This window comes from Streptomyces sp. NPDC048291, assembly GCF_043201715.1.
Lineage (GTDB): Bacteria > Actinomycetota > Actinomycetes > Streptomycetales > Streptomycetaceae > Streptomyces.
On sequence record NZ_JBICZC010000001.1, the window covers coordinates 567667 to 681960 of the forward strand.

The window sequence follows — 114294 nt, forward strand, 5'->3', positions numbered from 1 at the left end:
GCCGCCCGTGATCAGCCGCCGCAGCGCCGCCACGACGTAGCTCATCGGGAGGAACGGGTGGATCGCGTTGAAGAAGCCCGGACTGGTCTGCACGGGATACGTGCCGCCCGCCGACGTCAGCTGGAGCATCAGCAGGGCGAGGACCAGGATCCGTCCCGCCGCCCCGAAGCGCGCGTTCAGCCACTGCACGATCGCCGCGAAACAGGCCGCCACCAGGAACAGGAACCCGACCGTCCCGGCCGCGCGGACCATCTGCAGCCCGATCGCCCAGTGCAGTACGGCCATCAGGGCGGACGTCTGCAGCACCCCGACCGCGGCCACCGGCAGCCAGCCCGCCAGCGCGATCCGCCAGGCCGCCGAACCGGCCGCCAGGGCACGCCGGTTGAGCGGCTGGATCAGCATGTAGGCCACCATCGCGCCGACCCACAGGGAGAGCGGGATGAAGTACGGGGCGAACCCGGTGCCGTAGTTGGGCGCCTTGTGCAGGTCGTGCGAGGCGAGCCGGACCGGGTCGGACATCACTCCGGTGCGTTCGTCACGGTCCTGCTTGTCGTAGTCGGGGATCTTCGCCGCGCCGTCGTGCAGGCCGCCGGCGAGCGTGTCGGACCCGTCGGCGAGCTTGTACATCCCGCCGTTGAGGTCGTAGGCGCCGGACTCCAGCCTGCCGAGGCCGCTGTCGAGGCCGGTGGCGCCGGCGGTGGCGGTGCCGAGTCCGGTGTGCAGCTTCGCGGCGCCCGCGGCGACCCGGGCCGCGCCGTCGTTCAGCCTGTCGATCTTCCTGACGGCGTCGGCGACGTCCTCGGAGAGGTGCGGGGCGCGGTCGGCGAGGGCCCGCGCCTGGGTCTGGAGCGTGCCGAGGTTCTCGTCGAGCGTCTTCAGGTCGCCGTTCTGGTCGGCGATCAGCGTGTTCAGGTCGTCGGCGACGGCGGCCACGTCGTCGGCCGCGTCCCTGGCCTTCTTCAGGTCGGGGCAGACCGGGTCGGTCAGCAGGTCCGCCGAGCAGCGCGCGGCGTAGACCTGGTCCAGCGTGTCGGCCGCCGCGTGGGCGGTCCTGCCGGCCGCCGGAGCCGTCTTCACCAGGACGCCCAGGTTGTCCCGGACGGTCCCTGCCGAGTCGGCGACCAGCCGGGCGGTGTCACCGATGGTCTTCTCGTTCTCCGCCAGGTACGGGCCGACCTTGCCGTAGACCCCGTCGACCCGGTCCGCCAGGGCCTGGGTGCCGTCCGCGACCTGCCGCGAGCCGTCGGCCAGCGTACCGGCGCCCGCGTCCAGCTTCTTGATCCCCTTGGCGAGCTTCGCGCTGCCGGTCCTGGCGTCCGTCAGGCCGTCCGCGAGGTCCTTCGACCCCTTCTCGGCCTTCCCGATGCCGCCGGCCAGGGTGTCGGCGCCCTCGGCGGCCTTCACGGTCTGCCCGTGGATGTCGGCGAACGAGATGAAGATCCGGTCCAGGAAGGAGCGGGACGCCTTGGTGGAGGCCGCCGAGCGCACCTCGTTGAAGACCGTGCGGGAGATCTGCCCGACGATGTAGTTGTTCGCGTCGTTCGTACGCACCTGGAGCGCGCCGGTCTCCGGCGAGTCGCCCGCGCTGGAGGCGATGCGCGCGCTGAAGTCGGCGGGCATGGTCAGCGACAGGTAGTACGTGCCGTTCTCGACGCCCCTGCGGGCCTCGGCGGCACTCACCTCCTGCCAGTCGAAGGTCCCGCTGTCCTTCAGCCCGGCCACGAGGTCGTCGCCCGCGGTGAGCCTGCTGCCGCTCGCGGTCGCCCCCTTGTCGTCGTTCACGAGCGCCACGGGGATGCGGTCGAGGCGGCCGTAGGGATCCCAGAACGACCACAGGTACAGCGCGCCGTACAGCAGCGGCAGCACCAGCAGGGCCACCAGGGCCGCGCGCGGCAGCCGGCCCCGTCCGAAGCGCCTGAGCTCAAGCGCGGCCAGTCGTGGCGAGCGCATCGCCAACCCCCTTCTCTTCCTCTGACTCGTCTTCCTCCGCTGCCGCCGCGGTCCCGGTGCGTACGACGACGGCCCCCGCCATCGCCCGTCCGCACACCGCCACCACCGTCGTCCCGGCCTCGGCGATCGACGCCAACAGCGCCCGCACCTGGGCCCGTTCGGACTCCGACAGCTTCAGGTCCGCGTCGTCCACGGCCAGCAGCCGCGGCTTCCCGACCAGCGCCAGCGCCACGGACAGCCGCAGCGCCTCGATCCGCTCCAGATCCCGTACGGCGGTCCGGGCGCCCTTGGGCAGCGACTCCGGGTCGAGCCCGGCCGCGGCCAGGGCGTCGTCGATCCGCTGCCGGGCCCGCGCCCCGCGCTCCGCGCGCGGACGCAGCAGTGCGCGCAGGGAGTCGCCGAACCGGCGCTGCAGCAGGGCCCGTTCGCGCAGGTGCTCGCCGACGGTCAGGGCGGGTTCGAGGTCGGTGACCCCGGCCACGTTGGCCACCGCGCTGATCCGGCGCACCGCCGACAGCTGTTTCGGCAGCCGGGCCGCGCCGACGGTCGCGGTGCCCTCGGTGGCCTTCATCCGGCCGGTGAGCGCGAGCAGCAGACAGGTGCGGCCGGAGCCGGACGGCCCCTCCACCGCGATCAGCGCGCCGGGCCCGGCGTCCAGGGAGATCCCCCGGAACGCCCAGCCCCGCGGGCCCTTGAGCCCGAGGCGCTCGGCCGTGACAGGTACGCCGTGCACAGGTTCCCCCCTGCTCTTTCTTCCAACTTTTTTCGCGGAACTTTTTGAACTGACTGGTCAGTGCAAAAGCTACTCCGAACCTACGATCGAAGCAAAAGTCCAGGTCAGAACGGATTGTCAGTGCCATACCCCACGATGGGCACATACGGCACCCCGTGTGAGGGCGCCGTCACTCAGACGACAGGAGGTTCGTCATGGCCAACTCGTCAGCGTCCGCCGCCCACCGGCGCCGCGCCACCGGCCCTGCCCCCTCACTGACCGGCCCGGCGAGCGATGTGCACCCCGTGCTCCGCCGGGCCACGGCCCCGCCCGCCGCCCTCGACCTGCTCACCCAGGCCCGTGCCGCCCTCGACGAGGCCGAACTGCTCGACACCTCCAACGAGCGCTACGCGACCGCCCACCTGGCCGCCCTGCGCACCGCAGCCGCCGTGCTCGCCGCCCGCGCCCGCCCCGAGACCTCGCCCCGGCGCCGGGCCAGGATCCGCAGCGCCTGGGAGGTGCTCCCCGAGGTCGCGCCCGAGCTCACCGAGTGGAGCGCGCTGTTCGCCTCCGGCGCCGCCCGCCGGGCCCGTGCCGAGGCCGGCATCCAGGGCGCGGCCGGCCGCCGGGACGCCGACGACCTCATACGCGACGTGGCGATGTTCCTCCGTATCGTCGAGCGGATGCTCGTCCTCCAGCCGGTGCTGCCGCAGCCGCGCCGCCAGGACGGGGAGCGGCCCGCCGGCGACCCGGGAAGGGAGCTGCCCGACACGGGATGACCAGGCGGGGCGGCGGGGGCGACAGACGGCGGAGGCAATAGGGCGCGGGCGGCGGAGGCAATAGGGTGGAGAGCGCCTGAAGCCTTCCCGCCTCCCGCACCCCGGGCCGGGCAGGCACCCCGTTCGCGCCGCCGGGCAACAGGCGGTGCCGCGCCGAGGAGTCAACTGCCGTGCCGGACCCCACTCGACCCCGCGCTTCTCTCCGTACCGCCGTGGTCTGGGAGGTTCTTCAGGACGCCCTCGACCGCCGGGTCAAGGCCACCGGCCGGGACGCGCTGGACGTCCTGGACACCGGCGGCGGCAGCGGCAACTTCGCCGTCCCCCTGGCCCGCCTCGGCCACCGCGTCACCGTCGTCGACCCGAGCCCGAACGCCCTGTTCGCGCTGGAGCGCCGGGCCGCCGAGGCCGGCGTGGCCGACCGGGTCAAGGGCGTCCAGGGCGACGTCCTCGGCCTGTTCGACGTGGTCGAGCGCGGCGCCCACGACGTGGTCCTCTGCCACGGAGTCCTGGAACACGTCGACGACCCGGCCGAGGGCGTGCGCAACACGGTGGCCGCGCTGCGCTCCGAGGGCGTCCTCAGTCTCCTCGCCGCCGGACTCGGCGGGGCCGTGGTCGCCCGTGCCCTCGCCGGCCACTTCACGGAGGCCAAGCAGGCCCTGGAGGACCCCGAGGGGCGCTGGGGCAGCGGCGACCCGATGCCGCGCCGTTTCACCGCCGAGCAGCTCACCGGCCTGGTCGAGGGCGCGGGCCTGGCCGTGACCGCCGTGCACGGCGTGCGGGTCTTCGCCGACCTGGTCCCCGGCGTCCTGGTGGACACCGAGCCGGGCGCCCTGGACGCCCTCCTCAAGCTGGAGGCCGCCGCGGCCGAACTCCCCGCCTTCCACGCCGTCGCCACCCAGCTGCACGTGCTCGGTGAGACACCGGGTGCCACCGGGGTCTGAGATCCTCCTGAGGCGAGCCGCTGATCAGGGGCTCGACAGCGGATGGAGTACGCCACAGGCCCCCCGATCGAGGGGTTTGCGCCGTATGATCGAGGGAGACCAACCCGGCATGACGGGTCGGCTCCCGGGGAATGGAAGCCTCAGCGAGCCGGGACTGCCATGGCGGGTTCCGGTTGGCCAATTGGCCTAGAGGGGCGGGTTTCACGGGGGCGATTCCCTGCCTATCCTGAAGGGACCCCCCGGGTCGCCCCGGCGACTGCACGATGAGGAGGACGCCGTGCCGCTCTCGGAGCACGAGCAGCGAATGCTTGAGCAGATGGAGCGAGCGCTGTACGCCGAAGACCCCAAGTTCGCGACAGCGCTTGAGGGAAGCGGCCTGCGGACGTACACCCGGCGCCGGGTCTACCAGTCGGTGGCCGGCTTCCTCGTGGGTATCGCGCTCCTCATCGCCGGAATGGTCGTCCAGCAGGTCTGGGTCAGCGTGGTGGGCTTCCTCGTCATGCTCGGCTGCGCGGTCCTCGCCGTCACCGGCTGGCGCAAGGCCCCCAAGCCCGGCGAGCAGCCCGCGGCGGGGCCGCAGGCCCGCCGCCAGGGCCGGCCGAAGCGGTCCATGATGGACCGCATCGAGGAGCGCTGGCAGCGCCGCCGTGACGAGCAGGGCCACTGACGGCTTCGCCGGAGGGGCCGACAGAACGTGCCTGAGGGGTGACCGTCACCGGACGGTCACCCCTCAGGCGTTGCCGGGCACCGCACCCTTGCCGCGGGCCGGTGGGGGTTGTTCGCGCAGTTCCCCGCGCCCCTTGCGGGGCGCACCCCAGCCGCGGGCAGCCGCACCGCTGCGGGCCGGTGGGGGTTGTTCACGCAGTTCCCCGCGCCCCTTGCGGGGCTGCTTAGCTGCGGGCAGTCGTGCCGCTGGGGCGGCGCCGGGTGTGAGCGAGCCCACCCCCGGCGCCGCCCCGTCAGCCTTCCTGCTCCGTCGGCTTTCGCAAGGTCGGTCGGGCCGTCGCCACCCGGTCCCGCAGCCGGGTCCAGGCTGCCGACGTCGCCCACACCGCGCGCACGCTCGACCGCGGAGCGAACAGGGCCCGCAGGCGCGTGGGCACGCCGACCGTGCCGTTGAACGCGGCCGTCACCCGGCGGACGTCGTCCGCGAGACCCGCCGTCGGCCGCGGCCGTGGCGCGTACAGCACCTGTTCGACCGCGTCCGCCACCCGGTGCACCGAGTCCCCGGCGGCCGGATCGAGACTGCCGAGCCGGACGATCCGGGCAGCCGCGTTGCGCGGGGTCAGCGATTCGTCCGGCAGGATGCCGAAATCCCAGGCGGTGTCGGTCAGTTCCAGCCAGACGGCCAGCGTGTGGGCCGCCATGCCCGAGGGCGTACGGTCGTGCGCCCCGAGCCGGCTCGCCCGCGCCCGCTGCCGGTACAGCAGCGGCGACAGCGGCACCGCCAGTACGGCGAGACCGCCGAGCGCCCACAGGGCCAGCTGCCACCACGGCGGCCCGCCGTCGCCGCTCTGCACCGTGGCCGCCGCGGACGGGCTGGCGCAGCCGCCCTCCTTGCGCAGCTGCGGCGTGCAGCTCTCGCTCTGCGAGGCCGAGGCCGACGGCTCCGCCGAGGCGCCCTTGGAGGGCAGGGTCTCGTCCGGCACGGAGGAGCCGGGCGTCTGCGACACCGTGTACGAGGGGGTCGTGCCCCGGGTCGGGGTCGGCTCGAAGCGGGTCCAGCCCACGCCCTCGAAGTACAGCTCCGGCCAGGCGTGCGCGTCCTTCAGGCCCACCGACACCGTGCCGTCGGCCTGCGGGGTGCCCGGCGCGAAGCCCACCGCGACCCGGGCCGGGATGCCCAGCGTCCGGGCCATCGCCGCCATCGCGAAGGAGAAGTGCACGCAGAAACCGCGCTTCTGCTTCAGGAAGTTCGCGATCGCGCCCTCGCCCCGGCCGACCTCCACCTGGGTGTCGTACTGGAAGCCGCCCGTCACCGCGAAGTAGTCCTGGAGCTTGACCGCCTCCTCGTAGTGGTTCGCCGAGCCCGCGGTGACCTCCTTCGCCGTCTGCGCCACCACCGACGGCAGCGAGGAGGGCACCTTGGTGTACTCCTTCTCCATCGCCGCCGAGGCATCCGGCGCCGAAGCCAGCTGCTCCGCCGTCGGCTGCACGTCCAGGCTGGTGACCTGGTAGGTCTCGCCGCGCGTGTTCTGCCCGTGGTCGCCGACGAGGGTCATCCCGACCGGCTCGTAGCGCCAGGTGCCGGCCACCTTCACCCCGCTCGGCGGGTAGGGCATCGGCAGCCAGTCCTGGGCGTACCAGTCGGCGGCCGCGATCGTCGACTGCACCGTCGTCCGCTTGACGTCGGCGCCCAGTCCCGCCGGAGTCGGGAACCTGCCCGGCACACCGGTGATGTGCCGCTGGGCCGGCTTCCAGGTGGTGCCGTCGAAGTCGTCGAGGGACACGATCCGCAGGTAGAGGTCGGAGACGTCGTCGCTGGTGGTCCGCACGGACAGCACCTGGCGGTCCTCGTCCACGTTGAGGCTGTCCCGCAGCGAGACCAGCGGGTTGACCGCGGAGATCGTGCCGCCGTTCCCGTTGCCCACGCCGACACCGGCCCCGGCGCCGTCCAGCAGGCCGCCCTGGATCGAGGGCATCACGAACGGCACGAACAGGGCGACGCTCAGCACGGCGAAGCCGATCCGGCGCCCGGTGCGCACCGGGGCCACCGCGCCGCTCTCCTGGCCGCCCGGGGTGCGCGCGGCCCCGCCGAACACCCGGCCCCACTGCGCGAGCCGGTCCCGGCCCTCGGCGAGCAGCAGCATCAGGTAGCCGGCCGCCGCCACCAGGAACCACAGCCAGTCGGTCGGCCCGTCGGACAGCCCCGCCGCCACCGAGTACAGCGCGAGCAGCGGCAGCCCGGCCGGGGCCGCGCTGCGGAAGGTCACCGCGAGGGTGTCCACGGCCAGTCCGACGACCAGCACCCCGCCGATCACCATCAGCCGGATGCCGGGCGTCAGCGGCGCGGGTATCGCGTACCGGCTGACGTCGTCCGAGCCCTGCTGGAGCAGGTCGCCGAGGTAGCGGAAGGTGTCAGGGCCGGGGATCACGCCGGCGATCGCGTGGCTCCGGGCGAAGACCACGGTCAGCATCAGCAGCGTGACCAGGGCCTGCGCGGCCACGGTCAGGGACCGGGCCAGCGGCACCCGCCGGGCGGCCGCGCCCACGCCCGTCTGCACCGCCAGCAGGAACGCCGCCTGGAACAGCCACGTCGTCGGGGAGACCAGCGGCAGCAGGGAGCAGGACGCCATCAGCGTCGCCGCCGCCGCGGTGAGCGCGAGCCGGGCGCGTCCGCTCATCGCCATGCCTCCCCGCTCAGCGCGGCCGTCCCGGTGCGCTCCCGGTCGGCCTGCCGCCACAGCTCGGCCACCGAGGCGCCGCGCTCCACGCTGACGGCCGTCCAGCCGGCCTCGCGCAGCATCCGCAGCCGCTCCTCGTGCGCGTCGCCGGGAGCGGGCCCGTCGGCCGGCTCCCTGACCCAGGTGTCCGGGTCCAGCACGAAGGCCACGGCACCGCCGCTGCGCTGGCGCATCTTCGCGGCCACCGTCGCCTGTTCCTCGTCGAGGTCGCCCAGGAAGGCCACCAGCAGCCCCTCGTTCCCGCCGCGCAGCACGTCGTAGGCCCGGGACAGTCCCGAGCCGTCCGAGTGGTCGATCACCGCGAGGGTGTCCATCATCAGCCCGGCCGCCTCCGCCGACTCCTGGCCGGAGCCCGCGAAACCGTCGGCGCCCTCGCCGGGCACCGAGCTGCCGGTGTCGGTCAACAGCCGGACCGAGAAGCCGCGTTCGAGCATGTGGACCAGGACCGAGGCGGCACCGGACACCGCCCATTCGAACGCCGAGTCCGGGCCCGCGCCCTCGTAGGCGCCGCCCCGGGTGTCGAGGAGGACCGTGCAGCGGGCGCGCTGCGGCTGCTCCTCGCGGCGCACCATCAGCTCGCCGTAGCGGGCGGTGGAGCGCCAGTGCACCCGGCGCAGGTCGTCGCCGTACCGGTAGCCGCGCGGGATCACGTCGTCCTCGCCGGCCAGGGCCAGCGAGCGCTGCCGTCCGTCGCCGTAGCCCTTCGCCTCGCCGCTGAGCCGGATCGGCGGCAGCGGCTCGACCTTCGGGATCACGGTCAGGGTGTCGAAGGTCGAGAAGGAGCGGGTCAGTTCGCACATGCCGAACGGGTCGGTCAGGCGCAGCTGGAGCGGGCCCAGCGGATAGCGGCCGCGCAGGTCCGAACGGACCCGGTAGGACACCTCGCGACGGCCCCCCGGCTCCACCCGGTCCAGGACGAAGCGGGGGCGCGGGCCGAGGACGTAGGGCACCCGGTCCTGGAGCATCAGCAGGCCGGTGGGCAGCCGCGAGACGTTGTCCATCCGCAGGTGGACCCGGGCCTCGCTGCCGGCCGGCACCCGCGCGGGGGAGAGCCGGCGGCTGCCCGACACCCGGTAGCGGGTGCGGTAGAGCACGGCCACGCAGAGCAGCGGCAGCACGGCGAGCAGCAGCCCGACCCGGCGCAGGTCGGCCTGGCCGAGGATGTAGGCGCAGATCACCGCCGCGATGCCGGCCGCGAGGAAGGACCGGCCGCGGGTGGTCAGCCCGGCCAGGGCCGTGCGGAACCCGCCCGTCTCCTCGCGGCCGGCCTCCGCCGGGGCAGCCATCACAGACTCCGCGGGGGCTGCTGGGGATAGGCCGGCACGCCCCGGCCGAGACCGCCGAGGCCGGTCTGCTGCTGGGGGGCCGCGGGCACCGGGGTGGACTGCAGGATCTCCTGGACGACCTGCTCGGCGGTGCGCCGGTTGAGCTGGGCCTGGGCGGTGGGCAGCAGCCGGTGCGCCAGGACCGCGACGGCGAGCGCCTGCACGTCGTCCGGCAGCGCGTACTCCCGGCCGCTCAGGGCCGCCGCCGCCTTCGCCGCGCGCAGCAGGTGCAGCGTCGCGCGCGGGGAGGCGCCGAGTCTGAGGTCGGGGTGGTTGCGGGTGGCGGCGACCAGGTCCACCGCGTACCTGCGGACCGGCGCGGCGACGTGGACCCCGCGCACGGCCTCGATCAGCTTCACGACGTCATGGGCGTGTGCCACCGGCTGGAGGTCGTCCAGGGGGTTGACCGAGCCGTGGATGTCGAGCATCTGCAACTCGGCCTCCACGCTGGGGTAGCCCACCGAGACACGGGCCATGAAGCGGTCCCGCTGGGCCTCGGGCAGCGGATAGGTGCCCTCCATCTCGACCGGGTTCTGGGTCGCCACCACCATGAACGGGCTGGGCAGTTCGTAGGTCTGCCCGTCGATGGTGACCTGCCGCTCCTCCATCGACTCCAGCAGCGCGGACTGGGTCTTGGGCGAGGCGCGGTTGATCTCGTCGCCGATCACGATCTGCGCGAAGATGGCGCCCGGCTTGAACTCGAAGTCCCGGCGCTGCTGGTCCCAGATGGACACGCCGGTGATGTCCGACGGCAGCAGGTCGGGCGTGAACTGGATGCGCCGCACCGTGCAGTCGATGGACCGCGCCAACGCCTTCGCCAGCATCGTCTTGCCCACGCCCGGGACGTCCTCGATCAGAAGATGTCCCTCGGCCAGCAGCACGGTCAGCGAAAGCCGTACGACCTCGGGCTTGCCCTCGATCACACCCTCCACCGAACTGCGGACCCGCTCCACAGTGGCGGTCAGATCAGTGAGGCTCGCTCGATCGTCATAGGTCGTCACCCGGCCCTCCTCGGCCCGTTATTGCCCGGCCGGTGCGTCGTCTCGCACAACCGGCCCACCCCGAATCACGGACACCACGCGTGAATGGTTCCGCGCGACGTCTCACACCGCATTCTTGCTGCCGTTACCGATTCGTGTCACTCGCCTGTGGACAACTGCCCGCAGTATGTCGGTCTTACGGCCTTTCGACCGCCTATTCGACAGGGGGTCGACAGCTTACGGCGGGCCCGTTCCGGGGCGCACGGTCTGCTCGGCGGACCGGAGCGCGGCGCCGGGGCCGGGATCGGGGCCAGGGGGTCCAGGAGGGTGTGACGCGCCCGGATCGGGCCGGGGAGGCGGCCCGGTCCGGGCGGGTGGAGCCTTCGGTGTGGCCGGTCAGGCCGGGTCGATCTCGCGCAGGAGGCCGCTGCGGACGTCGAAGACGAAGCCGCGTACGTCGTCGGTGTGCTGCAGGAACGGCGAGGTGCGCACCCGCTGCATGGACTGCCGGACGTCCTGGTCGACGTCCCGGAAGGACTCCACCGCCCAGGCCGGGCGCTGGCCGACCTCCATCTCCAGCTCGGTGCGGAAGTCCTCGGTGAGGGCCTCCAGACCGCAGCCGGTGTGGTGGATCAGCACGATGCTGCGGGTGCCGAGCTTGCGCTGGCTGATGGTGAGGGAGCGGATCACGTCGTCGGTGACCACACCGCCGGCGTTGCGGATGGTGTGGCAGTCGCCGAGCTGCAGGCCGAGTGCCTTGTGCAGGTCGAGACGGGCGTCCATGCAGGCCACCACGGCCACGTGCAGCACGGGCCGGGCGTCCATGCCGGGGTCGGTGAAGGCGGACGCGTAGGTCCGGTTGGCGTCGACCAGGCGGTCCGTCACGGTGCCGTCCGTGGTTATGGCGCCTTCGGATCCAGTGGGAACTGCTGCGGAAGTCGTCATAGTCATGACGTTACTGGTCACGCGCGTTCAGGGCCTGCTGTGAGAGGGGACAAAGAACGTCATCGTGGCTTGTTGTGAGCTAACCCACACGGAGGGCAAAACGCGTCCGCACGGGTGATTTCCGATGAATCCCCGTCCCGGCCGGGACGCCGTACGCGCCGCGCAGGCCGGTTGATTGACCGCGCGACACGGTGGACTAAAGTGACGCGAAGCGGGAGGCGAGGCTCTCCCCGCTGGTGAAATCCCCTGGAGACCCCGGCACTGTGCCCGGGCCGTCTCCCCACGTGCGCGGTGCGCGTACCGAGCGGGCGGGGACCCGGCGGTGCGTCCCCGTGCCGGAACTGAGAGGCCCCCTTGAGCCAGAGTCGACATGTCCCGGTGATGCTCCAGCGGTGCCTGGATCTGCTGGCGCCCGCTCTGGAGCGGCCGGGCAGTGTGGTCGTCGACTGCACCCTCGGCCTCGGCGGCCACAGCGAGGCGCTGCTGACCCGCTTCCCCGAGGCCCGCCTGGTCGCCCTGGACCGCGACAAGGAGGCCCTGCGCCTGTCCGGCGAGCGGCTCGCCCCCTTCGGTGACCGCGCCACCCTGGTGCACGCCGTCTACGACGAGCTCCCCGCCGTACTCGAACGCCTCGGCATCGCGCGCGTGCAGGGCGTGCTCTTCGACCTCGGCGTCTCCTCCATGCAACTCGACGAGGCCGACCGCGGCTTCGCCTACGCCCAGGACGCGCCCCTGGACATGCGCATGGACCAGACGACCGGCATCAGCGCCGCCGAGGTCCTCAACACCTACCCGGCCGGTGATCTCGTCCGCGTCCTGTTCCAGTACGGCGAGGAGAAGCAGGCCAAGCGGATCGTCTCGGCGGTCGTCCGGGAGCGCGAGAAGGAGCCGTTCACCAACAGCGCCCGGCTCGTCGAGCTGATCCGGGACGCGCTGCCGCAGGCCGCCAAGCGCACCGGCGGCAACCCGGCCAAGCGCACCTTCCAGGCGCTGCGCATCGAGGTCAACGGCGAACTCGCCGTGCTGGAAAGGGCGATCCCGGCCGCCGTGAAGGCCCTCGCGGTCGGCGGGCGGATCGCCGTGCTGTCGTACCACTCGCTCGAGGACCGTCTCGTCAAGCAGGTGTTCGCGGCCGGCGCCGCCACCACCGCGCCGCCCGGGCTGCCGGTCGTGCCCGAGCAGTACCAGCCCCGGCTCAAGCTGCTCACGCGCGGTGCCGAACTTCCCACCGAGGAAGAGGTCGCCGAGAACCGCAGGGCCGCTCCGGCGCGTCTTCGGGGAGTCCAGCGCATCAGGGAGGAAGCCGAGTGAGCGAGCGGGGGACGTGTGAGTAGGAAACCCGAGCTGCGCGGGCGGGCGGCCCGGCTCGCCCGGCTGTTTCCGGCCGGCCGCGCCCGCCAGGCCGCCCGCACCCCGTTCGTCCTGCTCGTCGTCCTGCTCCTCGGCGGCGGCCTGATCGGCCTGCTGGTGCTGAACTCGGCGCTCAGCGAGGGCTCGTTCAAACTCGACGACCTGCAGAAGCGGACGAAGAACCTCACCGACGAGGAACAGGCGCTGCAGCGGGACATCGACGCCTACTCCGCCCCCGACGCCCTCCAGCGCCGCGCCCGCGAACTCGGCATGGTCCCCGGTGGCGACCCGGTCTTCCTCGGCCCGGACGGCACCGTGAAGGGCGTCCCCAGCCCCGCCGCCCTCCGGCAGACCACCGTGCCGCCCGCCCCCGAGGCGCTCGGCACGCGGTCCGCCGGCGCGCCCGCACCGACGGTCTCCGACTCCGCGCCGGTGACGGCGCCCGCGACCGCCGCGCCGGGGACGACCCCCACGCAGACAGCCACGCCGACGGCCACGCCGACACCCGACCCGGCCCTCACGCCCGGGACACCCCCGACCACGACCCCCGGCAGGTGACGGAAGTGCCAGACACTTCTGGAAACAGGCAGCCGCCGCGCCGCCGTGTCCCCGGCCCCGCCAAGCCGCCCCGCCCCCGGGACCCCAGGGGCGCCGTCCGGAGCCGGTCCGCCCCCGGTCCCGGCGCCCGCCCGGTGCGCCGCCCGGGCGGACCGCGCCCCCCGGCCGCACCCCCGCTGCGCCTCGGCAGCCCGCGCCCCCGGCTGCGCATGGTCGGCCTCGCCCTGACCCTGGTGCTGATGGTCTTCGTCGGCCGCCTGCTCCAGGTCCAGGCCGTCGACGCCAGCGCGTACGCGGCCAAGGCCGAGCAGAACCGGTACGTCGTGCACACCCTGGCCGCCGAGCGCGGCGGGATCACCGACCGCAACGGCGTGGCGCTGGCGATCAGCGAGGACGCGTACGACATCACCGCCGACCCCACGATGTTCACCAGCAAGCAGCTGAAGGTGAACGACGGACCCGAGCAGGCCGCCGCGCTGCTCTCCCCGATCCTCGGCAAGAGCCAGGCGGACCTCCTCAAGCTGCTGCGGCCCGAGAACAAGGAGCTGCGCTACGTCCGGCTCGCCACCCGGCAGACCCCGCAGGTCTGGAAGCAGATCAAGGACCTGAAGTCCGCGCTCACCACCAAGGCCGAGACCGACAGCGCCACCGTGAACGTGCTGGCGGGCGTCTTCGCCGACCCGAGCAGCCAGCGCGTGTACCCCAACGGCGACCTGGCCGCCGGGATACTGGGCTGGGTCAACGCCGACGGCAAGGGCGGCGGCGGCATCGAGCAGCAGCTCGACAAGGAGCTGACCGGCAAGGACGGCAAGATCCGCTACGCCCAGTCCGGCGGCCGTGAGGTGCCCACCGCGGGCTCCACCGAGACCCCGGCCGTGCCCGGCTCCGACGTCGAGCTCACCATCGACCGGGACATCCAGTGGGCGGCGCAGAACGCCATCACCGAGCAGGTCAAGAAGTCGAAGGCGGACCGCGGCTACGTGGTCGTCCAGGACACGCAGACCGGGCAGATCCTGGCGATGGCCAACTCGCCCGGCTTCGACCCGAACGACCTGTCGACGGCCGACGCCGACGCGATGGGCAACGCGGCCGTCCAGGACGCCTACGAGCCCGGCTCCACCGCCAAGGTGATGTCGATGGCGGCCGTCCTGGAGGAGAACGCCGCCACCCCGCTCACCCACGTGGTGGTGCCCAACCGGCTGCACCGCGGCGACCGGCTCTTCAAGGACGACGTCGACCACGACACCTGGTACCTCACGCTCAACGGCGTGCTCGCCAAGTCCAGCAACATCGGCACCATCCTCGCCACCGGCCAGCTCGGCAGGACCCAGGAGAAGGCCAACCAGGTCCTCTACTCGTACCTGCGCAAGTTCGGCATCGGCAGCTACTCCGGGCTGGGCTTCCCCGGCGAGACCAAGGGCATCCTGGCCGCCCCGGACAAGTGGTCGACCTCGCAGCAGTACACGATTCCTTTCGGTCAGGGCTTCTCCATCAACGCCATGCAGGCGGCCTCCGTCTACTCGACGATCGCCAACGGCGGGGTCCGCGTCGAGCCGACGCTGGTGCGCGGCGCCAAGGGTGCCGACGGCCGCTTCACCCCGGCCGTCCAGCCCGAGAAGACCCGCGTGATCAGCCAGAAGACGGCCAAGACCCTCGCCGAGATGCTGGAGTCCGTCGTGGACGACGAGCAGGGCACCGGCGCCAAGGCGGCCATCCCCGGCTACAACGTCGCGGGGAAGACCGGCACCGCCAACCGAGTGGATCCGGCCACCGGCAGGTACCGCGGCTACACCTCGTCGTTCGCCGGGTTCGCACCCGCCGACAAGCCCCGTATCACCGTCTACTGCGCCATCCAGAACGCCACCGCCGGCAGCTACTTCGGCGGCCAGATCTGCGGCCCGATCTACAAGCAGGTGATGGAGTTCGCCCTCAAGACCCTCCAGATCCCGCCGACCGGCGCCAAGGCGGCCGATCTGCCCGTCGACTACAAGCCCTGATCAGCGCCCCAGCACTTCGCACAGACCACCAGGAACGAGCTCGTGACAACGATCACCCCCGATCCCGGGAACCACGGGACGCCGCGCCCCTCGCTTCGCTCGCAGGAGGGTGCGCCCGGTACGCTCACCGCCGTGCCACACGCTGATCAGTCCCAAACCACCCAGAAGGGCGCTTCCGTGACATATCCGGGGCCGCCCAGGCCGGTTCAGGTCTCCGCAACACCCCTCGCGGAGCTCGCCGATCAGCTGGGTGCCGCCGAGCCGGAACCCGCGAAACGCACGGTCGACGTCACGGGCATCACCCATGACTCGCGCGCGGTCCGCCCCGGCGACCTGTACGCGGCCCTGCCGGGCGCCCGGCTGCACGGCGCCGACTTCGCCGCCCAGGCCGCCGGCCTCGGCGCGGTCGCCGTACTGACCGACCCGACGGGCGCCGACCGCGCCGCCGCGACCGGCCTGCCGGTCCTGGTCGTCGACGACCCGCGCGCGCGGATGGGCGAGCTGGCGGCGACCATCTACGGCCGCCCGGGCCGCGACCTGCTCCAGATCGGCATCACCGGCACGTCCGGGAAGACCACCACGGCGTACCTGGTCGAGGGCGGCCTGAAGACCACGCGCAGCACCGGTCTCATCGGCACCGTCGAGATGCGCATCGGCGACGAGCGCATCAAGTCCGAGCGCACCACCCCCGAGGCCACCGACCTCCAGGCCCTGTTCGCCGTGATGCGCGAGCGCGGGGTCGAGGCGGTCGCCATGGAGGTCTCCAGCCACGCCCTGGTCCTCGGCCGGGTCGACGGCTGCGTCTTCGACATCGCCGTCTTCACCAACCTCAGCCCGGAACACATGGAGTTCCACTCCGACATGGAGGACTACTACCGGGCCAAGGCACGGCTGTTCACCCCGGACCGCAGCAGACGGGGTGTGGTCAACGTCGACGACGAGTACGGCCGCCGGCTCGCCCGGGAGGCGTCCGTCCCGGTCGTCACCTACTCCGCGGAGGGCCACCCCGACGCCGACTGGCGGGCCGCGGACGTGCACATCGGCCCGATGGACTCGACGTTCACCGTCTTCGGGCCCGAGGGCGTGCGGGTCGCCGCCAAGTCGCCGCTGCCGGGCCCCTTCAACGTGGCGAACAGCCTCGCCGCGATCGTCGCCCTCGCCGCCGCCGGGCTCGACCCGCAGACCGCCGCCGACGGCATCGCCGCCGTGCCCGGTGTGCCGGGCCGCCTGGAGCGGGTGGACGCCGGGCAGCCCTACCTCGCGGTCGTCGACTACGCCCACAAGACGGACGCCGTCGAGTCGGTGCTGCGGGCCCTGCGCAAGGTCACCAAGGGCCGGCTGCACATCGTCCTCGGCTGCGGCGGGGACCGCGACCGGACCAAGCGGGCCCCGATGGGCGCCGCCGCGGCCCGGCTCGCCGACAGCGCCGTACTGACCTCCGACAACCCCCGCTCCGAGGACCCCCTCGCCATCCTCGCGACCATGCTCGAAGGCGCCGCCTCGGTACCCGCCCACGAGCGCGGCGAGGTGCTCCTCTTCGAGGACCGGGCCGCCGCGATCGAGGCCGCCGTCGCCCGCGCGCACCCCGGCGACACCGTACTGGTGGCCGGCAAGGGCCATGAGCAGGGCCAGGACATCGCCGGCGTGATCCGTCCCTTCGACGACCGCCAAGTGCTTCGCGAAGCTATCCAGAAGACCCAGGGATGAACTTGTGATCGCCCTCTCTCTCGCCGAGATCGCAGAAGTCGTCGGCGGGCAGACGCACGACATACCGGATCCGTCCGTCCAGGTCACCGGCGAAGTCGTCCGGGACTCCCGCGAGGTGGGGCCGGGCAGTCTGTTCGCCGCCTTCGTGGGCGAGCGCGCGGACGGCCACGACTTCGCCGCCCAGGTCGTCGAGCAGGGCGCGGTCGCCGTACTGGCGTCGCGCCCCGTCGGCGTGCCCGCGATCGTCGTGGACGACGTCCAGACCGCCCTCGGTGCCCTCGCGCGTCATGTCGTACGACGGCTCGGCGCGACCCTCGTGGCGCTGACCGGCTCGGCCGGCAAGACCAGTACCAAGGACCTCATCGCCCAGGTGCTTCGCACCAAGGCGCCGACCGTCTTCACGCCCGGCTCGCTCAACAACGAGATCGGGCTGCCGCTGACCGCACTGTCCGCCACCGGGGAGACGAAGTTCCTGGTGCTGGAGATGGGCGCCCGCGGCATCGGCCACATCCGCTACCTCACCGATCTGACGCCCCCGAAGATCGGCCTGGTCCTGAACGTCGGCACCGCCCACATCGGCGAGTTCGGCGGCCGGGAGCAGATCGCCCAGGCGAAGGGCGAGTTGGTGGAGGCGCTGCCCGCGGCCGAGGACGGCGGCGTCGCGGTCCTCAACGCGGACGACCCGTTGGTGCGGGCCATGGCCTCCCGTACCAAGGCGAAGGTGGTCCTTTTCGGAGAGTCGGCCGAAGCGGACGTACGGGCCGAGAACGTACGACTCACGGACACGGGACAGCCCGCGTTCAGCCTTCACACACCCTCCGGTGCAAGCGATGTGACCATGCGCCTGTACGGTGAGCACCACGTGTCGAACGCGCTCGCCGCGGCCGCCGTCGCCCATGAGCTGGGCATGTCCGCGGAAGAGATCGCCCTCGCGCTCTCCGAGGCGGGCTCCCTCTCCCGCTGGCGTATGGAGGTCACCGAGCGCCCGGACGGCGTGACCATCGTCAACGACGCCTACAACGCCAACCCCGAGTCCATGCGAGCCGCGCTGCGCGCGCTCGCGGCCATGGGCACAGCCTCACAGGCAAGGGGGGGACGCACGTGGGCGGTGCTCGGCAAGATGGCCGAGCTCGGGGACGAGGCGCTCGCCGAGCACGACGCGGTCGGACGGCTCGCCGTCCGGCTCAATGTCGGCAAGCTCGTCGCCGTCGGGGGAGTGGAAGCCTCCTGGCTGCAACTGGGCGCATATAACGAGGGTTCGTGGGGTGAGGAGTCGGTGCACGTGTCCGACGCACAGGCGGCGGTCGACCTGTTGCGCAGCGAGTTGCGCCCGGGGGACGTCGTCCTCGTGAAGGCGTCACGGTCGGTGGGCCTGGAGAGCGTTGCGCAGGCGCTCCTCCAGACCGGTGCCGAGGGTGTTGATGCCCGATGATGAAGCAGATCCTCTTCTCGGGCGTCATCGGTCTCTTCCTGACGCTGATCGGCACCCCGCTGCTGATCAAGCTCCTCGCCCGCAAGGGCTACGGCCAGTACATCCGTGACGACGGCCCGCGCGAGCACGCCAGCAAGCGCGGTACGCCGACGATGGGCGGTATCGCCTTCATCCTGGCGACGGTCGCCGCCTACTTCCTGTCCAAGGTGATCACCGGCTACACCCCGACCTACTCGGGCGTGCTGGTGCTCGGCCTGATGTGCGGGATGGGCCTGGTCGGCTTCCTGGACGACTACATCAAGATCGTCAAGCGGCGCTCGCTCGGTCTGCGGGCCAAGGCGAAGATGGCCGGGCAGCTGATCGTCGGCATCTCCTTCGCGGTGCTCTCGCTGCAGTTCGCCGACGCCCGCGGCAACACCCCGGCCTCCACCAAGCTGTCCTTCATCACGGACTTCGGCTGGACCATCGGCCCGGTGCTGTTCGTGGTCTGGGCGCTGTTCATGATCCTCGCGATGTCCAACGGCGTGAACCTGACGGACGGTCTGGACGGTCTGGCCACCGGCGCCTCCGTGCTCGTCTTCGGCGCCTACACGTTCATCGGCGTCTGGCAGTTCCAGGAGTCCTGCGCCAACGCGACGACCCTGACCAACCCCAACGCCTGCTACGAGGTGCGCGACCCGCTGGACCTCGCGGTCATCGCCTCCGCGCTGATGGGTTCCTGCCTCGGCTTCCTGTGGTGGAACACCTCGCCGGCCAAGATCTTCATGGGCGACACCGGTTCGCTCGCGCTCGGCGGTGTCCTGACGGGCCTGGCGATCCTCTCCCGCACGGAGCTGCTCGTCGCCATCATGGGCGGCCTGTTCGTCCTCATCACCATGTCGGTCGTCATCCAGGTCGGCTCCTTCCGGCTCACTGGCAAGCGCGTCTTCCGGATGGCACCACTCCAGCACCACTTCGAACTCAAGGGCTGGTCCGAAGTCCTTGTGGTGGTCCGCTTCTGGATCATCCAGGGCATCTGTGTGATTGTCGGACTCGGGCTCTTCTACGCAGGATGGGCAGCGGACAAGTGACCGACTGGCAGGGCAAGCACGTCACCGTCGCCGGGCTCGGCGTCTCCGGTGTCCCGGCGGCCAAGGTGCTGCACGCGCGCGGGGCGGTCGTCACGGTCGTCAACGACGGCGACGACGCACGCGCGCGTGAACAGGCCGCCGAACTGGAGGCGCTGGGCGTCACGGTACGGCTCGGTGACGGCGCGACCCTGCCCGAGGGCACCGAGCTGATCGTCACGGCGCCCGGCTGGAAGCCGGACAAGCCGCTGTTCACGGCGGCCCGCGCGGCCGGCATCGAGATCTGGGGCGACGTCGAACTGGCCTGGCGGCTCCGCGGCCCCGGCGCCGCCCCCTGGCTCGCCGTCACCGGCACCAACGGCAAGACCACCACCGTCCAGATGCTGGCGTCGATCCTGAAGGCCGCGGGCCTGCGCACGGCCGCCGTCGGCAACATCGGCGTCTCCCTGCTCGACGCGGTCCTCGGCGACGAGGAGTACGACGTCCTCGCGGTGGAGCTGTCCAGCTACCAGCTGCACTGGGCGCCCTCGCTGCGCGCCCACTCCGCGGCCGTGCTGAACCTCGCCCCGGACCACCTCGACTGGCACGGCTCCATGGAGGCGTACGCCAAGGACAAGGGCCGCATCTACGAGGGCAACCGGGTCGCCTGCGTCTACAACGTCGCCGACAAGCTCACCGAGGAGCTGGTGCGCGAGGCCGACGTCGAGGAGGGCTGCCGGGCCATCGGCTTCACCCTCGGCACCCCGGGCCCCTCCCAGCTCGGCGTCGTGGACGGCATCCTCGTCGACCGCGCCTTCGTCGAGAACCGGCAGAAGAACGCCCAGGAGCTGGCCGAGGTCTCCGACGTCAACCCGCCGGCCCCGCACAACATCGCCAACGCCCTTGCCGCCGCGGCCCTCGCGCGCGCCTTCGGGGTGCCGCCCACGGCCGTACGCGACGGGCTGCGGGCCTTCACTCCGGACGCCCACCGCATCGCGCACGTGGCCGACATGGACGGGGTCGCCTACGTCGACGACTCCAAGGCGACCAACACCCACGCGGCCGAAGCCTCGTTGGCATCATATGAGTCGATCGTATGGATTGCGGGCGGTCTGGCGAAGGGCGCGACCTTCGACGAGCTGGTCGCCAAGTCGGCAAAGCGGCTTCGCGGTGTGGTGCTCATCGGCGCCGATCGCGCCCTCATCCGGGACGCCCTCGCGCGACACGCGCCGGAAGTCCCGGTCGTCGACCTCGACCGGACCGACACTGGGGCGATGCTCGCGGCGGTCCAGGAGGCCCGGCGGCTGGCGGTCGAGGGCGACACGGTGCTCCTTGCGCCCGCCTGTGCCTCCATGGACATGTTCGCCAACTACAACCAGCGCGGTGACGCGTTCGCCCAGGCTGTTCGCGAACTCGGCGCCTGACCCGGCCGCCTGCCGGGCGACCTTGGGAGGGACGCGTGGGACGGTCGACGTTCAGCGGAGGCGTTGATGTCCGGTAGCCGCACCGGCCGCCCGCCCGTACAGCGGGCGGTCCGCCGCCCCGCCGCGCCCCGCGCCGCGCGCGAGAACCCGCTGCGGCGGTTCTACCTGCGCGCCCAACGGGCCTGGGACCGGCCGCTGACCGCGTACTACCTGATCCTCGGCGGCAGTCTGCTGATCATCGTGCTGGGTCTGGTGATGGTCTACTCGGCCTCCCAGATCACCGCGCTGCAGATGTCGCTGCCCGGCTCGTTCTTCTTCCGGAAGCAGTTCCTGGCCGCCTGCATCGGCGGCGTGCTGCTGCTCGTGGCCTCCCGCATGCCGGTGAAGCTGCACCGGGCGCTCGCCTACCCGATCCTCGCCGGCGCCGTCTTCATGATGGCGCTCGTGCAGGTCCCCGGGATAGGGATGTCCGTCAACGGCAACCAGAACTGGATCTCGCTCGGCGGCTCCTTCCAGATCCAGCCCAGCGAGTTCGGCAAGCTCGCCCTGGTGCTGTGGGGCGCCGACCTGATGGCGCGCAAACAGGAGAAGCGGCTGCTGACCCAGTGGAAGCACATGCTGGTGCCGCTCGTTCCGGTGAGCTTCCTGCTGCTCGGGCTGATCATGCTCGGCGGCGACATGGGCACGGCGATCATCCTCACCGCGATCCTGTTCGGCCTGCTGTGGCTGGCGGGGGCCCCGACCCGGCTGTTCGCCGCCGTGCTGTCCATCGCGGGCGTGCTCGGTGTGATCCTCATCAAGACCAGCCCCAACCGGATGGCCCGGCTCGCCTGCATCGGCGCCACCGAGCCGAGGAGCGGCGTCGCCGACTGCTGGCAGGCGGTTCATGGCATCTACGCCCTGGCCTCCGGCGGGCTCTTCGGATCCGGCCTCGGCGCGAGTGTGGAGAAATGGGGACAACTCCCCGAAGCCCACACCGACTTCATCTTCGCCGTCACCGGTGAGGAACTGGGTCTGGCGGGGACGCTGTCGGTACTGGCCCTCTTCGCGGCTCTAGGCTATGCGGGTATCCGCGTGGCCGGACGCACGGAGGACCCCTTCGTGAGGTACGCCGCGGGAGGCGTGACCACCTGGATCACCGCCCAGGCGGTGATCAACATCGGTGCGGTGCTCGGCCTGCTGCCGATCGCCGGCGTCCCCCTCCCGCTGTTCTCCTACGGAGGCTCCGCCCTGCTGCCGACCATGTTCGCCATCGGGTTGCTGATCGCCTTCGCGCGCGACGAGCCCGGTGCGCGGGCGGCGCTTGCGATGCGGCAACCTCGCTTTGGTAGAAAGCGGGGAGCCGGGGGCCCTCAGGGGCCTCGGAGATGGAACACGATGCGACGGCGGGCCCCCGCGGCCCGCCCGTCCGGAGAGCGGTGAATTTCGGTGCATGTCGTACTCGCCGGCGGGGGTACCGCGGGCCACATCGAGCCCGCGCTCGCCCTCGCGGACGCCCTGCGCAGGCAGGACCCCACCGTGGGGATCACGGCCCTGGGCACGGAACGCGGCCTGGAGACCACGCTCGTCCCGCAGCGCGGCTACGAGCTGGCGCTGATCCCGGCGGTGCCACTGCCCCGCAGGCCCACCCCCGAGCTGATCACCGTCCCCGGCCGGCTGCGCGGCACCATCAAGGCGGCCGAGCAGATCCTGGAGCGCACCAAGGCGGACTGTGTCGCGGGCTTCGGCGGCTATGTCGCCCTGCCCGCCTACCTCGCCGCCAAGCGCCTCGGCGTGCCGATCGTGATCCACGAGGCCAACGCCCGCCCCGGCCTGGCCAACAAGATCGGCTCCCGGTACGCCGCCAAGGTCGCGGTCTCCACCCCGGACAGCAAGCTGCGCGACGCCCGCTACATCGGCATCCCGCTGCGCCGCTCCATCGCCACCCTGGACCGCGCCGCCGCCCGACCCGAGGCCCGCCACCGCTTCGGCCTCGACCCCAACCTGCCCACGCTGCTGGTCTCCGGCGGCTCCCAGGGCGCCCGCCGCCTCAACGAGGTCGTGCAGCAGGTCGCGCCCTGGCTGCAGCAGGCCGGCATCCAGATCCTGCACGCGGTCGGCCCGAAGAACGAACTGCCGCAGGTGCACCAGATGCCGGGGATGCCGCCCTACATCCCGGTAAGTTACCTGGACCGGATGGACCTCGCGTACGCCGCGGCCGACATGATGCTCTGCCGCGCGGGCGCGATGACCGTCGCCGAGCTCTCCGCCGTCGGACTCCCGGCCGCCTACGTCCCGCTGCCCATCGGCAACGGCGAACAGCGGCTGAACGCCCAGCCGGTGGTCAAGGCCGGCGGCGGCCTGCTGGTCGACGACGCGGAACTCACCCCGGAATGGGTGCAGCAGAACGTCCTGCCCGTGCTCGCCGACCCGCACCGGCTGTACGAGATGTCCCGCGCGGCGAGCGAGTTCGGCCGCCGGGACGCCGACGACCTGCTCGTCGGCATGGTGTACGAGGCGATCGCCTCGAGCCGATAGGACCGTATGACGAAGGGCAAGTGAGCAGCGTGGCCGGATCGACCACCGCCGAACGCGGTGAACGCCAGCAGGAGTCGTCCGGCCCGCCGCTCGTCCGTCGGCTGCGGAACCGCCGCTTTCGCAGGATCGTCATCCTGGTCCTGTCCGTGGTGCTCCTCGGCTCCGGCTCCGTGTGGCTGCTGTACGGCTCCCCGTGGCTGCGCGTCCGCCATGTCTCCGTCTCCGGTACAGCCGTTCTGACCCCCGAGCAGGTCCTGGAGGCCGCAGACGTCCCCGTCGGGGCGCCGCTGGTCTCCGTCGACACCGACGGGATCGAGGCCCGGCTGCGCCGGAAACTGCCCCGCATCGACACGGTGGACGTGGTCCGTTCCTGGCCCCGCGGAATCGGGCTGAAAGTGACCGAGCGTACTCCCGTACTGCTCATCGAAAAGGGCGGGTTTTTCACCGAAGTGGACAGGGAAGGCGTCCGGTTCGCCACGGTTTCGCAGGCGCCGAAAGGCGTCCCGGCGCTGGAATTGAGTCTGTCCCGGTCGGGTTCGGCGACCGCGAGCCTGCGCCGGTTCGGCACCGACCGGCTGGTGCGGGAGGCGGTCGACGTCGCGCGTGCCATTCCGGCCGTCGTCCGCCGGGACACCCGGACCCTCAAGGTCCGTTCCTACGACGACATCTCGCTGGAGTTGGGCGGCGGCCGTGTCGTGGAGTGGGGCAGTTCCGAGAACGGCGCCGCGAAGGCGCGTACGCTCACCGCACTCCTGAAAGCCGCTCCGGGCGCCCGGCACTTCGACGTGAGTGTTCCCACCGCCCCTGCGTCATCGGCGAGTTGACGCACATCAGCGCAGGCCAGCACCCTGGTTGGGCACTGCTACGGCTGATCACATAGGGTGAAAAGAAAAACGGGAGGTTCGGCGTGTTCGTTGAACGGGCGCCACTTGTCGACTTAGTGTCCTGTTCAGAAGACTTCAAGGAACGGACACACTGGTAACCCTAAACTTCAACGTTAGGGTTCGGGTCGGCGCTACGGACCGTCCCAATCGGCATCTGCCGTCCCGCGCGGGCACCGCACGTGGACGGCAACGTAATTCGAGGCGAGAGGCCTTCGACGTGGCAGCACCGCAGAACTACCTCGCAGTCATCAAGGTCATCGGTGTCGGCGGCGGTGGTGTCAATGCCATCAACCGGATGATCGAGGTCGGCCTCAAGGGCGTCGAGTTCATCGCCATCAACACCGACGCACAGGCGCTGTTGATGAGCGACGCCGACGTCAAGCTCGACGTCGGCCGTGAACTCACCCGCGGACTCGGCGCCGGCGCCAACCCGGCCGTCGGCCGCAAGGCCGCCGAGGACCACCGCGAGGAGATCGAGGAGGTCCTCAAGGGGGCCGACATGGTCTTCGTGACGGCCGGCGAAGGCGGCGGCACCGGCACCGGCGGCGCGCCCGTCGTGGCCAACATCGCGCGCTCCCTCGGCGCCCTCACCATCGGCGTGGTCACCCGCCCGTTCACCTTCGAGGGCCGGCGCCGCGCCAACCAGGCCGAGGACGGCATCGCCGAACTCCGCGAAGAGGTCGACACCCTCATCGTCATCCCGAACGACCGGCTGCTGTCCATCTCGGACCGCCAGGTCTCGGTGCTCGACGCCTTCAAGTCGGCCGACCAGGTCCTGCTCTCCGGTGTCCAGGGCATCACCGACCTCATCACCACCCCCGGCCTGATCAACCTCGACTTCGCCGACGTCAAGTCGGTCATGTCCGAGGCCGGTTCGGCCCTCATGGGCATCGGCTCGGCCCGCGGCGACGACCGCGCGGTGGCCGCCGCCGAGATGGCGATCTCCTCGCCGCTCCTGGAGGCCTCCATCGACGGCGCCCGGGGCGTCCTGCTCTCCATCTCCGGCGGCTCCGACCTCGGCCTGTTCGAGATCAACGAGGCCGCCCAGCTGGTCAGCGAGGCCGCCCACCCCGAGGCCAACATCATCTTCGGCGCGGTCATCGACGACGCCCTCGGCGACGAGGTCCGCGTCACCGTCATCGCGGCCGGCTTCGACGGGGGCCAGCCCCCGGCCCGCCGGGACAACGTGCTCGGCTCGTCCTCGGCCTCCGCCCGCCGCGAGGAGCCCGCTCCCGCCCGGCGCGAGCCCGAGCGCCCCTCCTTCGGCTCGCTCGGCAGCGTGACCCCGAAGGAGGAGCCGGAGCCGGCGCCCGAGCCGGTGGCCGACATCCCGGTCGCCCCGCCGGTCCCGCCGTCCCGTTCCTACACGGACAGCGCGGCCGAGGAACTGGACGTACCGGACTTCCTCAAGTGATCCTTACGACGTGATAGGACAGCGCGAGACCGTGAGCGGCGCGCACTTCGTCTTCACCGACAGGTGGGGCGGGGTGAGCGCCGCTCCGTACGAGGAGCTCAACCTGGGCGGGGCGGTCGGCGACGACCCCGGCGTGGTACGGACCAACCGGGAGATCGCCGCCAAGTCGCTCGGCCTGGACCCCGGACTGGTGGTCTGGATGAACCAGGTCCACGGAAACGACGTCGCCGTCGTGGACGAACCCTGGGGAGACCGGCCGGTACCCGAGGTCGATGCGGTGGTCACCGCGCGCCGGGGGCTCGCCCTCGCCGTGCTCACCGCCGACTGCACGCCGGTCCTGCTGGCCGACCCGGCCGCCGGGATCGTGGCCGCCGCCCACGCGGGCCGGCCCGGCATGATCGCCGGAGTCGTCCCCGCCGCCGTGCGCGCCATGACGGAACTCGGCGCCGACCCGGGCCGGATCGTCGCCCGCACCGGACCCGCCGTCTGCGGCCGGTGCTACGAGGTGCCGGAGGCGATGCGCGCCGAGGTGGCCGCCGTCGAGCCGACGGCGCGCGCCGAGACCAGCTGGGGCACTCCGGCGGTGGACGTGAGCGCCGGAGTGCACGCACAGCTCGCGCGCGCCGGAGTGCTCGACCGGGCGCAGTCGCCGGTGTGCACGCTGGAGTCGGGCGATCACTTCTCGTACCGGAGGGACCGCACCACCGGGCGGCTCGCCGGCTATGTATGGCTGGACTGATGGGGCATGACGGACCGTAAGACCGAGATCGCCGCGAACCTGGCGAAAGTGGAGGAGCGCATCGCCGCCGCCTGTGCTGCGGCCGGGCGCAAGCGGGAGGAGGTGACCCTGATCGTGGTCACCAAGACCTACCCGGCGAGCGACGTGCGGATCCTGTCGGGGCTCGGGGTGCGCCACGTCGCCGAGAACCGGGACCAGGACGCGGCCCCCAAGGCCGCCGAATGTTCGGATCTGCCCTTGATCTGGCACTTTGTCGGTCAACTCCAGACCAATAAAGTGCGATCCGTGGTGGGATACGCGGGTCTCGTGCAGTCCGTCGATCGCCCCAGGCTCGTGGACGCGCTGTCCAGGGAGGCGGTGCGGGCCGGACGCGAGGTCGGGTGCCTCCTCCAGGTCGCGCTCGACGCGGGCGCGAACGGCCGGGGGGAGCGCGGCGGCGTGGCGCCGGACGGAATCGAAGAGTTGGCCGCCCTCGTCGCCCGTTCGCCGGGACTTCGGCTCGACGGACTCATGACCGTCGCTCCGCTCACCGGGGAGTACGCGGGGCGCCAACGCGCGGCGTTCGAGCGGTTGATGGATTTGTCGACCGACCTGCGCCGAGACCATCCGGCTGCGAACATGGTCTCCGCAGGGATGAGTGCGGACCTTGAGGAAGCCGTGGCCGCCGGGGCGACACATGTACGCGTCGGCACCGCGGTACTCGGAGTCCGCCCCAGGCTCGGGTAACGTCGCCAAGAAGTCGGACCACAGCAGAAAATATGGTCAATGCCGCCCCAAGGCGGTCACAACGACCTTGTGGATCGCGGGACTTGGCAGTCGTCACCGATCCACCACAGAGCGGAGGACTCAGAGCATGGCCGGCGCGATGCGCAAGATGGCGGTCTACCTCGGCCTCGTGGAGGACGATGGGTACGACGGCCGCGGTTTCGACCCAGACGACGACTTCGAGCCCGAACTGGACCCGGAGCCCGAGCGGGACCACCGGCGGCACGAGCCGCCACACCAGTCCCACGGTTCACACCTGTCCCAAAGGGACGATTCGGTACGAGTGGTGCAACCGTCGCCCCCGCGCGAACCGGTGTCGCATTCCGCCGCGCTCCCCGCGGAATCGGGACGCCCGGCGCGCATCGCCCCCGTGGCGTCCATCACACAAGAACGCGCAAGCCTGGAGAAGAACGCACCGGTGATCATGCCCAAGGTCGTGTCGGAACGAGAGCCTTACCGGATCACCACACTTCACCCCCGGACCTACAACGAGGCCCGTACCATCGGGGAACACTTCCGTGAGGGCACCCCGGTGATCATGAATCTGACTGAGATGGATGACACAGACGCGAAGCGACTTGTCGACTTTGCGGCTGGTTTGGTGTTTGGTCTTCACGGAAGCATCGAGCGGGTGACGCAGAAGGTGTTCCTGTTGTCGCCTGCTAACGTCGATGTCACGGCGGAGGACAAGGCCCGCATCGCAGAGGGCGGGTTCTTCAACCAGAGCTGAGACGCAAGACCGGTACTAGGCACGGAAACAGGGGAGAGGGAAAGCACGGATCATGAGCGTGTTCCTGGATGTGATCTACATCGCGCTGATGTGCTTCCTCATCGTGCTCATCTTCCGGTTGGTCATGGACTACGTGTTCCAGTTCGCCCGCTCATGGCAACCCGGCAAGGCGATGGTGGTCGTACTTGAGGCCACCTACACTGTCACCGATCCACCGCTCAAGCTTCTGCGGCGGTTCATTCCGCCGCTGCGTCTCGGGGGCGTGGCACTCGACCTGTCCTTCTTCGTACTGATGATCATCGTCTACATCCTGATCGCGATCGTTGGTCGGCTGTGATGAGCGATGTGACCTACCGTCTTGCCGATGCCGACGACTACGTTGAGGTGAAGAGATGCCGTTGACCCCCGAGGACGTGCGGAACAAGCAGTTCACGACCGTCCGCCTCCGAGAAGGCTATGACGAGGACGAGGTCGATGCCTTCCTCGACGAGGTCGAAGCCGAACTGACGCGCCTGCTCCGCGAGAACGAGGACCTGCGCGCCAAGCTGGCCGCGGCCACGCGCGCTGCTGCCCAGAACCAGCAGAACATGCGCAAGCCTCCGGAGCCGCAGGACCAGGGCGGTATGCCCCAGGGCGGAATGCCGCAGCAGGGCATGCCTCAGCAGGGTGGCATGCCGCAGCAGGGCATGCCTCAGGGCGGTATGCCGCAGCAGGGCATGCGAGGTCCCGGCGCTCCGGTGCCCGCCGGCATATCGGGCCCGCCGCAGCAGCAGATGGGTGGCCCCATGGGCGGTCCCCCGCAGCTGCCGAGCGGCGCCCCGCAGCTGCCGGCCGGTCCCAGTGGCCAGGGTCCGCAGGGTCCCGGTCCGATGGGTCAGGGTCCGATGGGTCCCGGCCCCATGGGTCAGGGTCCGATGGGGCAGGGCCCCATGGGTCAGGGTCCCGGCCCGATGGGTCAGGGTCCGATGGGTCAGGGTCCCGGTCCGATGGGCCAGGGCATGGGCCCGATGGGTGGCCAGCCCCCCATGCAGCAGCAGATGGGTGGCCCGATGGGCGGCCCCATGGGCGGTCCGATGGGCGGCCCCGGTCAGGGCCCCGGTGGCGACAGCGCCGCCCGTGTCCTCTCGCTGGCCCAGCAGACCGCCGACCAGGCGATCGCCGAGGCCCGCTCCGAGGCCAACAAGATCGTCGGCGAGGCCCGCAGCCGCGCCGAGGGTCTCGAGCGTGACGCCCGTGCCAAGGCCGACGCGCTGGAGCGGGACGCGCAGGAGAAGCACCGCGTCGCGATGGGCTCCCTGGAGTCCGCGCGCGCCACGCTGGAGCGCAAGGTCGAGGACCTGCGCGGCTTCGAGCGCGAGTACCGCACGCGTCTGAAGTCGTACCTGGAGTCGCAGCTGCGTCAGCTGGAGACCCAGGCCGACGACTCCCTGGCGCCCCCGCGCACCCCGGCCGCGGCCTCCCTCCCGCCGTCCCCGGCGCCCTCCATGGCCCCGGCCGGCGCGAGCGCCCCGTCCTACGGCGGCAACCCGTCCATGGGCGGTCCGTCCATGGGTGGCCCGTCGATGGGCGCCCCGTCCCCCGCTGCCCCGTCCTACGGCGGCCAGCAGCAGATGACGCCGGCGATGACCCAGCCGATGGCACCGGTTCGCCCGCAGGGCCCCTCTCCGATGGGCCAGGCGCCGTCCCCGATGCGCGGCTTCCTGATCGACGAGGACGACAACTGACGGCGGGCGCGTAGCGCGCGCGTAGCCGTCGGCAGAGCACCAGAGGGCGGGGCCCCGGATTCCGATCCGGGGCCCCGCCCTTTTTACGCGGGTTGCGTCCCACCCGCTTCCCAACGGCGCCCACCACCCCCACCAGGGGCGCGGGGAACCGCGCACGATGCGGGCTCCGACCTGGAGGTGTGAGGGGGCGGCGTTTGGAGGGGCGCGGGGAACCGCGCACGGTGCGGGCTCCGACCCGCAGGTGTGAGGCGGCGGCGCTTGAAGGGGCGCGGGGAACCGCGCACGGTGCGGGCTCCGACCTGGAGGTGTGAGGCGGCGGCGCTTGAAGGGGCGCGGGGAACCGCGCACGGTGCGGGCTCCGACCCGCAGGTGTGAGGCGGCGGCGCTTGAAGGGGCGCGGGGAACCGCGCACGCTCACGGTCCCGGCCCGCAGGTGTGAGGGGGGCGGCGTTTGGAGGGGCGCGGGGAACCGCGCACGTCAGGTGGTCCGACCCGCACCTATGCGAAGGGGCCCGATCCCCACCGTGGAGATCGGGCCCCTTCTCGGACAGGCCGGCGGCTATGCCTTCCGCAGGCGGAACGTCAGCGAGAGCCCCTCGTCGGTGAAGGGAGCCCCGTAACCGTCATCCCCCTCACCCTGCGAGAAGTCGGTCGCCAGCACCTCGTCGGCGATCAGCGCAGCATGCTCCGCCAGCGCCGCGATCACCGCCGGGTCGGTCGACACCCACCTGAGCGCGATCCGGTCGGCCACATCCAGCCCGCTGTTCTTGCGCGCCTCCTGGATCAGCCGGATCGCGTCCCGGGCGAGCCCGGCCTGCCGCAACTCCTCCGTGATCTCCAGGTCGAGCGCGACGGTCGCACCGGAGTCCGACGCCACCGACCAGCCCTCACGGGGCGTCTCCGTGATGATCACCTCGTCCGGCGCAAGGGTCACCGTCTCGCCCTCGACCTCGACCGACGCCGTGCCCTCGCGCAGCGCCAGCGACAGCGCGGCCGCGTCCGCCGCGGCGACCGCCTTGGCGACCTCCTGCACCCGCTTGCCGAACCGCTTGCCCAGCGCCCGGAAGTTGGCCTTCGCGGTCGTGTCGACCAGTGAGCCGCCCACCTCGGAGAGCGACGCCAGCGACGAGACGTTCAGCTCGTCGGTGATCTGCCCGTGCAGCTCCGGGTCGAGCGCGTCGAAGCCGACCGCCGCGACCAGCGCCCGGGACAGCGGCTGCCGCGTCTTGACGCCCGACTCCGCGCGCGTGGCCCGGCCCAGCTCCACGAGCCGCCGTACCAGGAGCATCTGCTTGGACAGCTCCGGGTCGATCGCGGACAGGTCCGCCTCCGGCCAGGACGACAGGTGCACCGACTCCGGGGCGCCCGGGGTCACCGGCGCGATCAGGTCCTGCCACACCCGCTCGGTGATGAACGGGGTCAGCGGGGCCATCAGCCTGGTGACCGTCTCCACGACCTCGTGCAGCGTGCGCAGCGCGGCCTTGTCGCCCTGCCAGAACCGGCGCCGCGAACGGCGGACGTACCAGTTGGACAGGTCGTCGACGAACGCGGAGAGCAGCTTGCCGGCGCGCTGGGTGTCGTACGCCTCCAGCGCCTGCGTCACCTGGTCGGTGAGCGCGTGCAGCTCGGACAGCAGCCAGCGGTCCAGGACCGGGCGGTCGGCCGGCGCCGGGTCCGCCGCGGACGGCGCCCAGTTCGACGTACGGGCGTACAGTGCCTGGAAGGCGACCGTGTTCCAGTAGGTCAGCAGCGTCTTGCGGACGACCTCCTGGATCGTGCCGTGGCCGACCCGACGCGCCGCCCACGGGGAGCCGCCGGCCGCCATGAACCAGCGCACCGCGTCGGCGCCGTGCTGGTCCATGAGCGGGATCGGCTGCAGGATGTTGCCCAGGTGCTTGGACATCTTGCGGCCGTCCTCGGCGAGGATGTGCCCCAGGCAGACCACGTTCTCGTACGACGACCTGTCGAAGACCAGCGTGCCGACGGCCATGAGCGTGTAGAACCAGCCGCGGGTCTGGTCGATCGCCTCGGAGATGAACTGGGCCGGGTACCGGCTCTCGAACAGCTCCTTGTTCTTGTACGGGTAGCCCCACTGCGCGAACGGCATCGAGCCCGAGTCGTACCAGGCGTCGATGACCTCCGGCACGCGCGTGGCCGTCTTCGCGCACTGCGGGCACGCGAAGGTGACCTCGTCGATGAAGGGGCGGTGCGGGTCGAGATCCGACTGGTCGGTGCCGGTCAGCCCGGTCAGCTCCGCGCGGGAGCCGACCACGGTGAGGTGGTCGTCCTCGCAGCGCCAGATCGGCAGCGGGGTGCCCCAGTAGCGGTTGCGGGACAGCGCCCAGTCGATGTTGTTGTTCAGCCAGTCCCCGTACCGGCCGTGCTTGACCGTCTCCGGGAACCAGTTCGTCTTCTCGTTCTCCGCGAGCAGGCGGTCCTTGATCTCCGTGGTGCGGATGTACCAGGACGGCTGCGCGTAGTAGAGCAGCGCGGTGTGGCACCGCCAGCAGTGCGGGTAGCTGTGTTCGTACGGCAGGTGCTTGAAGAGGAGGCCGCGCTGCTTGAGGTCCTCGGTGAGCCGTTCGTCGGCCTTCTTGAAGAAGACGCCGCCGACCAGCGGCACGTCCTCCTCGAAGGTGCCGTCCGGGCGGACCGGGTTCACCACCGGCAGGCCGTAGGCGCGGCAGACCTTCAGGTCGTCCTCACCGAAGGCGGGGGACTGGTGGACCAGGCCCGTACCGTCCTCGGTCGTGACGTATTCGGCGTTGACGACGTAATGTGCCGGTTCCGGGAACTCCACGAGCTCGAACGGACGTTGATAGGTCCAGCGCTCCATTTCGGCGCCGGTGAAGGTCTGGCCCGTGGTCTCCCAGCCCTCGCCGAGCGCCTTGGCGAGCAGCGGCTCGGCGACGACGAGCTGCTCCTCGCCGTCGGTCGCGACGACGTAGGTGACCTCCGGGTGCGCGGCGACCGCCGTGTTGGACACCAGGGTCCACGGGGTGGTCGTCCACACCAGGAGCGCGGCCTGGCCGGCGAGCGGACCGGAGGTGAGCGGGAAACGGACGTACACGGAGGGGTCGACGACCGTCTCGTAGCCCTGCGCCAGCTCGTGGTCGGACAGGCCGGTGCCGCAGCGCGGGCACCAGGGGGCGACGCGGTGGTCCTGGACCAGCAGACCCTTGTCGAAGATCGTCTTCAGCGACCACCAGACCGACTCGATGTACTCGGGGTCCATGGTCACGTAGGCGTCGTCCAGGTCGACCCAGTAGCCCATGCGGGTCGTCAGCTCGGAGAACGCGTCGGTGTGCCGGAGCACGGACTCCCGGCACTTGGCGTTGAACTCGGCGATGCCGTACTTCTCGATGTCCGGCTTGCCGCTGAAGCCCAGCTCCTTCTCGACCGCCAGCTCGACCGGCAGGCCGTGGCAGTCCCAGCCGGCCTTGCGGGCCACGTGGTAGCCGCGCATGGTGCGGAAGCGGGGGAAGACGTCCTTGAAGACGCGCGCCTCGATGTGGTGGGCGCCGGGCATGCCGTTGGCGGTGGGCGGGCCCTCGTAGAACACCCACTCGGGGCGGCCCTCGGACTGCTCCAGGGTCTTGGCGAAGATCTTCTGCTCGCGCCAGAAGTCGAGCACGGCGTGCTCGAGGGCGGGCAGGTCGACCTGTGCGGGCACCTGGCGGTACGTCGGCGCTGTCATCTGCGAGCTTCCTCCAACGGACTTGCTGCCTTCCGTCGGAGGGACGAGAGCCGGTCTTCCCGGACGCCGTGTGCGGCGCGCTCCCGCGGTACCACCCTCCTTGGCCCGCCGGACGCCGTACGCGCCGGTGAGCCCCCTCATTGGGGTCGCGAAACCGGCTCTACTGACCCTGGCAGGGCGTTCTTCCGGCGGCTCCGGGGTGATCTTCGCGTCGCGCTCGCCCCCGGGCTTCCACCGTCCCCGGGTCGCTCTGGGCTGCGTACGCCGCTACTCGTCCCCATCCACGCTTCTCGCTGCGCCCAGTGTACGGCGCCGCACGGACAGCGGCCGACCCGTTTTCCGGGCGCCGCCGGGGCCTGGCGGTCCACCTGCGGAGATGACCCGAATGGCGCGGTACGCGTGTTCGCATCCTGGGATGTCCGGCCCGGCGGATTACCGCGCGGGGAGCTGGGCACAACGCATGCATACCTGCTGCGTGGGGGGCGCGGGGCGGGCGGATCGGGCGGCGTGCCCCGTTGCCGCGGGACTCAAGTCGATTTATCGTCCCAGCACGATTCGCGTGCAAGATCACAATATGTGAAGGGGTCGCTGCCATGGTGGCGAAGAAGACCGCGGGGGGCAGCGGAGACAAGGGCACGCACGCGACAGCGGCGGCGGCTCCTTCCAGGAAAACGCCAGGTGAGAAGGGTTCCGTCAAGAAAGAGACCGTAACGAAGGCACCGGCGGGGAAGACGGCCGAGAAGAAGGCCGTCACCAGGAAGGCCGACGGGGCGAAGTCGGCGAAGGCGGAGAAGAGCGCGTCCAGGGCCGCGGCGACGAAGACCGCGGCGGCGAAGAGCACGGCCAAGAAGAGCACGGCCAAGAAAGCGGGCGCGGCGCGGGCCGCGAAGCAGACGGGAGCCACGACGGTGGTTGCGAAGAAGACTCCTGGCACGGCCAGGGCGGCGGACACCGCCGTCCCCAAGGCACGGGTCGCCACGGCGGTTCCGGGCGAGCTCGCGGTGCGTCCCGGCGAGGACCCGTGGACGCCGGAGGAGGTCGAGGACGCGCGCACCGAGCTGACGGCCGAGGCGATGCGGCTGCGCGCCGAGCTCGACGCGTCCGAGAGCGCCCTGGCCGGGCTGATGCGGGACTCCGGGGACGGCGCCGGTGACGACCAGGCCGACACCGGCACCAAGAACATCACCCGCGAGCACGAACTGGCGCTGGCCGCCAACGCGCGCGAGATGCTCGAACAGACCGAGCGCGCCCTGCAGAAGCTCGACGCGGGCACCTACGGCCTCTGCGAGAACTGCGCAAACCCCATCGGCAAGGCCCGGATGCAGGCCTTCCCGAGGGCCACCCTGTGCGTGGAGTGCAAGCAGAAGCAGGAACGCCGCTACTGAGCATCGGGGTCTCCTGGGGCGTGCCGTAGTCTCGTCCCGAGGCAGGCACCTAGGTTGAGGGACTCACGTGGCAGAGGCGGAACGCATCATCGGTACGCCGGGCACCCCGGACGACGGCGGCGAGCGGACGGCGGCGCCCGACGCGTCCGGTACGTCCGGTGCGGATCAGCAGTCCACCGTGGACCGGCGGCCCGGCCGCGGGCGCCGGATCGCCGTGCTGTTCGCGGTGGCCGCCTTCGCGTACGCCCTCGACCTGGGCAGCAAGATGATCGTGGTCGCGAAGCTGGAGCACCACGCGCCGATCCAGGTCGTCGGTGACTGGCTGGAGTTCCACGCGATCCGCAACCCGGGTGCGGCCTTCGGCTTCGGCGGCGCCTTCACGATCATCTTCACGCTGATCGCGGCGGCCGTGATCGTCGTGATCTTCCGGCTGGCGCGCAAGCTGTACAGCTTCCCCTGGGCGGTCGCGCTCGGCCTGCTGCTCGGCGGCGCGCTCGGCAACCTCACCGACCGGATCTTCCGCTCGCCGGGGATCTTCGAGGGCCAGGTCGTCGACTTCATCGCGCCCAAGGACTTCGCGGTGTTCAACCTGGCCGACTCGGCGATCGTCTGCGGCGGCATCCTGATCGTGCTGCTCTCCTTCCGCGGCCTGGACCCTGACGGGACCGTCCACAAGGACTGAGGTCGGCAGGGGCCTCCGGGGGCTTGCGTACGGGGCTGCCGACGCTGTCCGGCATACTCGACGGGTGAGCACGATTCCCGAGATCCGAACCCTGCCCGTGCCCGACGGCCTGGAGGGCGAGCGCGTCGACGCCGCCATCTCCCGCATGTTCGGCTTCTCCCGCACCAAGGCGGCCGAGCTGGCGGCGGCGGGCAAGGTCCAGGTCGACGGCTCGGTGGTCGGCAAGTCCGAGCGGGTGCACGGCGGGGCCTGGCTGGAGGTCGAGATGCCGGGGGCGCCCGCGCCCGTGCAGATCGTCGCGGAGCCCGTCGAGGGCATGGAGATCGTGCACGACGACGATGACGTGGTCGTGATCGTCAAGCCGGTCGGCGTGGCCGCGCACCCCTCGCCGGGCTGGACCGGCCCGACCGTGATCGGCGGCCTCGCCGCCGCCGGCTACCGCATCTCCACCTCCGGTGCCGCCGAGCGCCAGGGCATCGTGCACCGCCTCGACGTCGGCACCTCCGGCCTGATGGTGGTCGCCAAGTCGGAGCGGGCGTACACGTCGCTGAAGCGCCAGTTCAAGGAGCGCACGGTCGACAAGCGGTACCACACGCTCGTGCAGGGCCACCCCGACCCGACCAGCGGCACCATCGACGCGCCGATCGGCCGTCACCCGCAGCACGACTACAAGTGGGCGGTCACGGCCGAGGGCAAGCCCTCCGTGACCCACTACGACCTCATCGAGGCGTTCCGCGCGGCCTCCCTGCTCGACGTGAAGCTGGAGACCGGCCGCACCCACCAGATCCGCGTCCACATGGCCGCCCACCGCCACCCCTGCGTCGGCGACCTCACCTACGGCGCCGACCCGACGCTCGCCAAGCGGCTGCGCCTGACCCGCCAGTGGCTGCACGCCGTCCGCCTCGGCTTCGAGCACCCCGCGGACGGCGAGTGGGTCGAGTTCGCCAGCGAGTACCCGGCCGACCTGCGGCAGGCGCTCGACCAGGTCCGCGAGGAGACCTACGGATGAGCACGCGCGCGTACGCGGTGCGGGTCGCCGAGGACCCCGCCGACCTGGAGGCGTGCTTCGCGGTGCGCAAGCAGGTCTTCGTGGTCGAGCAGGGCGTCCCCGAGGACCTGGAGTACGACGCGTACGACCCCGTCGCCGTGCACGTCCTGGCGATCCGGGAGGACGGCGTGCCCCTCGGCACCGGCCGGCTGCTGTACGGCGAGGTGGCCGCGGCCAAGACCGGCGGTGACCCGTCCCTGGGCTCCCTGGGCCGGCTCGCGGTCTCCGCGGAGGCCCGCGGCCTCGGCGTCGGCGTCGCCCTGGTCCGCGCCATCGAGGAGGCCGCACGCGCGCGTGGCCTGGCCGCGGTGGACCTGCACGCGCAGACCCACGCGCTGGGCTTCTACGAGCGACTGGGCTACGAGCCGTACGGCCCGGAGTACGCGGAGGCGGGCATCCCGCACCGGGGGATGCGCCGGGTTCTGTAGCCGGCATGGCACGCTTGAGGCCCGCTGTGTGATCGTCTACACCCGGAGCGCTGGCCGTGGATCAGTTGGCCCTGTTGTTCGTGCTGCTGCTCGGGGCCCTGGTGAGTGTTCCGGTGGGGGACCGGTTCGGACTGCCGGCGCCCGTGCTGATGACGTTGTTCGGGATCGTCCTCGCGGTCGCCGACTTCGTGCCGGACGTGAAGATCCCGCCCGAACTCATCCTGCCCGGCCTGCTGCCGCCGCTGCTCTACGCGGCCGTCCGGCGGACCTCCTGGCGGCAGTTCGCGGCCAACGTCAGACCGATCTTCCTGCTCGCCGTCGCCCTGGTCTTCGTCACCACGCTGTGCGTGGCCGTCGTCGCCAACGCGATCGTGCCCGGGCTGCCGATCGCCGCCGCGATCGCGCTGGGCGCGCTGGTCGCCCCGCCCGACCCGGTCGCGGCGACCGCCGTCGCCGGACAGCTCGGGCTGCCGCGCCGGCTGGTGTCGATCCTGGAGGGCGAGGGCCTCTTCAACGACGTCACGGCCATCGTGCTCTACCACGTGGCCATCGCGGCCGTGGTCAGCGGCGCGTTCTCACCCTGGCGGGCCGGGCTGGACTTCCTGCTGTCCGCCGTGGTCGCGGTCGCCGTGGGCCTGGTGCTGGGCTGGGGCGCGAACAAGCTGATGGACATCCTCGGCGACGCGACCCTGCAGATCGGCCTGACCCTGATCGTCCCGTACGCCTCCTACGTCATCGCCGAGGAGCTGCACGGCTCCGGCGTCCTCGCCGTGCTCACCACCGCCCTGTTCATCGCCGAGTACGCCACCGACGCCGACGACGTCATGACCCGGCTCGCCGGATACACCTTCTGGGACATCGTCGACACGCTGGTCACCGGTGTCGCGTTCGGACTGATCGGCCTGGAGCTGCACAACGCGATCCGCACGGCGTCCGGCCGCTGGGGCGAGCTGCTCGGCTGGGCCGCGGCGATCGTGGGCGTGGTGGTCGTGGTGCGGCTGGCCTGGCTGCTGCCTGCCACCTGGCTGACCAAACGGCTGCACGCCCGGCGGGACTACGACGAGGAGATCCCGACCAGCTGGCGGGAGGCCGTCGTCATGTGGTGGTCCGGCATGCGCGGGGTGGCGTCGGTCGCGCTGGCCCTGGCCATCCCCCTGACGACCGACGACGGATCCCCCTTCCCGGACCGCGACGAGATCGTCTTCATCGCCTTCGGCGTGATCATGGCGACGCTGGTCCTCCAGGGGCTGACCCTGCCGTGGCTGGTGAGACGGCTGGGGGTACGGGCCGACACCGACCGCGAGAAGGAGATCGAGAAGGAGCTGGCGGTACGGGCGGCGAAGGCGGCACGGCGGCGCCTGAAGGAGATCGAGCAGGTCGAGGAGTTGCCGGAGGACGTGACGGAGCAGATGCTGCGGCGGGCCTTCGAGATCGGGTTCCGGATCAGTCCCGACGTGGTGGAGGACGAGCGGCGTGAGGGCCACGACAAGCGGGTGCGGCGGCTGAAGCGGTTGCGGCGGATCCAGCAGGAGATGCTGAGCGCGGCGCGGCACGAGGTGCTGGCGGCGCGCAGCGAGCCGGGGGCGGATCCGGAGATCGTGGACCGGGTGCTGCGGCATCTGGACGTCCGCAGCCTGCGGTGACGCTCCGCCGGGGGTGCCGTGACGGGCCGTCGTTCGTCTGCGGCGCCGTGGTGGCCGGTCGCGCCGTTCCCCGCGCCCCTTTCGGGGCGCTGTACAGCGGTAGTCATACAAGCCCATGGCGGCTGTGGACAGTCACAGGCGCTGTCGGCTTCGCCCTCGTAGTCTCGGGTCATGGCTCGGAACATTGTGATCAGTGGTGGAGGAACCGGGATCGGGCTCGCCGCGGCGCGGGTGTTCGCCGGGGACGGGGACCGTGTGCTGCTGCTGGGGCGGCGCAGAGAGGTGCTGGTGAGGGCAGGAGTGCTCGGGGCGGAGGTGTACGCCGCCGATCTGGCCGAACCCGAGCAGGTGCGCGGAGTCGCGCGGTTCGTCGCGGAGGAGTTCGGGACCGTGGACGTGCTGATCCACAGCGCCGGCGGGAACGCGGCCCTCGCGCCGGACGCGGCGGCCGGTGACCCGCTGGACGCCGCGGCCCGGGTCTGGACCGGCAACTTCCGGCAGAACACCCTGACCGCCGTACTGCTCACGGAGGCACTGAAGGACCGGCTCGCCGACCCCGGCGGGCGGGTGCTGTTCGTCAGCTCCATCGCGGCCTTCCGGGGCTCGGGGAGCGGCTCCTACGCCGCGTCCAAGGCGGCCCTGCACCCGTACGCCCACGACCTGGCCCGCGAGCTCGGCCCCCGCGGGGTCACCGTGAACGTGGTCGCGCCCGGGTACGTCGAGGACACCGGGTTCTTCGGCGGCCCGGTGGCGGAGGCCCGGCGGGAGCGGCTCGTCGCCGAGACGTCGACGGGGCGGGCCGGCACACCCGGTGATGTCGCCGCCACCCTGCACTGGCTGGCCTCCCCGGCCGCCGGGCACGTCACCTCGCAGATCGTCCAGGTCAACGGCGGCGCCGAACGCGGCCACTGAAACGGGGGCTCAGCCGCGGCCGGTGCGGGGCGGCTCGTGCAGGCGCCGGCCCGCAGCCGCCCCGTCCTGGGAGGGGATGATCCCGCCGGGCGGCAGGACCGCGTCGGCCGTGTTCACCCGGGGCAGGGCGTAGGGGTGCTCCGCGTTCAGCCAGGTGATCATCTGCTCGCGGACGGTGACCCGGACCGTCCAGATGTCGTCCGCGTCCTTGGCGGTCACCAGCGCCCGCACCTGGATGGTGTTGGGCGTGGAGTCGGTGACCACCAGGCCGTAGGCCCGCCCGTCCCAGGCCGGGCATTCGCGCAGGATGTCCTGGAGCTTCTCCCGCATGGCCTCGATCGGCGCCGAGTGGTCGACGTGCCAGTAGACGATCCCGGTCATCTGCGGGGTGCCCCGGGACCAGTTCTCGAAGGGCTTGGAGGTGAAGTACGACACCGGCATGGTGATCCGGCGCTCGTCCCAGGTCCGTACCGTCAGGAAGGTCAGGGTGATCTCCTCGACCGTGCCCCACTCGCCGTCGACCACGACCGTGTCGCCGAGGCGCACCATGTCGCCGAAGGCGATCTGCAGGCCGGCGAACATGTTGGCCAGGGTGGACTGGGCGGCCACACCGGCGACGATGCCGAGGACTCCGGCGGAGGCCAGCAGCGAGGCCCCGGCCGCGCGCATCGCCGGGAAGGTCAGCAGCATCGCCGCCACGGCCACCACGCCGACGACCGCCGTCACCACCCGCATGATCAGCGACACCTGGGTGCGCACCCGGCGGACCCGGGCCGCGTCGTGGTGGACCCGGGCGTAGCGGTCGTAGGTCGACTCCACGACGGCCGCCGTGATCCGCACCACCAGCCAGGCGGCCGACCCGATCAGCATCAGGGTCAGGACCTGGCCGACGGCGGTCCGGTGCTCCCGGATCAGCTCGGCCTGGTCGTAGGAGCCTCTGAGCAGGGCCGCGCACAGCACCAGCTGGTAGGGGACGCGGCCGCGGCGCAGCAGGCCCCACAGGGGTGTCTCGCTGTGCCGTGCGTCGGCCTTGCGCAGCAGCAGGTCGGTCGCCCAGCCGATCAGCAGGGTGAGGACGACGGCGCCGCCGACCACGATCAGCGGGCGGAGTACGTTCTCCATCTCCATGGAACCGAACGTAACCGCTTCCGCGGGGTCCTGAACATGCCGTTCGACGAGAAGGGGGTGACAGACGTCACCCGGCAGGCTGGCACCATGGGTTCATGAACATCATGCTCTTTCACTCGACCTACGGCCTCAGGCCCGCGGTGCGCGAGGCCGCGGACCGGCTGCGTGCCGCCGGGCACGAGGTGTGGACGCCGGACCTGTTCGAGGGGCGCACGTTCGGCACGGTCGAGGAGGGCATGGAGTTCAACGAGTCGATCGGCAAGGACGAGCTGCTGAAGCGGGCCGTGCTGGCGGCGGCGCCGTACTCGGAGCGCGGGCTGGTGTACGCGGGGTTCTCGCTGGGCGCCTCGATCGCGCAGACGCTGGCCCTGGGCGACGAGCGGGCGCGGGGGCTGCTGCTTCTGCACGGCACCTCGGACATCGCGCCCAGCGCCTCGGTGGACGAGCTGCCGGTGCAGCTGCACGTGGCCGAGCCGGACGCCTTCGAGACGGACGACTGGCTGAGCGCCTGGTACCTGCAGATGGGCCGGGCCGGTGCCGACGTGGAGATCTACCGGTACCCGGGGGCCGGTCACCTCTACACCGACCCCGGTCTGCCGGACTACGACGCGGAGGCCGCCGAGGCCACCTGGCGGGTGGCGCTCGGCTTCCTCGACACGCTGTAGGCGACGGTTACACCGGGTCGTAGGTGCGCTCGACCTTCTGGGTGCCGCTGCGGGTGCGGTACGACCGCTCCCAGGACGAGGTGGCGTCGGCCTTCGTCTTGTCGGAGAGGACGTAGTAGTCCATCTGCGCCCGCGCGGACGTGATGTCCAGGATGCCGTAGCCGTGCCGGTCGGTGTCGACCCAGTGCACGTGGCGGTTGGCCAGCTGGATGACCGGGGCGGCGACGGCGGAGACGACGCCGGGGGAGACCTTGAGGATGTCGTCGAGGTTGTCCGAGGTCACCGAGGTGACCACGAACTCGGTGGCGGCCGAGGCGGACAGCGGGTAGGTCCCGGCGTCCACGGGCACGTCGTTGGCCCAGGCCATGTGGATGTCGCCGGTGAGGAACACCGTGTTGCCGATCGCGTTGGAGCGCAGGTGGGCCAGCAGCTCGCGGCGGTCGTCGGTGTAGCCGTCCCACTGGTCGGTGTTGAGGGCGAGGCCGTCCTGGGGCAGGCCGAGCAGCTTGGCGAGCGGCTTGAACAGGTCGGCGGAGAGCGAGCCGATGGCGAACGGCGAGATCATCACCGAGTTGCCGACCAGCCGCCAGGTGGTGTCGGAGGCCTTCAGACCCGCCTTGAGCCAGTCGAGCTGGGCGCGGCCGGTGATGGTGCGGTCCGGGTCGTCGACCGAGCCGCTGCCCGTGGACACCTGCTGGGAACGGAAGGAGCGCAGGTCGAGCAGGGAGAGGTCGGCGAGCTTGCCGAAGCGCAGCCGGCGGTAGGTGGTGCCGGCGATGGCCGGGCGGACCGGCATCCACTCGAAGTAGGCCTGCTTGGCGGCGGCCTGACGGGCCGTCCAGGTGCCTTCGGTGCCCTCGGTGTGGTTCTCGGCACCGCCGGACCAGGAGTCGTTGGCGAACTCGTGGTCGTCCCAGATCGCGATGACCGGCGCCTTGGCGTGCAGGGCCTGCAGATCGGTGTCGGTCTTGTACTTGCCGTGCCGTATGCGGTAGTCGGCGAGCGTGATGATCTCGTGGGTGGGCGCGTGCTGCCGGACCACGGTGTCGCGGGTGCCGTACTCGCCGGTGCCGTACTCGTAGATGTAGTCGCCGAGGTGCAGCCAGGCGTCGAGGTCGCTCCGGGCGGCCAGGTGCCGGTACGAGGCGAAGTAGCCGGCCTCCCAGTTGGCGCAGGAGACGACGCCGAAGCGCAGGCCCGCGACGGCGGCGTCCGCCGCCGGCGCGGTGCGGGTGCGCGCCACCGGGGAGTCCGTGGGGCCGGCCGAGAAGCGGAACCAGTAGTCGGTGGCCGGGGCCAGGCCGCGGATGTCCGCCTTGACGGTGTGGTCGGAGGCGGCGGTTGCGGTGGTGGAGCCCTTGGAGACGACATTCGTCAGCGCCTTGTCGGTGGCGACGACCCAGCTGACCTCGGTGTCCGGGCCGGTCCCGGAGCCCGGCGTCGCGTCGGCGGTCGGCGTCACCCGGGTCCACAGCAGGATGCCGTCGGGGAGCGGGTCGCCGGAGGCGGTGCCGTGCAGGAAGGCGGGCGCGTCCGAGGCGGCCCGGGCCGGCAGCGCGGCGGCCAGCGGTGCGGCCAGGACAGCGGTCGCCGCCGCGGCCTTGACGACCGTACGGCGGCGGGGAGAGAGGGAGTGTGCACTCTCGGAAGACTGTGTTGATCGGTTTCGACTGGTCACGAGCGCTCAGGTTACTGACCAGTATGAACAAGAGCAGGCGAACCGGCGAAAGTTCGCCTGCTCTTCACGTGGAGCCGGAGATTCCGGTCGGGCGTCAGCCCTTGAGGGCCGCGTCCACCACGGAGTTGAAGGCGTCGACCGTCATCGGCGGGTTGCCGCTGGAGTCGGCCGTCAGCATCTTGCCGTTCATGACGAAGCTCGGAGTGCCCGTCACGCCGTCCTTGTTGGTGTCGAAGGTCTTCGACATGGCCAGCGCCCAGGCGTCGTACTTGCCGGACTTCACGTCGGCCTGGAAGGACTTGTTGTTCTTCAGCGCCGGGACGGTGTCGGCGACCTCGATGAGGTAGCTGTCGTTCTTGAACTTGTCGGTGGACTCGTCCGGGTGCCACTTCTTCGAGTACAGCGCGGTCTTGTACTCCAGGAACGCCTCGTCGCTGACGTTCAGCGCGGCGCCCATGGCGGCCATGGCGCTCTTGGAGCCCTCGCCGCGCGAGCCGATCTGGCCCTTGCCGAGCGAGTCGCCGTCGAGGAACGTGCCACCGATGTACTGGATCTTGAACTTGCCGTCGTCGATGTCCTTCTTCACCGTCGAACCGACCGTCTGCTCGAACTGGGCGCAGATCGGGCAGCGCGGGTCCTCGTAGACCTTGAGGGTCTTCGTGGCGGTGGACTTGCCGATGACGACCGTGGTGCCGTTGGTGCCGGTGGTGTTGGCCGGGGCGACGACCTTCTCGTCCTTCACGGCCTCCCAGTGGCTGGGCTTGTTCGCCTGGACGACGGCGTAGCCTATGCCGCCCGCCGCGGCCAGCACGGCCACGACCGAGGCGGCCACGACGACCTGCCGCTTGACCTTGGCGCGCTTGGCCTGCTTCTCGCGCTCGGCGCGCAGCCGCTCCCGGGCCGCGTTCTTGGCAGCTGCGCTGTTCCGCTTGCTCATGTTGGTGATCTCCATAGGGGACGCGCACATGTCGTACGCGGGATACGTGTGGGGGACTCGTCGTACTCGGAGTGATCGGTGTGCTTGGAGCACTCGGAGTACTCGGACGAGGGGCGTGCTCGGGTGGGCGGGGCGCTCGGGGCTCAGGCGAAGGGCAGGGCGAGCGCCCCGGAGCACGGCGGTCCGCGTCGTCCCAGGGAGTGCGCGAGGAGCAGGTCGCGGACGGCGGCCGCCCGCGGCGCCGGGCGCGGCAGCCGTCGTACCGGAACCGGTCGGACCGTGCCCGCGGCGACCGCGAGGAGCAGCGGGCGGAAGGTGGTGGCGGCGACGGCGCGCAGCAGCTGGGTCAGGGCGCGCTCGCCGCGGCGCAGCCAGGCGGCGGCGAGCAGGCCGACACCGACGTGTGCGGCGAGCAGCAGCCACGCGGCGGTCGGGTCGGCGTCCGTGAGCGCCGCCGCGGCACGGGAACCGCCGGCCATCCGGGCCAGCGGGGTGCCGACCGTGCCGCCGTGACAGAGCACGTCGAAGCCGACCGCGCGCAGCGGACCGGTGATGGGGCCGCCCGCCCGGCCGTAACAGGCGTGCTGGCCGGTGGTGAAGACCGTGTCGGCGGCCAGTTCGAGCGGGATCAGCAGGGCGGCGATCCGGCCGAAGCCGCGCTCGCGGCCCGCCAGCGCGTACGCCGTGCAGAACACGCCGGCGGCGACCGCGGCCACCGTCGTGAACGGCAGCGGGGCCCGGGACAGCAGCACGTGCGACGCGGTGCTGAGCGTCACGACGAAGGCCGTGAACAGTGCCGCGCGCACGGCTCTGAGCTGGGTCCCGGATATGTCCATAGCGGTGGAGAGTCTGTCACGTACTCATGTAGGGGACCCCTAAAAAGGCCCTGAGAATCGGCGAAGGTTACAGCCCTGGAATGCGGCCGTTGCGGAAGAGGTCGACGAAGATCTGGTGGTCGGCACGCGCGCGGGCGCCGTAGCTGTGCGCGAAGTCGGCGAGCAGGCCCGCGAAACCGTCCTCGTCGGCCGCGATCGCCGCGTCGATGGCCCGCTCGGTGGAGAACGGCACCAGGGACTCGCCGGAGGTGTCGTCGGCCGCCGAGTGCATGGACGCCGTGGCCCGGCCGAGGTCCGTGACCACCGCCGCGATCTCCTCCGGGTCGTCGATGTCGCTCCAGTCCAGGTCCACCGCGTACGGCGAGACCTCGGCGACCAGCTGGCCCGCGCCGTCCAGCTCGGTCCAGCCCAGCCACGGGTCGGCGTGCGCCTGCAGGGCGCGCTGCGAGATCACCGTGCGGTGGCCCTCGTGCTGGAAGTAGTCCCGGATCGCCGGGTCCGTGACGTGCCGGGAGACCGCCGGGGTCTGGGCCTGCTTGATGTAGATCACCACGTCGTTCTCCAGGGCGTCCGTGGCGCCTTCCAGGAGGATGTTGTACGACGGCAGGCCGGCCGAGCCGATGCCGATCCCGCGGCGGCCCACGACGTCCTTCACGCGGTAGGAGTCCGGCCGGGACAGCGACGACTCGGGGAGCGTCTCCAGGTAGCCGTCGAAGGCGGCGAGGACCTTGTAGCGGGTGGCCGCGTCCAGCTCGATGGAGCCGCCGCCGGAGGCGAAGCGGCGCTCGAAGTCGCGGATCTCCGTCATCGAGTCCAGCAGCTCGAAACGGGTCAGCGAGCGGGCCGCGCGCAGCGCGCCGAGCAGCGGGCCCTCGGCGCTGTCCAGGGTGAACGGCGGCACCTCGTCGCTCTTCGCGCCCGTCGCCAGGGCGTGGATGCGCTCGCGGTACGCGTCCGCGTACACCTCGACCAGCTCGGTGATCTGCTCGTCGCTGAGCGCCTTCGCGTACCCGATCAGCGCGATGGAGGCGGCGAAGCGCTTCAGGTCCCAGGTGAACGGGCCGACGTAGGCCTCGTCGAAGTCGTTGACGTTGAAGACCAGGCGGCCGTTGGAGTCCATGTAGGTGCCGAAGTTCTCCGCGTGCAGGTCGCCGTGGATCCACACGCGCGAGGTGCGCTCGTCCAGGTACGGGCCGGTGTATATCCGCCCGCCGCCCGGGCCCGCGTGTTCGGCGTCCAGGTCGTGGTAGAAGAGCGCGGCCGTGCCCCGGTAGAAGGCGAAGGCCGAGGCCGCCATCTTCCGGAACTTCACGCGGAACGCGGCCGGGTCGGCGGCCAGGAGCTCGCCGAAGGCGGTGTCGAAGACGGCGAGGATCTCCTCGCCGCGCTGCTCGCCGTTGAGCTGGGGGACCGACATCGCTGGGTGCCTCCTGGTGCGTGTGGTGCCTGACATGTGGCGCGGATCTCTCGCCCGGACCAACGTGCGAAGGTCCCCGGGAGTGCCCGCTTTCTCGGCACGAAGGTACGCGGGGCAGCCCGCCGGGTGTCAGTGCCGAGGCATAGGATTCCGCTGTCCCGCCAGACTGTCCGCAGCCGGTCGGAAGATCCTCGACGCCTGATTTCCTTCGGAGGCCGAAACCGTGTCAAAGCCGCCCTTCACGCACCTGCACGTCCACACCCAGTACTCGCTGCTGGACGGTGCCGCGCGGCTCAAGGACATGTTCAACGCCTGCAACGAGATGGGCATGACGCACATCGCCATGTCCGACCACGGCAACCTGCACGGGGCGTACGACTTCTTCCACACGGCGAAGAAGGCGGGGGTCACCCCGATCATCGGGATCGAGGCGTACGTCGCCCCCGAGTCCCGGCGCAACAAGCGCAAGATCCAGTGGGGCCAGCCGCACCAGAAGCGGGACGACGTCTCCGGTTCCGGCGGTTACACCCACAAGACGATGTGGGCCGTGAACAGCACCGGCCTGCACAACCTCTTCCGGCTCTCCTCGGACGCGTACGCCGAGGGCTGGCTCCAGAAGTGGCCCCGGATGGACAAGGAGACGATCTCCCAGTGGTCCGAGGGGATCGTGGCCTCCACCGGCTGCCCCTCCGGCGAGCTCCAGACCCGGCTGCGCCTCGGACAGTACGACGAGGCACTGAAGGCGGCCGCCGAATACCAGGACATCTTCGGCAAGGACCGCTACTTCCTGGAGCTGATGGACCACGGCATCGAGATCGAGCACCGGGTCCGCGACGGCCTCCTGGAGATCGGCAAGAAGCTCGGCATCCCGCCGCTGGTGACGAACGACTCGCACTACACCTACGCGCACGAGGCGACCGCCCACGACGCCCTGCTGTGCATCCAGACCGGCAAGAACCTCTCCGACCCGGACCGCTTCAAGTTCGACGGCACCGGCTACTACCTGAAGTCCACGGACGAGATGTACGCCGTCGACTCCTCGGACGCCTGGCAGGAGGGCTGCGCCAACACCCTCCTGGTCGCCGAGATGGTCGACACCACCGGCATGTTCGAGGCCAAGAACCTCATGCCGAAGTTCGACATCCCCGACGGCTACACCGAGGTCACCTGGTTCAAGGAGGAGGTCCGCCGGGGCATGGAGCGCCGCTTCCCCGGCGGCATCCCGGACGACCGCCAGAAGCAGGTCGAGTACGAGCTGGACGTCATCATCCAGATGGGGTTCCCGGGCTACTTCCTCGTGGTCGCCGACTTCATCATGTGGGCCAAGAACAACGGCATCGCGGTCGGCCCCGGCCGAGGCTCCGCGGCCGGTTCGATCGTCGCCTACGCCATGGGCATCACCGACCTCGACCCGATCCCGCACGGCCTGATCTTCGAGCGGTTCCTCAACCCCGAGCGCGTCTCCATGCCCGACGTCGACATCGACTTCGACGAGCGTCGGCGCGTCGAGGTGATCAGGTACGTGACCGAGAAGTACGGCGCCGACAAGGTCGCCATGATCGGCACCTACGGCAAGATCAAGGCCAAGAACGCCATCAAGGACTCCGCGCGCGTCCTTGGCTACCCGTACGCGATGGGCGACCGCCTCACCAAGGCGATGCCCGCCGACGTCCTCGGCAAGGGCATCGACCTCGACGGCATCACCAACCCCTCGCACCCCCGGTACAACGAGGCCGGCGAGATCCGCGGGATGTACGAGAACGAGCCGGACGTCAAGAAGGTCATCGACACCGCGAAGGGCGTCGAGGGCCTGGTCCGGCAGATGGGTGTGCACGCCGCCGGCGTGATCATGTCCAGCGAGCCCATCGTCGACCACGCCCCGATCTGGGTGCGGCACACGGACGGCGTGACCATCACGCAGTGGGACTACCCGCAGTGCGAGTCGCTCGGCCTGCTGAAGATGGACTTCCTCGGCCTGCGCAACCTGACGATCATGGACGACGCCGTCAAGATGGTGAAGTCCAACAAGGGCATCGACCTCGACCTGCTGGCCCTGCCGCTCGACGACCCGAAGACCTTCGAACTCCTCCAGCGCGGCGACACCCTGGGCGTCTTCCAGTTCGACGGCGGACCCATGCGCTCCCTGCTGCGCCTGATGAAGCCCGACAACTTCGAAGACATCTCCGCCGTCTCCGCGCTCTACCGTCCCGGCCCGATGGGCATGGACTCGCACACCAACTACGCGCTGCGCAAGAACAAGCTCCAGGAGATCACCCCGATCCACAAGGAGCTGGAGGAGCCCCTGGAAGAGGTCCTGGCCGTCACCTACGGCCTGATCGTCTACCAGGAGCAGGTGCAGAAGGCCGCCCAGATCATCGCCGGGTACTCGCTCGGCGAGGCCGACATCCTGCGCCGCGTGATGGGCAAGAAGAAGCCCGACGAGCTGGCGAAGAACTTCGTCCTCTTCCAGAAGGGTGCCCGCGACAAGGGCTTCAGCGACGAGGCCATCCAGTCCCTGTGGGACGTGCTGGTCCCGTTCGCCGGATACGCGTTCAACAAGGCGCACTCCGCCGCGTACGGCCTGGTCTCCTACTGGACCGCCTACCTGAAGGCGAACCACCCCGCCGAGTACATGGCCGGACTGCTCACCTCGGTCAAGGACGACAAGGACAAGTCGGCCGTCTACCTCAACGAGTGCCGCCGCATGGGCATCAAGGTGCTCCCGCCGAACGTCAACGAGTCGGTGCACAACTTCGCGGCGCAGGGCGACGACGTGATCCTGTTCGGCCTGGAGGCCGTCCGCAACGTCGGCACCAACGTGGTCGAGTCGATCATCAGGAGCCGCAAGGCCAAGGGCAAGTACGCGTCCTTCCCCGACTACCTCGACAAGGTCGAGGCGGTCGCCTGCAACAAGCGCACCACGGAGTCGCTGATCAAGGCCGGCGCCTTCGACACCATGGGGCACACCCGCAAGGGCCTCACCGCGCAGTACGAACCGATGATCGACAACGTGGTCGCGGTCAAGCGCAAGGAGGCCGAGGGGCAGTTCGACCTCTTCGGCGGGATGGGCGAGGAGGACAACAGCGAGCCCGGCTTCGGACTGGACGTCGAGTTCACCACCGACGAGTGGGAGAAGACCTACCTGCTCGCCCAGGAGCGGGAGATGCTCGGTCTCTACGTCTCCGACCACCCGCTCTTCGGCCTGGAGCACGTGCTCTCCGACAAGGCCGACGCCGGCATCGCCCAGCTCACCGGCGGCGAGCACGCCGACGGCGCGGTGGTCACCATCGGCGGCATCATCTCGGGCCTGCAGCGCAAGATGACCAAGCAGGGCAACGCCTGGGCGATCGCCACCGTGGAGGACCTCGCGGGCTCCATCGAGTGCATGTTCTTCCCGGCGACCTACCAGCTGATCTCGACCCAACTCGTCGAGGACGCGGTCGTGTTCGTCAAGGGCCGCCTCGACAAGCGCGAGGACGTGCCCCGGCTGGTCGCCATGGAGCTGGCGGTCCCGGACCTCTCCAACGCCGGCACCAACGCGCCCGTGATCCTCACCATCCCGGCCACCCGGGTCACCCCGCCCATGGTCAGCCGGCTCGGCGAGATCCTCAGCCACCACAAGGGCGACAGCGAGGTCCGGATCAAGCTCCAGGGCCCGACCAAGACCACCGTGCTGCGCCTGGACCGGCACCGGGTGAAGCCGGACCCGGCACTGTTCGGCGACCTGAAGGTGCTGCTCGGCCCGTCCTGCCTGGCCGGATAGGCCCCGGCTCCCGGCCGGTCGTACGCGGTCGGTCGACACGGCCGGTCGTATACGCGCGAAAGCCGTACACGTGCGGAAGGGGCGCACCCGCAACGGGTGCGCCCCTCCTGCGTGCCCGGGCTTCAACAGCCCGCGGGGACCTGGTCAGTCCGCTCAGTTGTGGCCGAAGCTCTTCTGCTTCTTGCGCGCCACGTCGGCCGGGCTGCCCTGGATGTGCGACACCGGCGAGTCCTGGGACTCGTTCGACGTACGCTGCCCGTGCTCGTGGGTCTGCTCGCTCTGCGAGGTGCGGCTCTGGGAGCCACCCTTGCGGTTCTTGTTCTTGGCCATGGTGATCTGCCTCCTGTGGGGGATCTAGGGGCCGAATTCAGATTCACATAGGCTGACAACGGACGCATTTCGGATAATTACCGTGTGTGACAGGGCTTGTCGGAGAGCGAGGTCCCGAAACGCCACGCCGAAGATCGAGTTCGGGCCGTTAACCCCCGCGTGGTCGGGCAGACTCGAAGGAAGCCCCGAAAGCAAACCTCCCGGAAAGAGGGTGAGTCGCGTGGACCGCTGCATCGTCCTGGTGGACGCCGGGTATCTGCTGGGTGCCGCCGCCAGTCTCCTCGCCGGTGAGCCCTCCCGATCCCGCATCACCGTCGACCACGCCGCGCTGATCCAGGCGCTGCGCGACCGCGCGGAGTCCGACACCGAGCGTCCACTGCTGCGCATCTACTGGTTCGACGGCGCCCCCGACCGTGTCCCCCAGCCGGAACACCGCCGGCTGCGCGTGATGCCCCGGGTGACCGTCCGGCTCGGCGCGCTGACCCGCAGCGACGGACGCTGGGCGCAGAAGGGCGTGGACGCGGCTATGCACGCCGAACTGACCGAGCTGGCCAGGAACAGGGCCTGCTCCGACGTCGTCCTGGTGACCGGCGACGGGGACCTGCTGCCGGGCATGATGGCCGCGAAGGAGCACGGGGTCGCCGTACACCTGTGGGCCGTGCAGGCCGCCGACGGGGACTACAACCAGTCCGAGGACCTGGTCGCCGAGGCCGACGAGCGGCGGGTGCTGGACCGGGCGTGGATCACCCAGGCGGTACGGGCCAAGGAACTGACCGCGGTCTGCGCGCCGCCGCCGGTGCCGCGGCCGGAGATCGCCGCGATCCTCTCGGCGCCGCTGCCCGAGTCGTCGCTGGCGGCGGCCCCCGAGCCGGGTACCGAGGACGTGGACCGGGCGCCTGCCGCGAGCATCGTGGAGAACGGGGCGCCGGATCGGGTGCCCGCGCCGAAGGGGGTGCCCACGCCCAAGGACCTCGCCGCGCTGCGGGCGCCGGGCGCGCAGCCGCTCTCGCCGCCGGCTCAGCAGGCGGCGACCACGGCCACGCTGCGGTGGTCCTCCGACAAGGGGTGGGTGGACCGGCCGGGGGTCGCGGCGGAACCGGCGGAGGCGGCCTCCATGCCGACGCTGGCGCAGCTGACCACCGCGGAGCAGCGGTGGGCCGACCGGGAGGAGGACATCACGACCGTCGGCGGGGATCCGTACGAGGTCGGGCAGGTGTTCGCCAAGCGGTGGATGTCGCGGCTCGGGGACCAGGCGCATCTGCAGAAGCTGTCGGGGATGTATCCACGGATTCCGCACCGGATCGACGGGGAGCTGTTGCGGTACGCGGCGCGGTTCGGGTTGCTCGCGCACAAGGACGACCAGATCGACGAGCATGACCGGTACGCCATTCGGGCGGGGTTCTGGAGAGAGTTCGACGTGCCGGCGGGGGCCGGGGAGCATGCGTCGGCGGAGTGAGGTGAGGGGCCGCGGATGTCGTTTCGGGTGCGGGCCGGTGGGGGCTTGTCGCGCAGTTCCCCGCGCCCCTTTGGGGCGCGCTGCCCCCAAGGCGTTGGAAAGCTGAGGCGCCCCAAAGGCGAGTAAACCGGGGTGACCCCGTAGGCTCGTCCCTTGTGAGTACGGGCGTGGGTCGGGCACTTCGGCGGCAGGGTGATGTCGTGTGTGCCGTGCGTGGGCTGACCAAGACCTACGCCGCGGTCAAAGGGCGGCGTGGCGCTCCCGGCGTGCCCGAGGTGCGGGCCACCGACGGGGTGGAGCTCGACGTCCGGCGCGGGGAGATCTTCGGGCTGCTCGGGCCGAACGGGGCCGGCAAGTCGACACTCGTACGGCAGCTCACCGGGCTCCTGCGGCCCGACGCGGGCAGTGTCGAGATCCTCGGGCACGACATCGTGCGGCACCCGGAGCGGGCCGCGCGGATCCTCGCCTACCTGGGACAGGAGTCCAGCGCCCTCGACGAGCTGACCGTCTCCCTCGCGGCCGAGACCACCGGGCGGCTGCGCGGACTGGACGTACGGCAGGCGCGCAGCGAGCGCGACGCCGTCCTCGACGAGCTGGGCCTGACGCCGATCGCCGGACAGGCGCTCAAGAAGCTCTCCGGCGGCCAGCGGCGGCTCGCCTGCTTCGCCGCCGCGCTGGTCGGGGAGCGGTCACTGCTGGTGCTCGACGAGCCGACGACCGGGATGGACCCCGTGGCTCGGCGGGCCGTGTGGGCCGCCGTGGACCGGCGGCGGGCCGAGCGGGGCGCCACCGTGGTGCTGGTCACCCACAACGTCATCGAGGCCGAGACGGTCCTCGACCGGGTCGCCGTCCTCGACCAGGGGCGGGTCATCGCCTGCGACACCCCCGCCGGGCTCAAGGAACGGGTCGCCGGCGAGGTACGGGTCGAGCTGGTGTGGCGCGAGCGACCGCCGCTGGACGTGCCCGAGGTGGCCGTCCTGCGCGAGCGCGCCGTCGAGTCCGGCCGGCGCTGGACGCTGCGGCTCGCGCCCGAGGAGGCGCGTGCCGTCGTCGCCACGGTGACCGGCGGGGCCGCCTTCGCCGCCCTCGACGACTTCACCCTCGCCACGCCCAGCCTGGAGGACGTCTACCTGGCGCTGGGCGGCGCCGCACGGCAGGGGCTGGTGAAGGCGTGACCGTGAACGTGAGGGTGAACAGGACGGCGGCCGGGCGCGTACGGAAAGACGCGGCGGCGGTACGGGCCGCAGGTGCCGCACGGAAAGGGAGCAGCGCGACGTGAGTGTCGTACCCGCTGAGGTACTGCCGGGCGGTGCCCTGGCCGTGGAGGAGACGGCGCCGGGCGGCCCGGCGGCCGAGCTGGGCCCGCGGGCGCGGCTGTGGCCGTCGCTGGTGGCCGTCTACCGTGCGCAGCTGTCCCGGGCCCGGGTGGCACGGATCCCGCTGCTGTTCGTCGCGACCTTCCAGTCCGTCGGCATCATGATCATGATGCGCGGGGTGGTGGACTCGCGGGGCGAGGCCCAGTCCGTGGTGGCGGGCTCGTCGGTGGTCGTGGTCGCCTACGTGGCGCTGAACCTGCTGGCGCAGTACTTCGGGCAGCTCCGGGCGAGCGGCGGGCTCGACCACTACGCCACGCTGCCCGTGCCGCCCGCCTCGGTGGTGCTCGGTGCGGCCGCGGCGTACGCCTCCTTCACCGTGCCGGGGACGCTGGTCACGGCCGTCTTCGGGTGCGTGCTGTTCGGGCTGCCGCTCGGGAACCTGTGGATCCTCGTCGCGGTGATCCCGCTCGCCGGGGCGGCCCTGGCGGGGCTCGGGGCGGCCTGCGGGCTGCTCGCGCCACGCCCCGAACTGGCCACCCTGCTCGGGCAGCTGGGCATGTCGGCGGCGCTGCTGCTCGGCGTGCTGCCGCCGGACCGGATGCCCGGGATCATCCGGTTCGCGCGCGACCTGCTGCCTTCGACGTACGGCGTCGAGGCCTACGCCCGGACGTTCGGGGCGCGGCCCGACTGGACCGTCGTCCTCGCTGACCTGGGCGTCTGTGCCGGGGTGGGGGTCGTCTCGCTGGCCGTCGCCACCTGGGCCTACCGCAGGGCCGCCGTCCGGTGACGCGCCCCACAGGCCGAACTGGCACGATGGCATCGTGACCGCACCGTTGACGCCGCCTCCGCCGCCGCACGACCAGTCCCCGCACCAGGCCTGGCAGGCTCCGCCGCCTGCCGGGGAGGCCGCGGGGGAGTACGGACAGTACGCAGCGTACGGACAGGACGGTCCCGGGATGAAGACCGAACTGCGGGAGGCCGCGGTGATCGCCGTCGCGGTGGCGGTGAGCGGGGTGCTGCTCGGGTTGCTGTGGCTGTGGCTGGCGCCGCACGTGCCGCTGGTGGGGGACCAGTCCGGGAAGAGCTGGGCGGTCTACCTCAAGGACAGCGAGGGGGAGCAGGCGGCCGGGGTCGACGGGACGTTCACGCTGCTGGCGCTGGCGTTCGGGGTCGTGAGCGCGGTCGTGGCGTTCGTGTGGCGGCGGCGTGGGGGTGTGCCGTTGGTGGTGGCGCTGGGGGTCGGGGGGCTGCTGGGGTCGGTGCTGGCCTGGCGGCTCGGGGTGTGGATGGGGCCGGAGCAGGATGTGATAGCCCATGCGAAGGCCGTGGGCAAGGGGGTGACGTTCTCCGCGCCGCTGAAGCTCGGGGCGAAGGGGGCGTTGCTGGCGTGGTCGTTGTCGGCGCTGGTGGTCCACCTGGGGCTGACGGCGCTGTTCGGCCCCCGCGACCCGGAGCCACCGTACGAGGACGGCCCCTACACCGCCCCACCGGCATAGTTTTCCGCGCCCCCGCCGCCCTGCTCGTCCCATCCTCCAGGGGGCGGTGGGTGCGGGTGCCGTCGGGGGCGCGGGGAGTTGCGTGACCAGCCCGAGGCGGCCTCTGCTCTGTGTGTGGCCAGGGCCAGTGGGTCGGTAGGGGGGCGTCGGAGGCACCGTGAGGGTGGTCCGTGGTGTGCGGGGTGGTGGAGTGTCCGGCGCCCCCGATCGGCTAGGCCGGGCGGCGACCGTGGTTCGAGCGGCCCTTTTTCAGGCGCCACTTCCTTTTCCGTGTCTTCTTCGACATGCCCTCTGTACTTAACCCAGTACGGAGGACACGTCGAGAGGTCACGCACGGCCGATCGGGGCCAGCGTCGCGTTCGTGAGGGTTGCGAGGGCGGTCGGGGCGAGTTCCACCTCCAGGCCCCGGCGGCCCGCCGAGACGCAGATGGTGGGGTGGGCCGATGCCGAGGCGTCCAGGACCGTGGGGAGCCTCTTGCGCTGGCCCAGCGGGGAGATGCCGCCGCGGACGTAGCCCGTCGTACGCTCGGCCAGGGCCGGGTCCGCCATCGCCGCGCGCTTGCCGCCGACCGCCGTGGCCAGGGCCTTGAGATCCAGGCTGCCGGCCACCGGGACGACCGCCACCGTGAGCGCGCCGTCGACGTCCGCGACCAGGGTCTTGAAGACACGGTCGGGGGACACGCCCATCGCCTCCGCCGCCTCCTCGCCGTAGGACGGGTGGGCGGGGTCGTGGTCGTATGCGTGGACGGTGAAGTCCACGCCCGCCGTGGTCAGGGCCACCGTCGCCGGGGTGCCACCGCCGCCGGACTGCTGCTTCTTCGACTTCTTCGGCATTCAGGAGACCCCGGCTCAGTTCAGGCTCGTCGGCGCCCGCGTCAGCTCCGCCGCGGGCAGTGACGGCAGATTACGGATGATCGCCGTCTCGGAGCGAAGGAGTTTCAGCTCGTCGCGCAGGCGGGACGCCGTGTCGGGGGCCTGGAGCAGGCGTTGCTTGGTGGGGGTGTCGTGCATCATCGCGGCCGCGACCAGGTAGGACACGACGGACGGTTCGTCGGGGAGGTCGACGCCCGTGGAGAGCGAGCGTTCACGCGCCCCGGCCAGACGCTTCTGGTACTGGCGGAAGGCCCGCAGGACGCCCTCGGCCAGCGCGCCGGCCTCGTCGCCCTGCTCCTCCGTCAGCTCCTCGAACTCCGCCGTCAGGAACGGGCCCGACGCGTCGACGGAGACCAGCCGCACCCGGTTCGTCCCGGTGGCCAGCACCTCGAACGTGCCGTTCGCCCGCTCCCGGATCGTCGCCGCGTCCGCCACACAGCCCACCCGGTGGAAGGACTTGAGGGGGTCGGGTCCGAAGCCGGCCGCCGGGCCCCGGTCGGGCTGCGCCGTCGGGTCCGGCATGCCCGGCGCGCTCGGCGCCACCTCGTGGCCGTCGCGGATCGCCACGACGGCGAACCGGCGCGGTTCTTCCTCGGGCGTCTTCAGCAGGTCGCGCATCATGGCGCGATAGCGCTCCTCGAAGACGTTCAGCGGCAGCACCAGCCCCGGGAACAGCACCGAGTTCAGCGGGAAGAGGGGGAGACGGACGGTGGTCACGGCGCCACAGCCTAGTGGTCATCGGCGGGAACATGTCCGCCGTGCTCGGCCCGTGGGCGCCCCGCGGCCCTCGGCGAGGGGATCAGTACGGCCTCGGGGAGCGGTTCCGTACCGGCCAGCAGGTGGGCGCGCAGGCCTGCGAAATGGCCCAGCGGGTCCTCGGAGAGCCGGTCCCAGGGGAAGGACGTGACGTACGGGCCGATCAGCCGCAGCTGGGCCCGGGCGGCCTCCCAGCGCTCCAGGCGGACCAGCAGGTACATCAGATTGTTGCGGATCTCGGCCGGCCACGTGTCGGCCGCCGGGAACCGCGCGGAGAGGGCGATCGCCCGGTCGGCCGCCGCGTCCAGGCGGGCCCGCCGCACCTCGGGGCCGCAGCCGTCGGTGAGGTAGGCGAAGGCGGCACGGGCCGGCAGGGCCTGGACGAGGGAGTCGGCCGGAGCGTCCTGTGCCGCCAGGTCGGCGAAGTCGAAGCACTCGTGGTGCGAGCCGTGCCAGTAGGTGCCCAGGTAGCGCAGCGCCGCCACATGGCAGCCGTAGTGGTGCGGGGCGCGGCGGACCGCCGCCTCCCACAGCTCCTCGAAGTACTTGTGGCCGGCGTTCGTCCCGCGGGCGTGGTCGAGCGCGATCCGCCACGGCACCGGGTCCCGGTCGTCGCCGCGCGCCGCCGCCGTGATCAGCGGGCTGAGCGGGCGCAGCAGCTCCGCGCGGGCGGGGGAGTCCCAGGCGTGCACCACCGCGAGCTGGGCCTGGACCAGCAGCAGGTCCGGGTCGTGCGGGGCGGCGGCGGCCCACTGGCCGAGCCACTCGGCGCGGGAGCGCGCGAAGAGGGCGAGCCGGTGCACGTACCGGTCGCGTTCCTCCCACTCGGCCGCGGCCCGGGTGCCGGCCAGCAGCGTCGCCGCCGCCTGGTACTCGCCCCGGCCGGCCGCGACCAGCGCGGGGGCGAGCCGTTCGTCGGGCGCGTCGAGGAACGCCTCGTCGTCGGCCGGGAGCGGTCCGGCGGCGAGAGGCGAAGCGTTCGTTGCCCTCCGTGCGGAACGGAAGAGCGCGCGCAGCGAAGCCATGGCGTTGACCATTGAAAGTCCGCAGGTCGGGGCAGCGCCAGACGGTATGGCCAACTCCACGAAAGTTGTATGGCCGTTGGTCAAGGGAAGGTAAAAGGTGACTGTTGCTCACCTGTGCGGTACCTGTCAGCTGTACGCCACAGGCAGGGCACCACTCGTCACCCCCGCCGCAGCAGCCTCGTCGCCCCCGCCGCCACCGTCGTCGCCAGGATCCAGCCCAGCAGGATCATCACCGCCGCCGCCCACTGCCAGCCGCCGGTGAGCCGCCACTGGCCCACCTGGCCCAGGTCGATCACCGGCAGCAGCAGGTCCAGGACGAACAGCGCCGGATCCCAGGCCGGGTGGCCGCCCGAGTTCATCGGCGGGTGCGGGGCGTGCGCGAACGCGAGCGTGCCCGCCGCCCACAGCACCGCCATCCACACCGCCGCCCGGCCCGGCCGGTAGCCGTAGGCCACCGTCAGGTCCTGCGCGTACCCCCAGAGCTTGGCGGCCGGCGGCAGCGTCTCGCGCCGCCGCCGCTGCTTGGCGAGCAGCACCTCGCGCGCGTCCTCGTCCTCGCCCGCGGCCCGCAGCACGGTCGCCAGGCGCTCGTACGGCTCCGGGTTGTACTCGGCGGTCGCCGCCGCCACCCAGTCCAGCCGCCGGGTCAGCGGGAACGGGCCCTGCGGCACCAGGTTCTCGTAGCCGAAGCCGCCCATGTGCAGCCGTCCGGGACCCGGCCAGCTGGTCGCCCGGTCGACCAGGTTGGCGACCCGGGCGCCGGACAGCACCACCCGCCCGCGCTGCGGCTCCTCCCCGAGGAACCGCAGCTCCGGCGCCTGCACCCGGCGCAGCGACAGCTCCTGGTCGTCCGTGAAGGCCAGCCGCGCCCGCTCCAGGTCCACCGCGTCCCCGAACCGCCCGTCGTCCAGCCGGATCCCGCCCTGGCACTCGAACCGCTGGATCCGCGTCCCGCGCGCCGGGGTCGTCCCGCTCTGCCAGGGGCCGCCCACCCCGGCCGGGGTCAGGTACAGGGTCCGGCCGACGGTCAGCTGGGGCGCGTTCAGCGCGAACCGCCCGTCGGGGTTGCGCAGCCGCGCCCCGCGCAGGCTCAGCGAGACGCCCACCTTGGCGCTGCGCAGGCTCAGCTCCCCGTGCGTCTCCAGGAGCTCCGCCTGCAGGTCCTGGCCGACGGTCATGCCGTCCGCCGCGATCGACCGCCCGCTGCGGTCCCGGTAGACCACCGCCTGGTTCAGCAGCAGGTCGGTGCCGATGTGCGCGTCGGTCAGCCGGACCCCGCCGAGGAAGCGGCAGCGCGGCAGATGCAGGTCACCCTCCGTGTGCAGGCGGGCGGCCTCCAGGCGGGGCGCCGCACAGTCCACGAACCGCGCGGTGGTGAAGTGCGCCTCCGGCAGCAGGATCTCGTCGTCGAACCGGCAGCCGCGCAGTTCCAGGTACGGGGTGACCGTGCCGCCCGCCAGGTCCAGGGGGCCGGTGATCCGGACACCGACCAGCTTCAGCGAGGCCACCCGGCCGGCCAGCGCGGGCGGCCCGTCGAGCAGCAGCCAGCACACGATCCGCGCCCGCACGGTCCGCTCGGGTCCCCACGGGTGGCCGCCGTGCGGATCGTCCACGCGCGGGTCGCCGCTGCTCAGGTCGTACACGCTGCCGTTGCGGAACGCCTGCCACATACCGGCCTCGGCCGCGGTCAGATCGTCCGGCAGGTCCCCGTCCCGGACGCCGTCCCCCTCGGTCACGGCTCTTCCTTCTTCCTCAACTACTCGTGAGTCATGTTTCGGTACAACCGGTGATGCCCGGTGGGTGGGATCCCGAACACAGGAAGTGAAGGTGATCTTCCGGGTTCCGGCCAGGCTATGCACCGGCCGTGGCCCCGCGTCCCGTATCGGCCATGCGGTGGCGCCCGGTGCGGTCGTCGGCTCACGTTCTGTATCAGCCATTGATACGCGCGGACGGGCTCCGAGTGCCGTCTGAGAGAATTGAGCCTGTGATCTCCCGAATCGATCTGCGCGGCGACGCCCTTCCCGAGGGCCTCGCTCTGCGCGACCTGCTGCCCCGAGCCGACTTCGACGTCTCGGCCGCCCTGGAGAAGGTGCGTCCGATCTGCGAGGCCGTGCATCATCGGGGCGACGCGGCGCTGATCGACTTCGCCGAGAAGTTCGACGGGGTCACGCTGGAGCGGGTCAGGGTCCCGGCCGAGGCCCTGGCCAAGGCGCTGGACGAGCTCGACCCGGCCGTGCGCGCGGCCCTGGAGGAGTCCATCCGGCGCGCCCGTCTCGTCCACCGCGAGCAGCGCCGTGCGGCCCACACCACCCAGGTCGTGCCGGGCGGGTCCGTCACCGAGAAGTGGGTGCCCGTGGAGCGCGTCGGGCTCTACGCGCCCGGCGGCCGGTCGGTCTACCCGTCCTCCGTGATCATGAACGTGGTGCCCGCGCAGGAGGCCGGCGTCGAGTCGATCGCCCTCGCCTCCCCGGCGCAGGCCGAGTTCGGCGGCCTGCCGCACCCGACCATCCTCGCCGCCTGCGCCCTGCTCGGCGTCGACGAGGTGTACGCGGCCGGCGGCGCCACCGCCGTCGCGATGTTCGCGTACGGCACCGAGTCCTGCCCGCCGGCCACCATGGTCACCGGCCCCGGCAACATCTGGGTGGCCGCCGCCAAGCGCTACTTCACCGGCCGGATCGGCATCGACGCCGAGGCCGGCCCGACCGAGATCGCCGTGCTCGCGGACGCCACCGCCGACCCGGTGCACGTCGCCGCCGACCTGATCAGCCAGGCCGAGCACGACCCGCTCGCGGCGGCGGTGCTGGTCACCGACTCCGTGGAGCTGGCGGACGCGGTGGAGAAGGAGCTGGAGCCGCAGGTCGCGGCCACCAGGCATGTGGAGGACCGGATCGTGCCCGCCCTCAAGGGCCGGCAGTCCGCGATCGTCCTGGTCGACGGCGTCGACGAGGGCCTGAGGGTCGTCGACGCGTACGGCGCCGAGCACCTGGAGATCCAGACCGCCGACGCCGCCGCCGTGGCCGACCGGGTGAAGAACGCGGGCGCGATCTTCATCGGGCCCTGGGCGCCGGTCTCCCTCGGCGACTACGCCGCCGGGTCCAACCACGTGCTGCCCACCGGCGGCTGCGCGTGCCACTCCTCCGGGCTGTCCGTGCAGTCGTTCCTGCGCGGCATCCACATCGTCGACTACACGAAGGACGCGCTGGCCGACGTCGCGCACCACGTGGTCACGCTGGCCGAGGCGGAGGACCTGCCCGCGCACGGCGCGGCGATCAAGGCAAGGTTCGGATGGAAGGTACCGACGGGCAAGTGAGCTTCGGCATCGACGATCTCCCCGTACGGGACGAGCTGCGCGGCAAGTCCCCCTACGGCGCGCCCCAGTTGGACGTCCCCGTACGGCTGAACACGAACGAGAACCCCTACCCGCTGCCCGAACCCCTGGTCGAGCGGATCACCGAGCGGGTGCGCGAGGCCGCCCGCGACCTGAACCGCTACCCCGACCGGGACGCGGTCCAGCTCCGCACCGAGCTGGCCAGGTACCTGACGAAGACCGGCAACCACCCGCTCACCCTCGGGAACGTGTGGGCGGCCAACGGCTCCAACGAGGTCATCCAGCAGCTGCTGCAGACCTTCGGCGGACCCGGTCGTACGGCGATCGGCTTCGAGCCGTCGTACTCGATGCACTCGCTCATCTCGCGCGGCACCGGCACCCGCTGGATCTCCGGCCCCCGCAACGCGGACTTCACCCTCGACGTGGCCGCGGCCTCGGCGGCCATCGCCGAGCACCGGCCGGACGTCGTCTTCATCACCACCCCCAACAACCCCACCGGCAACGCGGTGCCGGCCGAGACGGTCCTCGCGCTCTACGAGGCCGCCCAGGCCGCCAAGGCCGCGACCGCCGGGGCGATCGTCGTCGTGGACGAGGCCTACATCGAGTTCAGCCACGGCGCCTCGCTGCTGCCGCTGCTCGAAGGTCGGCCGAATCTCGTCGTCTCCCGCACCATGTCGAAGGCCTTCGGCGCGGCCGGCCTGCGCCTCGGCTACCTCGCCGCGCACCCCGCGGTGGTGGACGCCGTACAGCTCGTACGGCTGCCGTACCACCTGTCGGCGATCACCCAGGCGACCGCGCTGGCCGCCCTGGAGCACACCGACACGCTGCTGAAGTACGTCGAGCAGCTGAAGGCCGAGCGGGACCGGCTGGTCGCCGAGCTGCGCGCGGCGGGCCTCGAAGTCACCGAGTCCGACGCCAACTTCGTGCAGTTCGGGCGGTTCGGGGACCCGCACGCGGTCTGGCAGCGGATCCTCGACCGGGGGGTCCTCGTCCGGGACAACGGCGTGCCCGGCTTCCTGCGGGTGTCCGCCGGAACCCCCGAAGAGAACGACGCGTTCCTCGACGCGGTACGTGAAGTCAAGAAGGAGCTGGACGCATGACCCGCGTAGGGCGCGTGGAGCGCACCACCAAGGAGACCTCGGTCCTCGTCGAGATCGACCTCGACGGCACCGGCAAGACCGACATCGCCACCGGCGTCGGCTTCTACGACCACATGCTCGACCAGCTCGGCCGGCACGGTCTGTTCGACCTCACCGTGAAGACCGACGGCGACCTGCACATCGACTCGCACCACACCATCGAGGACACCGCCCTCGCCCTCGGCGCCGCCTTCAAGCAGGCCCTCGGCGACAAGGTGGGCATCTACCGCTTCGGCAACTGCACGGTCCCGCTGGACGAGTCCCTCGCCCAGGTCACCGTCGACCTGTCCGGCCGCCCGTACCTGGTGCACACCGAGCCGGAGACCATGGCGCCGATGATCGGCGAGTACGACACCACCATGACCCGGCACATCCTGGAGTCCTTCGTCGCCCAGGCACAGGTCGCCCTGCACGTGCACGTACCGTACGGACGTAACGCGCACCACATCGTGGAGTGCCAGTTCAAGGCTCTCGCGAGGGCGCTGCGCTACGCCTCCGAGCGCGACCCGCGTGCGGCCGGCATCCTCCCCTCGACGAAGGGCGCGCTGTAAGCGATGAACAGCCTCTCGACCATACTGATCGTCGTCGGACTCTTCCTGGTCGGCGGAATCATCTCCTTCGTCAAGCAGAAGATGCCCACCAGCCTGATCGTGCTGCTCTCGATCAGCGCCGCCCTGTGCCTGGTGGCGGGCGTCATGCGGCTGGAGGTGTGGAATTGACCGCACCGTCGAGATCTCCGAAACCGTCGAAACCGTCGAAGAAGGTCGTCGTCTTCGACTACGGCTTCGGCAACGTCCGGTCCGCCGAGCGCGCCCTCGCCCGCACCGGGGCCGACGTCGAGATCACCCGTGACTTCGACGAGGCCATGAACGCGGACGGCCTGCTGGTGCCCGGCGTCGGCGCCTTCGCCGCCTGCATGGAGGGCCTGCGCGGGGCGCGCGGGGACTGGATCATCGACCGCCGGCTGTCCGGCGGACGGCCGGTGATGGGCATCTGCGTGGGCATGCAGATCCTGTTCGCGCGCGGCATCGAGCACGGCGTCCAGACCGAGGGCCTCGACGAGTGGCCCGGCTCGGTCGAGCCGCTGCAGGCCGAGATCGTGCCCCACATGGGCTGGAACACGGTCGAAGCCCCGGTCGGCTCCGAACTGTTCGCCGGCCTGGACACGGACGCGCGCTTCTACTTCGTGCACTCCTACGCGGTCCACGACTGGACCCTGGAGACGGCGAACCCGGCGATGCGCGCTCCGCTCGTCACCTGGTCGACGCACGGCAAGCCGTTCGTGGCCGCCGTGGAGAACGGCGCCCTGTGGGCCACCCAGTTCCACCCCGAGAAGTCCGGCGACGCCGGCGCCCAGCTCCTCACCAACTGGATCGGAACACTGTGAGCAAGCTCGAACTCCTCCCCGCCGTCGACGTCCGCGACGGCCAGGCCGTCCGCCTCGTGCACGGCGAGTCCGGGACCGAGACCTCCTACGGCTCACCCCTGGAGGCCGCCCTCGCCTGGCAGGCGTCGGGCGCCGAGTGGCTGCACCTGGTCGACCTGGACGCGGCGTTCGGCACCGGCGACAACCGCGCGCTGGTCGCCGAGGTGACCGGGGCGATGGACATCAGGGTCGAGCTCTCCGGTGGCATCCGCGACGACGCCACCCTCGCCGCGGCCCTCGCCACCGGCTGCACCCGCGTGAACCTCGGCACGGCCGCCCTGGAGACCCCGGAGTGGGTCGCCAAGGTCATCGCCGAGCACGGCGACAAGATCGCCGTCGGCCTGGACGTGCGCGGCACGACCCTCAGGGGCCGCGGCTGGACCCGCGACGGCGGCGACCTCTACGAGACGCTCGCCCGCCTCGACCAGGAGGGCTGCGCCCGCTACGTCGTCACCGACATCGCCAAGGACGGCACCCTCCAGGGCCCGAACCTGGAGCTCCTGAAGAACGTGTGCGCGGCGACGGACCGGCCGGTCGTGGCCTCCGGCGGCGTGTCGTCGCTGGACGACCTCCGGGCCCTCGCCGACCTGGTACCCCTCGGTGTCGAGGGTGCCATCGTCGGAAAGGCCCTGTACGCCAAGGCGTTCACCTTGGAAGAAGCACTGGAGGCAGTGTCACGATGACGTCCGATGCCGTACGGCGCGCGCAGAGCGGAAGTCCCTGGGAGGAGAGCTTCGGTTTCGCCCGCGCCGTCGCGGCGGGCGACCGTGTGGTGGTGGGCGGTACGACGTCCTTCAAGGGCACCGTGCTGTACGGGGAGGGCGACCCGTACGAGCAGGCCAGGGTGGCCTTCGCCACCGCCCTGGAGGCGATCGCCGAGTTCGGGCTCGGACCGGAGTCGGTGATCCGCACCCGCCTGTTCCTCGCGCACGCGCGCGACATGGACGCGGTGGGACGCGCCCACAAGGAGGTCTTCGACCTGGTGCGCCCGGTGACCACGTTCGTCGTGGTGACCGGCTTCGTCGACCCGCGCATCCTGGTCGAGGCAGAGCTAGAGGCATACAGAGGAGCCGTGGATTCATGACCCTGGCGGTCCGAGTCATCCCCTGCCTGGACGTGGACAACGGCCGGGTCGTCAAGGGCGTCAACTTCCAGAACCTGCGCGACGCGGGCGACCCCGTCGAGATGGCCAAGGTGTACGACGCGGAGGGCGCCGACGAGCTGACCTTCCTGGACATCACCGCGTCCTCCGGCAACCGGGAGACCACGTACGACGTGGTCCGCCGCACGGCCGAGCAGGTCTTCATCCCCCTGACGGTCGGCGGCGGCGTCCGTACCGCGGAGGACGTCGACAAGCTGCTCCGCGCGGGCGCCGACAAGGTGGGCGTCAACACGGCGGCCATCGCCCGCCCGGACCTGATCCGCGAGATCGCGGAACGCTTCGGCCGCCAGGTCCTGGTCCTCTCGGTCGACGCCCGCCGCACCGAATCGGGCTCCTTCGAGGTCACCACCCACGGCGGCCGCAAGGGCACCGGCATCGACGCCGTCGAGTGGGCGCACCGGGCCGCCGAGCTGGGCGCGGGCGAGATCCTGCTCAACTCGATGGACGCGGACGGCACCAAGGACGGCTACGACCTGGAGATGATCACCGCCGTCCGCAAGCACGTCACGGTCCCGGTCATCGCCTCCGGCGGCGCCGGCGCGCTCGCCCACTTCCCCCCGGCCGTCACGGCGGGCGCGGACGCGGTCCTCGCGGCCTCCGTCTTCCACTTCGGCGACCTGCGGATCGGCGAGGTGAAGCAGACCCTGCGCGAGGCGGGGCACCCGGTGCGCTGACGCCGCACCGAACCCGGCCCCGGTGCCCGCGGAGGGCGCCGGGGCTTTTCACCGCACAGATACGAAAGGAAAGTTGCGCAAAAAATATTGCGCAACTTTCCTTTCGTATCTAGGGTCGGTGACATGACGGACAGGGAGCGGGACCGCCCGATCACCGACATCGGCACCCTCAAGGCGCTGGCCCACCCGCTGCGCATGAAGCTCTACCGGGGCCTGTGCGTGGCCGGCAAGGCGACGGCCTCGCAGCTCGCCGACCAGGTCGACGAGGCCGTCTCACTGGTCAGCTACCACCTGCGCAAGCTCGCCGAGCACGGCCTCATCGAAGCGGCCGAACCGCAGCGCGCGGACGGCCGGGAGCGCTGGTGGCAGCCGGCCTCGGAGGGCATCACCATCCGGGACCGCGACTTCCGGGACGCACCCGAGAAAGCCGCCGCCCACCTCGCCGCCACCCGGCTCTTCCACGACCAGCGGGCCGACCTGTACCGCCGCTACCTCGACGAGCGCGCCACCTGGAGCACCGAGTGGAACGCCGCCGCCCCCGACAGCGAGTCCCTGCTCCGCCTGACCGCGGCCGAACTGGCCGAACTCCGCGAGGAACTGCTCGCCCTGGCCAGGAAGTACGACGAGAAGGGCCGGTCCGCCGAGGCCGACGGCGACACCGAAGGGCGCGAGCACGTCGCGCTGCACGTGTACGGCTTCCCGTTCCGCCTCTGAGAAGGGCCCACCTCCGTGACCGCGACCCTCACAGCCCCGGCCACCGCCGCACCGCGCCCCGCCCACCGCGACCCCAACGTCCTGCGCTGGCTCGGCGCCTACACCTCCTCCATGGTCGGCGACAGCGTCTACTACATCGCCCTGTCCTGGGCCGCCGTCCAGGGCGGGTCACCCGCGCAGGCCGGGGCGGTGATGTCCGTCAGCGCGCTGCCCCGGGCCGTGCTGATGCTGTTCGGCGGGGTGGTGGCCGACCGGCTCGGCCCCCGCCGGGTCGTCATCGCCTCCGACGCGGTCCGCTGCGCCGCCGTCCTCGCCGTTGCCGCGCTGCTGTTCCTGACCAGCCCAGGCCTGTGGCCGCTCGCCGCGCTCGCCCTGGTCTTCGGCATCGTCGACGCCGTGTTCATGCCCGCCGTGGGCGCCCTTCCCGCGCGCGTGACGAGCCGCGACCAGCTCGCGCGCGTGCAGGGCATGCGCGGTCTCGCCATCCGCGTCGCGAGCATCCTCGGCGCCCCGCTCGGCGGCCTCGGGGTCGCCGTCGGCGGCGCCGCGGCCGCCTTCGGCCTCGCCGGGCTGCTCATCGCCGTGTCGGTGCCCCTGCTGACGACCCTGCGGGTGCGGGAACTCCCGGCCGACGACCGCGCCGCCGCCCCCACTCCCTGGCAGGACCTGAGGGCCGGCCTCGCGCACGTGCGCCGGCACCGGATCCTGGCCCCGCTGATGCTGGCCATAGCCCTCGGCGACCTGGGCTTCGTCAGCCCCCTCAACGTCGGGCTGACCCTGCTCGCCGACCGGCGCGGCTGGGGCGCGGCAGGCGTGGGCTGGGTGCTCGCGGGGTTCGGCGTCGGCGCCGGGGCCGTCTCCCTGCTGCTGACCGTGCGGGGACGGCTGCCGCGCGCGGGCCTGGTCGCCGGCGTCTCGATCCTCGCCGGGTCCGTCGCGATCGGCGCCCTCGCCTTCGTACCGGGCCTCGCCGGCGCGGTCGGCGTCGCCCTGCTGATCGGCCTGCTCGCCGGGCTCAGCGGCGCCATGTGCGGGGCGCTGCTGCAGACCCAGGCCGACCCCGCCTACCTGGGCCGGGTCACCGCCGTCTCCGGCCTGATCAGCCTGGGCCTCACCCCGCTCAGCATGCCGTTCACGGCAGCCGCCATCGGCGCCTTCGGGCTCGGCCCGGTCTACGTCGCCAGCGCCGCCGTCTGCGGGCTCGGCGGGGTCGTCGCGCTCGCCGTACCGGGGCTGCGCCGCGCCGAGCTGCCCCGCTGAGGGCGGTCAGACCTTCGGCTGGGTCAGCTGGATCAGGTTGCCGACCGTGTCGTCCAGGACGGCGGCGATCTCCGGGCCCTGCTCCTGCGGCTCGTGCGGGAAGCGGACGCCCAGGACGCGCAGGCGGTCGTACTCCGAACGGATGTCGTCCACGGAGAAGACGATGGCCGGGAGCCCCGCCGCGTAGACGGCCTTGCGGTACGGGTCGGCGAGGGGGCCCCGGCCCGGCTCCAGCAGGAGCTGGAGGTCCGGCTGGGCGCCCTGCGGGGCGCCGACCGTGACGAACAGGCTGCCGTCGCCCAGGTCCAGGCGGGTACGGGTCTCGAAGCCGAGGACGTCGGTGTAGAAGGCGTGCGCCTTCGGCACGTCGTCCACGTACACGCTCGTCATCGCGACCCTGATCACCGGGGGCTCCTCAGATGCCCAGCTTCTTGGACTCCTGCAGCTTGGCGATCGCGTTCTCGTCGCCGGTCACCTCGACCTTGGCCGTGCTCTGCCGGCCGAACGCGAACATCAGCAGCTCGGAGGGCTCGCCGGTCACCGTCACCACGGGGGCGCCACGATGGGCGACCGCCGTCTGGCCGTCCGGGCGGCGCAGCACCAGACCCGTCGGCAGGCCCCGGCCGAGCAGCCGGGCGGTGCGCTCCAGGCGGGCCCAGAGGGCTTCCTGGAAGACCGGGTCCAGCTCCCGCGCCGACCAGTCGGGCTGGGCCCGGCGGACGTCCTCGGTGTGCACGTAGAACTCGACCGTGTTGGCCGCCTCGTCCACCTGCTTGAGCTGGAACGGCGAGAACCGCGGCGGACCGGTGCGGATCAGCTGGATCAGCTCCTCGTACGGCTTGGCCGCGAACTCGGCCGTCACCTTCTCCAGGCGTGGCGCGAGCTGCTTGATCACCGTGCCCCCGGCCGCGTCCGGCCGGCGTTCGCGCACCACCACGTGCGCGGCCAGATCACGGGTCACCCAGCCCTCGCAGAGGGTGGGCGCCTCGGGACCGGCGGTCTCCAAGAGGTCGGCGAGCAGGAGCCGTTCACGCTTGGCGAAGGTCGACATACCGCCAGCCTACGACCACACGCACCGTCCGGACAGTGGACACGGACCGTGACTGTCGGTGCCGCGCGGCACAATGGCACACATGACCAGTACGACCGGTACGACGGGTACGCCCCCGTCCAGTGGCCTCGCCCCGGAGATCGCCGCCCGCCTCAAGCGCAGCGCCGACGGACTCCTCCCCGCCATCGCCCAGCAGTACGACACCGGCGAGGTGCTGATGCTGGGCTGGATGGACGACGAGGCGCTGCATCGGACCCTCACCACCGGCCGCTGCACCTACTGGTCGCGCAGCCGCCGGGAGTACTGGGTCAAGGGCGACACCTCCGGCCACTTCCAGTGGGTGAAGTCGGTCGCCCTCGACTGCGACGCCGACACCCTGCTGGTCAAGGTCGACCAGGTGGGCGCCGCCTGCCACACCGGCGACCGCACCTGCTTCGACGCCGACGTGCTCCTCAAGGACGCCGAACACGGTCACGAGGGTGTCGAGTCCGGTCCCGGGGGCGCCGGCGCCGGCGTACCCGCCTCCGATCAGTAAGGCCTGCCGCCATGGACCTCGAGACCTTCCGCAAGCTCGCGACCGACCGGCGTGTCATCCCGGTCACCCGCAAGCTCCTCGCCGACGGCGACACCCCGGTCGCGCTCTACCGCAAGCTCGCCGCCGAGCGTCCCGGCACCTTCCTGCTGGAGTCCGCCGAGAACGGCCGCACGGCGTATCAGTGGTCCCGGTACTCCTTCGTGGGCGTCCGCTCCGCCGCCACCCTCACCGTCCGCGACGGCCAGGCCCACTGGCTCGGCGCCCCGCCCGTCGGCGTGCCCGTCGACGGCGACCCGCTGGCCGCCCTGCGCGCCACCATCGAGGCCCTGCACACCCCGCACGACCAGGGGCTGCCCCCGTTCACCGGCGGCATGGTCGGCTACCTCGGCTACGACATCGTGCGCCGCCTGGAGAAGATCGGCCCGGGGGAGCGCGACGATCTCCGGCTCCCCGAGCTGACCATGCTCCTCACCAGCGACCTCGCCGTCATGGACCACTGGGAGGGCTCGGTCCTGCTGATCGCCAACGCGATCAACCACAACGACCTCGACAGCGGCGTCGACGAGGCCCACGCCGACGCGGTGGCCCGCCTGGACGCGATGGAGGCGGACCTCTCCCGCCCGGTCGCCCAGCCGCCCGCCGTCCTGCCGCCCTCCGAACTCCCCGAGTACACCGCCCTGTGGGGCGGCCCCGACTTCCAGGTCGCCGTCGAGGACATCAAGGAGCGCATCCGCGCGGGCGAGGCCTTCCAGGTCGTCCCCTCCCAGCGCTTCGAAACTCCCTGCACGGCGAGCGCGCTGGACGTGTACCGGGTGCTCAGGGCCACCAACCCGTCCCCGTACATGTACCTCTTCCGCTTCGACGGCTTCGACGTCGTCGGCTCCTCCCCGGAGGCCCTGGTCAAGGTCGAGGACGGGGAGGCCATGGTGCACCCCATCGCCGGCACCAGGCCGCGCGGGGCCACCCCGCAGGAGGACCAGGCCCTCGCCGACGAGCTGCTGGCCGACCCCAAGGAGCGCGCCGAGCACCTGATGCTCGTCGACCTCGGACGCAACGACCTGGGGCGGGTCTGCCGGCCCGGCTCCGTCGAGGTCGTCGACTTCATGTCCGTCGAGCGGTACTCGCACGTGATGCACATCGTCTCGACGGTCACCGGAAAGGTCGCCGAGGGCCACACCGCCTTCGACGTCCTCACCGCCTGCTTCCCGGCCGGCACCCTCTCCGGCGCCCCCAAGCCCCGGGCGATGCAGATCATCGACGAGCTGGAGCCGTCCAGACGAGGGCTGTACGGCGGGTGCGTCGGCTACCTCGACTTCGCCGGCGACTCCGACACCGCCATCGCCATCCGCACCGCCCTGCTCCGCGACGGCACCGCGTACGTCCAGGCCGGCGCCGGCATCGTCGCCGACTCCGACCCGGCCGCCGAGGACCAGGAGTGCCGCAACAAGGCGGCGGCGGTCCTGCGGGCGGTGCACACGGCCAACAGACTGGGCAAGTAGGCGCACGGACCGGGCAAGTGGGGCGCTTATCACCCGACCCCGGGTGACCGTTCGTGCGGGGTTCAGGCGATAGTGGGGTACGTGACTGCTGTTCCTCACCCCTCTTCCGAAGCCGGCGAACCCGCCCGGTCCGGCCGCCGCAGCCTCGCCGTAGCGCTGCTCTTCGGCGCACTCGGCGCGGCCGTGGCCCTGCTGTCCACCCGGCAGCGCTGGGCGGAGGGCACCGCGACGGTGGCCGGCGGCGACTTCCCGCTGACCGCCAGGGGCAGCGACGTCACGGGCGTCCCCGCGGCCCTCGCCATAGTGGGCCTCGCCGCGCTCGTCGCCGTCTTCGCCGTCCGCAAGGCCGGCCGCTTCCTGGTCTCCGGCCTCCTCGCGCTCTCCGGCGCCGGCATCGTCGTCGCGGCCCTGCTGGGCGCGTCCGACGGCTCCGCGCTCGACGAGAAGGCCGCCGAGGCCAGCGGTGACACCTCCGCCACGGTGGACGCCCTCAGCCATACCGGCTGGCCGTACGTCGCCGCGGCCGGCGGTGTGCTCATCCTGATCGCCGGGCTGCTGGCGCTGCGGTACGGGCGGCTGTGGCCCGCGATGTCCGGGCGGTACGAGCGCGGCACGGGGGCGGAGCGGCCGCGGCGCGCGCCCAAGCCGGTCGATCCCGACCGGCCCGAGGACATCTGGAAGGCGCTGGACCGGGGCGAGGATCCCACCGGAGCGTGACGCTTCGCTGGGGGGCGCCGTTGGGGGTGGTGTCGCTTGTCGGCTGTCTGCGGTCGCGTCGTGGCTGGTCGCGCAGTTCCCCGCGCCCCTTACGGGGCGCTACCGCCGGCGGGGGTTTCAGTCGATGTGGCGAATCAGACGCCACCCCCGCGTCCCGCACCGGTGCTCGTACGGGACAATGGAGGTCGAGCGTCCGGAAGGACACGTACGAGCTCGGGCCCGTACGACACGTACCAGCAACGAGGAGCAAGTCATGGCGGGCAGCAGCCACGGTCACACCCCGGCCGCCTGGACCGGCGTCACCATCGCCTTCATCGGTTTCTGCGTTTCGGGCGCGTTCATGGTGATGGCCCAGCCGCTCGGCTTCTGGGCCGGCATGGTGATCGTGGTCCTCGGCGGTGTGGTCGGCATGATCATGCGCTCCATGGGTCTCGGCCAGCCGAAGCAGAACAACGACGGCGCCCTGGTGATGTCGCACTCCGTCCCGGTCGTCACCCGTGAGCCGGTCGCCGCCGAGGGCTGACCGACCAGAGCTTTCCCGAGGGGCGTCCGGATCCGGACGCCCCTCTCGCGCGTGTGCCGACCGTACGGGGCACAATGCGAGGCGTGAACGCCGACAGCCACAGCGCAGCCGCCGCACCCGCGATGCCCTCCCTGCGGGGACGGCTGGCCGTGCCCGCGGGGGTGATGGCCGCTGTCGTCGGGGCCTTCGCCTATGTCGGCACCGTCGACCCCAACCAGCCCGGTCACTACCCGGTCTGCCCGCTGTACCGGTTCACCGGTCTGTACTGCCCCGGCTGCGGCGGCCTGCGCAGCGCGCACGCCTTCGTCCACGGCGACTTCCCGGCCGCGCTGCGGGACAACGCGGCGGGCGTCCTCGCCTATCTGGCCTTCGCCGCGGTGTGGACCGTCTGGGTGGTGCGCGCGGCGCGCGGCCGGCCCGCCCGGATCGAGCTGAGGCCGGTCCAGGCGTGGAGCCTGGGCGCGTTGCTGCTGGTCTTCACCGTTGTCCGGAACCTGCCCTTCGGTGGCTGGTTGCATCCTTGATCAACCGATGGATGTCCAGGTACTGGGACCGGCGTCAACCGGATGTGAGGCCTACCCCGTCCTCCGGATACCATCGCAGTGACCATGAGTTTTCGGCCCATGGGTTTTTGACCGCCTGGAAGAACCGTCCGGAAGGGGGCCGCTCGCGTGAGTGTGCTCGACGAGATCATCGACGGAGTCCGTGCCGACCTCGCGGAACGGCAGGCGCGCGTCAGCCTCGACGAGCTCAAGGAGCGCGCGGCGAAGGCGCGGGCCGCCAAGGACGGCGTGGCCGCGCTGCGCGGTGAGGGCGTCAAGGTCATCTGCGAGGTGAAGCGCTCCAGCCCGTCCAAGGGCGCGCTGGCCGCGATCGCCGACCCGGCAGGGCTCGCCGCGGACTACGAGGCGGGCGGCGCGGCCGTCATCTCGGTCCTGACCGAGCAGCGGCGCTTCGGCGGCTCGCTGGCCGACCTGGAGGCGGTCCGGGCCCGGGTGGACATCCCGGTGCTGCGCAAGGACTTCATCGTCACGTCGTACCAGCTGTGGGAGGCCCGCGCGTACGGCGCCGACCTCGCGCTGCTGATCGTCGCCGCCCTCGACCAGCCGGCCCTGGAGTCGCTGATCGAGCGCGCCGAGTCCATCGGCCTCACCCCGCTCGTCGAGGTCCACGACGAGGACGAGGTCGAGCGCGCGGTCGACGCCGGGGCCAAGGTGATCGGGGTCAACGCGCGCAACCTGAAGACCCTGGAGGTCGACCGCTCCACCTTCGAGCGGGTCGCCCCGGAGATCCCCGCGCACGTCGTCAAGGTCGCCGAGTCCGGCGTCCGCGGCCCGCACGACCTGATCGCGTACGCCAACGCGGGCGCCGACGCGGTCCTGGTCGGCGAGTCCCTGGTCACGGGCCGCGACCCCAAGGCGGCGGTGGCCGATCTGGTGGCGGCGGGCGAACACCCGGCACTCCGGCACGGCCGCCCCTGACCACCCGCTAGGCTGAACCCGATGACTCTCACCGTGACGACCGTGGACCGGTACGCCCGCCTCGCGCGCGGCTGCCGCCCCAGGGGCTGCCGAGCCCCCGCGAGGCGTGTCCACGGCCGCCGGGTGCGCTACGTCATCGGGGACGAACCCGGGCAGGTCAACGGACGTCGATGGCAGCGCGCCCCAAAGGGGCGCGGGGAACTGCGCGACCGGCCGCACACGGTCTGAGGTCGTACGACGGACTCCGCCCCCACGGCGAACAGTGTCTTTTCACACGCACTCACCGTGAGGTTTCCGCATGCCCAGCGACTACTTCTTCCCTGACCCAGAAGGCCAGGTGCCCTCCCCCGAGGGCTACTTCGGCGCCTTCGGCGGCAAGTTCATCCCGGAGGCCCTCGTCGCCGCCGTGGACGAGGTCGCCGTCGAGTACGACAAGGCCAAGCACGACCCCGAGTTCGCCCGCGAGCTCGACGACCTGATGGTCAACTACACCGGCCGCCCCAGCTCCCTGACCGAGGTCCCCCGCTTCGCGGAACACGCGGGCGGCGCCCGGATCTTCCTCAAGCGCGAGGACCTCAACCACACCGGCTCGCACAAGATCAACAACGTGCTGGGCCAGGCCCTGCTCACCAAGCGCATGGGCAAGACCCGGGTGATCGCGGAGACCGGTGCCGGCCAGCACGGCGTGGCGACGGCCACCGCCTGCGCGCTGTTCGGCCTCGACTGCACCGTCTACATGGGCGAGATCGACACCCGGCGCCAGGCCCTCAACGTGGCCCGGATGCGCATGCTCGGCGCCGAGGTCATCGCCGTGAAGTCCGGCAGCCGCACCCTCAAGGACGCCATCAACGAGGCGTTCCGCGACTGGGTGGCCAACGTCGACCACACCCACTACCTCTTCGGCACGGTCGCCGGACCGCACCCCTTCCCGGCGATGGTCCGCGACTTCCACCGCGTCATCGGCGTCGAGGCCCGCCGCCAGATCCTGGAGCGCGCAGGACGCCTCCCGGACGCCGCTGTCGCGTGCGTCGGCGGCGGCTCCAACGCCATCGGCCTCTTCCACGCCTTCATCCCCGACGCCGGCGTCCGCCTCATCGGCTGCGAGCCCGCGGGCCACGGCATCGAGACCGGCGAGCACGCGGCCACCCTCACCGCCGGCGAGCCCGGCGTCCTGCACGGCTCCCGGTCCTACGTCCTCCAGGACGACGAGGGCCAGATCACCGAGCCGTACTCGATCTCGGCCGGTCTCGACTACCCCGGCATCGGCCCCGAGCACTCCTACCTCAAGGACTCCGGCCGCGGCGAGTACCGCGCGGTCACCGACGACGCGGCCATGCAGGCCCTGCGCCTGCTCTCCCGCACCGAGGGCATCATCCCGGCCATCGAGAGCGCCCACGCCCTCGCCGGAGCCCTGGAGGTCGGCAGGGAGCTCGGCAAGGACGGGCTGATCGTCGTCAACCTGTCCGGGCGCGGCGACAAGGACATGGACACCGCCGCACGCTACTTCGGCCTGTACGACACCGAGGCCGACGCCGTGGTCGAGGCCGACGCCGCCGACACCGCCGAGATCGAGGGGGACGCCAAGTGAGCGGGAACATCCAGCTTCTGAACGACACCCTCGCCGGTGCCAGGTCCGAGGGCCGTGCCGCGCTCATCGCCTACCTCCCGGCCGGGTTCCCGACCGTGGCCGGTGGCATCGAGGCGATCAAGGCCGTCCTGGACGGCGGCGCGGACGTCGTCGAGGTCGGGCTGCCGCACAGCGACCCGGTCCTGGACGGCCCGGTCATCCAGACCGCCGACGACATCGCCCTGCGCGGCGGCGTGCGGATCGCGGACGTCATGCGCACGGTCAAGGAGGCCCACGAGGCCACCGGCAAGCCGATCCTCGTCATGACGTACTGGAACCCCATCGACCGCTACGGCGTCGAACGCTTCACCGCCGAACTCGCCGAGGCCGGCGGCGCGGGCTGCATCCTGCCCGACCTGCCGGTCCAGGAGTCGGCGCTGTGGCGGGAGCACGCCGAGAAGCACGGCCTCGCGACCGTCTTCGTCGTGGCGCCGAGCAGCAAGGACGAGCGGCTCGCGACGATCACGGCAGCGGGCAGCGGCTTCGTCTACGCGGCCTCGCTGATGGGCGTCACCGGTACCCGCGCATCGGTCGGGGCGCAGGCGCAGAACCTGGTCGAGCGCACCCGGGCCACCGGCACCGGGCTGCCGGTCTGCGTCGGCCTCGGCGTCTCCGACGCGGTCCAGGCCGCCGAGGTCGCCGGCTTCGCCGACGGCGTGATCGTCGGTTCGGCCTTCGTGAAGCGGATGCTGGACGCGCCGGACCACGCGGCCGGTGTGGCGGCCGTCCGCGAACTCGCCGGGGACCTGGCGAAGGGCGTGCGCGGCCAGGCGTGACCCATCGGGGGGAACTCCCGGCATAACAGAACATTCGGTCACTCGAACGGGTGGACCTGGGACCGGGGAGGCGCGGTGCGCCTCCCCGGTTCGTTCTGGGGGTGTGAGCGAGAAGAATCGTGACGGAAAGCGGATGGCCCGTGAGCGGCTGGCGGCCGAGCGCGAGAAGCAGAAGGCCGCGGACAAGCGACGGCGCGCGCTGATCGTCGGCGCGAGCGTCGTCTGCGTCCTGGGCCTGGCGGCGGTGGTCGGCGTGGTCGCCGCGAACTCGGGCAAGGACAAGGGCAGTGCGAGTTCCGGCCCGGTCGTGGCGCCCTCCGGCGCGCAGGGCAAGGACAGCCTCGCGATCCCGGTGGGCAAGGACGGCGCCAAGGCGACGCTCACCGTCTGGGAGGACTTCCGCTGCCCGGCCTGCCAGGCCTTCGAGACCGCGTACCGCCCGACGCTCCACGAGCTGGTCGACGCCGGCCAGCTCAGGATCGAGTACCACCTGGTCACGCTGATCGACGGCAACCTCGGCGGCAGCGGCTCGCGCAACGCGGCCAACGCGGCGGCCTGCGCCCAGGACGCCGGGAAGTTCCGTGACCTCCACGACGTGCTGTACGAGAACCAGCCCAAGGAGACCGACGACGCGTTCGCGAGCAACGACAAGCTGATCGAGCTGGCCGGCAAGGTGCAGGGGCTGAACACGCCGGCGTTCCAGAAGTGTGTCAAGAACGGCACCCACAACTCCTGGGTCGTCAAGTCCAACCAGGCCTTCCAGGCGGCGAAGTTCGACGGCACGCCGACCGTCCTGCTCGACGGCAAGAACATCTACCAGGACCAGACCATGACCCCGGCCAAGCTGAAGCAGCTGGTCGAGGACGCGAACAAGCAGTAAGGGGGAGTAGGCGATTCTCACGCCCCCGTTATGGAGCCGTAGCCGGGCTGGTTGCCGTCGGCCCGGTCCGGCACGGTAGCGTCGACCCTGCCATGGAAGAACTTGCCTACATTCCCAGCCCGTCGCGCGGAGTGATCCATCTCGGACCCATCCCGCTGCGCGGCTACGCGTTCTGCATCATCATCGGTGTCTTCGTAGCCGTCTGGCTCGGCAACAAGCGCTGGATCGCCCGGGGCGGGCGGGCCGGCACCGTGGCCGACATCGCGGTCTGGGCCGTACCGTTCGGCCTGGTCGGCGGGCGCCTGTACCACGTGATCACGGACTACGAGCTGTACTTCAGCGCGGGCCGTGACTGGGTCGACGCGTTCAAGGTCTGGCAGGGCGGCCTCGGCATCTGGGGCGCGATCGCGCTCGGTGCGGTGGGCGCCTGGATCGGCTGCCGCCGCCGCGGCATCCCGCTGCCGGCCTACGCCGACGCCATCGCCCCCGGCATCGCCCTCGCCCAGGCCTGCGGTCGCTGGGGCAACTGGTTCAACCAGGAGCTGTACGGCCGGGAGACGCATCTGCCGTGGGCGCTCCACATCACCTCCTCCGAGGGCGGCCGGGTGCCGGGCTACTACCACCCGACCTTCCTCTACGAGTCGCTGTGGTGCATCGGCGTCGCCTTCCTCGTCATGTGGGCCGACCGCCGCTTCACGCTGGGACACGGGCGGGCGTTCGCGCTGTACGTCGCCGCGTACTGCGTGGGCCGCGGCTGGATCGAGTACATGCGCGTCGACGACGCCCACCACGTCCTCGGTCTGCGGCTCAACGACTGGACCGCGATGATCGTGTTCCTGCTCGCGGTGCTGTACATGGTGGTCTCCGCGAAGAAGCGGCCGGGCCGGGAGACGGTGGTCGAGCCGGGCGCCTCCGACGATGCGGGTGTCTCCGACGGTGAGGCCGTCGGTGCCGGTGAGGCCGTTGAGGCGAAGGACGCGGAGGCCTCCGGCGACGGGGCCGAAGCGGAAGCCGAGGCCGCCGACGCCGACGAGGCCAAGGACGACGCTGAGGACGGGGTCAAGGACGAGGCCGGGTCGGGGACCAAGAAGAGCTGACCTGTTTGTCGTACGACGAGAGGGCGCCCGGGATCGAACCGGGCGCCCTCTTCGTGTGCGGGCGCCGTGGGGGTGCTCGCCGTTGCGGCGGAGAGAAAATTGCGGAAGTTGCCGGCGGGAGGGAAGGGGTCAGCGGCGGTTCAGCAGGGACAGGGTTCTGCGGGCCGCTGCTACCACCGCCGCGTCGATGAAGCTGCCGTCGGGAAGGGCCTGGGCGCCCTGTTCCGTGGTGGCGGCCTTGATGACCGTTTCGGCCTGTTCCAGTTCGGCCTCGGTCGGGAGGTAGGCCCGCTCGATGATCGGGAGCTGCCGGGGGTGGATCGCGGCCCGGCCCAGGAAACCCAGGGCGCGGCCGTGCGCGCAGGAGGCGGCGAGGCCGTTGAGGTCGCGGGTGTCGGGGTGGACCGACTGGGGCGGCGGGGCGAGGCCCGCCGCCCGCGCCGCGACCACGATCCGGGAACGGGACCAGTCGAGGCCGATGTCGTCCCGCACCCCCAGGTCGGCCCGTAGGTCCGCCTCGCCCAGGGAGATGCCCCGCAGGGCGGGGTCGGCGGCGGCGATGGCGTAGGCGTGCTCGATGCCGAGGGCCGATTCCAGGAGGGCGTACAGGGGGAGGGCGGTGGTCCGGGCCGCGAGGCGGCGGATGTCCTCGGGGCTCGTGACCTTCGGGAGGCGGAGTCCGGCGAGACCGGGGAGGGCGAGCAGGGCCTCGATGTCGGTCAGTGCCCAGGGGGTGTCCAGGGCGTTGATCCGGACGTGGACCGGGACCGGCTGGGGGTGGGCGAGGAGCTCGGCGGTGGCGGTACGGGCGTAGTCCTTGCGGTCGGGGGCGACCGCGTCCTCCAGGTCGATCACCACCACGTCGGTTCCGGAGGCCAGCGCCTTGGCGACCACATGCGGCCGGTCGCCGGGCACGTACAGCCAGGTCAGCGGGAACGGCGCCGCGCTCATACGGCGCCCTCCGCGCGCAGGGCCCGTACCTCGGCCGGGGTCAGGCCCAGCTCGGCCAGTACCTCGTCCGTGTCGGCGCCGTGCGGGCGGCCGGTCCAGCGGATCGCGCCGGGGGTGGCCGAGAGCCGGAAGAGGACGTTCTGCATGCGCAGCGGGCCCAGGTCGGGGTCGGGGACGGTCGTGATCGTGTTCAGCGCCTGGTACTGCGGGTCCTCCATGACGTCCCGCACGTCCTGGATCGGCGCCACCGCCGCCTCCGCCTTCTCGAACTCGGCCAGCACCTCGGCACGGGAGCGGACCGCGACCCAGCCGCCGACGGCCGCGTCGAGGACGTCGGCGTGCGCGGCCCGCCCCGCACCGGTCGCGAACCACGGCTCGTCGATCAGCTCCGGGCGCCCCACCAGGCACATCACGCGTTCCGCGATCGACTGGGCCGAGGTGGAGACGGCGACCCAGCCGCCGTCCGCCGTGCGGTAGGTGTTGCGCGGGGCGTTGTTGGCGGACCGGTTGCCGGTGCGTGCCTGGACGTAGCCGAGCTGGTCGTACCAGGTGGGCTGGGGGCCGAGGACGGCCAGGATCGGCTCGATGATCGCCATGTCGACGACCTGGCCCTCGCCGGTGCGGTCCCGGGCCGCGAGCGCGGTCATCACGGCGTACGCGGTGGCCAGCGCCGTGATGGAGTCGGCGAGCCCGAACGGGGGCAGCGTCGGCGGGGCGTCCGGTTCGCCGGTGATCGCCGCGAAGCCGCTCATCGCCTCGGCGAGGGTGCCGAAGCCGGGGCGGCGGGCGTAGGGGCCGAACTGGCCGAAGGCGGTGACCCGGGTCAGGACCAGGCGCGGGTTGGCGGCGGAGAGCTCCTCCCAGCCGAGGTCCCACTTCTCCAGGGTGCCGGGGCGGAAGTTCTCGATGATCACGTCGGCGGTGGCGGCCAGGCGGAGGAGCGTGGCACGGCCGCCTGGCTTGGACAGGTCGAGGGTGAGGGTGCGCTTGTTGCGGCCGAGCAGTTTCCACCACAGGCCGACGCCCTGCTTGGCCGGGCCGTGGCCCCGGGAGGGGTCGGGCTTGGCGGGGTGCTCGACCTTGACGACCTCGGCGCCGAAGTCACCGAGGAAGGTGGCGGCGAGGGGACCGGCGAAGAGGGTGGCCAGATCGAGGACGCGCAGCCCGGTGAGGGGCGGGGGCGGGGACTGGGGGTGCGTCGCCGGGTCCGTGGGTGCCGTGGGCGTCTTGGGTGTCCCGGGCGTCGTGGGTGTCGTGGGTGTCGTGGGTGTCGTGCTCATGCGGTGTACTGGGTTTCGATCTCCGGACGGTACGGCATCGACTCCGTCGCCCCTTCCCGCTGGACGGAGATCGCCGCCGCGGCCGCCGCCCAGGACAGGGCCTCGCGGATCGGTTTCTCCTCGGCCAGGGCCACCGCGAGGGCGCCGACGAAGGTGTCGCCCGCGCCGGTCGAGTCGACGGCGGTCACCCGGGGAGCGGGGATGACGAGAGGGGCGGCGTCGCGGGTGAGGTAGAGGCTGCCGGCCGCGCCGAGGGTGACGACGACCCGCGGCACCTGGTCGAGGAGCGCGGCCGCGGCGTCGCGCGGGTCGGCGCGGTCGGTGAGGGTGGCCGCCTCCCGTTCGTTCGCCACCAGCAGGTCGATGCTGTCGAGGAGTTCGGACGGCAGCGGGCGGGCGGGGGACGGGGTGAGGACGGTCCGGACGCCGTGGCGGCGGGCGGCCTGCGCACCGGCCACGACCGCCGCGAGAGGGATCTCCAGCTGGAGCAGGAGCATGTCGGCGGAGGCGATGACGCCCTCGTCGCCGGGGGAGAGATGGTCGACGGTGCCGTTGGCGCCGGGGATCACGACGATCGCGTTGCCGCCCTCGTCGTCCACGACGATGTGCGCCGTGCCGGACGGACCCTCGATCGTGCGCAACGAGTCCGTGTCCACGCCGGAGTGTTCGAGGGTCTCGCGCATCCGGGCGCCGTAGGCGTCGTGGCCGACCGCGCCGATCATCGAGACGGTGGCGCCGGCGCGGGCGGCGGCGATCGCCTGGTTGGCGCCCTTGCCGCCGGGGATCGTACGGAACGTCCGTCCGGTGACGGTCTCGCCGAGCTGCGGGGCCCGCTCGGCGTACGCGACGAGGTCCATGTTCATGCTGCCTAGTACGGCGATGTGGGTCATGAGCGGGTCGCCTCCAGGTGGGTGAGGTGGGCGAGGGCGTCGAAGCCGGTGCCGTCGAAGCCGGCGACGGAGGTGGCGAGGCGGTTCTTGAGCGGGGTCGTCCAGCGGTCGGGGAGCGTGTCGGGGTCCCCCGCGAGCAGTCCGGCCACGGAACCGGCGGTCGCGCCGTTCGAGTCGGTGTCCCAGCCGCCGCTCACCGCCCGGCAGACGGAGCCGGTGAAGTCGCCGTCGGCGTGGGTGAGGGCGGCGGCGATCAGGGCGGTGTTGGGGATGGCGTGCACCCAGTGGTGGGTGGGGGAGTGGGTGCGGTGGAGTTCGTCCACGACCGTCTCGAAGTCCTCGTGGGTCCCGGCCAGCCCGACCGCATGGTCGATCGCCTGCGCCAGGCGGGACCGGGGCGGGATCACCGTGCGGCCGGCGCGCAGACAGGCGTGGACGTCGCGGGTGCCGGTGGCGGCGGTGGCGATGACGGCCGCCGTGAACATCGCCGCGTAGACGCCGTTGGCGGTGTGGGTCAGGGTGGCGTCCCGGTGCGCCTGTTCGGCCGCGGCGGCCGGGGCGCCGGGGTTGGTCCAGCCGTGCGCGTCGGCGCGGATGAGGGCGCCGATCCACTCGCGGAAGGGGTTGCGGTGGCGGGCGGTGTGCGGGGGTTCGATGCCGGTGAGGAGGTTGCGGTAGGCGACGCGTTCGGCGGTGAAGGTGCGGCCTGCGGGGAGTTCGTCGAGCCAGAGGGCGGCCACGTCGGCGGTGGTGAAGTCCCTGGTGCGGCGCTGGAGCAGGAGGAGGTTGAGGAGGGGGTAGTTGAGGTCGTCGTCCTCGGGCATGCCGTCGATGTTCTCGGCGAGGGAGGTGGGGGCCGAGCGGCGGTTCCAGGGGTGGGCGGCGAGGAGTTCGGCGGGGACGCCGTGGGCGGTGAAGTACTGGTTCAGGGGCCAGTTGCCGGTGGCGCGGGCGAGTTCGCGGATCGCGTGCAGCGGAAGCTTCTCGACGGGTTTGCCGAGCAGACAGCCGACGGCTCGGCCGAGCCAGGCGGCCTGGTAGGCGCGGGGGGTGGGGACGCTTACCTGCGCTGGCAGGGTGCCTCCCCCAGCCTTCGGCCGGGGGGACCCCCAGCGCCCACCCGTGCCGCCTGGGGGTCCCCCCAGGCCTTTAGGGCTCTGGGAGAGGCACGACTGCCCGCAGCTGGGGCGTGCCCCGTAAGGGGCGCGGGGAACTGCGCGATCAGCCGTATCGGACTCGCAGTCGCACGACGGCCCGCACCGCCCTCCCCGTGGCGCGGTCGGCCACTCGGGACACAGCGCCTTGATCTCGGCCAGCTCCGTCGGCTCGTCCAATTTGCTCGGCAGGTCCGCGAGTTCGTCGAGGAGGTCCTCCGCGAGCCGGCGCAGATAGCGGGACGCCCGGTCCGGCGACGCGCCCGCGCGGCTCGGCGCGTCCGCGCCCCCCGCCGCCCGCCACCGCGCCTGGATCGCCGACGGCTCCCGCCCGTCCTGCCGGGCCTGGCACAGCTCGTGGCCGAGCAGGTCCTCCGGCTGGACCCAGGTCAGCCGGAGCAACTCGGACCTCCGAGGCGGGTGAAGTGCTCCTCGTGGGCGCGGCGGCGTTCGATGTCGCGGGCGAAGACCTCCCGGGCCACCCCGGTCAGGACACGGGGCGGTTCCCAGAGGTCGAGGCGGCTGGCCTCGGCGACCCGCTTCGACCAGTCCTCGGGGACCGGCGAGCCCAGCGCCCCGGCGATCGCGCCGGCCATCGTCGCGATGGAGTCGCAGTCCCGGCCGTAGTTGACGGAACCGAGGACGGCGTGCCGGTAGTCGCCGTCGGCCACCAGCAACATGCCCAGGGCGACGGGGAGTTCCTCGATCGCGTGGAGGCGGGAGGGGCGGCGGGCGCCGAGGGAGGGGGACCGGTAGTGGGGGCCCACCGTGTCGTAGGGGGCGATCGCCTCGCGCACGGGGGTGAGCGCCGACTCGAAGTCGGAGTGCTGGGCGGCCGTTTCACAGACGCGTTCGATCGCCTCGCGGGTGCCGTCCTTCGCCACGGACAGGCAGACGCCGACCACGGAGTCCGCGGTCGCGCCGGGCGCGGTCGCCGCCGCCACCGCCGCGGCGAAGACGCCCGCCGCCTCCCTGCCGTACGACGACTGGTGGGCGCCCGCCACGTCCAGGGCCTCGGCGTACGCGGCCCGCGGGTGCGCGGCGTTGACCAGGCCGACCGGTGCCATGTACATCGCGGCACCGCAGTTGACGATGTTGCCGACGCCGGCCTCACGGGGGTCGACATGGCCGTAGTGGAGGCGGGTCGCGAGCCACTTCTCGGCGAGGAAGACCCGGTGGAGGGGGATGGTCTCCGTCTCCAGTTCCGGGATCCAGCGCGGGTTGGTCATCAGGTCCGGGACCAGGTGGTCGGCGATCGCGTACGCGTCGAGGTGGTCGCGGACCCTGTCGTACACCCGTACCAGCGCATGGGTCATCAAGGTGTCGTCGGTGACGTGCCCGTCGCCCTTGTGGTACGGCGCGATGGGGCGGGCGGTGCGCCAGGCGTCGCCGTTCCAGGGGCCGACGATGCCGTGGATCCGGCCGCCGTGGCGTTCGAGGATCTGGTCGGGGGAGTAGCCCTCGACCGGACCGCCGAGGGCGTCGCCGACGGCGGCTCCGACCAGTGCTCCGGTGATCCGGTCGTCGAGCGAAGCTCCGGCGCTTTCTTCTCCTTTGGGCGTCATGCACCGAATCATCCACCTGCATGGGCCGGTTGTGTGGCTTCCAGGAGTTCGGCGAGTTCCACCAGATCCGTGCCGGTGAGGCGGGGGAGGGCGCAGCCGGAGAGGGTGCGGCAGGCGTCCCGCCAGGACGGCGGGATCGCGGTCGCGCCGCCGAGGGCGCCGGTGAGCGCGCCGGCCAGGGCGGGGGCCGAGTCGGCGACCCGGGAGAGACAGGCGGCGGCGGGTACGGCCTCGGCGATCCGGCCCCGGGCGGCGGTGGCGAGGGCGAGGGCGACCGGGACGGTCTCCGCGGCGGCGATGCCGTAGCTGTAGACGTGGTCGACGATTTGGTGTTCCAGGAGGGGGAGCAGGGCGAACGCGGAGTCCGTGGTGCCGGCGAGGGTGAGGGCGTGCCGGGTGTTGCGGCCGATCTCGGTGGCCTCGGGGAGTTCGCCGAGGGCCGCGGCCACGCAGGTCTCGACCTCGGCGCCGACGAGGGCGAGGGCGAGGGCCGCGGCCATGGCCCGGGCGCCGTGCACGCCGTCGCCGTCCTGGGTGTAGCGGGCGTCGAACTCGGCGAGGTCGGCGGCGCGTCGGGGGTCGCCGGGGTGGGCGACGGCGAGGGCGCAGGCGCGGACGCAGGCGGCGTCGTCGAAGTAGTGCGGGTTGTCGTGGCCGGTGGCGGGCGGGCGCAGGCCGGCGGCGAGGTTGCCGAGGCCGGCGCGGACGGAGATGCGGGCGCGCAGGGGGAGTACGGCCGACTCGATCTCCGGGGCGCGTTCGGCCGCGGCGGCGACCTCGGAGGCGACGGCGGTCCAGGTGAGGTCGATGGCGGCGCGGGTACGGAGCTCGCGGCTGAGGTCGCCGAGGACGGTGTCGTCGCCGGCGCGCAGCACGGCTTCCGCGGCGAAGGCCGCCCACTCGGCGTCGTCGGAGGGGCCGAGACGGAGGGGCTCGGGGGGCTGGTTGAGGGCGATGGGGACGGGAAGGGTGGTGGTCGCGTTCTGTTCGGCGAAGGTGTCGAGTTCGCGGGTGAGGCGGCGGGTCCATTCCGGCATCCGGGACGCGCGGTGCCGCGCGGAGGGCCACCCGGCGGCGTCGCCCGCGGCGAGCCCGAGCAGCAGCCCCTCGATACGCCGCCGCTTCACCGAAGCCCCTCGCTGCACCCGGCCCCGAGGGGGCTCCGCCCCCTGGACCCCCGGGACCTCGCCCACCCGCCACCCGACTCGGTCGGCAGGGAAGCGGGCGCCGAGGGCTGCGGCTCAGCGGGGACGAGGGCGGCCGGTTCAGGATGTGGCTCGGTCCGCAGAAAGGCTCGCGGGGTGGATTGCGGGTCGGTCTGTGCCGCAGCCGCAGCCAGCAGCAGTTGCGCCACCTCCAGTACGTGGTGGCCCGCCATCGACGGCAGGCAGCTGCCGCGGGCCGGGCCGATCGCCGCTGCCCACTCCGGTGGGATCGACGCCTCTCCCCGTGTCGCCCCGGCCAGCGCGCCGGCCACCGCGGCCGTGGTGTCCGCGTCGCGTCCCATGTTGACGGCGGTCAGTACCGCGTCCCGGAAGTCGCCGTCGGCCGCCGCGTACGCGCCGAAGGCCAGGGCCACCGCCTCCGGGGCCAGGTCGGTCCAGGGGTAGCCGCCGATGACGACGGCGGAGCGGACCGCCCGTTCGCCACGGTGGGCCACGGACACCGCGCGGCGCAGGGAACGGGCCGTCCACGAGTCGTCGGGGACGACGGCGAGTGCGGCGGCCACCACCGCCGTCGGCGGAGCCCCGGCCATCGCCGCCGCGACCCCCGCCGCCACCGCCTGGCCGCCGTAGATGCCCTCGCCCTCGTGGCTCACCGAGCCGTCGACGGCGACGAGCCGGGCCGCCTCGGCGGGCCGGCCCGCGGCGAAGACGCCGAAGGGGGCCGCCCGCATGGCGAGGCCGTCGCTCCAGGCGTGCCGGTGCTGGGCGGAGATCGGGGCGGCGAGGCCCCGGCGGAGGTTCTCCAGGGTGCCGCGTTCGCTGAAGCCGGCGCCCTTGAAGGGGCCCTCGGCGCGGTCGGCGATCCACTCGTGCCAGGCCGCCTCGGCATGGGCCGGGGTGAGCGCCGAGCCGTGGCGGGCGAGGAGGAGGCCGGAGAAGATCGCGTACTCGGTGTCGTCCGTACCGGCGGGACGGTCGGTCACGTATCCCGTGATGCGGCCCCAGCGGGCGCGGATCTCGGAGGGCTTCATGTTCTCCGCCGGCGCCCCGAGCGCGTCTCCCACGGCCAGGCCCAGGAGCGCGCCCCGTGCCCGGTCGTGCAGCTCGGGGGCGCGCTCGTCGGGGGCGGGGAGCGGCGGGGTGCAGACGATCGATGACATGGGCGGGCCTCTCCGGGAGGGGCTTCGCGCGAGGGCGCGGAACCGTTTGCGGATGTGTCCCACCAACGGCGGTTGACCGCAGCCTGACCGGCCTCTACATCACCCGGTCGACATTTGTGCACCCCCTCGCACGTGTGAGCGGAAAGCGATAAAACCGCAGGTTAGCCGAGCCTTTCCTTGCTGGCGTCGGGGAATGTCCGGGCGTAACGTCAGCGTTGTCGAAAGATAGAACTTGTCCAAAGTTAGCTTTGCCTCAGCTTATTCGGGGCATACCGCGAGACCTTTTGGGGGACCCCTCATGGCCGTCATCGAGACCCAGGCGACCTTGCACGAAGCCCACCGCGACAACCACACCCACCGGGATGTGAACGGTGGCTGGCTGCGGCCCGCCGTCTTCGGCGCCATGGACGGGCTGGTCTCCAACCTCGCCCTGATGACCGGTGTGGCCGGCGGGGCCGTCGGTCATCAGACCATCGTGATCACCGGGCTCGCGGGTCTCGCCGCCGGCGCCTTCTCGATGGCCGCGGGCGAATACACCTCCGTCGCCTCGCAGCGCGAGCTCGTCGAGGCCGAGCTGGACGTCGAGCGCCGGGAGCTGCGCAGGCACCCGCAGGACGAGGAGGCCGAGCTGGCCGCGCTGTACGAGGCGCGGGGCGTCGAGCCGGCGCTGGCCCGGGAGGTCGCCCGGCAGCTGTCCGCCGACCCCGAGCAGGCGCTGGAGATACACGCCCGCGAGGAGCTCGGGATCGACCCCGGCGACCTGCCCTCCCCGCTGGTCGCCGCCGTCTCGTCCTTCGGGTCGTTCGCGCTGGGCGCGCTGCTGCCCGTGCTGCCGTTCCTGCTCGGCGCGACCGCGCTCTGGCCCGCCCTGCTGCTGGCCCTCGCCGGACTGTTCGGCTGCGGTGCCGTGGTGGCCAAGGTGACCGCGCGGACCTGGTGGTTCAGCGGTCTGCGGCAGCTCGCGCTGGGAGGTGCGGCGGCCGGTGTGACGTACGCCCTGGGCACCCTTTTCGGGACGGCCGTAGGATAGGGCGACTGGTAGCTATGCGTTGGACTGCATAAGTACCCGTTACTCGCTGGTTTCGAATGCTTAACCACTGGGCATGAGCCGTAAGCGCCGCAGGCAATGAGGCCTGCCATGCACCTGTGGGGTGGCGTGACGCTCACCCCCGCCCCTGCGGACCGATGGACACGGATCTGTCCGGATCGGTCCCCCACCACCTTCACCGCTATGCGCGGTACCTCGCCGTAAACCCCTACGGCGTCCGCATGTTGGAACGGTGTATCCAGTTCCCGAGAACCGCTCCATCATGTAACCTGCGTGAAATTTCGCAACAAAAACGCAGAGGGCCAGCGTCGTCCCTCGGCACCTGCTATACGCCACTGACGACGACGGGAGAGCCGATGCGTACGCCGCGCCAGCCGTCCCAGCACTCCACGAACGGCCGAAACTGGTCGTTCATGGATGCTCGCCCTGCTGCGCAGGGTATGTACGACCCCCGCAACGAGCGCGACGCCTGTGGCGTCGGCTTCGTGGCCACCCTCACCGGCGAGGCGAGCCATGCGCTGGTCGAGCAGGCGCTCACGGTTCTGCGCAACCTGGAGCACCGCGGCGCGACCGGTTCCGAGCCCGACTCCGGAGACGGCGCCGGCCTGCTCTCCCAGGTGCCCGACGCCTTCTTCCGCGAGGTGGCCGGATTCGAGCTGCCGGCGGCCGGTTCGTACGCCGTGGGTATCGCCTTCCTGCCCGAGGACGGCACGCAGGACGCCGTCTCGCGGATCGAGACGATCGCGGCCGAAGAGGGCCTGACCGTCCTCGGCTGGCGCGAGGTCCCGGTCGCCCCGCAGCTGCTGGGCGCCACCGCCCGCTCCACCATGCCGGTCTTCCGGCAGGTCTTCGTCACCGACCACGCCAGCGAGGGCATCGCGCTGGACCGCAAGGCGTTCGTGCTGCGCAAGCGCGCCGAGCGCGAGGTGGGCGTCTACTTCCCGTCGCTGTCGGCGCGGACCATCGTCTACAAGGGCATGCTGACCACCGGCCAGCTGGAGCCCTTCTTCCCGGACCTGTCCGACCGCCGCTTCGCATCCGCGATCGCGCTCGTGCACTCCCGGTTCTCCACGAACACCTTCCCGTCGTGGCCCCTCGCGCACCCCTACCGGTTCGTCGCCCACAACGGTGAGATCAACACCGTCAAGGGCAACCGCAACTGGATGCGCGCCCGCGAGTCCCAGCTGGTCTCCGACCTGTTCGGCCCGCAGGAGAAGCTGGACCGCGTCTTCCCGATCTGTACGCCCGACGCCTCTGACTCGGCCTCCTTCGACGAGGTGCTGGAGCTCCTGCACCTCGGCGGGCGTTCGCTGCCGCACTCCGTGCTGATGATGATCCCGGAGGCGTGGGAGAACCACGACTCCATGGACGCGGCCCGCCGCGCCTTCTACGGCTACCACTCCACGATGATGGAGCCCTGGGACGGCCCCGCCTGCGTCACCTTCACCGACGGCTCCCAGGTCGGTGCCGTTCTCGACCGCAACGGTCTGCGTCCCGGCCGCTACTGGGTCACCGACGAGGGCCTGGTCGTCCTCGGCTCCGAGGTCGGCGTCCTCGACATCGACCCCGCCAGGGTGGTCCGCAAGGGCCGGCTGCAGCCCGGCCGGATGTTCCTCGTCGACACGGTCGAGCACCGCATCATCGAGGACGACGAGATCAAGGCCGGCCTGGCCGCCGCGCAGCCGTACGCGGAGTGGCTGGAGGCCGGCGAGATCGAGCTGGGCGACCTGCCCGAGCGCGAGCACATCGTGCACACCCACGCCTCGGTCACCCGCCGCCAGCAGACCTTCGGCTACACCGAGGAAGAGCTGCGCGTTCTCCTCGCGCCGATGGCCAAGGCCGGCGCCGAGCCGATCGGCTCCATGGGCACCGACTCGCCGATCGCCGCGCTGAGCGAGCGCCCGCGCCTGCTCTTCGACTACTTCACCCAGCTGTTCGCGCAGGTCACCAACCCGCCGCTGGACGCGATCAGGGAAGAGCTGGTGACGAGCCTGCGCTCGTCCCTCGGCCCCGCGGGCAACCTGCTCGACCCGAACGCCGCGTCCTGCCGCTCGGTCGTGTTGCCCTTCCCGGTGATCGACAACGACGAGCTGGCCAAGCTCATCCACATCAACGCCGACGGCGACATGCCCGGCTTCAAGGCCGCGACCCTGTCCGGCCTGTACCGGGTCTCCGGCGGCGGCGACTCCCTCGCCGCGCGCATCGAGGAGATCTGCGCCGAGGCCGACGCGGCCATCGAGAACGGCGCCCGGCTGATCGTCCTGTCGGACCGGCACTCGGACGCCGAGCACGCGCCGATCCCGTCGCTGCTGCTCACCGCGGCCGTCCACCACCACCTCATCCGCACCAAGCAGCGCACCCACGTGGGCCTGCTGGTCGAGGCCGGTGACGTCCGCGAGGTCCACCACGTCGCCCTGCTGATCGGGTTCGGCGCCGCCGCCGTCAACCCGTACCTGGCCATGGAGTCCGTCGAGGACCTGACCCGCGCGGGCACCTTCCTGCCGGGCATGGAGGCCGACCAGGCCATCCGCAACCTGATCTACGCCCTCGGCAAGGGCGTCCTGAAGGTCATGTCCAAGATGGGCATCTCCACGGTCGCCTCCTACCGCGGCGCCCAGGTCTTCGAGGCCGTCGGTCTCGAAGCGGGCTTCGTCGACAAGTACTTCAACGGCACCGCCTCCAAGATCGGCGGCGTCGGCCTCGACGTCATCGCCAAGGAGGTCGCCGCCCGCCACGCCAAGGCCTACCCGGCCTCCGGCATCGCGCCGGCCCACCGCGCCCTGGAGATAGGGGGCGAGTACCAGTGGCGCCGCGAGGGCGAGCCGCACCTGTTCGACCCGGAGACGGTCTTCCGCCTCCAGCACTCGACCCGTGCGAACCGCTACGACATCTTCAAGAAGTACACGGACCGCGTGAACGAGCAGTCCGAGCGGCTGATGACGCTCCGCGGCCTGTTCGGCTTCAAGTCCGACCGCCCGTCGATCTCCGTCGACGAGGTCGAGCCGGTCTCCGAGATCGTCAAGCGGTTCTCCACCGGCGCCATGTCCTACGGCTCCATCTCGCGCGAGGCCCACGAGACCCTCGCCATCGCGATGAACCAGCTGGGCGGCAAGTCCAACACCGGTGAGGGCGGCGAGGACCCGGACCGCCTGTACGACCCGGCCCGCCGGTCCGCCATCAAGCAGGTCGCCTCCGGCCGCTTCGGCGTGACCTCCGAGTACCTGGTCAACGCGGACGACATCCAGATCAAGATGGCCCAGGGCGCCAAGCCCGGCGAGGGCGGCCAGCTGCCCGGCCACAAGGTCTACCCGTGGGTCGCCAAGACCCGGCACTCCACCCCGGGCGTCGGCCTGATCTCCCCGCCGCCGCACCACGACATCTACTCCATCGAGGACCTGGCCCAGCTGATCCACGACCTGAAGAACGCGAACCCGAAGGCGCGGATTCACGTCAAGCTGGTCTCCGAGGTCGGCGTCGGCACGGTCGCGGCCGGTGTGTCCAAGGCGCACGCGGACGTCGTGCTCATCTCCGGCCACGACGGCGGCACGGGTGCCTCCCCGCTCACCTCGCTGAAGCACGCGGGCGGTCCCTGGGAGCTCGGCCTCGCCGAGACCCAGCAGACCCTGCTGCTCAACGGCCTGCGCGACCGCATCGTCGTGCAGACCGACGGCCAGCTGAAGACCGGCCGTGACGTGGTCATCGCCGCGCTGCTCGGCGCCGAGGAGTTCGGTTTCGCGACCGCGCCGCTCGTCGTCTCCGGCTGCATCATGATGCGCGTCTGCCACCTCGACACCTGCCCGGTCGGCGTCGCCACCCAGAACCCGGTGCTGCGCGACCGCTTCTCCGGCAAGGCCGAGTACGTCGTGAACTTCTTCAGGTTCATCGCCGAGGAGGTCCGCGAGATCCTCGCCGAGCTGGGCTTCCGCACCATCGAGGAGGCCGTCGGCCACGCGGAGGCGCTCGACGTCACCCGTGCCGTGAACCACTGGAAGGCGCAGGGCCTCGACCTGGCCCCGCTCTTCTACGTGCCCGAGCTCCCCGAAGGCGCCTCCCTGCACCGGACCGTCGCGCAGGACCACGGCCTGGAGAAGGCCCTGGACAACGAGCTGATCAAGCTCGCCTCCGACGCCCTGGCCGCCTCCAGCGCCACCGACGCCCAGCCGGTGCGCGCCCAGATCAAGGTGCGCAACATCAACCGCACGGTCGGCACCATGCTCGGCCACGAGGTGACGAAGAAGTTCGGCGGGGCGGGTCTGCCCGACGACACCATCGACATCACCTTCACCGGCTCGGCCGGCCAGTCCTTCGGCGCCTTCCTGCCGCGCGGTGTCACCCTCCGCCTTGAGGGCGACGCCAACGACTACGTCGGCAAGGGCCTCTCCGGCGGCCGTGTCATCGTCCGTCCGGACCGGGCGGCCGACCACCTCGCCGAGTACTCCACCATCGCGGGCAACACCATCGCGTACGGCGCGACCGGCGGCGAGCTGTTCCTGCGCGGCCGGACCGGCGAGCGGTTCTGCGTCCGCAACTCCGGTGCGCTGGTGGTCTCGGAGGGCGTGGGCGACCACGGCTGCGAGTACATGACCGGCGGCCAGGCGGTGGTCCTCGGCGAGACGGGCCGCAACTTCGCGGCCGGCATGTCGGGCGGTGTCGCCTACGTGATCGACCTGAACCGCGACAACGTCAACGCCGGCAACGTGGACGCGATCGAGGCCCTGGACGACGCGGACAAGCAGTGGCTGCACGACGTGGTGCGCCGGCACGCCGAGGACACCGGCTCGACGGTCGCCGACAAGCTGCTCGCCGACTGGGACACGGCCGTGCAGCGGTTCAGCAAGATCATCCCCAGCACGTACAAGGCAGTGCTCGCCGCCAAGGACGCCGCCGAGCGAGCGGGTCTCTCCGAGACCGAGACCCACGAGAAGATGATGGAGGCGGCGATCAATGGCTGACCCGAAGGGCTTCCTGAACCACGGCCGTGAGGTCGCCAAGACCCGCCCCGTCGCCGACCGTGTCCGGGACTGGAACGAGGTCTACGTCCCCGGCTCCCTGCTGCCGATCATCAGCAAGCAGGCCAGCCGCTGCATGGACTGCGGCATCCCGTTCTGCCACAACGGCTGTCCGCTCGGGAACCTGATCCCCGAGTGGAACGACTTCGCCTACCGCGAGGACTGGCCGGCCGCCTCCGAGCGCCTGCACGCCACGAACAACTTCCCGGAGTTCACGGGCCGCCTGTGCCCGGCCCCGTGCGAGTCGGCGTGCGTGCTCGGCATCAACCAGCCGGCCGTCACCATCAAGAACGTCGAGGTCTCCATCATCGACCAGGCGTGGGAGGCCGGGACCGTCGCCCCGCAGGCCCCCGAGCGCCTGTCCGGCAAGACCGTCGCCGTCATCGGCTCGGGCCCCGCGGGCCTGGCCGCCGCCCAGCAGCTGACCCGGGCCGGCCACACCGTCGCCGTCTACGAGCGCGCCGACCGCATCGGCGGCCTGCTCCGCTACGGCATCCCCGAGTTCAAGATGGAGAAGCGGCACATCAACCGCCGTATCGAGCAGATGCGCGCGGAGGGCACCCGCTTCCGTACCGGTATAGAGATCGGCGTCGACCTCAAGGCGACCGACCTGAAGAAGCGGTACGACGCGGTCGTCATCGCCGCCGGCGCCACGACCGCCCGTGACCTCCCGGTCCCCGGCCGCGAGCTCAAGGGCGTCTACCAGGCGATGGAGTACCTGCCGCTCGCCAACAAGGTCCAGGAGGGCGACTACGTGGTGTCGCCCATCTCGGCCGAGGGCAAGCACGTCGTCGTGATCGGCGGCGGCGACACCGGCGCGGACTGCGTGGGCACCGCCCACCGCCAGGGCGCGGCCTCCGTCACCCAGCTGGAGATCATGCCCCGGCCGGGCGAGGACCGCGCGCCGAACCAGCCCTGGCCGACCTTCCCGATGCTCTACAAGGTCACCTCGGCGCACGAGGAGGGCGGCGAGCGGGTCTACTCCGTCTCCACCACCCACTTCGAGGGCGACGAGGAAGGCAACGTCCAGTGGCTGCACCTCACCGAGGTGGAGTTCGTCGAGGGCAGGCTGACCCCGAAGCCGGGCACCGAGCGGAAGATCCCCGCCCAGCTGGTCACCCTCGCCATGGGTTTCACCGGCACCGACCGGGTGAACGGCGTGGTCGACCAGTTCGGTCTCGAACTCGACGAGCGCGGCAACGTCGCCCGCGACGCCGACTTCCAGACCAACGTGCCGGGCGTCTTCGTCGCCGGTGACGCGGGCCGCGGCCAGTCCCTGATCGTCTGGGCGATCGCCGAGGGCCGCTCCGCCGCCAAGGGCGTCGACCGCTTCCTCACCGGAGCGAGCGACCTCCCGGCCCCGATCCGCCCGACGGACCGCTCCCTGATGGTCTGACCGACCATCACCCCGTAGAACGTCCCGTACAAAGGCGTACGGGCGGGCCGTCTGGGGGGACACCCCCCAGACCCCCCGTAGACGGCGCCTGCCCCACAGTCCCCGACCGGACGACCGGGCAGGCGCCGCCGCATGTCTGCCGATCAAGTAACCTCGGCCCCCTGAGCACGAGCCGAGGGGGAACAGGGATGGCGGCGATCAGCCTCAGCAAGGTGGAGCAGACCGCGCCCGCGCTCGTCGGCGCCTACCGCTCGGCCGGGATCTCCCTCACCAAGCACGGACTCGACGGACTCCGGGCCGCCGTCTACCTGGTCGTCGACTACTCGGGCTCGATGAAGCCGTACTACGCCGACGGCAGCGTGCAGGCGCTCGCGGACCGGGTGCTGGGGCTGTCCGCGCACCTGGACGACGACGGGCGGGTGCCCGTCGTCTTCTTCTCCACCGACATCGACGCGGTCACCGACATCAAGCTCGCCGAGCACCAGGGCCGTATCGAGAAGATCGCCGCCGGGCTCGGGCACATGGGCAAGACCAGCTACCACCTGGCGATGGACGCCGTGATCGACCACTACCTGGACAGCGGCGCCACGGACCCCGCCCTGGTCGTCTTCCAGACCGACGGCGGCCCGATCAACAAGTCCGCCGCGGAACGCTATCTGTGCAAGGCGGCCCGGCTGCCGCTGTTCTGGCAGTTCGTCGGCTTCGGCGACCCGCACAGCAAGCAGTTCGACTTCCTGCGCAAGCTCGACGAACTGGCGGTGCCGGGGAAGCGCGCGGTGGACAACGCGGGCTTCTTCCACGCCGGTTCGGACCCGGGGAAGGTGCCGGACGGCGAGCTGTACGACCGTCTCGTCGGCGAGTTCCCGCAGTGGCTGGCGGCGGCGCGGGCGGCGGGCATCGTGGGGGCGCCTGCCGGGACGGGCGTCGGGGCGGGCGTCGGGGCGGGCGTCGGGGCGGGCTGAGTTTACGTCGCACCGTTGGCTGTAGCGCTCCGGCGTGCCACCCTGAGGGGTGATCCGGCGGGGAGGCGACGCGACGTATGGACGACGCGGCACGAACGGTGAACGGACAGGCACGGGTGGGGAGTTCCGCGGACCGAGCGGAGCCGCCCGGCCAGGGTGAGAAGCTCGCGGACTGGGCGGACAGCCGGCTGGGGCTGTACTCCCTGGCCAAGGCCAACATGCGCAAGGTGTTCCCGGACCACTGGTCCTTCATGCTGGGCGAGATCTGCCTCTACAGCTTCCTCATCCTGATCCTCACCGGCATCTACCTCACCCTGTTCTTCGAGCCCAGCGGCGCCGAGGTCGTCTACCACGGCACCTACGAGCCGCTGAACGGCATCATCATGACCAAGGCGTACGAGTCGACGCTGCACATCAGCTTCGACGTGCGCGGCGGACTGCTGATCCGGCAGATCCACCACTGGGCGGCGCTGGTCTTCGTGGCCGGCATGTTCGTCCACATGATGCGGGTGTTCTTCACCGGCGCCTTCCGCAAGCCCCGCGAGGTCAACTGGCTGTTCGGCTGGACCCTGCTGTTCCTGGCCATCCTCACCGGCCTGACCGGCTACTCGCTCCCCGACGACCTGCTCTCCGGCACCGGCGTCCGGTTCGCCGACGGCGCGATCCTGTCGATCCCGATCGTCGGCTCGTACATCTCGATGTTCCTGTTCGGCGGGGAGTTCCCCGGCCACGACATCATCTCGCGGTTCTTCCCGATCCACGTCCTGCTGCTGCCCGGGATCATGCTCGGGCTGGTCGTCGCCCACCTGATCCTGGTCTTCTACCACAAGCACACCCAGTACCCGGCGCCCGGACGCGACCAGAAGAGCGTGGTCGGCATGCCCTTCCTGCCGGTCTACATGGCCAAGGCCGGCGGTTTCTTCTTCCTCGTCTTCGGCGTCCTCGCGTTCATCGGCGGCATCGCCACCATCAACCCGGTGTGGGCCTTCGGCCCCTACCGCCCCGACCTGGTGACCACCGGCGCGCAGCCCGACTGGTACCTCGGCTTCTCCGAGGGACTGATCCGGGTGATGCCAGGCTGGGAGATCAACGCCTGGGGCCACACCCTGGAACTGGGCGTCTTCATCCCCTTCTCGCTCTTCCCGCTCTTCCTCCTGGCCATCGGCGTCTACCCGTTCATCGAGGCGTGGATCACAGGTGACAAGCGCGAGCACCACATCCTGGACCGCCCGCGCAACGTCCCGGTCCGCACCGCCCTCGGCGTGGCCTGGCTGAGCATCTACGGCGTCCTCCTGATCGGCGGCGGCAACGACGTCGTCGCCACCCATCTCCACCTCTCCATCAACTCGATCACCTGGTTCGTCCGGATCTCCGTCTTCGTCGTCCCCGTCCTCGCCTACATCGCCACCAAACGCATCTGCCTCGGCCTGCAGCGCCGGGACCGCGACAAGGTGCTGCACGGCAGGGAGACGGGCCTCATCAAGATGCTTCCGCACGGCGAGTACATCGAGGTCCACGAACCCCTCAGCCAGGGCAGCCTGTTCGTCCTGACCCAGCACGAGCAGCCGCCGCCGTACGAGATCGGCCCCCTGGAGGACGCGAACGGCGTACGCCGCAAGGTCACGCTGGCGCAGCGGCTGCGGGCGAGCATGGCGAAGGGGATGTTCGGCCCGGACACCCACATCAAGAAGCCGACCAGCCAGGAGTACCGCGAACTCTCCAGCAAGGACCACTGAAACGCGCGCCCCGTCAGGGGCGCGGGGAACTGCGCGAGAAGTCCCCACCGGCCGGTCAGTCAGCGACGATCGAGAACCACCCCTCTGCACTCTTCCGGCGTTCCCCAAGCAGCGCGCAGCGCCCGTGCCCTGGTCAGCCAGAGCGACAGGTCGTACTCCGCCGTATAACCGATCGCCCCGTGCAGTTGCAGAGCCGCCGCCGCACTTCTGCACGCCGCCTCGCACGCGCTGAGCTTCGCCGCGGCCACATCCGACGGAGTCATCGTCACCGCCGCCCCGAAGACCATCGGCCTAGCGAACTCCAGCGCGATCCTCACGTCGGCCAGCCGGTGCCCGACCGCCTGGAACGACCCGACGGGCACGCCGAACTGGGTCCGCTGCCTGACGTACGCCACCGTTCTGTCGAGCAGGGCCAGACCCACCCCCAGCGCCTGCGCGGCCGTGGCCAGCCGGGCCCAGGTCAGTGCCTCCGCCCAGGGCGGCTCCGCACTGAGCAGCTCGCCGACCGGAAACAGCGGGGTGAGCCGGCGGGCGGGGTCCAGGGACCGGCGCACCGCCCCGGCGCCGGAGGAGAGCCGGACGCCCTCCGGCGCCGCCGCGAGCCGCACATCGGCCGCGTCCCCGTCCAGCGCCGGCCCGTAGCCGTGCTGCTCGAACGCCACCGTCGCCATCGTCCCGCCCGACGCGATCCCCGGCAGGAACCGCTTGGCGAGGCCCGCGCCGTCGTCGAGCAGCACCGCCGCAGCCACCGTCTCCGCCAGCGGCCCGGGCACCGCGAAACGTCCCAACTCGACGAACGCGACGGCGAGTTCGACGGCCCGGCGGCCCACCCCGCCGTACTCCTCAGGGACGGTCAGCCCGAACACCCCCGCCTCGCCGAGCCGACCCCACAGCGCCCGTCCGTCCGCCCGCTCGCCGCGGCTCCAGTCACGTATCACCGCCGGGGTGTCCGCCGCCGTCAGCAGCGCCCGCAGGGCGTCGGCGAAGTCCCGCTGCTCGGTGTCGAGGAGGAAACGCATGTCAGCGGCGTCCCTTCGGCAGGCCGAGCAGCCGCTCGGCGACGATGTCGCGCTGGATCTCGTTGGTGCCCGCGTAGATCGGACCGGCGAGGGAGAAGACATACCCCTCCGACCACGGCGTGTCGGCCAGTTCGCCCTCCTCGCCGAGCAGGTCGAGCGCCGTCTCGTGCAGGGCCAGGTCCAGCTCCGACCAGAACACCTTGTTCAGGCTGGACTCCGGGCCGAGCGACTCGCCGTCCAGGAAGCGCGCGGCGGCCGCGTAGGTGAACAGCTGGTAGGCGCGGGCGCCGGCGACGGCGTCGGCCACCCGGGCCGCGGCCCACTCCGGCCTGCCGCGCGCCCGCCAGAGGTCGCACAGCCGGTCGGCGGCGGCCAGGAACCGGCCCGGCGACCGCAGCGTCAGTCCCCGCTCGTTCCCCGCGGCCGACATCGCGATCCGCCAGCCCTGGCCCGGCTCGCCGATCACGTCCTCGTCGGGCACGAACACCTCGTCCAGGAACAGCTCCGCGAACGCCGGCTTCCCGTCGAGACGGCCGATGGGGCGCACGGTCACCCCGGGCGCGCGCAGGTCGAACATCAGGTAGGTGAGCCCCTGATGGGGTCTGGGCAGGTGCGGCTCGCTGCGGAAGAGGCCGAACGCGCGGTCGGCGAAGGCCGCCCGCGACGACCACGTCTTCTGGCCGGTCAGCAGCCAGCCGCCGGCCGTCCGCACGGCTCTGGAGGTGAGGGAGGCCAGGTCGGAACCGGCCCCGGGCTCGGACCACGCCTGCGCCCAGACCACCTCCCCGGTCGCCATCGGCGGCAGCACCCGAGCCCGCTGCTCCCCGTTCCCGTGGTCGAACAGGGTCGGCGCGAGCAGGCTGACGCCGTTCTGGCCGACCCGGCCCGGCGCGCCCGCCGCCCAGTACTCCTCCTCGAAGACCAGCCAGCGCAGCAGCCCCGCGCCCCGGCCGCCGTACTCCTGTGGCCAGGACACCACCGACCAGCGGTCCGCGGCCAGTTCGGCCTCCCAGGCACGGTGCGCCGCGAAGCCCTCCGCCGTCTCCAGGGAGGGCAGCGGGCGGCGCGGCACATGCGTCCGGAGCCAGGCGCGGGCCTCGGCGCGGAACTCCTCGTCGGCCGGGCTGTGAGTCAGGTCCACGGTCGCCGTCACCGTCCTTCCCTAACAAGTGTTTGGTAGGTTAGCGTGGACCCATGACAGGCGTCGAGAGTCCGGAGTACGTGCCCGGGCACGGGCTGCTTGACGGGCGCACCGCCGTCATCACCGCCGCGGCCGGAGCGGGGATCGGCGGGGCGACCGCGCGCCGCTTCCTCGAGGAGGGCGCCCGCGTGCTCATCAGCGACGCGCACGCGCGACGCCTGAAGGAGTACGCGGCCGAACTGGCCGCCGGGCATCCGGGTGCCGTGACCGCGTTCCCGTGCGATGTCACCGACGAGGCCCAGGTGCAGGGGCTCTTCGACGCCGCCGTCCGGGAGCACGGGCGGCTGGACATCGTCGTCAACAATGCCGGTCTCGGCGGTACTTCGGCCCTCGTCGACATGACGGACGACCAGTGGACGCGGGTCCTGGACGTCACCCTCAACGGCACCTTCCGGTGCTCGCGCGCCGCCCTGCGGCTCTTCCGCGAGAGCGGTCGGGGCGGGGTCATCGTCAACAACTCCTCCGTCGTCGGCTGGCGCGCCCAGGCCGGCCAGGCCCACTACGCCGCCGCCAAGGCCGGGGTGATGGCGCTGACCCGGTGCGCGGCGATCGAGGCCGCCGGGTACGGAGTGCGGGTCAACGCCGTGGCACCGAGCCTCGCCATGCATCCGCACCTGGTGAAGGTGACCTCGGCCGAACTGCTGGCGGAACTCACCGCCCGCGAGGTCTTCGGGCGGTACGCCGAACCCTGGGAAGTCGCCAACGCCATCGTCTTCCTGGCGTCCGGCTACTCCTCCTACCTCACCGGAGAGGTCGTCTCCGTCAGCAGCCAGCACCCGTAGGACGAGAATGTACCCGTGCCGACCAAGAAGAAGCCCCAGGTGACCGCGGCTCCCGCCCGGCGCCGCGAACTCCTCGAAACCGCCGCCGAGGTCTTCGCCGAGCAGGGCTACAACGCCACCACCGTGCGCAAGATCGCGGACCACGCGGGCATGCTCGCCGGCAGCCTCTACTACCACTTCGACTCCAAGGAGTCGATGCTGGAGGAGATCCTGCGGACCTTCCTCGACGAGCTCTGGGACGGCTACGACACCGTCCTGGACGCCGGGCTCGGTCCCCGCGAGACCCTCGAAGCCCTGGTCACCGAGTCCTTCCGGGAGATCGACCGGCACCGCGCCGCCGTCGCCATCTACCAGAAGGAGAGCAAGCAGCTGGTCGCGCAGGAGCGGTTCGGCTTCCTCGCCGAGTCGCAGCGCAGGTTCGAGAAGGCGTGGCTTTCCACGCTGGAACGCGGGGTCGCCGCGCGCGTCTTCCGCGCCGACCTCGACGTCCGCCTCACCTACCGGTTCGTCCGCGACACCGTGTGGGTCGCCGCCTCCTGGTACCGGCCCGGCGGACAGCACAGCCCGGAGGAGATCGCCCGCCAGTACCTGTCGATGGTGCTGGACGGGATCGCCGTCCGTGAGTAGCCCACCCATTCGTTGAAAGTCCCTTTCTGCCGAGGGAGTTGCTGAGATGGCCGAGGCCTACATCGTCGAAGCGGTGCGTACGCCGGTCGGGCGGCGCAAGGGCGGACTGAGCGGGGTCCACCCGGCCGACCTGGGCGCCCATGTGCTGACCGCCCTGGTCGAGCGGTCGGGCGTGGACCCGGCCGCCGTCGAGGACGTCGTCTTCGGCTGCCTCGACGCGGTGGGGCCGCAGGCCGGTGACATCGCCCGCACCTGCTGGCTGGCGGCCGGGCTGCCCGAGGAGGTGCCGGGGGTCACCGTCGACCGCCAGTGCGGCTCCTCGCAGCAGGCCGTGCACTTCGCCGCGCAGGCTGTCCTCTCCGGCACCCAGGACCTGGTGGTCGCCGGCGGAGTCCAGAACATGTCCCGGATCCCCATCGCCTTCGCCTCCCGCCAGGCCGCCGAACCGCTCGGACTGACCGAGGGCCCCTTCCTGGGCTGCGAGGGCTGGCGGGCCCGGTACGGCCGGCAGCCCGTCAACCAGTTCGCCGGCGCCGAGATGATCGCCGCCAAGTGGGGCATCACCCGCCGGGACCAGGAGGAGTTCGCCCTGAACTCCCACCGGAGGGCGCTCGGCGCCATCGACGAGGGCCGCTTCGAGCGGGAGATCGTGCCCTACGGCCCGGTCGCGGTGGACGAGGGCCCGCGCCGTGACACCTCCCTGGAGAAGATGGCCGCCCTGAAACCGGTCGTCGACGGCGGCACCATCACCGCCGCCTGCTCCTCCCAGGTCTCCGACGGCGCCGCCGCCATGCTCCTCGCCTCCGAACGCGCCGTCCGCGAACACGGGTTGCGCCCCCGGGCCCGCGTCCACCACCTCTCCGTCCGCGGCGAGGACCCCATCCGGATGCTCTCCGCGCCGATCCCGGCCACCGCCCACGCCCTGAAGAAGACCGGCCTCACCATCGACGCCATCGACCTCGTCGAGATCAACGAGGCCTTCGCCCCGGTCGTCCTCGCCTGGCTCAAGGAGACCGGCGCCGACCCCGCCCGGGTCAACGTCAACGGCGGCGCCATCGCCCTCGGCCACCCCCTCGGCGCGACCGGCGTCAAACTCATGACCACCCTCCTCCACGAACTGGAGCGCACCGGCGGCCGGTTCGGCCTCCAAACCATGTGCGAGGGCGGGGGACAGGCGAACGTGACGATCATCGAACGGCTCTGAGCCCTCGCCCGAGGGCCGTGAGCCGGTCCCGGGCCTCACCCGAGGGCCGTGAGCCGTTCCCGGGCCTCCTCCGCCTCCTTCATGATCCGTGCCACCAGCTCCGCGCACGACGGCAGGTCGTCGATCACCCCGGCGACCTGCCCGGACGCCATCACCCCGAGATCCGTGCGGCCTTCCACCATCGCCGACCTGAGCAGCATCGGCGTGTTCGCGGCCAGCAGCACCTGACTCCAGGACAGCTCCTTGCCGTGCCGCAGGGCCAGGCCGTCCCGCACCATCTGCCGCCAGGTGAGCCCGGACAGCCTCCGGAACCCCGCCGCGCGCCGGATCGCGTGCAGCAGACTCCGGGCCCGGCCCGAGCGCTCCAGCGCGGCCACCAGATCGGTCCGCAGCATCCGGTGCGGCAGCCCGTCCACCGCCCTGGTCACCGTCACGTCCCTGACCGTCGCCGCCAGATACCTGGCCTTCACCGCGTCCGGCACCGTCGAGTCCGAGGTGAGCAGGAACCGGGTGCCCATCGCGACCCCCGCCGCGCCGTACGCCAGCGCCGCCACCAGCCCCCGGCCGTCGAAGAACCCCCCGGCGGCCACCACCGGTATCCGCACCGCGTCCACCACCTGCGGCAGCAGCACGCTGGTCGCCACCTCCCCGGTGTGCCCACCGCCCTCGCCGCCCTGCACGATCACCGCGTCCGCGCCCCACGCCGCCACCTTCTCGGCGTGCCGCCGCGCCCCGACGGACGGGATCACCACCACGCCCGCCTCCTTCAGCTCGGCGATCAGCCCGGGGGAGGGGGCGAGCGCGAAGGACGCCACCCGCACACCCCCGTCGATGATCAGCCGGACCCGGTCGCCGGCGTCGGCCGCGTCCGCCCGCAGGTTCACCCCGAACGGGGCGTCCGTACGGCACCGCACCTCGGCGATCGCGGCCCTCAGCTGGTCGAGGGTCATCGTGGCGGAGGCCAGGATGCCGAGGGCCCCGGCTTCCGCCGTCGCCGAGACCAGGCGGGGGCCCGCCACCCAGCCCATCCCGGTCTGCACGATCGGATGCCGGACCCCGGCCAGCCGGGTCAGCGCCGTCTCCATCAGCCGGCGACCTCCTTCGTCCGCGCGCCGGCCGGATCCAGCACCTCGCGGATCAGCCGCAGCTCCTCCGCGTCCGGTTCCCGGGTGTACGGCACCTCGTCCGGGACGGCCAGCTCGAAGTCGGTCGCCTCCCGGACCTGGTCGACGCTCACCCCCGGATGCAGCGCCGCCAGCCGCATCGACCGGTCCGGGGTCTCGAAGTCGAGGACGCCGAGATCGGTGACGACCCTCGGGATGCGGTGGAAGCGTTCCGTGCCCGGATGCGCGGCGACCCGGTCGTACCCCACCCCGCACACCATGTCGACCTGCGCCACGAACACCCGCCGGGAGTGCTTCGGGACCCAGTAACTCGTCGGGTTGTTGAGGGTGTTGAGCGGCGCTCCGCGCACCCCCAGCAGCTGGCGGCGGGGCCGGGACCAGTCGCCGATGCAGGAGATGTTCTGGTTGCCGTACCGGTCGAGCTGGCTCGCGCCCATCATCACGTGCCGGCGCCCGCCGGACACCAGGGCGAGGTGCTGCCGGTAGGGCAGCCAGCCCTCCGGGGTGCCGTCCGGGCGGACCAGCAGCGCCTCGCCGTCGGTCAGCAGCAGGTCCGGCGCGAAGGTCAGCCGGGCCAGCCGGGCGCCCAGGGAGGGGATAAGGCCCATCGGGCTCGCCAGGATCTCACCGGAGCCGCGCCAGGCTTCTGCACAGGCGATCACGCAGTACTCGGAGCGCAGCACGTCCATCAGCCCTGACCCTCCTGCCGGTTCCGCACCGCCGAGCGGTAGGCCTGCTCGTCCCCCGCCAGGAACCGCTCGGCGAACTCCGCCCACGGGGTCGTCGCGTACAGCCGCTGGAACTCCTCGTCCCGGCCGTAGTCGGGCGCGCAGGAGGTGAAGTGCGCGCCGCCGGGAGCCTCCACGACCCCGGTCACATCGAGCCGCCTGACGAGCAACGACTGCGGCGGGGCCTCCTTCGTCAGCTCGGCGGTGTCCACGATCCGTTCGCAGGAGACATAGGCCGCGTCCGCCGCCCGGCAGAACAGGTCGTCGAAGTACGGGTCGGGGCCCAGGTACTGCCCGTTGCCCAGCCGGTCGGCGCGGTTGACGTGGACCAGCGCCGCGTCCAGGCGCAGGGCGGGCATCGCCACGAACGTCTCCCCGTCGTCGTAGGGCGAGGTGACGGTCCGCAGGCCCGGGTTGACCCGCATCACGTCCGAGCCGATCCCGGCCCGCACCGGCAGGAACGGCAGCCGGCCCGCGGCCGCGTGCAGGCCCCACATGAACATGCCCTCGTCGACCTCCATCAGCTCGAACGCCCCGCGCTCGCGCCCCGCCCGGTAGTGCGGTTCCAGCGGCACGGAGTCGAGGGTGACGAACGCCGTCACCAGCTTGCGCACCCGGCCGGCCGCGACCAGCATCCCGACGTCCGGGCCGCCGTACGAGACCAGGGTGAGATCGCCGATGTCGCTCCGGAGCAACGCTCTGACCAGGGACATCGGCTTGCGCCGGGAGCCCCAGCCGCCGATGCCGAGGGTCATGCCGCTGGTGAGCCGGGCGACGACCTCGTCGGCGGTCATCGTCTTGTCAGTCATCTGTCGCGGCCTCCTTCCCGAAGGTGTCGCGGACCCGGTCGGCCACCCCGCTGAGGGCGGCCTCGAAGGTGAAGCCCTGTTCGAAGCGGTAGCTGCGCCGCACGTCGACGGGGTCGATGCCGTTGATGGCGGCCTTGGCGAGGCGCAGCAGCCGGCCGTCCTTGGCGGCTATCTCCCGCGCCAGCTCCAGCGCGGCCGACAGCAGTTCCCCGCCCGGTACGACCCGCCAGACCGAGCCGTGCGCGTGCAGCTCGGCGGCGGTCGCCGTGCGCGAGGTGTAGTACAGCGTCCGCATCAGATGGGGCGGGACCAGGCGGGCCAGGTGGGTGGCCGCGCCCAGGGCGCCCCGGTCCAGCTCCGGCAGCCCGAAGACGGCGTCCTCGCTCGCCACGATCGCGTCCGCGTTGCCCACCAGCCCTATCCCGCCGCCGAGACAGAAGCCGTGCACCGCGGCCACCACCGGGGTCTCGCACTCGTACACCGCCGCGAAGGCCTCCGCGCAGCCCCGGTTGGCGCCGAGCAGTGCCGCGTCCCCGTCCGCCTGTATCTCCTTGATGTCCACGCCCGCGTTGAAACCCCGGCCCCGCGCGGCCAGCACGACGCACCGGGTCCCGGGATCGCGCCCGGCCGCGCGCACCGCGTCCGCCAGCGCGAACCAGCCCCGCACCGGCAGGGCGTTCACCGGCGGGTGGTCGACCGTGACGAGCGCGATGCCCTTTTCCGGAGACGAGGTGGAGACACCCATGGACGCATCAGCTACCTTCGCAGTCAGCTGTCTTTCCACCAAACATTTGTTAGGTGTGAGGCTTCGAAGCTAGCAGCCGGTGCGGACGAGCGGGAGGCCCTGTGGATAACTCGCCGAGCGGCAGGACGGTCGTCGTCACCGGCGGTACCAGGGGGGTCGGCGCCGGGATCGCCCGGGCCTTCGCCGAGACCGGCGCCCACGTCCTGGCCTGTGCCCGCAGGCCGCCCGAACAGCCTCTGGAAGGCGTCGAGTTCACCCCCCTCGACCTGCGCGACCCGCCCGCCGTACGCGCCTTCTTCGACGCCCTTCCCCGGCTCGACGTGCTCGTCAACAACGTGGGCGGCACCCCCTACCGGCGGCTCGCCGACGCGGACGCCGAGCGGCACGCCCGGGTGATCGAGCTGAACCTCCTCACCCCGCTGACCGCCTCTCTCGCCGCGTACGAGCACCTGCGGCGGGCCCGGGGAGCGGTGGTGATGATCGGCAGCGTCAGCGGCGGCCGGCCCTCGCCGGGCTCCGCCGCCTACGGCGCGGCCAAGGCGGGCCTTGAGCACCTCGCCCGGTCCATGGCCGTGGAATGGGCGCCGGAGGTCCGGGTCAACACCCTCGTGGTCGGCATGGTCCGCACCGAGCTGGCCGGCCTCCACTACGGCGGCCGGGACGGCATCGACGCCGTCTCCCGCACCGTCCCGCTCGGCCGCCTCGCCGCCCCCTCCGACGTCGGCGCCGCCGCCGTCTTCCTGGCCTCCGACGCGGCGGCCTACGTCAGCGGGGCGAGCCTGCTCGTGCACGGGGGCGGGGAGCGGCCCGCCTTCCTCGACGCCGCAACCGCCAACAAGCCGTCCGACCAGTCCGGCCGGCCAGACCGGCCAGACCAGTCCGACCGGCCACACCAGTCCGACCAGGAGGAGTGAGATGAACGGAATCTGCGCGGGCCGGGTCGTGGTCGTCACCGGCGCCGGGCGCGGGCTCGGCCGGGCGCACGCGCTCGCCTTCGCCGCCGAGGGCGCCCGCGTCGTCGTCAACGACCTCGGCGTCGGCCTCGACGGCGGGCCGGCGCAGGACAGCCCGGCCGGGGCCGTCGTGGACGAGATCCGGGCGGCCGGCGGCGAGGCGGTGGCGCACGGCGGCGACATCGCGACGGACGCCGGTGCCGAGTCGCTGGTGGCGACCGCCCTGGACGCGTACGGCCGCCTCGACACCCTCGTCAACAACGCCGGCTTCCTGCGCGACCGCATGCTCGTCAACCTCGGCGAGGACGACTGGGACGCGGTCATGCGGGTGCACCTCAAGGGCCACTTCCTGCCGCTGCGGCACGCCGCCGCGCACTGGCGGGCCGAGGCCAAGGCGGGCCGTACCCCGGTGGCCCGGATCGTCAACACCAGCAGCGGCGCGGGACTGCTGGGCTCGGTCGGGCAGGGCAACTACAGCGCCGCCAAGGCCGGCATCGTCGGCCTCACCCTGGTCGCGGCGGCCGAACTGGCCCGCTACGGCGTCCAGGTCAACGCGATCGCCCCGGCCGCCCGCACCAGGATGACCGAGCGCGCCTTCGCCGCGACCATGGCCGCCCCCGACGCCGGCTTCGACGCCATGGCCCCCGGGAACGTCGCCCCGCTCGTGGTCTGGCTGGGCTCCGCCACGAGCGCAGGCGTCACCGGGCGGGTGTTCGAGGCGGAGGGCGGCCGGATCACCGTCATGGAGGGGTGGCGGCCCGGTCCGACCGCCGACAAGGGCGCCCGGTGGACCCCGGCGGAGGCGGGGGAGACGGCCCTGAAGCTGCTGGCCGAGGCGGAGCCGCCGGGGGCGGTGTACGGGGCGTGAGACCGGGGGTGCGGGAGCTACGTGTCGCACTCCAGTACCGTCCGGCACAGTGAGCACCGGGCCCGGACCCGGCCCCGGACCGGCACCCGGATCCGCTGGTGGCAGGTCGGGCACGGGAACGAGACCCGCAGCCGGCCGCCGCCGTCGGGGGTGAAGGCGTAGGCGGCGCCGGGGTGCGGAGGCGGCGTGGCGGGCGCGTGGCGGCGGTCCCGGGCGTAGCGGCGGCGGCCCGCCCAGCCGGCCGCGCTCAGCGGCGGCTGCTCCCCGTCCTGGCGGGCCCGGGCCATGCCCTTCTGGTACGCCGTGTAGGCCTGCGGGCTGGTGAACCACACAGAGGGGTCCTCGTGGAAGACGAGGGCGCGCTTGGCCAGCACGTAGCCGAACTCCTCCGGGGTGAGGTAGCCGAGCTTCTGGGAGGCCTCGCCGTGCTCCCGGTAGGCGTCCAGGAGCAGCCAGCCGGCCCCTAGGTAGGTGGTCGCCGTGTCGGTGAGGATCTCGTTCTCCCGGACGCTCGGGAAGGACAGGTCCAGGCGGTGCAGGTACACGTGCATCACCTCGTGGGCGAGGGCCGCGCCGATGTCCCTGCGGTGGGTGCGGAAACGGTCGTTCAGCTCGACGAAGTACTCGGGGCCCGCGGTGAGTTCGACGTTCGCCGCGTGGGTCATGTCCTTGAAGCCGACGACCATGCGGGCGTCGGGCAGCCGGAAGTGCCGGACGATCTCGCGGGCGACGCGCTGCGAGCCGAGGTGGAGGTCGTCGGTGTCGCAGAACGCGACGTCGGCGGGGAGGACGCTGGCGGCGAAGGTCTGGACGGTGTCGTAGGACAGCCGTCGGTACAGCGCCGTGATGGCGGCCCGCACGGTGTCCAGGTGCGGGTAGCCGTGTTCTACCGGGCCGCCGTTCGCCACGTCAGTTACCCCCACGGACGCCGCTGGAGCTGTCTTTCACAGTATGCGGGGGATGGGGAGGATTGGGGGGCGGAAGGTTGTTCGATGTCTGCGGGTCCGTGGGGGCTCGTCGCGCAGTTCCCCGCGCCCCTAAAGGGGCGCCAGGCGTGCTGTTCCCTGATCGGTTTCCTGGAGTTCCAGGATCCAGATCTCGTTCTCACCCTCCTTGAGGACGGGGCCCGGCACGTACAACGACTCCTGCGGGCCTGCCGACCAATAACGCCCCAGGTTGAAGCCGTTGATCCAGACGAAGCCGCGGGTCCAGCCGGGGAGTTCCAGGCGGGCGTCGCCGGTGTCGTGGACCGTCACCGTGCCCCGGTAGAGGCCGGGGGCGCCGTCCTCCGGAAGCGGGCTGAAGGGCACCGCGTCCACACCGCCCTCGAAGGCGTCGAGATCCAGGCCACGCGCGCGTACCCCGTGCAGGAACTGGCGTTCGTGCAGGATGCCCCCGGTGATGCCCTTCGGCTCGCCCGAGCGCGGGCCGTAGTTGACGCGGCCCAGGGTCTCCACCCAGAGCTCCACGCGCGCGGGGCCGGCGAGCGGCTTCTTGAGCTGGGGTTCCTCCTCGGTGAGGACCCCGGCCCGCTCGCCGTCGACGTACACGACCGCGAGGTCGCGCAGGCCCCGCGCGGTGAGCGGGTACGGCCGGCGCGGGCCCGGCACGTCCACCTCGTAGCGGACCAGGCCCCGGGCGACGTCCAGCTCCTCGAAGGTGGGCGGGACCGGGTGGACGCGCTCGGGGGTGCCGAGGGTCTCCAGGACGCCGGAGAGAGGCGTCCAGCCGGTCAGCTCCACGTCCGTCCGCGAGGCCAGTGCGGGCGGCGCCGGGGGCGGTTCGGGCAGCGGGCCGTCCTGGTACCCGGCGAGGACCTCGCGGAAGCGCCAGAACTTCTCCGTGGGGCGGCCGTACTCGTCGATCGGGGCGTCGTAGTCGTAGGACGTCACGTCCGCCTCCAGCGGGCCCTCGTGCAGCTCGCCGCCGGGGCGGTTGGCGCCCGCCCAGCCGGCGAAGTTGGTGCCGCCGTGCGCCATGTAGACGTTGACCGACGCCCCGCACTCCAGGATCTCCCGCAGCGCCGCCGCCGCGTCCCCGGCGTCCCGTACGACGTGCTCGCCGCCCCAGTGGTCGAACCAGCCGCACCAGAACTCCATGCACATCAGCGGGCCGTGCGGCTGGTGCCGGCGCAGGGTCTCGAAGGCCTCGCGCGCGTGCGAGCCGAAGTTCACCGTCGCGAGCAGGCCGGGCACCGAGCCGCCGGTGAGCATGTGGTCCTCGGGGCCGTCCGAGGTGACCAGCGGCACCGTGACGCCCTCGGCCCGCAGCAGGTCGGTGAGGTGGGCCAGGTAGACGGCGTCGGAGCCGTAGCTGCCGTACTCGTTCTCGACCTGCACCATGATCACCGGGCCGCCCCGGTCCTGCTGCCGGGACACCACCTCGGGCAGCAGGCGGCGGAACCAGCGGTCCACGTACCGCAGGAAACGCTCGTCACGCGTGCGTGCCCGCGCGCCCAGCTCGCCCGTCACCCAGTGCGGCAGACCGCCGTTCTCCCACTCCGCGCAGATGTACGGCCCCGGCCGCACGATCGCCCACAGGCCCGCCGCCCGGGCCGCGTCCAGGAAGCGGCCGAGGGCCTCGACGTCCCGGAAGCCGCCCGCGTGCGGCTCGTGCAGGTTCCACGGGACGTACGTCTCCACGCAGTTCAGCCCCATGGCGCGCAGCAGCGCCAGCCGGTGGCCCCACTGCTCCTCGTGCACCCGGAAGTAGTGCAGCGCTCCGGACAGCAGCCGTACCGGCCTGCCGTCCAGGAGGAAATCGGTTTCGCCCACCGTGAAGTCGCTCATACGCTCACCTTGGCCTGCTGGCGGGCGCCCGCACCATGGACAAAGATCAGCAGCACTTGGACGGAAGAGACGCACGGAAGGGGCGCGCAGTGCCGCACGGAGCGCCGGTCTTCCGCACCTGGATGCGGTTCTTCACACCCGGCGCCGTCCACCACCGCCTCGGCCTGGTCTGCCTCGGTGTCGGCCTCCAGTACGGCGCGGTGCCCGCCGTCGGCCCGCGCGTGCTGGACGGGCACGTCGCCGTGGTGATCAGCTCGGGCCGCGGCTGGTACCGGATGCCCGACGGGCGCCGCACCGCCGTCACCGCGCCCGCCCTGGTGTGGCTCACCCCGGGCGTCCCGCACCACTACGGCCCCGACCCGGACAGCGGCTGGGACGAGGCGTTCGTGACCTTCGCCGGACCCGACACCGTGACCTACACGGAACTCGGCTACATCGAGCCCGAGCGGCCCGTGGTCCCGCTCGCGGACGCCACCGGGCCCCGGGACGTCATCGCCCGCATCGCCCGGGCCGCCCGCCACGGCAACCCCCTCCTGGAGGTCGAGACCGGCGCCGCCGTGCATGAGCTCCTGGTCGCCCTGCGACGCGCGCGTGCCGACCTCGCCCCCGACGGCGACCCGGTGCTGCACGCGCTCGCCCGGGACGCCTGCACCGGGATGACCGTCGCCGACCACGCGGCCCGGCACGGCATGACCCCGGCCGAGCTGCGCACCGCCGTCCGCCGGGTCGCCGGGTGCAGCCCCAAGGACTACCTGATCGGCATCCGCCTCGGCCGCGCCCAGGAACTCCTCGCCACCACCGAACTGTCCGTCGCCGCCGTCGCCCGCCGCGTCGGCTACGACGACCCGGCCTACTTCTCCCGCCTGTTCACCCGCCGGGTCGGCACCGCCCCGGTGCGCTTCCGGGCCCAGCAGAGCCGGGCCGTGCCCGACGACTGGAACGAGGGCCTCCGGGAGGACGGCGAACCGGGTCCGCCGGTGGCCGAACCCGCCGACGGCCCTTAGGGACCACCCCGCGGCCCCCTTTAGGGTTGACACCCATGACCACCAGCAACACCGGTACCGGTGACGTCGACCCCGCCGTCCGCGAGGAACTCGGCCGGCTGCGCGACAGCATCGACAACATCGACGCGGCCGTCGTCCACATGCTCGCCGAGCGTTTCAAGGCCACCCAGCAGGTCGGCCGCCTCAAGGCGGTCCACCGGCTGCCCCCGGCCGACCCGGCCCGCGAGGCCCGGCAGATCACCCGGCTGCGCACCCTCGCCGAGAACGCCAAGCTCGACCCCGCCTTCGCCGAGAAGTTCCTGAACTTCATCATCGCCGAGGTGATCAGGCACCACGAGTCCATCGCCGAGGACACCGTCAACGGGGGACCGGCGGACGACGCGCACTGATCCGGCGCCCGCCCCCCCCGGGGCGCGTACGACGGCGCTCACCAGCGCCGTCCCCGTCCGCCCCGCGGCCCCGGGGCGGACATAAGCCGCGTACCGCTCCTGCCCCTGTGCGTTGTCGGTGTCATCGGGCAGCATGGCCCGCATGTCCGTACTGACTCGCGACGAAGCGCAGAGCCGCGCCGAGCTCCTCGACGTCCACCGCTACACGATCGACCTCGACCTGACCACCGGGGACGAGACCTTCGACTCCCGCACCGTGATCAGGTTCGCGGCCCGGTCCGACGGCGACACCTTCGTCGAGCTGAAGCCCGCCACCCTGCGCGCCGTCACCCTCGACGGACAGCCCCTCGACCCCGAGACGCTGGACCAGGGCCGGCTGCCCCTGAGGGACCTCGCCGCGGGCGAGCACGAGCTGCGCGTCGAGGCCACCATGCGCTACTCGCGCACCGGCGAGGGCATGCACCGCTTCACCGACCCCACGGACGACGCGACGTACGTCTACACCCAGCTGTTCATGGACGACGTGCAGCGGGTCTTCGCCGCCTTCGACCAGCCCGACCTGAAGGCCGTCTTCGAGCTCTCCGTGACCGCACCCGAGGGCTGGACGGTGCTCGCCAACGGCGTCACCGAGCACCTCGGCGAGGGCCGCTGGCGGGCCGCCGCCACCCCGCTGATCTCCACCTACCTGGTCGCCGTCGCCGCCGGGCCCTGGCACTCGGTGCGCACCGAGCACCGCGGACTGCCCTTCGGCATCCACTGCCGCCGCTCCCTCGCCCCGCACCTCGACGCCGACGCCGACGAAATCCTCGACATCACGCGCGCGTGCTACGACCGCTACCACGAGAAGTTCGAGGAGCCCTACCCCTTCGACTCCTACGACCAGGCGTTCGTCCCCGAGTTCAACGCCGGCGCCATGGAGAACCCGGGCCTGGTCACCTTCCGCGACGAGTTCGTCTACCGCTCCGCCGTCACCGACACCGAGCGGCAGACCCGCGCGATGGTCATCGCCCACGAGATGGCCCACATGTGGTTCGGCGACCTCGTCACCCTCAGGTGGTGGGACGACATCTGGCTGAACGAGTCCTTCGCCGAGTACATGGGCTACCAGACCCTCACCGAGGCCACCCGCTTCGCCGACACCTGGGTCGACTTCGGCGTGGCCCGCAAGGCCTGGGGCTACGACGCCGACCAGCGCCCCTCCACCCACCCGGTCGCCCCCGAGGCGGTCGACGACACCGCCGCCGCCCTGCTCAACTTCGACGGCATCTCCTACGCCAAGGGCGCCTCCGCGCTGCGCCAGCTGGTCGCCTGGATGGGCGAGAAGGACTTCCTGGCCGGCATCAACATCCACTTCCAGCGGCACCGGTTCGCCAACGCCACCCTCGCGGACTTCATCGACTCCCTCGCCGCCGCCACCGAACGCGACGTGCACGCCTGGGCCGACACCTGGCTGCGCACCACCGGTGTCGACACCCTCACCCCGGTCCTGGCCACCGCGGCCGACGGCGTCCGCGCCCTCACCGTCGAACGCACCGGCAGCCGCCCGCACCGGGTCTGCGTCGGCGTCTACGACCAGGACCTCGCCGACGAGGGCCGGCTCACCCTGCGCGAGCGCATCGACCTCGACCTCCCGCAGACCGCGCCCCAGGTCCTCGGCAAGCGCCCCGCCCTGCTCGTGGTCAACGACGGCGACCTGACCTACGCCAAGGTCCGCTTCGACGCCGAGTCCGCCGCCACCGTCCGCGCCCACCTGTCGGGCCTGCCCGACCCGCTGACCCGCGCGGTGGTCTGGAACGCCCTGCGCGACGCCGTCCGCGACGGGGAACTCCCGCCCGCGGCCTACCTGGAGGCCGCCCGCGCCCATCTCCCGCACGAGACCGACCTCGCCCTCGTCCAGGGCGTGCTGGCCTTCGCCGCGGTCCACGTCGCCGACCGGTACCTCGGGCCCGAGGACCGCCCCGCCGCCCTCGCCACCGTCTCCGCCCTGTGCCGCGACCTCATCCGGCGTACCGAGGACGGCGACAACCCCGGGCTGCGCCTGATCGCCGTACGGCACTTCATCGCCGCCGCCGCCCACCCCGACACCATCGCCGCCTGGCTCGCCGAGGGCACCGTGCCCGGCGGGCCCGAGCTCGACCCCGAGCTGCGCTGGCGCATCATGACCCGGCTCGCCGTCCTCGGCGCCGTCGACGCGGACCGGATCGCCGCCGAACTGGCCCGCGACCCCAGCGCCAGCGGCCAGGAGGGCGCCGCCCGCTGCCGGGCCGCGCTGCCCGACCCCGAGGCCAAGCGCGTGGCCTGGGAGGCGATGTTCGCCGGCGACGAGCTGTCCAACTACCTGTTCACGGCCACCGCCGAGGGCTTCTGGCACCCCGAACAGGCGGACCTGGTCCGGGACTACGTGCCGCGCTACTACCAGGACGCGGTCGCCGTCGCCGCCCGGCGCGGCCCCCGCATCGCCACCGTCACCGGCAGGCAGGCCTTCCCCGCGCACGCCGTCGACGCCGAGCACCTCGCCCTCGGGCGCGCCTGCCTGGAGGACGCCGACCCGGTCACGGCCCTGCGCCGCCGCCTCGTCGACGAACTGGACGACCTGGAAAGGGCGTTGCGGGTCCGCGAGGCGTAGGGGCGCGGACGGACGACCACATGGGCGCGGCCGGTCCCCCACGACGATGCGGGACCGGCCCCGTCAGCCCGCCGCCGGCCGCAGCTCCGCCCGGCGCACCCCGCCCTCCCGCGGCCCCGCCCGCCGGTTGCCCACCTCGGCCGTCCCGGGCGTCGCCGCGCCCAGCGTGAAGCCCAGGTGCTCCAGGAAGCACTCCCCGGAGCGCCAGCCCGGCGGCACCGACGCCGTCACCAGGGAGACCCCCTCCGCGTGCGCGAGCAGCGACTCGGCCAGCGCCCGGCCGAGGCCCCGGCCGCGCGCCCAGGGGGCCAGCAGGAACAGCCCCACCGCGACCGCGCCGGGCACCGGATGGTTCCGTACCGCGTCCACCAGGCCCGAGACGACCCCGTCCCGCTCCAGCACCAGCAGCACCTTGTCGGCAGGGTCGGCGCCCTCGGGCAGCCCGTAGAACAGGCTCTGCACGTCGCCCGGTCCCGACGGCAGCCCGGTCGCCGCCACGAACCAGTCCTCGCAGGCCTCGAAGAGGTCCAGCAGCGGCGCCTCGTCCGCGGGCCGCGGTTCCCGCACCAGCACCCGCTCACCGGGCACGTCGATCATCCACGCGTCAACCACGCGACCGACGTTAACCCCGGTCAGCCCCGCTCTCAACGCCCTTTCACCGCTTGCTCCGACGCGCCCGGGGCGCACCGCCCCGACAGGTTTTCCCCGCACGGCAGTACCCACTTTCGGGTCTCGATCGTTGAGCTTTGGGGGCGCGCAGACCCAATCCCGTACAAACTGGAACTCCCCCCGCGGACAACCCCTTTCGGCCAGCGCCCCGAGGAGAGCCCATGAGCACGCCGCCTCTCGCATCCGGACCCCAGGGACCCGACGCCCTGCGGCCTCTGCTGGACACCGTGCTCGACGCGCTGCGCGCGGGCGGCCGGGTGCGCGGCGGACCGCTGCCCGCGGGCGGACCCGAGGCGGTGGCCGAGCGGGTCGCGGACGCCGTGGGGGACCTGCTCCCGGACGACGGCGACCCCGACGCCCTGCGCACCCTGGTGACCGCCCTCGCCGAGGGCGCCGCCGACCCCGCCGACCCGCTGTGCGCCGCGCATCTGCACTGCCCGCCGCTGGCCGTCGCCACCGCCGCCGACCTCGCCGCGAGCGCCCTCAACCCGTCCCTGGACTCCTGGGACCAGGCCCCGGCCGCCGCCGCCCTGGAAGCCCTGGTCACCCGCACCCTCGCACACACCATCGGCCTCTCCGACGCCGTGGTCACCACCGGCGGCAGCGAGTCCAACCAACTCGCCCTGCTGCTGGCCCGTGAGGCCCACGGGGGCGGCCTCCGGCTGGTCTGCGGGGCCAACGCACACCACTCGCTGCCCCGCGCCGCCTGGCTGCTCGGCCTGCCCGACCCCGTCGTGGTCCCCGCCCCGAACGGCACCCTCGACCCGGCCGCCCTGCACGCCGCCCTCACCCAGCTGCCCCGGCCGCTGCTGGTCGCCGCCACCGCCGGCACCACCGACGCCGGACTCATCGACCCGCTCCCCGAGATCGCCGGACTCTGCGCCGCCCACGGCGCCCGGCTGCACATCGACGCCGCCTACGGGGGCGGCCTCGCCTTCAGCGACCGGCACCGGGACAAGCTCGCCGGTCTGGAGCGCGCCCACACCGTCACCCTCGACCTGCACAAACTCGGCTGGCAGCCGGTCGCCGCCGGCCTCCTCGCCGTCGCCCGCCCGGCCGAGCTCGGCGCCCTCCACCACCACGCCGACTACCTCAACGCCGACGACGACACCGAGGCCGGGTACCCCGACCTGCTCGGCCGCTCGCTGCGCACCACCCGGCGCCCCGACGTCCTCAAGATCGCGGTCACCCTCAAGACCCTGGGCCGCACCGGACTCGGCGCGCTGGTCGACCAGGTGTGCGCCCGCGCCCGGGAGTTCGCCGCCCTGGTCCGCGAGCACCCCGCCTTCGAGCTCTACGACCGGCCGAACATCAGCACCGTGCTGTTCCGCCCCACCGGAGCCACCGACGACGACGTCGCCGCCGTACGACGCAGGCTGCTGCACGACGGCCGGGCGGTACTCGGCCGGGCCCGGCTCGACGGCCGGCTCTGGCTCAAGGCCACCCTCCTCAACCCCCACACCCGGCCGGACGACCTGGCCCTCCTCCTGAAACTCGTAGAAGGAACCACCCCCAGATGACTACCCCCCCACGCCACGAGCCCGAAGCACCCCGCGACCTGGTCGGCGTCGGCATCGGACCGTCCAACCTCTCCCTCGCCGCACTCGCCCACCCGCTCGCCGAACTCGACGCCGTCTTCTACGAGCAGCGTCCGGGCTTCGACTGGCACGCCGGTCTCCTGATCGACGGCGCCACCATCCAGGTCCCGTTCCTCGCCGACCTGGTGACCCTCGCCGACCCCGCGAACCCCTGGTCGT

Annotated in this window: 102 protein-coding genes (2 of these 102 cut by a window edge); 67 read left to right on the plus strand and 35 right to left on the minus strand. The window is 72.0% G+C overall.

The features are described from left to right. A protein-coding gene (locus ACGF5O_RS02455) for a YhgE/Pip family protein (RefSeq protein ID WP_393808059.1) crosses the window boundary here: on the minus strand, positions 1 to 1950 show its 5' portion. Its footprint begins 135 nt before the window's first position; only the first 1950 of its 2085 coding nucleotides appear in the window; its start codon is at positions 1948 to 1950; its stop codon lies beyond the left edge, outside the window. Then, positions 1922 to 2683 (minus strand): ATP-binding cassette domain-containing protein, encoded by a 762-nt coding sequence (locus tag ACGF5O_RS02460; protein ID WP_393808060.1) that lies wholly within the window; start codon positions 2681 to 2683, stop codon positions 1922 to 1924. Before ACGF5O_RS02460 ends, ACGF5O_RS02455 begins: the two co-directional genes overlap by 29 nt. A gap of 194 nt (positions 2684 to 2877) precedes the next feature. On the opposite strand from ACGF5O_RS02460, the gene ACGF5O_RS02465 reads away from it, so the two are divergent. The 3 genes from ACGF5O_RS02465 (at position 2878) to ACGF5O_RS02475 (ending at position 5049) form a co-directional block, all read left to right on the plus strand. Next, positions 2878 to 3441, plus strand: coding sequence for an SAV_6107 family HEPN domain-containing protein (locus tag ACGF5O_RS02465; protein ID WP_393808061.1), 564 nt, complete (start codon positions 2878 to 2880; stop codon positions 3439 to 3441). 170 nt (positions 3442 to 3611) lie between these two features. Further along, on the plus strand, positions 3612 to 4382 hold the full coding sequence (locus ACGF5O_RS02470) for a methyltransferase (protein WP_362581685.1): 771 nt from the start codon (positions 3612 to 3614) through the stop codon (positions 4380 to 4382). 277 nt (positions 4383 to 4659) lie between these two features. After that, positions 4660 to 5049, plus strand: coding sequence for a DUF3040 domain-containing protein (locus ACGF5O_RS02475; RefSeq protein WP_393808062.1), 390 nt, complete (start codon positions 4660 to 4662; stop codon positions 5047 to 5049). Positions 5050 to 5341: 292 nt separating this feature from the next. Here the strand turns inward: ACGF5O_RS02475 and ACGF5O_RS02480 are convergent, their stop codons facing one another. The 4 genes from ACGF5O_RS02480 to ACGF5O_RS02495 form a co-directional block, all read right to left on the minus strand. After that, positions 5342 to 7726, minus strand: a complete 2385-nt coding sequence (locus tag ACGF5O_RS02480) for a DUF3488 and DUF4129 domain-containing transglutaminase family protein (RefSeq protein ID WP_393808063.1) — start codon at positions 7724 to 7726, stop codon at positions 5342 to 5344. Continuing rightward, a complete protein-coding gene (locus ACGF5O_RS02485; RefSeq protein ID WP_393808064.1) occupies positions 7723 to 9072 on the minus strand; it encodes a DUF58 domain-containing protein in 1350 nt (449 codons plus the stop codon). The genes ACGF5O_RS02480 and ACGF5O_RS02485 overlap by 4 nt, the downstream gene beginning before the upstream one ends. After that, on the minus strand, positions 9072 to 10112 hold the full coding sequence (locus ACGF5O_RS02490; protein WP_393808065.1) for an AAA family ATPase: 1041 nt from the start codon (positions 10110 to 10112) through the stop codon (positions 9072 to 9074). Before ACGF5O_RS02490 ends, ACGF5O_RS02485 begins: the two co-directional genes overlap by 1 nt. Before the next feature lie 375 nt (positions 10113 to 10487). Beyond that, the gene (locus ACGF5O_RS02495) at positions 10488 to 11036 is read right to left on the minus strand and encodes a beta-class carbonic anhydrase (protein ID WP_393808066.1); all 549 of its coding nucleotides are present in this window, start codon (positions 11034 to 11036) and stop codon (positions 10488 to 10490) included. Between the two features lie 354 nt (positions 11037 to 11390). Between ACGF5O_RS02495 and rsmH the strand changes: the two genes are divergently transcribed. The 16 genes from rsmH (at position 11391) to ACGF5O_RS02575 (ending at position 29323) form a co-directional block, all read left to right on the plus strand. Continuing rightward, positions 11391 to 12347 carry a 16S rRNA (cytosine(1402)-N(4))-methyltransferase RsmH gene (gene rsmH, locus ACGF5O_RS02500; RefSeq protein ID WP_393808067.1) on the plus strand — a complete coding sequence of 319 codons (957 nt, stop codon included), beginning with the start codon at positions 11391 to 11393 and terminating at the stop codon, positions 12345 to 12347. A gap of 15 nt (positions 12348 to 12362) precedes the next feature. Then, a complete protein-coding gene (locus ACGF5O_RS02505; RefSeq protein WP_393808068.1) occupies positions 12363 to 12944 on the plus strand; it encodes a septum formation initiator family protein in 582 nt (193 codons plus the stop codon). Beyond that, entirely contained in the window at positions 12941 to 14941 is a 2001-nt protein-coding gene (locus ACGF5O_RS02510; protein ID WP_393808069.1) for a peptidoglycan D,D-transpeptidase FtsI family protein, read from the plus strand. Before ACGF5O_RS02505 ends, ACGF5O_RS02510 begins: the two co-directional genes overlap by 4 nt. 42 nt (positions 14942 to 14983) lie before the next feature. Next, positions 14984 to 16648, plus strand: coding sequence for a UDP-N-acetylmuramoyl-L-alanyl-D-glutamate--2,6-diaminopimelate ligase (locus ACGF5O_RS02515; RefSeq protein ID WP_393808070.1), 1665 nt, complete (start codon positions 14984 to 14986; stop codon positions 16646 to 16648). 4 nt (positions 16649 to 16652) lie between these two features. Then, a complete protein-coding gene (gene murF / locus ACGF5O_RS02520) occupies positions 16653 to 18080 on the plus strand; it encodes a UDP-N-acetylmuramoyl-tripeptide--D-alanyl-D-alanine ligase (protein ID WP_393808071.1) in 1428 nt (475 codons plus the stop codon). Next, positions 18080 to 19150, plus strand: coding sequence for a phospho-N-acetylmuramoyl-pentapeptide-transferase (gene mraY, locus ACGF5O_RS02525; protein ID WP_362581947.1), 1071 nt, complete (start codon positions 18080 to 18082; stop codon positions 19148 to 19150). The genes murF and mraY overlap by 1 nt, the downstream gene beginning before the upstream one ends. Further along, positions 19132 to 20550 carry a UDP-N-acetylmuramoyl-L-alanine--D-glutamate ligase gene (murD, locus tag ACGF5O_RS02530; protein WP_393808072.1) on the plus strand — a complete coding sequence of 473 codons (1419 nt, stop codon included), beginning with the start codon at positions 19132 to 19134 and terminating at the stop codon, positions 20548 to 20550. The genes mraY and murD overlap by 19 nt, the downstream gene beginning before the upstream one ends. Before the next feature lie 66 nt (positions 20551 to 20616). Beyond that, entirely contained in the window at positions 20617 to 21972 is a 1356-nt protein-coding gene (gene ftsW, locus ACGF5O_RS02535; RefSeq protein WP_393808073.1) for a putative lipid II flippase FtsW, read from the plus strand. Positions 21973 to 21978: 6 nt separating this feature from the next. Further along, positions 21979 to 23067, plus strand: a complete 1089-nt coding sequence (gene murG, locus ACGF5O_RS02540; RefSeq protein ID WP_362581660.1) for an undecaprenyldiphospho-muramoylpentapeptide beta-N-acetylglucosaminyltransferase — start codon at positions 21979 to 21981, stop codon at positions 23065 to 23067. A 29-nt stretch (positions 23068 to 23096) separates the two neighbouring features. Further along, entirely contained in the window at positions 23097 to 23891 is a 795-nt protein-coding gene (locus tag ACGF5O_RS02545) for a cell division protein FtsQ/DivIB (protein ID WP_393808401.1), read from the plus strand. Between the two features lie 277 nt (positions 23892 to 24168). Further along, positions 24169 to 25365, plus strand: coding sequence for a cell division protein FtsZ (ftsZ, locus tag ACGF5O_RS02550; RefSeq protein ID WP_089101080.1), 1197 nt, complete (start codon positions 24169 to 24171; stop codon positions 25363 to 25365). Between the two features lie 10 nt (positions 25366 to 25375). Beyond that, entirely contained in the window at positions 25376 to 26104 is a 729-nt protein-coding gene (gene pgeF, locus ACGF5O_RS02555) for a peptidoglycan editing factor PgeF (protein WP_393808074.1), read from the plus strand. A 6-nt stretch (positions 26105 to 26110) separates the two neighbouring features. Next, positions 26111 to 26830, plus strand: coding sequence for a YggS family pyridoxal phosphate-dependent enzyme (locus ACGF5O_RS02560; RefSeq protein ID WP_362581656.1), 720 nt, complete (start codon positions 26111 to 26113; stop codon positions 26828 to 26830). Between the two features lie 127 nt (positions 26831 to 26957). Then, positions 26958 to 27599, plus strand: coding sequence for a cell division protein SepF (locus ACGF5O_RS02565; RefSeq protein ID WP_362581654.1), 642 nt, complete (start codon positions 26958 to 26960; stop codon positions 27597 to 27599). A gap of 52 nt (positions 27600 to 27651) precedes the next feature. Beyond that, the gene (locus ACGF5O_RS02570; protein WP_046729537.1) at positions 27652 to 27936 is read left to right on the plus strand and encodes a YggT family protein; all 285 of its coding nucleotides are present in this window, start codon (positions 27652 to 27654) and stop codon (positions 27934 to 27936) included. 55 nt (positions 27937 to 27991) lie between these two features. After that, positions 27992 to 29323 carry a DivIVA domain-containing protein gene (locus ACGF5O_RS02575; protein ID WP_393808075.1) on the plus strand — a complete coding sequence of 444 codons (1332 nt, stop codon included), beginning with the start codon at positions 27992 to 27994 and terminating at the stop codon, positions 29321 to 29323. A 559-nt stretch (positions 29324 to 29882) separates the two neighbouring features. Here ACGF5O_RS02575 and ileS read toward each other — a convergent pair. Then, on the minus strand, positions 29883 to 33020 hold the full coding sequence (gene ileS, locus ACGF5O_RS02580; RefSeq protein ID WP_393808076.1) for an isoleucine--tRNA ligase: 3138 nt from the start codon (positions 33018 to 33020) through the stop codon (positions 29883 to 29885). Positions 33021 to 33613: 593 nt separating this feature from the next. Here ileS and ACGF5O_RS02585 point away from each other — a divergent pair. The 6 genes from ACGF5O_RS02585 to ACGF5O_RS02610 all read left to right on the plus strand — a co-directional run bounded on the left by ACGF5O_RS02585 (position 33614) and on the right by ACGF5O_RS02610 (position 39118). After that, the gene (locus ACGF5O_RS02585; RefSeq protein WP_393808077.1) at positions 33614 to 34405 is read left to right on the plus strand and encodes a TraR/DksA family transcriptional regulator; all 792 of its coding nucleotides are present in this window, start codon (positions 33614 to 33616) and stop codon (positions 34403 to 34405) included. A 67-nt stretch (positions 34406 to 34472) separates the two neighbouring features. Continuing rightward, positions 34473 to 35087: a signal peptidase II gene (lspA, locus tag ACGF5O_RS02590; RefSeq protein ID WP_393808078.1), complete on the plus strand. Its 615-nt coding sequence runs from the start codon at positions 34473 to 34475 to the stop codon at positions 35085 to 35087. A 64-nt stretch (positions 35088 to 35151) separates the two neighbouring features. Next, complete coding sequence (locus ACGF5O_RS02595) at positions 35152 to 36096, plus strand: RluA family pseudouridine synthase (protein WP_393808079.1); 945 nt, start codon at positions 35152 to 35154, stop codon at positions 36094 to 36096. Continuing rightward, positions 36093 to 36563, plus strand: a complete 471-nt coding sequence (locus ACGF5O_RS02600) for a GNAT family N-acetyltransferase (protein ID WP_393808080.1) — start codon at positions 36093 to 36095, stop codon at positions 36561 to 36563. Before ACGF5O_RS02595 ends, ACGF5O_RS02600 begins: the two co-directional genes overlap by 4 nt. A 56-nt stretch (positions 36564 to 36619) precedes the next feature. Then, complete coding sequence (locus ACGF5O_RS02605) at positions 36620 to 38206, plus strand: Na+/H+ antiporter (RefSeq protein ID WP_393808081.1); 1587 nt, start codon at positions 36620 to 36622, stop codon at positions 38204 to 38206. A gap of 171 nt (positions 38207 to 38377) precedes the next feature. After that, a complete protein-coding gene (locus ACGF5O_RS02610) occupies positions 38378 to 39118 on the plus strand; it encodes an SDR family NAD(P)-dependent oxidoreductase (RefSeq protein ID WP_393808082.1) in 741 nt (246 codons plus the stop codon). 9 nt (positions 39119 to 39127) lie between these two features. Here the strand turns inward: ACGF5O_RS02610 and ACGF5O_RS02615 are convergent, their stop codons facing one another. Then, positions 39128 to 40240 (minus strand): mechanosensitive ion channel family protein, encoded by a 1113-nt coding sequence (locus tag ACGF5O_RS02615; RefSeq protein WP_393808402.1) that lies wholly within the window; start codon positions 40238 to 40240, stop codon positions 39128 to 39130. A gap of 101 nt (positions 40241 to 40341) precedes the next feature. On the opposite strand from ACGF5O_RS02615, the gene ACGF5O_RS02620 reads away from it, so the two are divergent. Further along, entirely contained in the window at positions 40342 to 40911 is a 570-nt protein-coding gene (locus ACGF5O_RS02620) for a dienelactone hydrolase family protein (RefSeq protein ID WP_393808083.1), read from the plus strand. A gap of 7 nt (positions 40912 to 40918) precedes the next feature. Here ACGF5O_RS02620 and ACGF5O_RS02625 read toward each other — a convergent pair whose 3' ends face one another. The 4 genes from ACGF5O_RS02625 to ACGF5O_RS02640 form a co-directional block, all read right to left on the minus strand. Further along, entirely contained in the window at positions 40919 to 42589 is a 1671-nt protein-coding gene (locus ACGF5O_RS02625) for an alkaline phosphatase D family protein (RefSeq protein ID WP_393808084.1), read from the minus strand. Between the two features lie 94 nt (positions 42590 to 42683). Beyond that, positions 42684 to 43526 carry a thioredoxin domain-containing protein gene (locus ACGF5O_RS02630; protein WP_393808085.1) on the minus strand — a complete coding sequence of 281 codons (843 nt, stop codon included), beginning with the start codon at positions 43524 to 43526 and terminating at the stop codon, positions 42684 to 42686. Between the two features lie 143 nt (positions 43527 to 43669). Then, the gene (locus tag ACGF5O_RS02635) at positions 43670 to 44362 is read right to left on the minus strand and encodes a hypothetical protein (protein ID WP_393808086.1); all 693 of its coding nucleotides are present in this window, start codon (positions 44360 to 44362) and stop codon (positions 43670 to 43672) included. A gap of 67 nt (positions 44363 to 44429) precedes the next feature. Next, positions 44430 to 45779, minus strand: coding sequence for a DUF2252 domain-containing protein (locus ACGF5O_RS02640; protein ID WP_393808087.1), 1350 nt, complete (start codon positions 45777 to 45779; stop codon positions 44430 to 44432). Positions 45780 to 46002: 223 nt separating this feature from the next. On the opposite strand from ACGF5O_RS02640, the gene dnaE reads away from it, so the two are divergent. Continuing rightward, complete coding sequence (gene dnaE / locus ACGF5O_RS02645) at positions 46003 to 49542, plus strand: DNA polymerase III subunit alpha (protein WP_393808088.1); 3540 nt, start codon at positions 46003 to 46005, stop codon at positions 49540 to 49542. 153 nt (positions 49543 to 49695) lie between these two features. Here dnaE and ACGF5O_RS02650 read toward each other — a convergent pair whose 3' ends face one another. Further along, complete coding sequence (locus ACGF5O_RS02650; protein ID WP_393808089.1) at positions 49696 to 49872, minus strand: hypothetical protein; 177 nt, start codon at positions 49870 to 49872, stop codon at positions 49696 to 49698. A gap of 220 nt (positions 49873 to 50092) precedes the next feature. On the opposite strand from ACGF5O_RS02650, the gene ACGF5O_RS02655 reads away from it, so the two are divergent. The 4 genes from ACGF5O_RS02655 (at position 50093) to ACGF5O_RS02670 (ending at position 54140) form a co-directional block, all read left to right on the plus strand. After that, positions 50093 to 51328, plus strand: coding sequence for an NYN domain-containing protein (locus ACGF5O_RS02655; protein WP_393808090.1), 1236 nt, complete (start codon positions 50093 to 50095; stop codon positions 51326 to 51328). A gap of 200 nt (positions 51329 to 51528) precedes the next feature. Next, positions 51529 to 52503 (plus strand): ABC transporter ATP-binding protein, encoded by a 975-nt coding sequence (locus ACGF5O_RS02660; protein ID WP_393808091.1) that lies wholly within the window; start codon positions 51529 to 51531, stop codon positions 52501 to 52503. 100 nt (positions 52504 to 52603) lie between these two features. Next, positions 52604 to 53431, plus strand: coding sequence for an ABC transporter permease (locus ACGF5O_RS02665; RefSeq protein WP_393808092.1), 828 nt, complete (start codon positions 52604 to 52606; stop codon positions 53429 to 53431). 34 nt (positions 53432 to 53465) lie between these two features. Then, the gene (locus ACGF5O_RS02670) at positions 53466 to 54140 is read left to right on the plus strand and encodes an AAA family ATPase (protein WP_393808093.1); all 675 of its coding nucleotides are present in this window, start codon (positions 53466 to 53468) and stop codon (positions 54138 to 54140) included. Between the two features lie 327 nt (positions 54141 to 54467). On the opposite strand, the gene ybaK is transcribed toward ACGF5O_RS02670, so the two are convergent. The 4 genes from ybaK to ACGF5O_RS02690 all read right to left on the minus strand — a co-directional run bounded on the left by ybaK (position 54468) and on the right by ACGF5O_RS02690 (position 58530). After that, positions 54468 to 54974, minus strand: coding sequence for a Cys-tRNA(Pro) deacylase (ybaK, locus tag ACGF5O_RS02675; protein WP_393808094.1), 507 nt, complete (start codon positions 54972 to 54974; stop codon positions 54468 to 54470). A gap of 15 nt (positions 54975 to 54989) precedes the next feature. Next, positions 54990 to 55730: an LON peptidase substrate-binding domain-containing protein gene (locus tag ACGF5O_RS02680; RefSeq protein ID WP_393808095.1), complete on the minus strand. Its 741-nt coding sequence runs from the start codon at positions 55728 to 55730 to the stop codon at positions 54990 to 54992. Between the two features lie 11 nt (positions 55731 to 55741). After that, positions 55742 to 56806 carry a hypothetical protein gene (locus ACGF5O_RS02685; RefSeq protein WP_393808096.1) on the minus strand — a complete coding sequence of 355 codons (1065 nt, stop codon included), beginning with the start codon at positions 56804 to 56806 and terminating at the stop codon, positions 55742 to 55744. Positions 56807 to 56952: 146 nt separating this feature from the next. Further along, positions 56953 to 58530: an oxidoreductase gene (locus ACGF5O_RS02690; protein ID WP_393808097.1), complete on the minus strand. Its 1578-nt coding sequence runs from the start codon at positions 58528 to 58530 to the stop codon at positions 56953 to 56955. Positions 58531 to 58778: 248 nt separating this feature from the next. Here ACGF5O_RS02690 and hisD point away from each other — a divergent pair, with 248 nt between their 5' ends. The 10 genes from hisD (at position 58779) to ACGF5O_RS02740 (ending at position 66497) form a co-directional block, all read left to right on the plus strand. Further along, entirely contained in the window at positions 58779 to 60104 is a 1326-nt protein-coding gene (gene hisD / locus ACGF5O_RS02695) for a histidinol dehydrogenase (protein WP_393808098.1), read from the plus strand. Then, on the plus strand, positions 60101 to 61222 hold the full coding sequence (locus ACGF5O_RS02700) for a histidinol-phosphate transaminase (protein ID WP_393808099.1): 1122 nt from the start codon (positions 60101 to 60103) through the stop codon (positions 61220 to 61222). Before hisD ends, ACGF5O_RS02700 begins: the two co-directional genes overlap by 4 nt. Then, positions 61219 to 61812: an imidazoleglycerol-phosphate dehydratase HisB gene (gene hisB, locus ACGF5O_RS02705; RefSeq protein WP_393808100.1), complete on the plus strand. Its 594-nt coding sequence runs from the start codon at positions 61219 to 61221 to the stop codon at positions 61810 to 61812. Before ACGF5O_RS02700 ends, hisB begins: the two co-directional genes overlap by 4 nt. Positions 61813 to 61815: 3 nt before the next feature. Then, positions 61816 to 61980: a hypothetical protein gene (locus ACGF5O_RS02710; RefSeq protein WP_351704898.1), complete on the plus strand. Its 165-nt coding sequence runs from the start codon at positions 61816 to 61818 to the stop codon at positions 61978 to 61980. Next, entirely contained in the window at positions 61977 to 62648 is a 672-nt protein-coding gene (gene hisH, locus ACGF5O_RS02715) for an imidazole glycerol phosphate synthase subunit HisH (RefSeq protein ID WP_393808101.1), read from the plus strand. The genes ACGF5O_RS02710 and hisH overlap by 4 nt, the downstream gene beginning before the upstream one ends. After that, on the plus strand, positions 62645 to 63370 hold the full coding sequence (gene priA / locus ACGF5O_RS02720; RefSeq protein ID WP_393808102.1) for a bifunctional 1-(5-phosphoribosyl)-5-((5-phosphoribosylamino)methylideneamino)imidazole-4-carboxamide isomerase/phosphoribosylanthranilate isomerase PriA: 726 nt from the start codon (positions 62645 to 62647) through the stop codon (positions 63368 to 63370). The genes hisH and priA overlap by 4 nt, the downstream gene beginning before the upstream one ends. Next, positions 63367 to 63771 (plus strand): RidA family protein, encoded by a 405-nt coding sequence (locus ACGF5O_RS02725; RefSeq protein ID WP_393808103.1) that lies wholly within the window; start codon positions 63367 to 63369, stop codon positions 63769 to 63771. The genes priA and ACGF5O_RS02725 overlap by 4 nt, the downstream gene beginning before the upstream one ends. After that, positions 63768 to 64523 (plus strand): imidazole glycerol phosphate synthase subunit HisF, encoded by a 756-nt coding sequence (gene hisF / locus ACGF5O_RS02730; protein ID WP_393808104.1) that lies wholly within the window; start codon positions 63768 to 63770, stop codon positions 64521 to 64523. The genes ACGF5O_RS02725 and hisF overlap by 4 nt, the downstream gene beginning before the upstream one ends. Before the next feature lie 123 nt (positions 64524 to 64646). Beyond that, the gene (locus ACGF5O_RS02735; protein ID WP_393808105.1) at positions 64647 to 65237 is read left to right on the plus strand and encodes an ArsR/SmtB family transcription factor; all 591 of its coding nucleotides are present in this window, start codon (positions 64647 to 64649) and stop codon (positions 65235 to 65237) included. Between the two features lie 15 nt (positions 65238 to 65252). Beyond that, positions 65253 to 66497 carry an MFS transporter gene (locus tag ACGF5O_RS02740; protein ID WP_393808106.1) on the plus strand — a complete coding sequence of 415 codons (1245 nt, stop codon included), beginning with the start codon at positions 65253 to 65255 and terminating at the stop codon, positions 66495 to 66497. A gap of 6 nt (positions 66498 to 66503) precedes the next feature. Here the strand turns inward: ACGF5O_RS02740 and ACGF5O_RS02745 are convergent, their stop codons facing one another. Both ACGF5O_RS02745 and ACGF5O_RS02750 read right to left on the minus strand, forming a co-directional pair. Continuing rightward, a complete protein-coding gene (locus ACGF5O_RS02745) occupies positions 66504 to 66902 on the minus strand; it encodes a VOC family protein (protein ID WP_393808107.1) in 399 nt (132 codons plus the stop codon). Between the two features lie 10 nt (positions 66903 to 66912). Further along, complete coding sequence (locus ACGF5O_RS02750) at positions 66913 to 67548, minus strand: TIGR03085 family metal-binding protein (RefSeq protein ID WP_393808108.1); 636 nt, start codon at positions 67546 to 67548, stop codon at positions 66913 to 66915. 82 nt (positions 67549 to 67630) lie between these two features. Here ACGF5O_RS02750 and hisI point away from each other — a divergent pair, with 82 nt between their 5' ends. The 11 genes from hisI to lgt all read left to right on the plus strand — a co-directional run bounded on the left by hisI (position 67631) and on the right by lgt (position 76683). Further along, entirely contained in the window at positions 67631 to 68083 is a 453-nt protein-coding gene (hisI, locus tag ACGF5O_RS02755; RefSeq protein ID WP_393808109.1) for a phosphoribosyl-AMP cyclohydrolase, read from the plus strand. Positions 68084 to 68094: 11 nt separating this feature from the next. Further along, entirely contained in the window at positions 68095 to 69582 is a 1488-nt protein-coding gene (locus ACGF5O_RS02760) for an anthranilate synthase component I (protein WP_393808110.1), read from the plus strand. Between the two features lie 72 nt (positions 69583 to 69654). After that, the gene (locus ACGF5O_RS02765) at positions 69655 to 70299 is read left to right on the plus strand and encodes a TIGR02234 family membrane protein (protein ID WP_393808111.1); all 645 of its coding nucleotides are present in this window, start codon (positions 69655 to 69657) and stop codon (positions 70297 to 70299) included. A gap of 253 nt (positions 70300 to 70552) precedes the next feature. After that, complete coding sequence (locus tag ACGF5O_RS02770) at positions 70553 to 70822, plus strand: HGxxPAAW family protein (RefSeq protein WP_393808112.1); 270 nt, start codon at positions 70553 to 70555, stop codon at positions 70820 to 70822. Between the two features lie 74 nt (positions 70823 to 70896). Then, entirely contained in the window at positions 70897 to 71346 is a 450-nt protein-coding gene (locus tag ACGF5O_RS02775) for a DUF2752 domain-containing protein (RefSeq protein ID WP_393808113.1), read from the plus strand. A gap of 147 nt (positions 71347 to 71493) precedes the next feature. Continuing rightward, positions 71494 to 72303, plus strand: a complete 810-nt coding sequence (gene trpC, locus ACGF5O_RS02780; protein ID WP_393808114.1) for an indole-3-glycerol phosphate synthase TrpC — start codon at positions 71494 to 71496, stop codon at positions 72301 to 72303. Positions 72304 to 72324: 21 nt separating this feature from the next. Beyond that, a complete protein-coding gene (trpM, locus tag ACGF5O_RS02785; RefSeq protein WP_393808115.1) occupies positions 72325 to 72531 on the plus strand; it encodes a tryptophan biosynthesis modulator TrpM in 207 nt (68 codons plus the stop codon). Positions 72532 to 72601: 70 nt separating this feature from the next. Then, positions 72602 to 73891 (plus strand): tryptophan synthase subunit beta, encoded by a 1290-nt coding sequence (gene trpB, locus ACGF5O_RS02790; RefSeq protein WP_393808116.1) that lies wholly within the window; start codon positions 72602 to 72604, stop codon positions 73889 to 73891. Next, positions 73888 to 74706: a tryptophan synthase subunit alpha gene (trpA, locus tag ACGF5O_RS02795; protein WP_393808117.1), complete on the plus strand. Its 819-nt coding sequence runs from the start codon at positions 73888 to 73890 to the stop codon at positions 74704 to 74706. The genes trpB and trpA overlap by 4 nt, the downstream gene beginning before the upstream one ends. A 103-nt stretch (positions 74707 to 74809) precedes the next feature. Continuing rightward, entirely contained in the window at positions 74810 to 75586 is a 777-nt protein-coding gene (locus ACGF5O_RS02800) for a DsbA family protein (RefSeq protein ID WP_393808118.1), read from the plus strand. A 92-nt stretch (positions 75587 to 75678) separates the two neighbouring features. Continuing rightward, positions 75679 to 76683 carry a prolipoprotein diacylglyceryl transferase gene (gene lgt, locus ACGF5O_RS02805; RefSeq protein ID WP_393808119.1) on the plus strand — a complete coding sequence of 335 codons (1005 nt, stop codon included), beginning with the start codon at positions 75679 to 75681 and terminating at the stop codon, positions 76681 to 76683. Positions 76684 to 76812: 129 nt separating this feature from the next. Here the strand turns inward: lgt and ACGF5O_RS02810 are convergent, their stop codons facing one another. From ACGF5O_RS02810 to ACGF5O_RS02840, 7 genes are read right to left on the minus strand one after another with little or no spacing between them, the layout of a single operon-like run. Then, entirely contained in the window at positions 76813 to 77634 is an 822-nt protein-coding gene (locus ACGF5O_RS02810; protein ID WP_393808120.1) for an HpcH/HpaI aldolase/citrate lyase family protein, read from the minus strand. Beyond that, a complete protein-coding gene (locus ACGF5O_RS02815) occupies positions 77631 to 78914 on the minus strand; it encodes a CaiB/BaiF CoA transferase family protein (RefSeq protein ID WP_393808121.1) in 1284 nt (427 codons plus the stop codon). The genes ACGF5O_RS02810 and ACGF5O_RS02815 overlap by 4 nt, the downstream gene beginning before the upstream one ends. Continuing rightward, positions 78911 to 79804 carry a ribokinase gene (gene rbsK, locus ACGF5O_RS02820; RefSeq protein WP_393808122.1) on the minus strand — a complete coding sequence of 298 codons (894 nt, stop codon included), beginning with the start codon at positions 79802 to 79804 and terminating at the stop codon, positions 78911 to 78913. The genes ACGF5O_RS02815 and rbsK overlap by 4 nt, the downstream gene beginning before the upstream one ends. Continuing rightward, positions 79801 to 81360 (minus strand): ADP-ribosylglycohydrolase family protein, encoded by a 1560-nt coding sequence (locus ACGF5O_RS02825; protein ID WP_393808123.1) that lies wholly within the window; start codon positions 81358 to 81360, stop codon positions 79801 to 79803. The genes rbsK and ACGF5O_RS02825 overlap by 4 nt, the downstream gene beginning before the upstream one ends. Continuing rightward, positions 81348 to 82523, minus strand: a complete 1176-nt coding sequence (locus ACGF5O_RS02830) for an ADP-ribosylglycohydrolase family protein (RefSeq protein ID WP_393808124.1) — start codon at positions 82521 to 82523, stop codon at positions 81348 to 81350. The genes ACGF5O_RS02825 and ACGF5O_RS02830 overlap by 13 nt, the downstream gene beginning before the upstream one ends. 8 nt (positions 82524 to 82531) lie before the next feature. Then, a complete protein-coding gene (locus tag ACGF5O_RS02835) occupies positions 82532 to 83650 on the minus strand; it encodes an ADP-ribosylglycohydrolase family protein (RefSeq protein WP_393808125.1) in 1119 nt (372 codons plus the stop codon). Further along, positions 83647 to 84849 (minus strand): ADP-ribosylglycohydrolase family protein, encoded by a 1203-nt coding sequence (locus ACGF5O_RS02840; RefSeq protein ID WP_393808126.1) that lies wholly within the window; start codon positions 84847 to 84849, stop codon positions 83647 to 83649. Before ACGF5O_RS02840 ends, ACGF5O_RS02835 begins: the two co-directional genes overlap by 4 nt. A gap of 298 nt (positions 84850 to 85147) precedes the next feature. On the opposite strand from ACGF5O_RS02840, the gene ACGF5O_RS02845 reads away from it, so the two are divergent. The 5 genes from ACGF5O_RS02845 to ACGF5O_RS02865 all read left to right on the plus strand — a co-directional run bounded on the left by ACGF5O_RS02845 (position 85148) and on the right by ACGF5O_RS02865 (position 95000). After that, entirely contained in the window at positions 85148 to 85879 is a 732-nt protein-coding gene (locus tag ACGF5O_RS02845; protein ID WP_362652923.1) for a VIT1/CCC1 transporter family protein, read from the plus strand. Positions 85880 to 86310: 431 nt separating this feature from the next. Then, complete coding sequence (gene gltB / locus ACGF5O_RS02850) at positions 86311 to 90849, plus strand: glutamate synthase large subunit (RefSeq protein ID WP_393808127.1); 4539 nt, start codon at positions 86311 to 86313, stop codon at positions 90847 to 90849. Further along, positions 90842 to 92302, plus strand: coding sequence for a glutamate synthase subunit beta (locus tag ACGF5O_RS02855; RefSeq protein WP_393808128.1), 1461 nt, complete (start codon positions 90842 to 90844; stop codon positions 92300 to 92302). Before gltB ends, ACGF5O_RS02855 begins: the two co-directional genes overlap by 8 nt. A 188-nt stretch (positions 92303 to 92490) precedes the next feature. After that, complete coding sequence (locus tag ACGF5O_RS02860; protein ID WP_393808129.1) at positions 92491 to 93264, plus strand: vWA domain-containing protein; 774 nt, start codon at positions 92491 to 92493, stop codon at positions 93262 to 93264. 77 nt (positions 93265 to 93341) lie between these two features. Further along, positions 93342 to 95000 carry a cytochrome bc complex cytochrome b subunit gene (locus ACGF5O_RS02865; protein WP_393808130.1) on the plus strand — a complete coding sequence of 553 codons (1659 nt, stop codon included), beginning with the start codon at positions 93342 to 93344 and terminating at the stop codon, positions 94998 to 95000. A 59-nt stretch (positions 95001 to 95059) separates the two neighbouring features. Here ACGF5O_RS02865 and ACGF5O_RS02870 read toward each other — a convergent pair whose 3' ends face one another. Next, the gene (locus tag ACGF5O_RS02870; protein ID WP_393808131.1) at positions 95060 to 96019 is read right to left on the minus strand and encodes an acyl-CoA dehydrogenase family protein; all 960 of its coding nucleotides are present in this window, start codon (positions 96017 to 96019) and stop codon (positions 95060 to 95062) included. 1 nt (position 96020) lies between these two features. Beyond that, complete coding sequence (locus tag ACGF5O_RS02875) at positions 96021 to 97160, minus strand: acyl-CoA dehydrogenase family protein (protein WP_393808403.1); 1140 nt, start codon at positions 97158 to 97160, stop codon at positions 96021 to 96023. Positions 97161 to 97213: 53 nt separating this feature from the next. Here ACGF5O_RS02875 and ACGF5O_RS02880 point away from each other — a divergent pair, with 53 nt between their 5' ends. Genes ACGF5O_RS02880 through ACGF5O_RS02890 form a run of 3 tightly spaced genes read left to right on the plus strand, consistent with a single transcriptional unit; the run spans position 97214 to position 99833 of the window. Further along, entirely contained in the window at positions 97214 to 98002 is a 789-nt protein-coding gene (locus ACGF5O_RS02880) for an SDR family oxidoreductase (RefSeq protein ID WP_393808132.1), read from the plus strand. Positions 98003 to 98017: 15 nt separating this feature from the next. Further along, entirely contained in the window at positions 98018 to 98629 is a 612-nt protein-coding gene (locus tag ACGF5O_RS02885) for a TetR/AcrR family transcriptional regulator (protein WP_361283772.1), read from the plus strand. Positions 98630 to 98675: 46 nt separating this feature from the next. Then, the gene (locus ACGF5O_RS02890; RefSeq protein WP_393808133.1) at positions 98676 to 99833 is read left to right on the plus strand and encodes an acetyl-CoA C-acetyltransferase; all 1158 of its coding nucleotides are present in this window, start codon (positions 98676 to 98678) and stop codon (positions 99831 to 99833) included. A 35-nt stretch (positions 99834 to 99868) separates the two neighbouring features. Here ACGF5O_RS02890 and ACGF5O_RS02895 read toward each other — a convergent pair whose 3' ends face one another. Genes ACGF5O_RS02895 through ACGF5O_RS02910 form a run of 4 tightly spaced genes read right to left on the minus strand, consistent with a single transcriptional unit; the run spans position 99869 to position 103239 of the window. Then, entirely contained in the window at positions 99869 to 100918 is a 1050-nt protein-coding gene (locus ACGF5O_RS02895) for an NAD(P)H-dependent flavin oxidoreductase (RefSeq protein ID WP_393808134.1), read from the minus strand. Next, on the minus strand, positions 100918 to 101646 hold the full coding sequence (locus ACGF5O_RS02900) for a CoA-transferase subunit beta (RefSeq protein ID WP_393808135.1): 729 nt from the start codon (positions 101644 to 101646) through the stop codon (positions 100918 to 100920). Before ACGF5O_RS02900 ends, ACGF5O_RS02895 begins: the two co-directional genes overlap by 1 nt. After that, a complete protein-coding gene (locus ACGF5O_RS02905; RefSeq protein WP_393808136.1) occupies positions 101646 to 102494 on the minus strand; it encodes a CoA transferase subunit A in 849 nt (282 codons plus the stop codon). Before ACGF5O_RS02905 ends, ACGF5O_RS02900 begins: the two co-directional genes overlap by 1 nt. Next, positions 102487 to 103239, minus strand: coding sequence for an enoyl-CoA hydratase family protein (locus ACGF5O_RS02910; protein WP_393808137.1), 753 nt, complete (start codon positions 103237 to 103239; stop codon positions 102487 to 102489). Before ACGF5O_RS02910 ends, ACGF5O_RS02905 begins: the two co-directional genes overlap by 8 nt. 101 nt (positions 103240 to 103340) lie before the next feature. Between ACGF5O_RS02910 and ACGF5O_RS02915 the strand changes: the two genes are divergently transcribed. Beyond that, on the plus strand, positions 103341 to 104153 hold the full coding sequence (locus tag ACGF5O_RS02915; RefSeq protein ID WP_393808138.1) for an SDR family oxidoreductase: 813 nt from the start codon (positions 103341 to 103343) through the stop codon (positions 104151 to 104153). Between the two features lies 1 nt (position 104154). Further along, positions 104155 to 105060, plus strand: a complete 906-nt coding sequence (locus ACGF5O_RS02920; protein WP_393808139.1) for an SDR family oxidoreductase — start codon at positions 104155 to 104157, stop codon at positions 105058 to 105060. A 17-nt stretch (positions 105061 to 105077) separates the two neighbouring features. Here the strand turns inward: ACGF5O_RS02920 and ACGF5O_RS02925 are convergent, their stop codons facing one another. Then, the gene (locus tag ACGF5O_RS02925; protein ID WP_393808404.1) at positions 105078 to 105968 is read right to left on the minus strand and encodes a hypothetical protein; all 891 of its coding nucleotides are present in this window, start codon (positions 105966 to 105968) and stop codon (positions 105078 to 105080) included. A gap of 129 nt (positions 105969 to 106097) precedes the next feature. Further along, positions 106098 to 107849, minus strand: a complete 1752-nt coding sequence (locus ACGF5O_RS02930; RefSeq protein ID WP_393808140.1) for a beta-galactosidase family protein — start codon at positions 107847 to 107849, stop codon at positions 106098 to 106100. A gap of 122 nt (positions 107850 to 107971) precedes the next feature. Between ACGF5O_RS02930 and ACGF5O_RS02935 the strand changes: the two genes are divergently transcribed. From ACGF5O_RS02935 to pepN, 3 genes are all read left to right on the plus strand, one after another. Continuing rightward, positions 107972 to 108853: a helix-turn-helix domain-containing protein gene (locus ACGF5O_RS02935; protein ID WP_393808405.1), complete on the plus strand. Its 882-nt coding sequence runs from the start codon at positions 107972 to 107974 to the stop codon at positions 108851 to 108853. A 35-nt stretch (positions 108854 to 108888) separates the two neighbouring features. Then, the gene (locus tag ACGF5O_RS02940; protein WP_393808141.1) at positions 108889 to 109242 is read left to right on the plus strand and encodes a chorismate mutase; all 354 of its coding nucleotides are present in this window, start codon (positions 108889 to 108891) and stop codon (positions 109240 to 109242) included. 142 nt (positions 109243 to 109384) lie between these two features. After that, a complete protein-coding gene (gene pepN / locus ACGF5O_RS02945; protein WP_393808142.1) occupies positions 109385 to 111868 on the plus strand; it encodes an aminopeptidase N in 2484 nt (827 codons plus the stop codon). A gap of 63 nt (positions 111869 to 111931) precedes the next feature. Here pepN and ACGF5O_RS02950 read toward each other — a convergent pair whose 3' ends face one another. Then, positions 111932 to 112480, minus strand: a complete 549-nt coding sequence (locus tag ACGF5O_RS02950; protein WP_393808143.1) for a GNAT family N-acetyltransferase — start codon at positions 112478 to 112480, stop codon at positions 111932 to 111934. 218 nt (positions 112481 to 112698) lie between these two features. Here ACGF5O_RS02950 and ACGF5O_RS02955 point away from each other — a divergent pair, with 218 nt between their 5' ends. Beyond that, on the plus strand, positions 112699 to 114057 hold the full coding sequence (locus tag ACGF5O_RS02955) for a pyridoxal phosphate-dependent decarboxylase family protein (protein WP_393808144.1): 1359 nt from the start codon (positions 112699 to 112701) through the stop codon (positions 114055 to 114057). Beyond that, positions 114054 to 114294: the start of a lysine N(6)-hydroxylase/L-ornithine N(5)-oxygenase family protein gene (locus tag ACGF5O_RS02960; protein ID WP_393808145.1), read on the plus strand. 1166 nt of this gene lie beyond the right edge of the window; only the first 241 of its 1407 coding nucleotides appear in the window; it begins with the start codon at positions 114054 to 114056; its stop codon lies beyond the right edge, outside the window. The genes ACGF5O_RS02955 and ACGF5O_RS02960 overlap by 4 nt, the downstream gene beginning before the upstream one ends.

What these genes read in the sequence shown, in the direction of transcription:
- ileS (WP_393808076.1), bottom strand. Translation starts at nt 33,020, where the DNA reads ATGACAGCGCCGACGTACCGCCAGGTGCCCGCACAGGTCGACCTGCCC.
- lgt (WP_393808119.1), top strand. Translation starts at nt 75,679, where the DNA reads ATGGAAGAACTTGCCTACATTCCCAGCCCGTCGCGCGGAGTGATCCAT.
- ACGF5O_RS02610 (WP_393808082.1), top strand. Translation starts at nt 38,378, where the DNA reads ATGGCTCGGAACATTGTGATCAGTGGTGGAGGAACCGGGATCGGGCTC.
- ACGF5O_RS02935 (WP_393808405.1), top strand. Translation starts at nt 107,972, where the DNA reads ATGCGGTTCTTCACACCCGGCGCCGTCCACCACCGCCTCGGCCTGGTC.
- ACGF5O_RS02630 (WP_393808085.1), bottom strand. Translation starts at nt 43,526, where the DNA reads ATGAGCAAGCGGAACAGCGCAGCTGCCAAGAACGCGGCCCGGGAGCGG.
- ACGF5O_RS02890 (WP_393808133.1), top strand. Translation starts at nt 98,676, where the DNA reads ATGGCCGAGGCCTACATCGTCGAAGCGGTGCGTACGCCGGTCGGGCGG.
- ACGF5O_RS02635 (WP_393808086.1), bottom strand. Translation starts at nt 44,362, where the DNA reads ATGGACATATCCGGGACCCAGCTCAGAGCCGTGCGCGCGGCACTGTTC.
- ACGF5O_RS02930 (WP_393808140.1), bottom strand. Translation starts at nt 107,849, where the DNA reads ATGAGCGACTTCACGGTGGGCGAAACCGATTTCCTCCTGGACGGCAGG.
- trpM (WP_393808115.1), top strand. Translation starts at nt 72,325, where the DNA reads ATGACTCTCACCGTGACGACCGTGGACCGGTACGCCCGCCTCGCGCGC.
- ACGF5O_RS02585 (WP_393808077.1), top strand. Translation starts at nt 33,614, where the DNA reads ATGGTGGCGAAGAAGACCGCGGGGGGCAGCGGAGACAAGGGCACGCAC.
- hisB (WP_393808100.1), top strand. Translation starts at nt 61,219, where the DNA reads ATGACCCGCGTAGGGCGCGTGGAGCGCACCACCAAGGAGACCTCGGTC.
- ACGF5O_RS02735 (WP_393808105.1), top strand. Translation starts at nt 64,647, where the DNA reads ATGACGGACAGGGAGCGGGACCGCCCGATCACCGACATCGGCACCCTC.
- trpB (WP_393808116.1), top strand. Translation starts at nt 72,602, where the DNA reads ATGCCCAGCGACTACTTCTTCCCTGACCCAGAAGGCCAGGTGCCCTCC.
- ACGF5O_RS02565 (WP_362581654.1), top strand. Translation starts at nt 26,958, where the DNA reads ATGGCCGGCGCGATGCGCAAGATGGCGGTCTACCTCGGCCTCGTGGAG.
- ACGF5O_RS02880 (WP_393808132.1), top strand. Translation starts at nt 97,214, where the DNA reads ATGACAGGCGTCGAGAGTCCGGAGTACGTGCCCGGGCACGGGCTGCTT.
- ACGF5O_RS02615 (WP_393808402.1), bottom strand. Translation starts at nt 40,240, where the DNA reads ATGGAGAACGTACTCCGCCCGCTGATCGTGGTCGGCGGCGCCGTCGTC.
- ACGF5O_RS02465 (WP_393808061.1), top strand. Translation starts at nt 2,878, where the DNA reads ATGGCCAACTCGTCAGCGTCCGCCGCCCACCGGCGCCGCGCCACCGGC.
- ACGF5O_RS02840 (WP_393808126.1), bottom strand. Translation starts at nt 84,849, where the DNA reads ATGTCATCGATCGTCTGCACCCCGCCGCTCCCCGCCCCCGACGAGCGC.
- ACGF5O_RS02760 (WP_393808110.1), top strand. Translation starts at nt 68,095, where the DNA reads ATGGACCTCGAGACCTTCCGCAAGCTCGCGACCGACCGGCGTGTCATC.
- ACGF5O_RS02650 (WP_393808089.1), bottom strand. Translation starts at nt 49,872, where the DNA reads ATGGCCAAGAACAAGAACCGCAAGGGTGGCTCCCAGAGCCGCACCTCG.
- ACGF5O_RS02910 (WP_393808137.1), bottom strand. Translation starts at nt 103,239, where the DNA reads ATGGGTGTCTCCACCTCGTCTCCGGAAAAGGGCATCGCGCTCGTCACG.
- ACGF5O_RS02920 (WP_393808139.1), top strand. Translation starts at nt 104,155, where the DNA reads ATGAACGGAATCTGCGCGGGCCGGGTCGTGGTCGTCACCGGCGCCGGG.
- ACGF5O_RS02710 (WP_351704898.1), top strand. Translation starts at nt 61,816, where the DNA reads ATGAACAGCCTCTCGACCATACTGATCGTCGTCGGACTCTTCCTGGTC.
- ACGF5O_RS02855 (WP_393808128.1), top strand. Translation starts at nt 90,842, where the DNA reads ATGGCTGACCCGAAGGGCTTCCTGAACCACGGCCGTGAGGTCGCCAAG.
- ACGF5O_RS02775 (WP_393808113.1), top strand. Translation starts at nt 70,897, where the DNA reads ATGCGAGGCGTGAACGCCGACAGCCACAGCGCAGCCGCCGCACCCGCG.
- ACGF5O_RS02575 (WP_393808075.1), top strand. Translation starts at nt 27,992, where the DNA reads ATGCCGTTGACCCCCGAGGACGTGCGGAACAAGCAGTTCACGACCGTC.
- ybaK (WP_393808094.1), bottom strand. Translation starts at nt 54,974, where the DNA reads ATGCCGAAGAAGTCGAAGAAGCAGCAGTCCGGCGGCGGTGGCACCCCG.
- ACGF5O_RS02860 (WP_393808129.1), top strand. Translation starts at nt 92,491, where the DNA reads ATGGCGGCGATCAGCCTCAGCAAGGTGGAGCAGACCGCGCCCGCGCTC.
- ACGF5O_RS02955 (WP_393808144.1), top strand. Translation starts at nt 112,699, where the DNA reads ATGAGCACGCCGCCTCTCGCATCCGGACCCCAGGGACCCGACGCCCTG.
- ACGF5O_RS02640 (WP_393808087.1), bottom strand. Translation starts at nt 45,779, where the DNA reads ATGTCGGTCCCCCAGCTCAACGGCGAGCAGCGCGGCGAGGAGATCCTC.
- ACGF5O_RS02770 (WP_393808112.1), top strand. Translation starts at nt 70,553, where the DNA reads ATGGCGGGCAGCAGCCACGGTCACACCCCGGCCGCCTGGACCGGCGTC.
- hisF (WP_393808104.1), top strand. Translation starts at nt 63,768, where the DNA reads ATGACCCTGGCGGTCCGAGTCATCCCCTGCCTGGACGTGGACAACGGC.
- pepN (WP_393808142.1), top strand. Translation starts at nt 109,385, where the DNA reads ATGTCCGTACTGACTCGCGACGAAGCGCAGAGCCGCGCCGAGCTCCTC.
- ACGF5O_RS02810 (WP_393808120.1), bottom strand. Translation starts at nt 77,634, where the DNA reads ATGAGCGCGGCGCCGTTCCCGCTGACCTGGCTGTACGTGCCCGGCGAC.
- ACGF5O_RS02685 (WP_393808096.1), bottom strand. Translation starts at nt 56,806, where the DNA reads ATGGTCAACGCCATGGCTTCGCTGCGCGCGCTCTTCCGTTCCGCACGG.
- ACGF5O_RS02620 (WP_393808083.1), top strand. Translation starts at nt 40,342, where the DNA reads ATGAACATCATGCTCTTTCACTCGACCTACGGCCTCAGGCCCGCGGTG.
- mraY (WP_362581947.1), top strand. Translation starts at nt 18,080, where the DNA reads ATGAAGCAGATCCTCTTCTCGGGCGTCATCGGTCTCTTCCTGACGCTG.
- ACGF5O_RS02495 (WP_393808066.1), bottom strand. Translation starts at nt 11,036, where the DNA reads ATGACGACTTCCGCAGCAGTTCCCACTGGATCCGAAGGCGCCATAACC.
- ACGF5O_RS02570 (WP_046729537.1), top strand. Translation starts at nt 27,652, where the DNA reads ATGAGCGTGTTCCTGGATGTGATCTACATCGCGCTGATGTGCTTCCTC.
- ACGF5O_RS02905 (WP_393808136.1), bottom strand. Translation starts at nt 102,494, where the DNA reads ATGACTGACAAGACGATGACCGCCGACGAGGTCGTCGCCCGGCTCACC.
- rbsK (WP_393808122.1), bottom strand. Translation starts at nt 79,804, where the DNA reads ATGACCCACATCGCCGTACTAGGCAGCATGAACATGGACCTCGTCGCG.
- ACGF5O_RS02870 (WP_393808131.1), bottom strand. Translation starts at nt 96,019, where the DNA reads ATGCGTTTCCTCCTCGACACCGAGCAGCGGGACTTCGCCGACGCCCTG.
- ACGF5O_RS02895 (WP_393808134.1), bottom strand. Translation starts at nt 100,918, where the DNA reads ATGGAGACGGCGCTGACCCGGCTGGCCGGGGTCCGGCATCCGATCGTG.
- ACGF5O_RS02900 (WP_393808135.1), bottom strand. Translation starts at nt 101,646, where the DNA reads ATGGACGTGCTGCGCTCCGAGTACTGCGTGATCGCCTGTGCAGAAGCC.
- gltB (WP_393808127.1), top strand. Translation starts at nt 86,311, where the DNA reads ATGGATGCTCGCCCTGCTGCGCAGGGTATGTACGACCCCCGCAACGAG.
- ACGF5O_RS02845 (WP_362652923.1), top strand. Translation starts at nt 85,148, where the DNA reads ATGGCCGTCATCGAGACCCAGGCGACCTTGCACGAAGCCCACCGCGAC.
- hisI (WP_393808109.1), top strand. Translation starts at nt 67,631, where the DNA reads ATGACCAGTACGACCGGTACGACGGGTACGCCCCCGTCCAGTGGCCTC.
- ACGF5O_RS02815 (WP_393808121.1), bottom strand. Translation starts at nt 78,914, where the DNA reads ATGAGCACGACACCCACGACACCCACGACACCCACGACGCCCGGGACA.
- ACGF5O_RS02750 (WP_393808108.1), bottom strand. Translation starts at nt 67,548, where the DNA reads ATGTCGACCTTCGCCAAGCGTGAACGGCTCCTGCTCGCCGACCTCTTG.
- ACGF5O_RS02830 (WP_393808124.1), bottom strand. Translation starts at nt 82,523, where the DNA reads ATGACGCCCAAAGGAGAAGAAAGCGCCGGAGCTTCGCTCGACGACCGG.
- ACGF5O_RS02940 (WP_393808141.1), top strand. Translation starts at nt 108,889, where the DNA reads ATGACCACCAGCAACACCGGTACCGGTGACGTCGACCCCGCCGTCCGC.
- ACGF5O_RS02485 (WP_393808064.1), bottom strand. Translation starts at nt 9,072, where the DNA reads ATGGCTGCCCCGGCGGAGGCCGGCCGCGAGGAGACGGGCGGGTTCCGC.
- ACGF5O_RS02560 (WP_362581656.1), top strand. Translation starts at nt 26,111, where the DNA reads ATGACGGACCGTAAGACCGAGATCGCCGCGAACCTGGCGAAAGTGGAG.
- ACGF5O_RS02600 (WP_393808080.1), top strand. Translation starts at nt 36,093, where the DNA reads ATGAGCACGCGCGCGTACGCGGTGCGGGTCGCCGAGGACCCCGCCGAC.
- ACGF5O_RS02725 (WP_393808103.1), top strand. Translation starts at nt 63,367, where the DNA reads ATGACGTCCGATGCCGTACGGCGCGCGCAGAGCGGAAGTCCCTGGGAG.
- ACGF5O_RS02480 (WP_393808063.1), bottom strand. Translation starts at nt 7,726, where the DNA reads ATGAGCGGACGCGCCCGGCTCGCGCTCACCGCGGCGGCGGCGACGCTG.
- ftsW (WP_393808073.1), top strand. Translation starts at nt 20,617, where the DNA reads ATGTCCGGTAGCCGCACCGGCCGCCCGCCCGTACAGCGGGCGGTCCGC.
- ACGF5O_RS02865 (WP_393808130.1), top strand. Translation starts at nt 93,342, where the DNA reads ATGGACGACGCGGCACGAACGGTGAACGGACAGGCACGGGTGGGGAGT.
- murD (WP_393808072.1), top strand. Translation starts at nt 19,132, where the DNA reads ATGGGCAGCGGACAAGTGACCGACTGGCAGGGCAAGCACGTCACCGTC.